This is a genomic window from Billgrantia sulfidoxydans (genome assembly GCF_017868775.1).
Taxonomy (GTDB): Bacteria; Pseudomonadota; Gammaproteobacteria; order Pseudomonadales; family Halomonadaceae; genus Halomonas; species Halomonas sulfidoxydans.
In genome coordinates, this window is the sequence record NZ_CP053381.1 from 225,220 (window position 1) to 336,562 (window position 111,343).

General features: G+C 65.6%; 108 protein-coding genes and 1 pseudogene (1 of these 109 cut by a window edge). 69 read left to right on the plus strand and 40 right to left on the minus strand.

Going from position 1 to position 111,343, the window contains the following annotated elements; translation table 11 throughout:
• The 3 genes in view from HNO51_RS01030 to HNO51_RS01040 are tightly spaced (at most 42 nt apart) and all read left to right on the plus strand, a layout consistent with a single transcriptional unit that may run on beyond the window.
• Nucleotides 1–224: the 3' portion of a transmembrane sensor/regulator PpyR gene (locus tag HNO51_RS01030; RefSeq protein ID WP_159548140.1), read on the plus strand. The gene continues 10 nt to the left of window position 1, outside the view; 224 of the gene's 234 nt are visible here — the last part of the coding sequence; the start codon falls outside the window, past its left edge; its stop codon occupies nt 222–224.
• 32 nt (nt 225–256) lie between these two features.
• Complete coding sequence (locus HNO51_RS01035; protein ID WP_159548142.1) at nt 257–964, plus strand: succinate dehydrogenase iron-sulfur subunit; 708 nt, start codon at nt 257–259, stop codon at nt 962–964.
• A 42-nt stretch (nt 965–1,006) separates the two neighbouring features.
• On the plus strand, nt 1,007–1,465 hold the full coding sequence (locus HNO51_RS01040; protein WP_159548144.1) for a 2-hydroxyacyl-CoA dehydratase: 459 nt from the start codon (nt 1,007–1,009) through the stop codon (nt 1,463–1,465).
• Nucleotides 1,466–1,576: 111 nt separating this feature from the next.
• Here the strand turns inward: HNO51_RS01040 and HNO51_RS01045 are convergent, their stop codons facing one another.
• The gene (locus HNO51_RS01045) at nt 1,577–2,140 is read right to left on the minus strand and encodes a YIP1 family protein (protein WP_209538272.1); all 564 of its coding nucleotides are present in this window, start codon (nt 2,138–2,140) and stop codon (nt 1,577–1,579) included.
• A 69-nt stretch (nt 2,141–2,209) separates the two neighbouring features.
• Nucleotides 2,210–2,773, minus strand: coding sequence for a Yip1 family protein (locus HNO51_RS01050; RefSeq protein ID WP_159548148.1), 564 nt, complete (start codon nt 2,771–2,773; stop codon nt 2,210–2,212).
• 97 nt (nt 2,774–2,870) lie between these two features.
• Here HNO51_RS01050 and HNO51_RS01055 point away from each other — a divergent pair, with 97 nt between their 5' ends.
• A complete protein-coding gene (locus HNO51_RS01055) occupies nt 2,871–3,308 on the plus strand; it encodes a MarR family winged helix-turn-helix transcriptional regulator (protein WP_159548150.1) in 438 nt (145 codons plus the stop codon).
• A gap of 93 nt (nt 3,309–3,401) precedes the next feature.
• Nucleotides 3,402–4,559 (plus strand): cytochrome P450, encoded by a 1,158-nt coding sequence (locus tag HNO51_RS01060; protein ID WP_209538273.1) that lies wholly within the window; start codon nt 3,402–3,404, stop codon nt 4,557–4,559.
• 40 nt (nt 4,560–4,599) lie between these two features.
• Here the strand turns inward: HNO51_RS01060 and HNO51_RS01065 are convergent, their stop codons facing one another.
• The gene (locus HNO51_RS01065) at nt 4,600–5,814 is read right to left on the minus strand and encodes a cytochrome D1 domain-containing protein (protein WP_197449240.1); all 1,215 of its coding nucleotides are present in this window, start codon (nt 5,812–5,814) and stop codon (nt 4,600–4,602) included.
• Nucleotides 5,815–5,828: 14 nt separating this feature from the next.
• Nucleotides 5,829–6,173 carry a c-type cytochrome gene (locus HNO51_RS01070; RefSeq protein ID WP_197449241.1) on the minus strand — a complete coding sequence of 115 codons (345 nt, stop codon included), beginning with the start codon at nt 6,171–6,173 and terminating at the stop codon, nt 5,829–5,831.
• 192 nt (nt 6,174–6,365) lie between these two features.
• Between HNO51_RS01070 and HNO51_RS01075 the strand changes: the two genes are divergently transcribed.
• The 8 genes from HNO51_RS01075 to HNO51_RS01110 all read left to right on the plus strand — a co-directional run bounded on the left by HNO51_RS01075 (nt 6,366) and on the right by HNO51_RS01110 (nt 12,877).
• On the plus strand, nt 6,366–6,869 hold the full coding sequence (locus HNO51_RS01075) for an Lrp/AsnC family transcriptional regulator (RefSeq protein ID WP_234283658.1): 504 nt from the start codon (nt 6,366–6,368) through the stop codon (nt 6,867–6,869).
• Nucleotides 6,866–7,387 (plus strand): siroheme decarboxylase subunit beta, encoded by a 522-nt coding sequence (ahbB, locus tag HNO51_RS01080; RefSeq protein ID WP_197449242.1) that lies wholly within the window; start codon nt 6,866–6,868, stop codon nt 7,385–7,387. Before HNO51_RS01075 ends, ahbB (HNO51_RS01080) begins: the two co-directional genes overlap by 4 nt.
• On the plus strand, nt 7,384–7,866 hold the full coding sequence (locus tag HNO51_RS01085) for an Lrp/AsnC family transcriptional regulator (RefSeq protein ID WP_197449243.1): 483 nt from the start codon (nt 7,384–7,386) through the stop codon (nt 7,864–7,866). Before ahbB (HNO51_RS01080) ends, HNO51_RS01085 begins: the two co-directional genes overlap by 4 nt.
• Nucleotides 7,841–8,389 carry a siroheme decarboxylase subunit beta gene (gene ahbB, locus HNO51_RS01090; protein WP_197449244.1) on the plus strand — a complete coding sequence of 183 codons (549 nt, stop codon included), beginning with the start codon at nt 7,841–7,843 and terminating at the stop codon, nt 8,387–8,389. The genes HNO51_RS01085 and ahbB (HNO51_RS01090) overlap by 26 nt, the downstream gene beginning before the upstream one ends.
• A 28-nt stretch (nt 8,390–8,417) precedes the next feature.
• Nucleotides 8,418–9,632 carry a heme d1 biosynthesis radical SAM protein NirJ gene (gene nirJ / locus HNO51_RS01095; RefSeq protein ID WP_209538274.1) on the plus strand — a complete coding sequence of 405 codons (1,215 nt, stop codon included), beginning with the start codon at nt 8,418–8,420 and terminating at the stop codon, nt 9,630–9,632.
• Between the two features lie 88 nt (nt 9,633–9,720).
• Nucleotides 9,721–10,572: a uroporphyrinogen-III C-methyltransferase gene (cobA, locus tag HNO51_RS01100; RefSeq protein ID WP_209538275.1), complete on the plus strand. Its 852-nt coding sequence runs from the start codon at nt 9,721–9,723 to the stop codon at nt 10,570–10,572.
• Nucleotides 10,569–12,098 carry a nitrite reductase gene (locus tag HNO51_RS01105; RefSeq protein WP_276571215.1) on the plus strand — a complete coding sequence of 510 codons (1,530 nt, stop codon included), beginning with the start codon at nt 10,569–10,571 and terminating at the stop codon, nt 12,096–12,098. Before cobA ends, HNO51_RS01105 begins: the two co-directional genes overlap by 4 nt.
• 113 nt (nt 12,099–12,211) lie before the next feature.
• Nucleotides 12,212–12,877 (plus strand): LuxR C-terminal-related transcriptional regulator, encoded by a 666-nt coding sequence (locus HNO51_RS01110; protein WP_242597175.1) that lies wholly within the window; start codon nt 12,212–12,214, stop codon nt 12,875–12,877.
• Between the two features lie 19 nt (nt 12,878–12,896).
• On the opposite strand, the gene HNO51_RS01115 is transcribed toward HNO51_RS01110, so the two are convergent.
• Nucleotides 12,897–13,379, minus strand: coding sequence for a hypothetical protein (locus HNO51_RS01115; protein ID WP_197449247.1), 483 nt, complete (start codon nt 13,377–13,379; stop codon nt 12,897–12,899).
• A 298-nt stretch (nt 13,380–13,677) separates the two neighbouring features.
• On the opposite strand from HNO51_RS01115, the gene HNO51_RS01120 reads away from it, so the two are divergent.
• The 8 genes from HNO51_RS01120 (at nt 13,678) to HNO51_RS01155 (ending at nt 21,127) form a co-directional block, all read left to right on the plus strand.
• The gene (locus HNO51_RS01120; RefSeq protein WP_209538276.1) at nt 13,678–14,886 is read left to right on the plus strand and encodes an NnrS family protein; all 1,209 of its coding nucleotides are present in this window, start codon (nt 13,678–13,680) and stop codon (nt 14,884–14,886) included.
• A gap of 13 nt (nt 14,887–14,899) precedes the next feature.
• Nucleotides 14,900–15,292, plus strand: a complete 393-nt coding sequence (locus tag HNO51_RS01125) for a SirB2 family protein (protein ID WP_197449249.1) — start codon at nt 14,900–14,902, stop codon at nt 15,290–15,292.
• A gap of 96 nt (nt 15,293–15,388) precedes the next feature.
• Nucleotides 15,389–15,709 carry a carboxymuconolactone decarboxylase family protein gene (locus tag HNO51_RS01130; protein ID WP_197449250.1) on the plus strand — a complete coding sequence of 107 codons (321 nt, stop codon included), beginning with the start codon at nt 15,389–15,391 and terminating at the stop codon, nt 15,707–15,709.
• Between the two features lie 260 nt (nt 15,710–15,969).
• Nucleotides 15,970–16,422: a c-type cytochrome gene (locus HNO51_RS01135; protein ID WP_197449251.1), complete on the plus strand. Its 453-nt coding sequence runs from the start codon at nt 15,970–15,972 to the stop codon at nt 16,420–16,422.
• Between the two features lie 38 nt (nt 16,423–16,460).
• Entirely contained in the window at nt 16,461–17,807 is a 1,347-nt protein-coding gene (locus HNO51_RS01140; protein WP_197449252.1) for a cbb3-type cytochrome c oxidase subunit I, read from the plus strand.
• Nucleotides 17,808–17,864: 57 nt separating this feature from the next.
• A complete protein-coding gene (locus tag HNO51_RS01145) occupies nt 17,865–18,680 on the plus strand; it encodes a CbbQ/NirQ/NorQ/GpvN family protein (RefSeq protein WP_197449253.1) in 816 nt (271 codons plus the stop codon).
• A 260-nt stretch (nt 18,681–18,940) separates the two neighbouring features.
• The gene (locus HNO51_RS01150; protein ID WP_209538277.1) at nt 18,941–20,884 is read left to right on the plus strand and encodes a nitric oxide reductase activation protein NorD; all 1,944 of its coding nucleotides are present in this window, start codon (nt 18,941–18,943) and stop codon (nt 20,882–20,884) included.
• Between the two features lie 12 nt (nt 20,885–20,896).
• Complete coding sequence (locus HNO51_RS01155; protein WP_242597176.1) at nt 20,897–21,127, plus strand: hypothetical protein; 231 nt, start codon at nt 20,897–20,899, stop codon at nt 21,125–21,127.
• Between the two features lie 70 nt (nt 21,128–21,197).
• Here HNO51_RS01155 and HNO51_RS01160 read toward each other — a convergent pair whose 3' ends face one another.
• Genes HNO51_RS01160 through HNO51_RS01170 form a run of 3 tightly spaced genes read right to left on the minus strand, consistent with a single transcriptional unit; the run spans nt 21,198 to nt 22,521 of the window.
• Nucleotides 21,198–21,488 (minus strand): hypothetical protein, encoded by a 291-nt coding sequence (locus HNO51_RS01160; protein WP_197449256.1) that lies wholly within the window; start codon nt 21,486–21,488, stop codon nt 21,198–21,200.
• A gap of 21 nt (nt 21,489–21,509) precedes the next feature.
• On the minus strand, nt 21,510–22,091 hold the full coding sequence (locus HNO51_RS01165) for a cytochrome c oxidase subunit 3 family protein (RefSeq protein ID WP_209538279.1): 582 nt from the start codon (nt 22,089–22,091) through the stop codon (nt 21,510–21,512).
• The gene (locus HNO51_RS01170) at nt 22,084–22,521 is read right to left on the minus strand and encodes a DUF4870 family protein (protein ID WP_197449258.1); all 438 of its coding nucleotides are present in this window, start codon (nt 22,519–22,521) and stop codon (nt 22,084–22,086) included. Before HNO51_RS01170 ends, HNO51_RS01165 begins: the two co-directional genes overlap by 8 nt.
• A 361-nt stretch (nt 22,522–22,882) precedes the next feature.
• Between HNO51_RS01170 and HNO51_RS01175 the strand changes: the two genes are divergently transcribed.
• The gene (locus tag HNO51_RS01175; protein ID WP_209538280.1) at nt 22,883–23,392 is read left to right on the plus strand and encodes an Hsp20/alpha crystallin family protein; all 510 of its coding nucleotides are present in this window, start codon (nt 22,883–22,885) and stop codon (nt 23,390–23,392) included.
• A gap of 53 nt (nt 23,393–23,445) precedes the next feature.
• On the opposite strand, the gene fnr is transcribed toward HNO51_RS01175, so the two are convergent.
• From fnr to HNO51_RS01205, 6 genes are all read right to left on the minus strand, one after another.
• Nucleotides 23,446–24,216: a fumarate/nitrate reduction transcriptional regulator Fnr gene (fnr, locus tag HNO51_RS01180; protein ID WP_197449260.1), complete on the minus strand. Its 771-nt coding sequence runs from the start codon at nt 24,214–24,216 to the stop codon at nt 23,446–23,448.
• Between the two features lie 172 nt (nt 24,217–24,388).
• A complete protein-coding gene (locus tag HNO51_RS01185) occupies nt 24,389–25,897 on the minus strand; it encodes an MFS transporter (protein WP_197449261.1) in 1,509 nt (502 codons plus the stop codon).
• Between the two features lie 55 nt (nt 25,898–25,952).
• Nucleotides 25,953–26,411 carry a universal stress protein gene (locus tag HNO51_RS01190; protein WP_197449262.1) on the minus strand — a complete coding sequence of 153 codons (459 nt, stop codon included), beginning with the start codon at nt 26,409–26,411 and terminating at the stop codon, nt 25,953–25,955.
• 71 nt (nt 26,412–26,482) lie between these two features.
• Nucleotides 26,483–28,114: an MFS transporter gene (locus HNO51_RS01195; protein ID WP_209538281.1), complete on the minus strand. Its 1,632-nt coding sequence runs from the start codon at nt 28,112–28,114 to the stop codon at nt 26,483–26,485.
• Between the two features lie 288 nt (nt 28,115–28,402).
• A complete protein-coding gene (gene narL / locus HNO51_RS01200) occupies nt 28,403–29,068 on the minus strand; it encodes a two-component system response regulator NarL (protein ID WP_197449264.1) in 666 nt (221 codons plus the stop codon).
• 6 nt (nt 29,069–29,074) lie between these two features.
• Nucleotides 29,075–30,967: a histidine kinase gene (locus HNO51_RS01205; protein ID WP_197449265.1), complete on the minus strand. Its 1,893-nt coding sequence runs from the start codon at nt 30,965–30,967 to the stop codon at nt 29,075–29,077.
• A gap of 178 nt (nt 30,968–31,145) precedes the next feature.
• On the opposite strand from HNO51_RS01205, the gene HNO51_RS01210 reads away from it, so the two are divergent.
• From HNO51_RS01210 to HNO51_RS01280, 15 genes are all read left to right on the plus strand, one after another.
• The gene (locus HNO51_RS01210) at nt 31,146–32,423 is read left to right on the plus strand and encodes an MFS transporter (protein ID WP_197449266.1); all 1,278 of its coding nucleotides are present in this window, start codon (nt 31,146–31,148) and stop codon (nt 32,421–32,423) included.
• Nucleotides 32,424–32,623: 200 nt separating this feature from the next.
• On the plus strand, nt 32,624–36,367 hold the full coding sequence (locus HNO51_RS01215) for a nitrate reductase subunit alpha (RefSeq protein WP_197449267.1): 3,744 nt from the start codon (nt 32,624–32,626) through the stop codon (nt 36,365–36,367).
• A complete protein-coding gene (gene narH, locus HNO51_RS01220; RefSeq protein WP_197449268.1) occupies nt 36,364–37,926 on the plus strand; it encodes a nitrate reductase subunit beta in 1,563 nt (520 codons plus the stop codon). The genes HNO51_RS01215 and narH overlap by 4 nt, the downstream gene beginning before the upstream one ends.
• Complete coding sequence (gene narJ / locus HNO51_RS01225; protein WP_197449269.1) at nt 37,919–38,707, plus strand: nitrate reductase molybdenum cofactor assembly chaperone; 789 nt, start codon at nt 37,919–37,921, stop codon at nt 38,705–38,707. Before narH ends, narJ begins: the two co-directional genes overlap by 8 nt.
• Nucleotides 38,708–38,731: 24 nt before the next feature.
• Nucleotides 38,732–39,409, plus strand: a complete 678-nt coding sequence (narI, locus tag HNO51_RS01230) for a respiratory nitrate reductase subunit gamma (RefSeq protein ID WP_197450883.1) — start codon at nt 38,732–38,734, stop codon at nt 39,407–39,409.
• Nucleotides 39,410–39,421: 12 nt separating this feature from the next.
• Nucleotides 39,422–40,240, plus strand: a complete 819-nt coding sequence (locus tag HNO51_RS01235; protein WP_197449270.1) for a peptidylprolyl isomerase — start codon at nt 39,422–39,424, stop codon at nt 40,238–40,240.
• Between the two features lie 9 nt (nt 40,241–40,249).
• Entirely contained in the window at nt 40,250–40,834 is a 585-nt protein-coding gene (moaB, locus tag HNO51_RS01240) for a molybdenum cofactor biosynthesis protein B (protein WP_159548241.1), read from the plus strand.
• Nucleotides 40,831–42,072 carry a molybdopterin molybdotransferase MoeA gene (locus tag HNO51_RS01245; protein ID WP_197449271.1) on the plus strand — a complete coding sequence of 414 codons (1,242 nt, stop codon included), beginning with the start codon at nt 40,831–40,833 and terminating at the stop codon, nt 42,070–42,072. The genes moaB and HNO51_RS01245 overlap by 4 nt, the downstream gene beginning before the upstream one ends.
• Nucleotides 42,032–42,775, plus strand: a complete 744-nt coding sequence (locus HNO51_RS01250; RefSeq protein WP_197449272.1) for a Crp/Fnr family transcriptional regulator — start codon at nt 42,032–42,034, stop codon at nt 42,773–42,775. Before HNO51_RS01245 ends, HNO51_RS01250 begins: the two co-directional genes overlap by 41 nt.
• Before the next feature lie 45 nt (nt 42,776–42,820).
• Nucleotides 42,821–43,240 carry a putative zinc-binding protein gene (locus HNO51_RS01255; protein ID WP_197449273.1) on the plus strand — a complete coding sequence of 140 codons (420 nt, stop codon included), beginning with the start codon at nt 42,821–42,823 and terminating at the stop codon, nt 43,238–43,240.
• Nucleotides 43,237–44,223: a GTP 3',8-cyclase MoaA gene (gene moaA, locus HNO51_RS01260; protein ID WP_197449274.1), complete on the plus strand. Its 987-nt coding sequence runs from the start codon at nt 43,237–43,239 to the stop codon at nt 44,221–44,223. The genes HNO51_RS01255 and moaA overlap by 4 nt, the downstream gene beginning before the upstream one ends.
• A gap of 229 nt (nt 44,224–44,452) precedes the next feature.
• Complete coding sequence (locus HNO51_RS01265; protein WP_159548247.1) at nt 44,453–44,764, plus strand: hypothetical protein; 312 nt, start codon at nt 44,453–44,455, stop codon at nt 44,762–44,764.
• Nucleotides 44,765–44,785: 21 nt separating this feature from the next.
• Nucleotides 44,786–45,994 carry a M24 family metallopeptidase gene (locus HNO51_RS01270; protein WP_197449275.1) on the plus strand — a complete coding sequence of 403 codons (1,209 nt, stop codon included), beginning with the start codon at nt 44,786–44,788 and terminating at the stop codon, nt 45,992–45,994.
• Nucleotides 45,995–46,056: 62 nt separating this feature from the next.
• A complete protein-coding gene (locus tag HNO51_RS01275; protein WP_197449276.1) occupies nt 46,057–47,652 on the plus strand; it encodes a BCCT family transporter in 1,596 nt (531 codons plus the stop codon).
• Complete coding sequence (locus HNO51_RS01280; RefSeq protein ID WP_234283654.1) at nt 47,652–48,410, plus strand: creatininase; 759 nt, start codon at nt 47,652–47,654, stop codon at nt 48,408–48,410. The genes HNO51_RS01275 and HNO51_RS01280 overlap by 1 nt, the downstream gene beginning before the upstream one ends.
• Before the next feature lie 39 nt (nt 48,411–48,449).
• Here the strand turns inward: HNO51_RS01280 and HNO51_RS01285 are convergent, their stop codons facing one another.
• Complete coding sequence (locus tag HNO51_RS01285; protein WP_159548253.1) at nt 48,450–49,313, minus strand: LysR family transcriptional regulator; 864 nt, start codon at nt 49,311–49,313, stop codon at nt 48,450–48,452.
• Nucleotides 49,314–49,582: 269 nt separating this feature from the next.
• On the opposite strand from HNO51_RS01285, the gene HNO51_RS01290 reads away from it, so the two are divergent.
• The 9 genes from HNO51_RS01290 to HNO51_RS01330 all read left to right on the plus strand — a co-directional run bounded on the left by HNO51_RS01290 (nt 49,583) and on the right by HNO51_RS01330 (nt 62,327).
• Nucleotides 49,583–51,034 carry a sodium:solute symporter family protein gene (locus tag HNO51_RS01290; protein ID WP_234283653.1) on the plus strand — a complete coding sequence of 484 codons (1,452 nt, stop codon included), beginning with the start codon at nt 49,583–49,585 and terminating at the stop codon, nt 51,032–51,034.
• Between the two features lie 151 nt (nt 51,035–51,185).
• Complete coding sequence (locus tag HNO51_RS01295) at nt 51,186–52,223, plus strand: GlxA family transcriptional regulator (RefSeq protein ID WP_197449277.1); 1,038 nt, start codon at nt 51,186–51,188, stop codon at nt 52,221–52,223.
• 309 nt (nt 52,224–52,532) lie between these two features.
• A complete protein-coding gene (glyA, locus tag HNO51_RS01300; protein WP_197449278.1) occupies nt 52,533–53,834 on the plus strand; it encodes a serine hydroxymethyltransferase in 1,302 nt (433 codons plus the stop codon).
• 50 nt (nt 53,835–53,884) lie between these two features.
• A complete protein-coding gene (locus HNO51_RS01305) occupies nt 53,885–55,135 on the plus strand; it encodes a sarcosine oxidase subunit beta family protein (RefSeq protein WP_197449279.1) in 1,251 nt (416 codons plus the stop codon).
• A gap of 12 nt (nt 55,136–55,147) precedes the next feature.
• The gene (locus HNO51_RS01310; RefSeq protein WP_197449280.1) at nt 55,148–55,540 is read left to right on the plus strand and encodes a sarcosine oxidase subunit delta; all 393 of its coding nucleotides are present in this window, start codon (nt 55,148–55,150) and stop codon (nt 55,538–55,540) included.
• The gene (locus HNO51_RS01315; protein WP_209538282.1) at nt 55,537–58,587 is read left to right on the plus strand and encodes a sarcosine oxidase subunit alpha family protein; all 3,051 of its coding nucleotides are present in this window, start codon (nt 55,537–55,539) and stop codon (nt 58,585–58,587) included. The genes HNO51_RS01310 and HNO51_RS01315 overlap by 4 nt, the downstream gene beginning before the upstream one ends.
• Entirely contained in the window at nt 58,580–59,230 is a 651-nt protein-coding gene (locus tag HNO51_RS01320) for a sarcosine oxidase subunit gamma (RefSeq protein ID WP_197449282.1), read from the plus strand. The genes HNO51_RS01315 and HNO51_RS01320 overlap by 8 nt, the downstream gene beginning before the upstream one ends.
• A 95-nt stretch (nt 59,231–59,325) precedes the next feature.
• Nucleotides 59,326–60,192 carry a formyltetrahydrofolate deformylase gene (gene purU, locus HNO51_RS01325; protein WP_197449283.1) on the plus strand — a complete coding sequence of 289 codons (867 nt, stop codon included), beginning with the start codon at nt 59,326–59,328 and terminating at the stop codon, nt 60,190–60,192.
• A 65-nt stretch (nt 60,193–60,257) separates the two neighbouring features.
• Nucleotides 60,258–62,327, plus strand: a complete 2,070-nt coding sequence (locus HNO51_RS01330) for a prolyl oligopeptidase family serine peptidase (RefSeq protein WP_209538283.1) — start codon at nt 60,258–60,260, stop codon at nt 62,325–62,327.
• Here the strand turns inward: HNO51_RS01330 and HNO51_RS01335 are convergent.
• Both HNO51_RS01335 and HNO51_RS01340 read right to left on the minus strand, forming a co-directional pair.
• Nucleotides 62,324–62,965: a TetR/AcrR family transcriptional regulator gene (locus tag HNO51_RS01335; RefSeq protein ID WP_209538284.1), complete on the minus strand. Its 642-nt coding sequence runs from the start codon at nt 62,963–62,965 to the stop codon at nt 62,324–62,326. The two genes, HNO51_RS01330 and HNO51_RS01335, sit on opposite strands and share 4 nt — an antisense overlap.
• Before the next feature lie 203 nt (nt 62,966–63,168).
• Complete coding sequence (locus HNO51_RS01340; protein WP_209538285.1) at nt 63,169–64,137, minus strand: LysR substrate-binding domain-containing protein; 969 nt, start codon at nt 64,135–64,137, stop codon at nt 63,169–63,171.
• A 169-nt stretch (nt 64,138–64,306) separates the two neighbouring features.
• On the opposite strand from HNO51_RS01340, the gene dapA reads away from it, so the two are divergent.
• From dapA to HNO51_RS01375, 7 genes are all read left to right on the plus strand, one after another.
• The gene (gene dapA, locus HNO51_RS01345) at nt 64,307–65,197 is read left to right on the plus strand and encodes a 4-hydroxy-tetrahydrodipicolinate synthase (RefSeq protein WP_209538286.1); all 891 of its coding nucleotides are present in this window, start codon (nt 64,307–64,309) and stop codon (nt 65,195–65,197) included.
• 24 nt (nt 65,198–65,221) lie between these two features.
• Nucleotides 65,222–66,550, plus strand: a complete 1,329-nt coding sequence (locus HNO51_RS01350) for an NAD(P)/FAD-dependent oxidoreductase (RefSeq protein ID WP_209538287.1) — start codon at nt 65,222–65,224, stop codon at nt 66,548–66,550.
• A 24-nt stretch (nt 66,551–66,574) separates the two neighbouring features.
• Entirely contained in the window at nt 66,575–68,080 is a 1,506-nt protein-coding gene (locus tag HNO51_RS01355) for an aldehyde dehydrogenase (protein ID WP_209538288.1), read from the plus strand.
• A 241-nt stretch (nt 68,081–68,321) separates the two neighbouring features.
• The gene (dctP, locus tag HNO51_RS01360) at nt 68,322–69,350 is read left to right on the plus strand and encodes a TRAP transporter substrate-binding protein DctP (protein WP_242597177.1); all 1,029 of its coding nucleotides are present in this window, start codon (nt 68,322–68,324) and stop codon (nt 69,348–69,350) included.
• Nucleotides 69,351–69,462: 112 nt separating this feature from the next.
• Entirely contained in the window at nt 69,463–69,948 is a 486-nt protein-coding gene (locus HNO51_RS01365; protein ID WP_209538289.1) for a TRAP transporter small permease, read from the plus strand.
• 46 nt (nt 69,949–69,994) lie between these two features.
• Nucleotides 69,995–71,293 (plus strand): TRAP transporter large permease, encoded by a 1,299-nt coding sequence (locus tag HNO51_RS01370; RefSeq protein WP_209538290.1) that lies wholly within the window; start codon nt 69,995–69,997, stop codon nt 71,291–71,293.
• Between the two features lie 182 nt (nt 71,294–71,475).
• Complete coding sequence (locus HNO51_RS01375) at nt 71,476–72,471, plus strand: Ldh family oxidoreductase (RefSeq protein ID WP_209538291.1); 996 nt, start codon at nt 71,476–71,478, stop codon at nt 72,469–72,471.
• 32 nt (nt 72,472–72,503) lie between these two features.
• On the opposite strand, the gene HNO51_RS01380 is transcribed toward HNO51_RS01375, so the two are convergent.
• Together HNO51_RS01380 and HNO51_RS01385 are read right to left on the minus strand one after the other, a co-directional pair.
• Nucleotides 72,504–73,556, minus strand: coding sequence for a proline racemase family protein (locus HNO51_RS01380; RefSeq protein ID WP_209538292.1), 1,053 nt, complete (start codon nt 73,554–73,556; stop codon nt 72,504–72,506).
• Nucleotides 73,557–73,652: 96 nt separating this feature from the next.
• On the minus strand, nt 73,653–75,704 hold the full coding sequence (locus HNO51_RS01385; protein WP_209538293.1) for an NADH:flavin oxidoreductase: 2,052 nt from the start codon (nt 75,702–75,704) through the stop codon (nt 73,653–73,655).
• 177 nt (nt 75,705–75,881) lie between these two features.
• Here HNO51_RS01385 and HNO51_RS01390 point away from each other — a divergent pair, with 177 nt between their 5' ends.
• From HNO51_RS01390 to HNO51_RS01400, 3 genes are read left to right on the plus strand one after another with little or no spacing between them, the layout of a single operon-like run.
• Complete coding sequence (locus tag HNO51_RS01390; protein ID WP_209538294.1) at nt 75,882–76,676, plus strand: pyrroline-5-carboxylate reductase family protein; 795 nt, start codon at nt 75,882–75,884, stop codon at nt 76,674–76,676.
• 52 nt (nt 76,677–76,728) lie between these two features.
• On the plus strand, nt 76,729–77,478 hold the full coding sequence (locus tag HNO51_RS01395; protein WP_209538076.1) for an electron transfer flavoprotein subunit beta/FixA family protein: 750 nt from the start codon (nt 76,729–76,731) through the stop codon (nt 77,476–77,478).
• A gap of 14 nt (nt 77,479–77,492) precedes the next feature.
• Complete coding sequence (locus HNO51_RS01400; RefSeq protein ID WP_209538075.1) at nt 77,493–78,419, plus strand: electron transfer flavoprotein subunit alpha/FixB family protein; 927 nt, start codon at nt 77,493–77,495, stop codon at nt 78,417–78,419.
• 7 nt (nt 78,420–78,426) lie between these two features.
• On the opposite strand, the gene HNO51_RS01405 is transcribed toward HNO51_RS01400, so the two are convergent.
• On the minus strand, nt 78,427–78,885 hold the full coding sequence (locus HNO51_RS01405; RefSeq protein ID WP_209538295.1) for a thioesterase family protein: 459 nt from the start codon (nt 78,883–78,885) through the stop codon (nt 78,427–78,429).
• Nucleotides 78,886–79,106: 221 nt separating this feature from the next.
• Here HNO51_RS01405 and HNO51_RS01410 point away from each other — a divergent pair, with 221 nt between their 5' ends.
• The 7 genes from HNO51_RS01410 to HNO51_RS01440 all read left to right on the plus strand — a co-directional run bounded on the left by HNO51_RS01410 (nt 79,107) and on the right by HNO51_RS01440 (nt 86,039).
• Nucleotides 79,107–80,690, plus strand: coding sequence for an ABC transporter substrate-binding protein (locus HNO51_RS01410; RefSeq protein ID WP_197449288.1), 1,584 nt, complete (start codon nt 79,107–79,109; stop codon nt 80,688–80,690).
• A 66-nt stretch (nt 80,691–80,756) separates the two neighbouring features.
• Entirely contained in the window at nt 80,757–81,737 is a 981-nt protein-coding gene (locus HNO51_RS01415; protein WP_197449289.1) for an ABC transporter permease, read from the plus strand.
• The gene (locus tag HNO51_RS01420; protein ID WP_209538296.1) at nt 81,734–82,702 is read left to right on the plus strand and encodes an ABC transporter permease; all 969 of its coding nucleotides are present in this window, start codon (nt 81,734–81,736) and stop codon (nt 82,700–82,702) included. The genes HNO51_RS01415 and HNO51_RS01420 overlap by 4 nt, the downstream gene beginning before the upstream one ends.
• A complete protein-coding gene (locus HNO51_RS01425) occupies nt 82,677–83,762 on the plus strand; it encodes an ABC transporter ATP-binding protein (protein ID WP_242597179.1) in 1,086 nt (361 codons plus the stop codon). Before HNO51_RS01420 ends, HNO51_RS01425 begins: the two co-directional genes overlap by 26 nt.
• Nucleotides 83,752–84,798 (plus strand): ABC transporter ATP-binding protein, encoded by a 1,047-nt coding sequence (locus HNO51_RS01430; RefSeq protein WP_209538297.1) that lies wholly within the window; start codon nt 83,752–83,754, stop codon nt 84,796–84,798. The genes HNO51_RS01425 and HNO51_RS01430 overlap by 11 nt, the downstream gene beginning before the upstream one ends.
• A 13-nt stretch (nt 84,799–84,811) precedes the next feature.
• Nucleotides 84,812–85,573, plus strand: a complete 762-nt coding sequence (locus tag HNO51_RS01435) for a sulfite exporter TauE/SafE family protein (RefSeq protein WP_197449292.1) — start codon at nt 84,812–84,814, stop codon at nt 85,571–85,573.
• 37 nt (nt 85,574–85,610) lie between these two features.
• Nucleotides 85,611–86,039 (plus strand): PPC domain-containing protein, encoded by a 429-nt coding sequence (locus tag HNO51_RS01440; protein ID WP_209538298.1) that lies wholly within the window; start codon nt 85,611–85,613, stop codon nt 86,037–86,039.
• 84 nt (nt 86,040–86,123) lie between these two features.
• On the opposite strand, the gene HNO51_RS01445 is transcribed toward HNO51_RS01440, so the two are convergent.
• Nucleotides 86,124–86,642 (minus strand): Hcp family type VI secretion system effector, encoded by a 519-nt coding sequence (locus tag HNO51_RS01445; RefSeq protein ID WP_149329746.1) that lies wholly within the window; start codon nt 86,640–86,642, stop codon nt 86,124–86,126.
• A gap of 266 nt (nt 86,643–86,908) precedes the next feature.
• On the opposite strand from HNO51_RS01445, the gene dksA reads away from it, so the two are divergent.
• The 3 genes and pseudogenes from dksA to HNO51_RS01460 all read left to right on the plus strand — a co-directional run bounded on the left by dksA (nt 86,909) and on the right by HNO51_RS01460 (nt 89,221).
• A complete protein-coding gene (dksA, locus tag HNO51_RS01450) occupies nt 86,909–87,340 on the plus strand; it encodes an RNA polymerase-binding protein DksA (RefSeq protein ID WP_209538299.1) in 432 nt (143 codons plus the stop codon).
• Nucleotides 87,325–87,744 (plus strand): annotated as a pseudogene (locus HNO51_RS01455) (GTP-binding protein); the annotation flags it as partial. The gene dksA and the pseudogene HNO51_RS01455, both read left to right, overlap by 16 nt.
• Before the next feature lie 283 nt (nt 87,745–88,027).
• The gene (locus HNO51_RS01460) at nt 88,028–89,221 is read left to right on the plus strand and encodes a D-alanyl-D-alanine carboxypeptidase (RefSeq protein ID WP_330932864.1); all 1,194 of its coding nucleotides are present in this window, start codon (nt 88,028–88,030) and stop codon (nt 89,219–89,221) included.
• 71 nt (nt 89,222–89,292) lie between these two features.
• Here HNO51_RS01460 and HNO51_RS01465 read toward each other — a convergent pair whose 3' ends face one another.
• From HNO51_RS01465 to HNO51_RS01480, 4 genes are read right to left on the minus strand one after another with little or no spacing between them, the layout of a single operon-like run.
• Nucleotides 89,293–90,732: an ABC transporter ATP-binding protein gene (locus HNO51_RS01465; protein ID WP_209538300.1), complete on the minus strand. Its 1,440-nt coding sequence runs from the start codon at nt 90,730–90,732 to the stop codon at nt 89,293–89,295.
• Nucleotides 90,729–91,556, minus strand: coding sequence for an ABC transporter permease (locus tag HNO51_RS01470; RefSeq protein ID WP_197449296.1), 828 nt, complete (start codon nt 91,554–91,556; stop codon nt 90,729–90,731). Before HNO51_RS01470 ends, HNO51_RS01465 begins: the two co-directional genes overlap by 4 nt.
• On the minus strand, nt 91,553–92,548 hold the full coding sequence (locus HNO51_RS01475; protein WP_209538301.1) for an ABC transporter permease: 996 nt from the start codon (nt 92,546–92,548) through the stop codon (nt 91,553–91,555). The genes HNO51_RS01470 and HNO51_RS01475 overlap by 4 nt, the downstream gene beginning before the upstream one ends.
• On the minus strand, nt 92,545–94,071 hold the full coding sequence (locus tag HNO51_RS01480; RefSeq protein WP_209538302.1) for an ABC transporter substrate-binding protein: 1,527 nt from the start codon (nt 94,069–94,071) through the stop codon (nt 92,545–92,547). The genes HNO51_RS01475 and HNO51_RS01480 overlap by 4 nt, the downstream gene beginning before the upstream one ends.
• A gap of 230 nt (nt 94,072–94,301) precedes the next feature.
• Here HNO51_RS01480 and HNO51_RS01485 point away from each other — a divergent pair, with 230 nt between their 5' ends.
• Nucleotides 94,302–95,177: a DMT family transporter gene (locus tag HNO51_RS01485; RefSeq protein WP_197449299.1), complete on the plus strand. Its 876-nt coding sequence runs from the start codon at nt 94,302–94,304 to the stop codon at nt 95,175–95,177.
• A gap of 47 nt (nt 95,178–95,224) precedes the next feature.
• Here HNO51_RS01485 and HNO51_RS01490 read toward each other — a convergent pair whose 3' ends face one another.
• From HNO51_RS01490 to HNO51_RS01500, 3 genes are read right to left on the minus strand one after another with little or no spacing between them, the layout of a single operon-like run.
• Nucleotides 95,225–96,103 (minus strand): metal ABC transporter permease, encoded by an 879-nt coding sequence (locus tag HNO51_RS01490; RefSeq protein ID WP_197450887.1) that lies wholly within the window; start codon nt 96,101–96,103, stop codon nt 95,225–95,227.
• 43 nt (nt 96,104–96,146) lie between these two features.
• Nucleotides 96,147–96,935, minus strand: coding sequence for a metal ABC transporter ATP-binding protein (locus HNO51_RS01495; protein ID WP_209538303.1), 789 nt, complete (start codon nt 96,933–96,935; stop codon nt 96,147–96,149).
• Nucleotides 96,932–97,840 (minus strand): metal ABC transporter solute-binding protein, Zn/Mn family, encoded by a 909-nt coding sequence (locus tag HNO51_RS01500; protein WP_209538304.1) that lies wholly within the window; start codon nt 97,838–97,840, stop codon nt 96,932–96,934. Before HNO51_RS01500 ends, HNO51_RS01495 begins: the two co-directional genes overlap by 4 nt.
• Nucleotides 97,841–98,007: 167 nt before the next feature.
• Here HNO51_RS01500 and mntR point away from each other — a divergent pair, with 167 nt between their 5' ends.
• On the plus strand, nt 98,008–98,490 hold the full coding sequence (mntR, locus tag HNO51_RS01505) for a manganese-binding transcriptional regulator MntR (RefSeq protein WP_197449302.1): 483 nt from the start codon (nt 98,008–98,010) through the stop codon (nt 98,488–98,490).
• 45 nt (nt 98,491–98,535) lie between these two features.
• Here mntR and thiE read toward each other — a convergent pair whose 3' ends face one another.
• Both thiE and HNO51_RS01515 read right to left on the minus strand, forming a co-directional pair.
• Nucleotides 98,536–99,150, minus strand: coding sequence for a thiamine phosphate synthase (thiE, locus tag HNO51_RS01510; protein ID WP_197449303.1), 615 nt, complete (start codon nt 99,148–99,150; stop codon nt 98,536–98,538).
• A 55-nt stretch (nt 99,151–99,205) separates the two neighbouring features.
• Nucleotides 99,206–99,730, minus strand: coding sequence for a C40 family peptidase (locus HNO51_RS01515; RefSeq protein WP_209538305.1), 525 nt, complete (start codon nt 99,728–99,730; stop codon nt 99,206–99,208).
• Nucleotides 99,731–99,865: 135 nt separating this feature from the next.
• Here HNO51_RS01515 and gloA point away from each other — a divergent pair, with 135 nt between their 5' ends.
• Nucleotides 99,866–100,399 (plus strand): lactoylglutathione lyase, encoded by a 534-nt coding sequence (gene gloA / locus HNO51_RS01520; RefSeq protein ID WP_209538306.1) that lies wholly within the window; start codon nt 99,866–99,868, stop codon nt 100,397–100,399.
• Nucleotides 100,400–100,491: 92 nt separating this feature from the next.
• Here the strand turns inward: gloA and HNO51_RS01525 are convergent, their stop codons facing one another.
• The 10 genes from HNO51_RS01525 to HNO51_RS01570 form a co-directional block, all read right to left on the minus strand.
• Entirely contained in the window at nt 100,492–100,935 is a 444-nt protein-coding gene (locus HNO51_RS01525) for a DoxX family protein (RefSeq protein WP_209538307.1), read from the minus strand.
• Between the two features lie 79 nt (nt 100,936–101,014).
• Nucleotides 101,015–101,932, minus strand: a complete 918-nt coding sequence (locus tag HNO51_RS01530) for a LysR family transcriptional regulator (RefSeq protein WP_197449307.1) — start codon at nt 101,930–101,932, stop codon at nt 101,015–101,017.
• A gap of 19 nt (nt 101,933–101,951) precedes the next feature.
• Nucleotides 101,952–103,103, minus strand: a complete 1,152-nt coding sequence (locus HNO51_RS01535) for a lipocalin-like domain-containing protein (RefSeq protein ID WP_209538308.1) — start codon at nt 103,101–103,103, stop codon at nt 101,952–101,954.
• The gene (locus HNO51_RS01540) at nt 103,100–105,598 is read right to left on the minus strand and encodes an ABC transporter permease (protein WP_209538309.1); all 2,499 of its coding nucleotides are present in this window, start codon (nt 105,596–105,598) and stop codon (nt 103,100–103,102) included. The genes HNO51_RS01535 and HNO51_RS01540 overlap by 4 nt, the downstream gene beginning before the upstream one ends.
• Nucleotides 105,598–106,281 carry an ABC transporter ATP-binding protein gene (locus HNO51_RS01545; protein ID WP_209538310.1) on the minus strand — a complete coding sequence of 228 codons (684 nt, stop codon included), beginning with the start codon at nt 106,279–106,281 and terminating at the stop codon, nt 105,598–105,600. The genes HNO51_RS01540 and HNO51_RS01545 overlap by 1 nt, the downstream gene beginning before the upstream one ends.
• Nucleotides 106,282–107,025: 744 nt before the next feature.
• Nucleotides 107,026–108,141 (minus strand): SMP-30/gluconolactonase/LRE family protein, encoded by a 1,116-nt coding sequence (locus HNO51_RS01550; RefSeq protein WP_197450888.1) that lies wholly within the window; start codon nt 108,139–108,141, stop codon nt 107,026–107,028.
• Between the two features lie 206 nt (nt 108,142–108,347).
• Nucleotides 108,348–109,427, minus strand: coding sequence for a metal ABC transporter substrate-binding protein (locus HNO51_RS01555; protein WP_197449311.1), 1,080 nt, complete (start codon nt 109,425–109,427; stop codon nt 108,348–108,350).
• Nucleotides 109,428–109,462: 35 nt separating this feature from the next.
• The gene (locus HNO51_RS01560; protein WP_197449312.1) at nt 109,463–110,353 is read right to left on the minus strand and encodes a metal ABC transporter permease; all 891 of its coding nucleotides are present in this window, start codon (nt 110,351–110,353) and stop codon (nt 109,463–109,465) included.
• Nucleotides 110,347–111,084 (minus strand): metal ABC transporter ATP-binding protein, encoded by a 738-nt coding sequence (locus tag HNO51_RS01565; protein WP_197449313.1) that lies wholly within the window; start codon nt 111,082–111,084, stop codon nt 110,347–110,349. The genes HNO51_RS01560 and HNO51_RS01565 overlap by 7 nt, the downstream gene beginning before the upstream one ends.
• Nucleotides 111,084–111,233 (minus strand): hypothetical protein, encoded by a 150-nt coding sequence (locus HNO51_RS01570; RefSeq protein WP_162832591.1) that lies wholly within the window; start codon nt 111,231–111,233, stop codon nt 111,084–111,086. The genes HNO51_RS01565 and HNO51_RS01570 overlap by 1 nt, the downstream gene beginning before the upstream one ends.
• Between the last annotated feature and the right edge of the window lie 110 nt (nt 111,234–111,343).

Here is a 111,343-nt window from a genome sequence, read left to right on the forward strand (position 1 = left end):
ACTTTGATGACCCCCAATGTGCCCATGCCCTGGGGAATGCTTTACTGCTTCTAGGGCTGGTATTGCTGGGTGTCGGTGTGACGGGAGGCTACCTCATCGACGGCCGCCTGTCGCTGATCGCTCAAGTTCTGGCTCACGTACTGATCATTCTCGGACCTACACTGGTGAAGCTCGGGTACATACTGCGCATCAATGCCCGACATCGCCTACATCTCACCTATTGAGATGCGTCCACCTGTCGGCAGGGAAAACCGCCATGTTTAGCGTCCGGCTCTATCGCTACCATCCCGAACACGACGCGGCGCCGCGTATGGAAACCTATGAGGTCGAGGAGCGATTCCGCTTAGCGATGGTGCTTGATGTGCTCGAATACCTGAAGCATCAGGACACGACTCTGACCTATCGACGCTCCTGTCGTGAGGGGGTGTGCGGCTCGGATGGCATGAACATCAACGGCAAGAATGGCCTGGCCTGTATTACGCCGGTCGCCGAGGCACTGAACGGCACCGATATCCTGATCTTGCGTCCCTTGCCCGGTATGCCGGTCATCCGCGACCTGGTAGTCGATCAAGCACAGTTCATGCGCCAGTTCGAGAAGATTCGCCCCTGGTTGATCAACGACGAGCCACCCATCGCCCGGGAACGCCTGCAGAGCCCCGAGGAGCGCGAGAAACTCGACGGGCTCTATGAATGCATTCTCTGCGCCTGTTGCAGCTCGGCCTGTCCGTCCTGGTGGTGGAACCCGGATAAGTACATCGGTCCTGCGGGGTTGTTGCAAGCCTACCGCTTTCTGATCGATAGCCGAGATACCGCAACCAGCGATCGCCTGGCCGACCTCGATGACCCCTTCAGCGTGTTCCGCTGTCGACAGATCGCCAACTGCACCTGGGTGTGCCCCAAGGGGCTAAACCCGTTGAAGGCGATCGGTCACATCAAGGCCATGCTGCTGAAACATGGAACCTGACACTCCTTAATGCGCCGCAAACTGTGGCAGGAGGCAATTCTCATGGCTTTTCGCCAAGTCAAGGATCTGCTCGTCTGGATACGCGATTTTCATGCTCGGCTGGGGGAGCAGTACGCCCAACTGGCTGAAGTACAACAGGATGAGCGGATGAGGATGGCACTTGCGTTCCTTGCAGATCGTGAGAAGCGCATGTCGAGTGGCATGTTGGCCTATCTTGAGGATGGCCGCGAAGGATTGCTCACGACCTGGCTAATCGACAGCCAGGAATTCGGTCATCCTGACGTGCTGGAGCGGATACCTCGCTGCCTGGGCTGTCGCGATACCCACGACCTCCTCGCTAACGTGATGACCGCCCACCAGACGCTCAAGGACATGTACCGGTTGCGTGCCGAATTGGCTTCCATACCTGAGGAAGCTGAGCTGTTCGAACAGCTGGCCGAGCAGCAGGATGCAGAAGCCCGCCTGCAAACACGTGACTTCGCACGCCTCGAGATGTACTGAAGCCAGAGCACTCGCAGTGGGCCTGATGTGGCCCAGATAGGCCGCAGAACGAGAGCCGCATGACGTCCGAGCCCAGAGCTGGCCACCCACGGCGTGTCCAGCATGGGCAAGCTACAGCGCCCAGACCAGCGCCAACAGTATTCCCCACGCCATCAGCCCGAAGGCCATCACCGTGTAGGTGGCCGACATCACCATGACATCGTCCTCCTCGCGCTCGGCGAGCGCCTGCAGGCCGTGGTAGACCAGCCCGCACGACAGCATCATCGCCAGCAGCACGCCACAGATGATGAACACCATGTCGGGGACGAACAGCGTCAGCGAGGAGAACCACAGCGGCAGCGGCGCCATGGCGGCGAGGAAGTAGGCGTCGCGGTGGCTCAGCCGCAGGCGGTGGGCGCGCGCCACGCCGTGGATCAGCCAGCCCATCACCAGGAAGGTGAGCAGCTCGGCGGTGAAGAGGGCCGGCGCGATAATTGCCCAGGGGCGATCGGCCAGGCCGGGCAGCAGGGCATCGCCATGCCGGTAGATGGCGTAGTGCAGCATGACCGGCGGCAGCAGCGACAGCGGCAGTACCACGCGCAGGATCAAGGCATTGAGAGAAGGGCGCTCGCGTCGCAGTTGCTGCCAGCCTCCCTCTTGCGTGAAGGGAAGCTGCAGAATCAGGGAAATGTTCATGGTTTTGCCTTTGCCAGTGTTATGCCGTGTCGTTGTTACATGCAGTGCTGCTCATTCGCTGAAGAGGAATCAGTACGCCCAGACTATGGCCATCAGCAGTCCCCAGGCCAGAACACCGCCAGCCATGACGGTATAGGTCGCAGACATTGCCACGACATCGCTATCCTCGCGATGGCACAGGGCCTGCAGGCCGTGGTAAATCAGGCTGCAGGAAATCCCCAGGGCCACGATTGCCACCAGCGTGTTGAGCAGCACGCTAGGAATCAGCAGGGCCAGCGAGGCGGACCACAGCGGCAACGGCGCCAGGGCCGCAAGCAAGTAAGCGTCGTGGTAATCGATTGACATGTCATCGCTATTGACCACCGCATGAATCAGCCATCCCATTACGAAGAAAGTGAGCAGCTCGGCGAGAAACAGGATCGTGGTGATGTAACGCCATGGACGCTCACCGAACCCAGCAATGAAGGTGTCACCATAGTGCGTGCCGGCGTAATAGAGCAGCACGGGGGGAAGCAGTGACATGGGCAATACCACCAGCCAGACCAACTTCGGAATGGAGGGGCGTCCTTGACGCAGTTGCTGCCAGCCGCCTGCGCGGGTGAAGGGGAGCTGCAGAATTATCGCGAGATTCATGGCGGACACCCCAGTCGAGATTTTTATATCATGCTATGATATTGTTTATGCGCCAAATCGCAATATGTCAAGACTCACCTGTCAGGAGAGCGGCTCGATGTCCGAGCATGATTCATCTGAAGCGGTATCCAGCCCTTTGACCAAGCAGGATTTCGAGCGGCTTTCCCACTTTCGCCACCAGCTGCGCTGTTTCTTGCGGGTCAGCGAAGATATTTGCCAGCAGCATGGCCTCACCTCGCTGCAGTATCAGCTGCTGCTGCACCTGAAGGGGTTTACGGGGCGGGAGTGGGCCACGGTGGGGGAGCTCGCCGAACGGCTCCAGGCCAAGCATCACGGCACCGTGATGCTGGTCGATCGCTGCGAGCAGCTCGGCCTGGTGCAGCGAAGCCCCGGACGCAACGACCGGCGGCGCAGCGAAGTGCACCTGCTGCCGAAGGGGGCGCTGATCGTCGAACAGGTTGCCAGCGAGCATCAGCCGGAGTTGCGTCACTTGCAGGAGGAGTTCCAACTGCCCGGCTGGTCGGAGTCAGTTTAGGGCATCGTGCTGAAATCACGTTTCGTTTTCATGTGCCGCAGAGCGTGCTGACGATACCGGTACATGGTCCGTTGCTTGTATTGAGGAGAGAGTATGAATGACAGCCAACGTCAGGATTGGGACCCCCGCGCCGAGTCAGTGCTTGAAGATCAAATAACCGCCTATGATAGCATGCGCCGCCGCTGCCCGGTGGCCTACAGCGATTACCTGCAGTGGTCGCTGTTTCGCCACGAAGATGTAATGCGAGTGCTCTTGGATCACGAAACCTTCAGCAACGCTGCCAGTCACCATCTCTCCGTGCCCAATGCCATGGACCCGCCCGAGCACACGCATTTTCGGCAGCTCATCGAGCCTTATTTTCTCCCTGAGGCGATGGCGGCGTTCGAGCCGTACTGTCGAGAAATCGCCAAGCGCGTGGTGGCACGGCTGCCGCAAACGGGTGAGATCGAGGCAATGGCCGAGCTGGGGCAGAACTTCGCCTTGGAGATCCAGTGTGCCTACATGGGTTGGCCCGAGAGCCTGCATGAACCATTGCGTGACTGGGTGGAGTGCCAGCAAGCGGCAACCCTGGCAGGTGATCGCCAGGCTCTGGGTGAGTTGGCGTTGGAGTTCGATAGCGTGATTCGCGACCTGCTGGCTGAGCGTCGGACGGCCGGTGAGGCTGCGCCGGATGATGTCACCTCATGCATCATGAACGAGACGGTACAGGGCCGACCGCTCGCTGATGAAGAGATCGTCAGTATCATTCGCAACTGGACGGTGGGTGAGTTGGGTACAATCGCTGCAAGTGTGGGAATACTGGTGCGCTACCTGGCTGAGCATTCAACGTTGCAGGCCAGGCTGCGCGGAGAGCCGGAGCTGTTACCGACGGCCATCGACGAGATCTTAAGGTTGGATGCACCGCTGATATCCAATCGGCGCGTGACCAGGCAGCCGGTAGAGATTGGCGGGCGGCAGATACCCGCCGGGGAGCGACTGACGATTCTGTGGGGCTCGGCGAACAGAGACGAGGCGGTCTTTGGCGATCCGGATGAGCTTCGGTTGGATCGGGACCCCCAGACCAACCTGCTCTACGGTGCCGGCATCCATGTCTGCCCCGGCGCGCCGCTGGCACGTATGGAACTGCGCCTGATCATGGAGGCGCTTCTCGCCGGTACCCTCCACCTGGCCTTGATAGCCGACAAACCGGCGGTTCGGGCCAGATTTCCCGCTGGTGGTTACTCATCGGTGCCCATCAGGGTGACGCGCTGAATCATCGGCCGGTCCTCTGTGGCCGGCCGATCGGCATCGTTCATAGCCCGATCTGGTGGGCCCGATGGGTAAAGAAGATCCCGCTGGGTGATTCGGCCGGCAGTCTGGCCAGCTCCTCGAAGGTGCGGGTGTCGTAGACCACCACCTGGTTGCTGTCCCGCGCCGAGATCCAGATGTGCTCGCCGCGCGGGGTGAACTCCTTGTGCAGGATCGATTCCCCCGGCTCGAGGGTCTCGATCACCTCCAGGGTCTGGGTGTCGATCACCTGCACCCGGCCGTTGTCGGGGTGGGCGAAGGTGACCCACACCTGGCGCTCGTCGGGGCGGCTCATGACGAAGATCGGCTGGCCCTGCACCGGGATGCGTCCGACCAGCGACCAGTTGTCGCTGTCGGCCACCAGCACCTCGTGGCGCCCCACCGCGGGGAAGAAGGCCAGGTCGCCGGCCATCGCCCAGCCCTCCAGGTGCGGCATCTTGTAGACCGGCAGGCGCTCCTCGCCGCGGCCGTAGCCGGGCAGGATGCGCTCCACGCCCTTTTCGGGATGCCACAGGTCGAGCAGGGCCATGCCGTCCTCGCCGAACAGCCCGGCGATATAGTAGCGCCCGTTGCCGCTAATCAGGGCGTCGTACGGCTCCTGGCCCACGTCTCGGTGCTTGTCGAGCACCGGCTCGTCGCCGCTCATGTCCAGGGTCCAGATCTCACCGGCCTCGAACAGGCTGAAGACGAAGCGGTTGCCGGGCGCGTCGACCACGCCCACCACCTTGGCCTGGGCGATGCTGCCGTCGGCCTTCTCGTAGTCGGCCGGCACGTCGGCCACCAGCGCCAGCGTCTCGCTGTCGAACACCTTCACGCCGCCAGGCTCGTAGTTGCCCACCGCCACGAAGCGGCCGTCCTGCGAGATGGCGCCGCCGATGCTGTTGCCCGACTGGATGACGCGCCCGGCGATCTCCCCGGTCAGCAGGTCGAGCTTGGTCAGTCCGCCGTCGCGGCCGAAGACGAAGGCGTACCTGGCATCGCGGCTGAATTTCACCGAGGCGTGGGAGAGGTCGCCGAAGCCGCCGACGTGGCGCAGCACCTCGCGGCGGGTGGTGTCGACCAGCGCCACGCTGCCGCTGGCGCGCTCGATCACCACGCCGAGGTCGCCGGTGCCACGCAGCTCGCTGCCCGTGGCGGTCTCGGCGGCAGCCGGGCCGGTGGTGAACAGGGCCAGGCCAGCGGCGGCGAGCAGGCGCGTCATGGGGAGCGAAAGGGGCATGGCGATCTCCAGGGTCAGTCGCGTTGCAGCGTTTCCAGGCGGTTGTCGGTGCGCAGGTGATCGGCGATCCAGCGTGCCTCCGCCTCGCTGAGCAGGGCCTTCCAGCTCGGCATGGCGCTGCCGGGAATGCCGTGGCGGATGATGTGCGTGAGCGCCTCGGGGCTGAAGCCCTGCATGCGATCGCGGGGCAGCGCCGGGCCCAGCCCGCCGCGCAGGGTCATGCCGTGGCAGGAGCCGCAGTCCTGGTAGAGCAGGGTCTCGAGCTCGGCCCGGCGCTCGGGGCCGAGCGCGTCGGCGCCGGCCAGGGCCGGCAGGGCCAGGGTGGTGAAGAGCAGCGACCTCAGGACCGGCGATGTCATGCAGCACCTCGCAGCGTGGCGGTGGGTCAGGCAGGGAGCGGGCCGTCGCCGCAGTGTCCCGCCCCGGAAAAGGGCCCGCCTTGACCGTCATCAAGCTCTCGGCAAGTCGCTCGGGTCTTTTGACTTGCGTCAACGGCATGGCCGATGGCGGCGTTCTGGCCTGATGTGGCATGTAAGATACCGCTTAAGATCATGTCTCCATCGTCCGCCCGGTACCTGCCCATGGCCGAACTCGATGCACTCGACCGACGCCTCATCGATGCCTTCCAGCGCGACCTGCCGCTATGCCCGCGGCCCTTCGCCGTCATGGCCGAGCGTCTGGGCGTGAGCGAAGCGGAGGTGCTGGCGCGCCTTCATGCGCTCCAGCAGGACGAAGTGCTGAGCCGCGTGGGGCCGGTGTTCGACCACGCCCGCGCCGGGGCCAGCCTGCTGGCGGCCGTTTCCGTGCCCGAGGCCGAGCGTGACGCGGTGGCGACGGCGATCAATCGCTCCCCCGGGGTCAATCACAACTATGCGAGAGAACACGACTTCAACCTCTGGTTCGTGATGACGGCCGCCGACGAGAACCAGCTCGAGGCACGCCTGGAGGCGCTGGAGGAGGAGCTCGGCCGGCCGCTGCTGCGCCTGCCGATGGTCGAGGGTTACCACATCGACCTTGGCTTCCCGATCCCCTGGGACGAGCTGGAGGCGCCATGACGCGGCTCTCGTCGCATCTCCTTCCCCCCCAGGCCAGGACGGCGTCGCTGCGCCTACGTGCGCTGCTGGAGCGCGGCCTGCCGCTGACCGAGCGCCCCTGGCGCGCGCTCGCCGAGCAGTGCGGCATGAGCGAAGGCGAGGTGCTGGCCTGGGTCGAGCGCTGGCAGCAGCAGGGGATGATCAAGCGCTTGGGGCTGGTGGTGCGCCATCATGCCCTGGGCATTCGCGCCAACGCCATGGTGGTGTGGGACCTGCCCGACGAGCACGTGAGCGAAGTGGGCCGGCGGCTGGCCGCGGAGCCCGCGGTGACGCTCTGCTACCGCCGTCGTCGCCAGCCGCCCGAGTGGCCCTACAACCTGTTCTGCATGATCCACGGCAGCCACCGCGAGCGGGTGCTGGCGGCGCTCGACGAGATCGTAGGGCGCCACGGCCTGCAGGGCATCCCCCGCCGCGTGCTGTTCAGCCACAAGGCCTACAAGCAGTGCGGCGGCCGCTACACCCACGAGGAAGAGCCATGAGCGGCGAGCGCGTCTCCCGGCCGGAGCCGGCCGAACTCGACGACGCCGACCGGCGCATCGTCAACCGCCTGCAGGAGGGCCTGCCGCTGTGCGAGCGGCCCTACGCCTTCGTCGCCGCCGAGCTGGCGCTCTCCGAGGGGGAGCTGCTCTATCGCCTCGAGCGGCTGCTCGAAGCCGGAGTACTCAGCCGCTTCGGGCCCATGTACCACGCCGAGCGCCTGGGCGGCGGCCTGACCCTGGCGGCGCTGGCGGTGCCGGAAGCCGATTACGAGCGAGTCATCGCGGCGGTCAACGCCTTCCCCGAGGTCGCCCACAACTACCGCCGCGAGCACCGCCTCAACATGTGGTTCGTGCTGGCCACCGAGACGCCGCAGCGCATCGGCGAGGTGATCGCGGCGATCGAAGCCGCCACCGGCCTTGCGGTGTTCAACATGCCCAAGCAGGAGGAATTCCATGTCCGACTCCACCTGCCCGTCTGAGCCGCCTGCCGTCGCCGCGGACTCGGATGGCCTGGATGAGCTCGATCGCGCCATCGTGCTGGCCACTCAGGCCGGCCTGCCGCTGGTACCGGACCCCTGGGGCGCGGTGGGCAGCCCGTTGGGCCTGGCCGGCAACGAGGTGCGCGCGCGCATGCAGCGCATGATCGACAGCGGCGTGATTCGCCGTATTGCCGCGGTGCCCAACCACTACCGCCTGGGCTACATGGCCAACGGCATGAGCGTGTGGGACGTCGACGACGCTCGCATCGACCGGCTCGGGCGCGAGGTGGCCGCCGTTCCGGGGGTCAGCCACTGCTACCGCCGGCCGCGCCACCTGCCCGACTGGCCCTACAACCTGTTCGTCATGCTGCATGGGCACACGCGCGACGAGGTCGAGCGCCAGGCCGAGGCGCTGCACGAGCGGCTCGGCGAGGCCTGCCGCGACTACCGCATCCTGTACAGCACGCGCATTCTCAAGAAGACCGGCCTGCGGCTCGTCCGCCGACCCGGCCCGCCGCGCTGAGGTTCGCTCAGCGCCAGAGGAGGTTTGCATGTTTCGCGTCACCCGCTACGTCAAGTCGCTGCTCGAGCCCGCGATCCCCGATCACGCCACCGCGGGGCCGGCCGCCAAGCCCCCCGGGCCGGTGGTGATCTGGAACCTGATCCGACGCTGCAACCTGACCTGCAAGCACTGCTACACGGTGTCGGCGGACGTCGACTTCCAGGGCGAACTTTCCACCGACGAGGTCTTCACCGTCCTCGACGACCTCAAGCGCTTCCGCGTGCCGGCGCTGATCCTCTCCGGCGGCGAGCCGCTGATGCGGCCCGACATCTTCGAGATCTCCCGGCGCGCCCGCGAACTCGGCATCTACACCGGGCTCTCCACCAACGGCACCCTGATCGACGAGCGCAACATCGCGCGCATCGCCGAGTGCGGTTACGACTACGTGGGCATCAGCATCGACGGCCTCGAGGCCACCCATGACGAGTTCCGCCGCCGAAAGGGCGCGTTTCGCGAGTCGATGCATGCGGTGAAGCTGTGCAAGCAGCACGGCATCAAGGTGGGGCTGCGCTTCACCCTGACCCAGCAGAACTACGAGCAGCTCGATGCCATCCTGGCGCTGATCGAGGAGCACGACGTCGACAAGTTCTACCTCTCGCACCTCAACTACGGCGGGCGCGGACACCGCCACCGCAAGCAGGACGCCTGGTACCGGATGACCCGCGACGCCATGACGCGGCTGTTCGACCACTGCCGTGACGAACTCGAGCGCGGCGTCGAGCGCGAGTACGTTACCGGCAACAACGACGCCGACGGTCCCTTCCTGCTGATGTGGGCCCGCGAGCATTTCCCCGACCGGGCCGAGGCGCTGGAGCGGCGCCTGCTCGACTGGGGTGGCAACGCCTCGGGGGAGCACATCGCCAACATCGACAACCTGGGCACGGTGCACCCGGACACCTTCTGGTGGGACCACGACCTCGGCAACGTGCGCCAGCGCCCCTTCTCCGAGATCTGGCGCGACAGCCAGGATGCGCTGATGCAGGGCTTCCGCCAGCGTCCGCGTCCGCTCAAGGGGCGCTGCGCGGAGTGTTGCTTTCTTTCCATCTGCAACGGCAATACCCGGGTGCGGGCTTGGAAGGTGACCGGCGACCCCTGGGAGGAGGATCCCGGCTGCTACCTCAGCAACGCGGAGATCGGCGTCGAGCCGAGTCGGCAGCGCCGCGTGGCCGCCCCGTTCGATGCCATCCAGGCCATTGAGCTCTGACACGAACAGAGCCGACGAACGAACCCTGCAACCCTGCACAAGAAAACGAATGCCAAGACCGCGTTGACGCTTCGGGGAGAGGCCGACCATGACCACACACCGCCATTCGCGATACCTCAGTTTCGCCCACGACGAGGCGCCGCTGGCCCCCGGCGAAGTCGCCATCGTCGGTGCCGGCCCGGGCGATCCGGGCCTGCTGACCCTGCGCGCGCTGTCGCTGCTGCAGCAGGCCGATTGCCTGGTGTTCGACCGCCTGGTGTCCGAGGAGGTATTGGCTCTGGCCCGCCCCGAGGCGGTGCGCTACTACGTGGGCAAGGCCTCGAGCCATCACTCGCTGCCCCAGGAGCAAACCAACGCCCTGCTGGTCGAGCTGGCCCTCGAGGGCAAGCGGGTGCTGCGCCTCAAGGGTGGCGACCCTTACATCTTCGGCCGCGGCGGCGAGGAGGCCGAGCACCTGGTCGCCTGCGGCGTCGGCTTTCGCGTGGTACCGGGCATCACTTCGGCCTCGGGCTGCTCGAGCTACGCCGGGTTTCCGCTCACCCACCGCGATCATGCCCAGAGCGTCACCTTCGTCACCGGCCACGCCAAGGCCGACGGTGAACTGGCGCTGGACTGGGCCGCGCTGGCGGTGCCGCACCACACGGCGGTGTTCTACATGGGCCTGGCCAATGCCGCGTTGATCAGCACCGAGCTGCAGCGCCACGGCCTGCCGGCGGACCATCCGGTGGCCCTGGTGGAGCGCGGCACGACGCCTGGGCAGCGCCACGTGCTGTCCACCCTGGGTGAGCTGGAGGAGGCGATCGAGCGCGAGGCGCTCAAGCCGCCGACGCTGATCGTGGTGGGCGAGGTGGTGCGCCTGGCCGACACCCTGGGGCCCGGAATGACGACGATGGCACGCCACGGCGTGACACCGATGGATGGCCGGAGGCTGGCCGTATGAGGCGCATACTGCCGCTATTCGCCGTTCTGCTGGGCCTGGCACTGCCCGTTTCGTCGCTGGCGCAGGCCGATGCGCCGGACCCCACCATGCTCTACCATCAGCACTGCGCCGCCTGCCACGGTGTCGATCGGCTGGGCGGCATCGGCCCCGCACTGCTGCCCGACAACCTCTCACGGCTGAAGCCGGCCGAGGCCGTCGAGGTGATCCGCGGTGGCCGCCTCGCCACGCAGATGCCGGCCTTCGGCGAGATGCTCGGCGAGGCCGAGGTCGGCGCCCTGGCCGAGTGGATCTACGCGCGGCCCGAGGTCGAACCGAGCTGGAGCGATGCGGACATCCTGGCCAGCCACGTGGTCAACCACTACCACGGGACGCTGCCCGACGAGCCGGTGTTCGAGGTGGAGGATCTCAAGAATTTGTTCGTCGTAGTCGAGATCGGCGACCACCACGTCAGCCTACTCGACGGCGACCGCTTCGAGCGCATCGCCCGCTTCCCCAGCCGCTACGCCCTGCACGGCGGGCCCAAGTACTCGCCGGATGGCCGCTACGTCTACTTCGGTTCCCGCGATGGCTGGGTGACCAAGTACGACATCTACAACCTCGAGGTCACCGCCGAGGTGCGCGCCGGCATCAACATGCGCAACATCGCCGTTTCCGCCGATGGCAATTACGTGCTGGCCGGCAATTACTTGCCTCATTCGCTGGTGCTGCTCGATGCGCGCAACCTCGAACTGATCGCCAGCATTCCGGTGGAGGGGCTCGACGGCGACACCTCGCGGGTCAGCGCCGTCTACACCGCGCCGCCGCGCAACAGTTTCGTCGTCGCGCTCAAGGACATCCCCGAGGTGTGGGAGATCCGTTGGCCCGAGGAGCGGGCCGCAGGCGACGAGGCGCTGGTCGGTGACTTCGCCCTGCACCGCATGGCGGCGCCGGACTACCTCGATGACTTCTTCTTCGACCCCGGTTACCGCTACCTGGTGGGGGCGGCGCGTGGCGGACAGGGTGGGCAGGTGTTCGACCTGGACAGCGAAGCCAAGGTCGCCGACCTGCCGTTGGAGGGCATGCCGCATCTCGGCGCCGGTATCACCTGGGAGCTGGATGGCCGCCGGGTGATGGCGATACCGCACATCGACCGCGGCCAGGTCTCGGTGTTCGACATGAGCGACTGGTCGCTGGTCAGCGAGATCGCGACCGACGGCCCCGGCTTCTTCATGCGCAGCCACGCCAACTCACCCTATGCCTGGGTCGACGTCTTCTTCGGCCCCAACCACGACCGCATCCACGTGATCGACAAGCGGACCCTGGAGATCGTCGAGACGCTGATTCCCGAGCCGGGCAAGACCGCCGCCCACGTCGAGTTCGACCGCCGCGGCGAGACCCTACTGCTAAGCATCTGGGACAACGACGGCTACCTGCTGTGGCTCGACGCCAACACCCTGGAGGAGCTGGGGCGCATGCCGATGAACAAGCCCTCGGGCAAGTACAACGTGTGGAACAAGACCCAGTACGAAGAGGGCACCAGCCATTAATTGTGCTGAGGCGGGCTGTTGTCCATTTGGACAAGTTTATTTTTGTTCCATTCTTGGATATTTTGAAAAAAAGTATAAGAAACAGAAGCAGGCTTGGATGCAGGGGGACGAGAATGATGGATGACAAGCTCAGTGGCATCTTTATTGTCACGGATGCAAGTCCACAGAGCCAGCTGTTTAACCACTATGTGGCGGACCACCTTAACTGTTCTGTGCGCATTGTAGATAAGGAAGAGCTAGTACAAGAAAACATTGCTGATGTGCTTGTTTTGCTCGATGCCGACCACATTGATGGCAGTACGCTCAAGCAGTGTCAGGACCAGGCGACTTCCAGTGAAGGCGTGGCCATGGCAATGCTGAATCTCCGTGACGATGAGCATGCTATTAATTTTTTCTTCAATTACAACTTGACGGGCTGCTTTTACCGCAGGGACTCGCTGGAGCAGATTTGCCGTGGATTGGAGATACTCCTGGATGGGGGGCTCTGGATGTCGCGTTCGCTGATGTCGCGCTTGATCACCAGTTATCGCGATCACCGGCTGGGCTCTTACCAACCCCCAATGGGCCTGTCTCACCGAGAGCTGGATGTGATCGCTCAGCTGGCCTCGGGCGCTTCGAACAGAGAGATTGCCGACATACTCTTCGTCAGCGAGCATACGGTCAAGACGCACTTGTATAACGTCTACCGTAAGATTGGGGTGCACAGTCGTCTCCAGGCAATGGCCTGGGCCCGGCACAACTTGGTGGGATTGGAGCGTTATGCCGGGCGCGCTTGCTGAAGATGAGCGAAGCCCAGGCTTAGGCAAGCAATTCTTCCTTAATACGCTGTGCCACTCGGTTCTGCTCAATGAACCGATGGAGTGACTTTCGTATCTCGTTGGTGCAGCAGAAGCGGAGCTGGTCTTCATAGAAGCGAAAGGACGCTTGCGTATCGAGGAGCGCCTGCGTCAGGAGGCGCCTGACCCCCTCGTCCTCATTGACAAAGAACTGGCTGGGGAAGGTATCCATCGGTCCTACGGCTCTTTGGCGCGTGAAAATTTTCCTTTCGGCGTGTGGCATCATTTGGCTGAGCAGGTGACGAAGCGTGTCTAACCGCTCCTCGCATTCGATACCGAACAAGGCCATCACCAGGCTGATGTCTTGCCGGCCAGGAAGAAATCCTAGCGCAAGCTTGCGATAACGGCCGAGTTCGTGGAGCTCGTGTTGGTAAAGTCTTAGAAGCTGGCTCTGGGGAAGAGTGTCACTGTCGCAGCGAGGTAAGGCGAATAGGGGCGCTGTCATGAGGCGGGTTCTCCAAAGTCTTGAGCTGCCGGTTCCATAACGTCTTTGAGCGTTGTTAATCTACCGAGCTTGGAGTTGGCTATGTTGACGAGCATCAATTTTTTCCTCTAGTGAGGCATTTTTCAGCTTTGTTTCGTAGCGGACTACGACACGGCACTACCCAATCTCATTCGCCCATGGCCCATGAGCTCTCAACCTTGCGCTATGCACATGCAGCTTCTTGATGCCGGTCATGACAGTGAGGCGTCGATGGGCGCACAATTGGCAATGTCCTAGCGTTCATGTCGGATATTGCCTCATGCCTCTCCTTTCTGCGCTCCGTTATCAATGCCCGTCCAGCCTGCCCATCGCGCGGCTGGCCTTCCGTCCCTTCTTCCTGCTGGCGTCGCTGTTCAGCGTGCTGGCGATGGTGGTGTGGTTCGCGTTCTGGCACGGCGACATCCTGCTGCGGCCCCACGGCGGGCTGATGTGGTGGCACCAGCACGAGATGCTGTTCGGCTTCGGCGCCGCCGTGGTGGCCGGCTTCCTGCTCACTGCGGTGCAGAACTGGACCGGTCGCAGGAGCATCAGCGGCGCCCCTCTGCTCGGCCTGGTGGCGCTGTGGCTGGCGGCGCGGCTGCTGCTGGCGTACCCCTCTGGCCTGCCGGCATGGCTGCTGGCGAGCGTCGACCTGGCGTTCCTGCCGCTGGCCGCGCTGATCATGGCGCGCCTGGTACTGGCAGCGAAGCTGTGGCGCAACCTGATGTTCGTGCCAGTGCTGCTGCTGCTGGCCACGGCCAACCTGGCGATGCATGTGGGCGTTGCCCAGGGCAAGCTCGAGCTGATCCGCGAGGGCGCCTACCTGGCCGTGCTGCTGATCGCCGTGCTGATGGTGCTGCTGGGCGGCCGGGTGATTCCCTTCTTCACCTCGCGCAAGCTGGGGCGGCCGCAGCCGGCGCCGATTCCGTCGCTGGAGAAGCTGACCCTGGGGTCGTTGCTGGCGGTGGTGCTGCTGCAGCTGCTGACGCTGGGCGGCGTGGCGGTGCCCGAGGCGCTACATGCGGCGGCGATGCTGGTGGCCGCGGTGGCAGGTGTAATGCGCCTGGCGCGCTGGGAAGGGCACCGCACGCTGCACGAGCCGCTGCTATGGGGGCTCCACCTGAGCTATGCCTTCGTGCCGGTCGGCCTGGCGATGTGGGCCATGGCGCTGCTGGGGGCGTTTCGCGTCGAACTGGCGGTGCACGCCCTGGCCATCGGCGGCATCGGCTCCATGATGCTGGCGATGATGGCGCGGGTGTCGCTCGGCCATACCGGGCGTACCATTCGCACCCTGCCGGGCATCGGCGTGGGGCTGGGCCTGATGTTCGCCGCCGCCCTGTTGCGCTCGCCGGTGCTCGCCGCCTTCCCACAGATCACCCACTGGGTCTACAACCTGAGCATCCTGTTCTGGTGCATCGCCTATCTCATCTTCCTGTTTCACTATACGCTGCCGCTATTGCGTGCCCGTGTGGACGGGCAGGAGGGATAGACGGAGCCAGTCGATGATCGAACACTACGCCCTGATCAAGCACCTGCACATGACCACCGCGGTGCTGAGCATTACCTTCTTCCTCGTACGCGCCTGGTGGTCGGTGCGCGAGGTCACGCTGCTCCAGCGGCGTTGGGTCAGGATCCTGCCCCACGTCAATGACACCCTGCTGCTGGTGCTCGGTCTCACGCTGATGGTCATGCTCTCGCTGTGGCCGCAGCAGCACCCGTGGCTCGCCGCCAAGCTGCTGGCGCTGCTCGGCTACATCCTGCTCGGCACGGTGGCGATCAAGCGCGGTCGTACGCCCATGACCCGTGGCCTGGCGGCCTTGGCCGCGGTGGTGGTCTTCTGCTACATGCTGGGGGCTGCCGTGACCAAGGAGGCGCTGTTCTTTTTGCCGAACTAGGCAGTGTCTATAACTCGACGCACCTTTTCCTACCGGAACGACCTTCTATACTGAGTCGCACAAGGGAAACTCAGTCATAAGAATGAGGACGGTAGCATGTCACATCATGATCTTCCCTCCGGTGCCGGCAAGGTGGCCGACGACTACCCCGAGGTGTGGCGCGCCTACGCCTCGCTGGGCAAGGCGTGCGCCGAGGCCGGTCCGCTGGATGCCCGCACGCGGCGCCTGGTCAAGCTGGCGCTGTCCATCGGAGGCGGCTCCGAGGGGGCCGTGCACTCGCACATGCGTCGCGCCCTGGAGGAGGGCATCGAGCCCGAGGCGCTCAAGCAGGTGGCCATGCTGGCGATCCCCACCCTGGGGCTGCCGGCCGGGGTGGCGGCCTTGACCTGGATCGAGGACATCACCGACAGACGCTAGGGAGCGGAGCCTGTCCATGAGCCTTTCTCCGCACGGCGGGCGCGTTGGCCCGACGTGCGACATTCGGACGCAGGCTGTTCAAACCCACTCATTTCGCCGCTTTCGTGCCTCTTCATCAGCACATTGACCGGCGTCAATGTCTGGCTCCGCTCGGAGCTGCTAATCTAAACATGCATTACGGATGCATCTTTAAAGGTGGGACACGCCGGCCCCGGCTGCAGGTCCCGTAGGCAAGCCACAACTAGCAAGGGGGGATGGCCATGACCGAAGGCCTCACCAAGGCGGCGGCCCGCAATATCTTCTATGGCGGTTCGCTGTTCTTCTTCCTGTTGTTCACCGCACTGACGGCGCACAGCCACTGGTACATGGTGACCAAGTCCACCGACAAAGGGGGGCTCACCGAGTCCGTCGAACTCGGCAAGCACGTGTGGGAAGAGAACATGTGCATCAACTGCCACAGCATCATGGGTGAGGGCGCCTACTTCGCTCCCGAACTGGCCAACGTATGGGAGCGCTACGGCGGCCACACCAACCCGGAGGGCGCACGCATGGCCATAACTGCCTGGATGCGCGCCCAGCCGACCGGAGCACCGGGGCGTCGCCAGATGCCGTACTTCGACCTGACCGACGAGGAGATGACCGCCCTGATCGATTTCCTCGAGTGGACCGATTCCATCGACGACCAGAACTGGCCCCCGCACCCCGCCGGCTGATGCGGTGAATCCGGGTTGAGGCAAGGAGAACGAATACGATGAAATACGAAACCCAGAAGGTGGCCCTGCCATTCTTCGCCGTGGCCATGGCCCTGTTCGCTCTGCAGATCGTCTTCGGTCTGCTGGCGGCGACCGTCTATGTGTCCCCCCACTTCCTGGCCGAGTTGATGCCGTTCAACATCATGCGCGTCAGCCATACCAACTTGCTGATCGTGTGGCTGTTGATCGGCTTCATGGGCTGCACCTACTACCTGATGCCGGAAGAGGCCGAGCAGGAGATCCACAGCCCCGGCCTGGCCTACCTGCAGCTGGCGATTTTCGCCTTCGCCGGCGCGGCGGCCCTGGTCGGCTACCAGTTCGGCATCCACGAGGGACGCGAATTCCTCGAGCAGCCGTTCTGGATCAAGGTGCTGATCACCATCTCGTACCTGATCTTCCTGTTCAACACCAGCATGACCCTGCTCAAGGGGCGTAAGACGGCGATCAACCTGGTGCTGATGCTGGGCCTGTGGCTGGCGGCGGTATTCTGGCTGTTCGCCTTTTACAACCCCTCCAACCTGGCGGTGGACAAGCTCTACTGGTGGTGGGTCGTGCACCTGTGGGTCGAGGGCGTGTGGGAGCTGATCATGGCCTCGCTGCTCGGCTACCTGCTGATCAAGATGTCCGGCGTCGACCGCGAGGTCATCGAGAAGTGGCTCTACGTCATCGTCGGGCTGTCGCTGTTCTCCGGCCTGCTGGGCACCGGTCACCACTACTACTGGATCGGCGCGCCGAGCTACTGGCAGCCCATCGGCAGCATCTTTTCGACGCTCGAGGTGATCCCGTTCTTCGCCATGGTGGTGTTCGCCTTCTACATGTTCTGGAAGGGCAGCCGTAACCATCCCAACAAGGCGGCCATGCTGTGGGCACTGGGCTGCCCGACCATCGCCTTCTTCGGTGCCGGCGTGTGGGGCTTCATGCACACCCTGTCGTTCATCAACTACTACACCCACGGCACCCAGCTTACCGCCGCGCACGGCCACCTGGCCTTCTACGGCGCCTACGTGATGCTGATCCTCGGTGTGATCACCTACGCCATGCCGCAGATCCGTCGCAGCCAGCCGTACAACCAGGTGCTGAACATGTGGGGCTTCTGGATCATGACCTCGGCCATGTGCTTCATGACCTTCACCCTGACCTTCGCCGGTGTGGTGCAGACGCACCTGCAGCGGGTGCTGGGCATGAACTACATGCAGGTGCAGAGCCAGCTCGACCTGTTCTTCATCATGCGCCTGGGTACCGGCGTGGCCGTGACCATCGCCGCGGTGATGCTGATCTACTCGTTCTTCGGTCCCGCACGCGAGCAAGTGCCCGCTTCCAGCCGGCCGCTGGCCGCTACCGAGTGACCGACGCTCGATGGGGCGCACAGGCGCCCCATCGAGCCTTCCCCAGGAGTGACGCCCATGTCCCATATCGCTACCGCTTCCGCTCAAAAGTTCGAGCAGGAGCTGCCCTACTACGAGCCGGTCGGCAACGAGTGCGCCCTGTTCGAGCAGGCCTACCAGCAGCGCCTGCCGCTGCTGCTCAAGGGACCGACTGGCTGCGGCAAGACGCGCTTCGTCAGCCACATGGCGGCGAAGCTCGGCCGGCCGCTGTTCACCGTGTCATGTCATGACGACCTGACCGCCGCCGACCTCACCGGCCGCTACCTGCTGCAGGGCGGCGAGACACGCTGGGTCGACGGTCCGCTGACCCGCGCCGTGCGCGAGGGCGGCATCTGCTACCTCGACGAGGTGGTCGAGGCGCGCAAGGACGTTACCGTGGTGCTGCACCCGCTGACCGACGACCGCCGGCTGCTGCCGCTGGAACGCACCGGCGAGCTGCTCGAGGCACCCGACGATTTCATGCTGGTGGTCTCCTACAACCCCGGCTACCAGCACATCCTCAAGTCGCTCAAGCCAAGCACCCGCCAACGCTTCGTGGCGATGTCGTTCGATTTCCCGCCGCCCAAGGTGGAGTGCGAGATCGTCGCCCGCGAGAGCGGCCTGGCGTTCGATCGCTGTGCCGCGCTGGTCAACCTGGCCGCTAGCCTGCGCGCCATGAAGGGGCAAGACTTGGAGGAGGGCGTCTCCACGCGCCTGCTGGTCTACTGCGCCACGCTGATCAACGCCGGCATGCCGATCCTCGATGCCGCCTGCGCCACCCTCGTCGAGCCACTGTCGGACGACCAGGACGTGCAGCAGGGCTTGATGGAAGCGATCAAGGCCACCTTTGGTTAACCACACTGTTGCCGCGTCACTGGATGATCGGTACCTGCCCACGCGAGGGGCGCCGGGGGCAGGCCAAAGAGGAGGTCCTACGCAGGGGTGAGGAGCACTGCTCCGAACGGGCTGGCCATGGACGGCCAGCACCGGCCCTGCAAGCGAAGCAGGACGCGAGAGCGACGCAGGGCGTAGGTAGCGTACAAGGATGTATTCACAGCGCCTCCTCGACGGCCTGCCGCCGGATCAGCCCCGACTATTTGCCCAGGAGACGATGCATGCTGGACTTTCTTGAGGTCGAAGAATTCGTCGGTCGCCGCTGGCATCGCTGGGCCTCCAGTGCGGCCAGCTACCCCGACCACCCCGAGGCCGCCGTACGCCTCGACGACCTACGTACACGGCTCGGCGTGTTCTTCCGCTGCGGCGGCGGCGAGGCCGGCGTCGAAGTGGCGGCGATAGCCCGGCGCAACTCCAGCCACCGCCTGTCGCTGCGCCAGCGCCTCGGCCTGGACGAGGAGCCGCTGGATCAGGCCCGCCGCGACGAGGAGCACCTACTGCTGCCGCCGCGCATCGCCGTTTTTCCCGAAGCCGAACTCAACCGCGACCTCTATATCTGGCTGACCGCCTACCTCGCCCTGGGCGAGCTTCCGACCCGGCTCGACGACCCGCTGCAGCGCGACCTGCAGGCACTGCGCCTGGCGCGCCAAACCACCCAGGCGGTGCTCGAGCGCTTCCCGGGCCTGACCGAACGCTATGCCCGCCTGTGCCAGGCGCTGCTCGCGGTGCGGCCCCAGCGCAAGCGCCTGCCGCCCATGGAGGCCGCGCTCGAATCGACCCTGCTCGCCCAGCTGGGGGGCCCGGTGCCTCAGGCGGGCTGGCCGCTCGCCATGCACGATGCCATTCTCGATCCGAGTCTTCCGCTGGACGACTTCCGCGCCCCGCGCGGCTATCGCCCGCCGCTGCCGGTGCCGTTGTGGGGCGACGTGGTGGCGCTGGGCACCCGCGATGGCGAACGCGAGGCCCTTGATGACGATGCCGATGTTGCCGTGCGGCGCGACCAGCAGGCCGACGACGGCGGCAAACGCAAGGCCGAGCGCCGCGAACAGGACCAGGCCGACCGCGACGACCCGCTGATGCTCAACGCCTCGGAGAAGATGCTCTCCTGGGCCGAGATGGTGAACCTCAACCGTCACGTCGAGGACGAGGAGGAGGAGACGGCCAAGGAGGCCGCCGACCAGATCGACGAGATCGTGCTCAGCCCCAACCGCAAGCAGGCCGCCTCGCGGCTCAAGCTCGACCTCGACCTGGCCCCCGACGAAGCCAGCGGCGGGCGCCTGAGCGGGCGCCACACCTACCCCGAGTGGCACCACCGCAAGCAGATCTACCTGCCCGACCACTGCGTGGTCTTGAGCGACGTGCAGAGCGAGGAGGGCGAGCAGTGGGAGCCCGACGAGGCCACGCGACGCCGCATCCGCAAGGTACGCCGCGAATTCGAGGCGTTGCGCCCGCGGCGCGAGATCCTGCGCGGCCAGCTCGACGGCACCGAACTCGACATGGACGCGGTGATCCGCTCGCGCTGCGACCTGGCGGCCACCGGCGAGTCGAGCGACCGGCTCTACCTGGCGGCGCGGCAGCAGGCCCGCGATCTTGCCGTCTCGATCCTGATCGACGTCTCGCTTTCCACCGAGGCCTGGCTCGAGGACCGGCGCATCCTCGACGTCGAGAAAGAGGCGCTGCTGGTGCTGGGCCACGGCCTGGCCGGCTGCGGCGACGACTACGCCATACACTGCTTCACCTCGCATCGCCGCCACAAGGTGTGGGTCAATACGCTCAAGGGTTTCGACGAGCCCATGGGCGACCGGGTGGGCCGGCGCATCGCGGCGCTCAAGCCCGGCCACTACACGCGCATGGGGCCGGCGATCCGCCACGTGACCCAGGAGCTCGCCAAGCGCCCCAACCGCCACCGGCTGCTGCTGGTGCTCACCGACGGCAAGCCCAACGACACCGACTACTACGAGGGGCGCTACGGCATCGAGGACACCCGCCGGGCGGTGCTCGAGGCGCGCCAGCAGGAGGTGCGGGTGTTCGGCGTCACCGTCGACAGCGAGGGGCACCGCTACGTGCCGCACCTGTTCGGCCGCGGCAGCTACGCCATCGTCAACCGGCCCGAGCACCTGTCGCTGGCGCTACCGGGCATCTATCGTCAGATCATCGGTTCCTGAGGAGGGATGACCATGACCAACCCCCGTCTCGCCGTCGCCGTTGTCGTCGGGCTCGCCATCGGCCTGGCGGTGGTGCTGCCCATCGCCTGGCTGATCAACAACCGCGACTGGGGCGTGGGCCTGATGCTCGCCGTGCCCTTCATCGTCTACGGGATGATGCGCCTGGCCCGCGTGCTCGAAGCCTGGGCACGCAACCCGCCGACGCTGCCGCACTCGTCGACTCGCGACCGGCCTCCCCGCTAGCGGCAAGCGAAAGCCAGTAACGCATCGCCCGGCCATTCGGCCGGGCGATGTCGTTCAGTTCCACTGCGGCTCAGATCAGCCGCGGCGCCGCGTAGCCGGCACCGATCAGCGTCAGCGTCAGCAGCACCAGCCCGACGAAGGTGCCCTTCCAGGCCGGCGTCGCCGCGCGCAGGTTGAGATAGACCATCAGCAGCCGCTGGGCCTTGAACCCGGTGGCGACCAGCACCAGCAGCGCCGAGGCCAGCGGCAGCGGCGCCCAGTTGGCCTGGTCCAGGCGCGCGGAGAACATCGCCACCAGCGTCAGCGTCATCAGCGTCAGCCAGGTGATGATCAAACGTCGGGTGCCGGGGAGTGCGGTCATGGTCACCTCAGGAGAGAGCCTTCAGCGTAAGAGATAGACAAGCGGATAGAGCAGAATCCAGATCAGATCGACCATGTGCCAGAAGGCGGCCGCCGTCTCGACGTTCTCGGTCGAGGTGCGCCAGCTCACCAGCGCCAGCAGCCCCAGGCCGAACAGCACGTGGGCGAAGTGAAAGGCGGTCAGGCCGTAGTAGTAGCCGAAGAACAGGTGCGTCTCGGGGGTAATGCCGGCGGAGAACTTGCCCGCGTATTCGACGAGCTTGATGACGCAGAACAGCACCCCGAGCCCCATGCTCGCCGCCAGCCACTGCCGTGCCCGCCGGCGCCCGCCGGCGCTGATCGCCTCCACGGCGAGCGCCACGCACAGCCCGCTGGTGAGCAGCACCAGGGTATTGAGCCCGCCCATCAGCGGGTCGAGATTCTGCTGGGCGGCGTTGAAGCCGGCGACGTCGCCGGCGCGCTGCCAGGCATAGAGGGCGAAGAAGGCGGTGAAGACCACCACCTCGCTGAGGATCAGCACCCACATCAGCGGGTTGCCGGGCAGCGCCGAGAGCGGCCCCCAGCCCGGGTTGGGCAGGGGGCGGGCGGGGCTGGCGTCAGTCATGCAGGCTCACGCGGGCGCCGCCGAGCCACAGGCTGCGCGGGGCGTCGATGGGGCGACCCGCCATCAGCCGATGGATGCCCACCCCACAGCGCCCCACCATCCAGATCAGGCAGGCGGTGAAGAAGGCGTAGCCCAGCGCCCAGGGCGCCCAGGCGGAGGCGCCGACCAGGCCCAGCACATGCCAGGCCGCCAGAAAGATCGCGGCGCCGACGATGCCCAGCCAAAAGGTGCGGATCTGGAACTGCAGGTGGGTAGCGACCCAGTCGGCTACGTGGCGCCGGCGCAGATGGGCCAGCAGCACGCCAACCGGGGCCGTGACCACGGCCAGGACGCTGCCGAGGAAGAGAATGTAGATCACCGCGGCGAGCTTGGTGCCGCGCTCGTCGGCCTGGGCTGCGCTCGGGGGGAAGGTCGCGGAATTCGAGGTCATGGCCACCTCCTGGTCGGGTCGGCTGGCAGGCGACCGGTTCGCCCGCTCGTTCTGGGTCCTACTGTGCCGCAGCCCGGCGGAAACATCCTTGTCGCAGATCAATGCCCGACCGTTTTGCTCGGGAATAGGGGGTGGTGGGATGTCGCAGGTGATCGGCGCGCTGAGCAGGTCAGCTTCGATTCGAGGTGAGCAAACTAGAAACCGATTTGTTGATACGCATCAACTCTGGCGGGCCGTTTCCGTCCTAGCTTTCTATCGTGGCCTGCGCCTCCGCTAGGTAACCGCAGGAAGTCAGGCCGCAAGTGCTGTCACATTTATCCCGCGTTCGAGGCATCTGCGTGCCTCGAGAGGAGCGACTGCCATGGCCAAGCAAAAAGTCAGGGACATTACCCCAACCGCCGGTGATGCTGCTGCACCGTCGTCCGCGCGTTCTCAGGAAATGAGCCCGTTTCGTGACCTGGACCGCATGTTCGATCGTTTTCTCGAGCGAGGATGGGGGCACCCGCTGCGCTGGGATCTGCCGGTTTTCGAGCGGCTGGCCACCGGGTCCCGCATCCCCAAGGTCGACGTCATCAATCGGGATGCGGAGGTCGTGATACGTGCCGAACTTCCCGGTATGGCGCGTGAGGACCTGGATGTCTCGGTCACCGACAGCACCGTGACGATCAAGGGGGAGAGTCACAAGGAGTCCAAGGAGGAGAGCGGCGAGTACTATCGCTGTGAAATCTCCCATGGCAGCGTAGAGCGTACGGTTGCCCTGCCTTGCGAAGTCGACGCTGAAAAAGCCGAGGCCAAATTCAACAACGGCCTGCTGGAGCTGACGCTGCCGAAGGTCAAGGAGGTTCCTCGGCGCAAGCTCGATATCAAGTAGACGAGCACCGGGCACGGGACCGGCCGTGCCGACCGGTCCCGTGCCGTAAACGATCAGCAACGCCTGGCATGGCGGGAGGGAAGGCCGGCTTCCTCCGTCAGGCCATGCAGCGCGTGGAGGTCGAGCAGCTCGACCTCCTTGCCGGTGACTTTGAGCAGACCCTGGTCGACGAAGCGCCGGAACGTGCGGCTCGTGGTCTCCGGAGCGAGCCCGAGGTAGTTGCCCAGGTCGAGACGGGACATGGGCAGGCGAAACCGAGTCCGCGACAGACCGCGTCGACCGAAGCGCTGACTCAGGTTGATCAGCATGATGGCCAGGCGCTGCTCGGCCGTTCGTCGCGACACCACCTGCAACAGCTTGTGCTCGTCGAAGATCTCCTTGCTCATGACCCGTAGCAGTTGATGCTGCAATCCGGGAAGCTTGCGCGACAGGATCTCCAATTGGGAGAAGGGGATCCGACAAACGCTGGTGGTTTCCAGAGCCTCGATGGCGGTGGGATGACTCCCGCTGCCGATGGCATCCAGCGCGACCAGCTCGCCAGGCAGGTGGAAAGCGATGACCTGACTCTCTCCATCGTGACCCAGCAGGCTGCTCTTGAGGCAGCCGCTTAGCACGGCATAGATGGCGCTGAAGGGCTGGCCCGGACGGCACAGCTTCTCTCCCTTCCTCAGGGGGCGGCTGCGCTCGACGATGCGATCCAACTCGTCGGTGTCCTTGCGATCCAGGGCGACCGGCAAGCAGAGTTCGCGCAGGCTACAGGCGCTGCACGCCTTGCGAATCTCGTGAAGTCGAATCAGTTGGCTACCGCTGCCGCTTTCCCCCATGGCAACACCTCAACCTGTACGCCACTTTTCACTAAGGGTAATCAAGTTATAGGACGAGGAAAGGTTGAGAGAGGCATATCCTCTCTTTTTCTTATCTTTTCCATACCCGCCACTCCGCAAGTACAAAAAAGCGGCGACCGAAGTCGCCGCCCTCTGAAGAAACCCAACCGGCTCAGCCCTGTTGCGGCTTGGCCCGAGCCGCGGCCAGCTCCTGCTCTTCGATCATGCGGTCGACGGAGGAGACGTAGTACTCCTCGTCGAACGCCCCTTCCGGCTCCTTCAGCCACACCAGGCAGATCAGCCAGCTGAGGAAGGCGCCGGTGGCGATGATGAAGAAGAACTGGGTCGGGGTAACGAAGGTGAAGATGGTCAGGTAGACCACCGCCCCCACGTTGCCGTAGGCGCCGGCCATGCCCGAGATCTGGCCGGTGATGCGGCGCTTGATCGAGGGAATGATGCCGAAGGTGGCGCCCTCCGCCCCCTGCACGAAGAAGGAGGTGAAGATGGTGATGGCGATGGCGATGACCAGCGGCCACTTGGCGTTGAGCAGGCCCATCAGCACGAAGCCGATGCCGATGCCGAACATGTAGCTGAGCATCACGAAGCGGCGGTTGCCCAGGCGGTCGGAGACCAGGCCGCCCATGGGGCGCGCCACCAGGTTGACGAAGGCGAAGGAGGAGGCGATCAGGCCGGCGGCGGCGGCGGTCAGGCCCCAGGTCTGCTCGAAGAACATCGGCAGCATCGAGACCACGGCCAGCTCGGCACCGAAGTTGGCGAAGTAGGTGCTGTTGAGCGCGGCCACGCTGTTGAACGAGTACTTGTCGTCCTCCGGCACGCCCTTCTTGAGGATCGGCACGTTGACGCGCAGGATCTGCACCACCTGATAGAGCACCACGGCGGCGATGACCAGGTAGGCGATGGTGGCGCCGGTGGTGGAGAGGTAGCCCAGGTTCTGGATGCGCCACACCAGGATGCCCAGCACGCCGACCAGCGGGATGGTCCACAGGATCAGCTTGATCATGTCGGCCCAGCTGCTGACCTCCATGGCCATCGCCTTGCGCGCCTTGCGGTGTGCCTTGGCGTCGGGGCCGTCGGTGATGGCGAACCAGTAGAAGACGCCGTAGGCGGCCATGACGATGGCGCTCTGGGCGATGGCCCAGCGCCAGCCCTCGGGGCCGCCGTACCAGGTGAGGGCGATGGTCGGCAGGGTCATGGCGGCGGCGGCGGAGCCGAAGTTGCCCCAGCCGGCGTAGAAGCCCTCGGCGAAGCCGATGTGCTTGGGCTTGAACCAAAGTGCGGTCATGTGGATACCCACCACGAAGCTCGCCCCCACGGAGCTCAGCACCAGGCGGGCGACGAGCAGCTGGGTCATGGAGTTGCCGAAGGCGAACACCAGGGCGGGAATCGACATCAGCACCATGAGCACCGAGAACACCCGGCGCGGTCCGAAGCGGTCGAGCGCCATGCCGACGATGATGCGCGCGGGTATGGTCAGCGCCACGTTGCAGATGGCGAACAGCTTGATGTCATCGGGGGTCAGCCAGTCGACGCTCTTGAGCATGCTCGAGGCGAGCGGCGCCATGTTGAACCAGACGTAGAAGGTGATGAAGAACGCGATCCAGGTCAGGTGCAGCGCCCGTATCTCGGGGGTGCGAAACTTGAATAGGTCGGCGACTTTCATGGTCGTATCATCCTGAGGTGAGAACTCGGTTAGCCACGCGTAACGGGATCGCCGCTCACGGGCTGGGCAGGATCAGCAGCGGGCATTCGACGCGTCGGGCGAGGAAGGAGCTGACCTTGCCGAAGGTCATGTAGTCGAGTTCGTCGACGAAGTAGCTCAGCGACTGGGCGATGATGCCGCCGTCGGGCTTGCTGCTGTGGCGGGCGATGACCAGGACGTCCGGCTGGTGCTTCTGGGTGGCCTGCAGCAGCATCTTGCGGGCGTCGCCCTCGGCCAGCACCCAATCGACCTCGAAGCCCTCCTGATGAGCGAACTCCGCGCCCTCCTTGAGGGCCGCCTTCATCTCCTCGTACTCCTGCTGGAACAGCGTCTCGTTGGCGTCGGTGGCGTCGCCGGGGTTCTCGGCCACGCCGACCAGGATCAACGTGGGAGCGTTGCAGCGAAACAGGCTGACGGTCTGGGCCAGGGCCAGCTTGGCGTTGCGCGAGCCGTCGTAAGCGATCATGACTTTCATGGTTTTCCCTCCCTAGAGGGGCAGGCTGGGGCCGTGCCGCCGGCAGGCTGCCGGAGGCACGGCTGACGGCATCACGGGTTCTTGATCTCGGCGCCGGGGCGCAGGTAGAACCACCAGTTGATCACCAGGCACACCGCGTAGAAGATCGCGAAGCCGTACATGGCGAGCTCGGGGGTGCCGGCGCGGATCTGACCGCCCATCACCACCGGGGCGATGAAGGCGCCGTAGGCGGCCACGGCGGAGGTCCAGCCCAGTACCGGGCCCTTCTGCTGGGCATCGAAGATCACGCCGATGGTGCGGAAGGTGGAGCCGTTGCCGATGCCGCTGGCGGCGAACAGAATCACGAACAGCAGCATGAACACGGCGAAGTAGCTGTTGGGGTCGGTGGAGTTGTAGGCCAGCATCATCACGTAGCCGGTCACCGCCGAGGCCACCACCATGATCACAGAGATCACCTGGGTGACGATGGAGCCGCCCACCTTGTCGGAGATCCAGCCGCCGATAGGGCGGATCAGGGCGCCGACGAAGGGGCCGATCCAGGCCCAGGTCAAGGCGCTGGGGCCGGCGGGGTTGGCCACGCGGGTGACGCTGCCGTCGGCGGCCACTTCCATCATGTTGCCGAAGATGACGTTGATCGAGAGCGGCAGGGCCGCGGAGAAGCCGATGAACGAGCCGAAGGTGAGGATGTAGAGCACCGTCATCGACCAGGTGTGCTTGTTCGAGAAGATCGCGAACTGCTTTTGGATGTTGGGCTTGATCTCGCCGGGGATCAGGCGCATCAGGCCCAGGGTCAGCAGGATGGTGACCGGCAGCGCGACCCACATGCCCAGCCAGGTGAGCGTGACGATACCCACGATGGTGGCGACGACACCTACGCCATAGAGCCCCAGGATCTTGCCGAAGGCCTGCATCGGTGTGCCCGGATGGGGCGTGATGGTGCGCAGGTTGTTCATGCCGAACCAGCCGAGGAAGGCCAGCGGCACCAGGAACACCAGCCAGATGAAGCCGGCATTCTGGATCCAGGTCGGTGTGCCGGCCTCGATGCGGCCGATCAGCGTGCCGCTGGAGCTCGTGAGCTCCATGGCGCCGCCGGCGATGGCGCCGAACAGGCCCACGGTCATCACCAGCGGGATCAGGATCTGCATGGTGGTGACGCCGAAGTTGCCGAGCCCGGCGTTCATGCCCAGCGCATAGCCCTGCTGCTTCTTGGGGAAGAAGGTCGAGATGTTGCTCATCGAGGCGGCGAAGTTGCCGCCGCCGATGCCCGAGAGCAGCGCCAGCGCCTGGAAGACCCAGAACGGCGTGTCGGGATTCATCAGCGCGATCCCGGTGCCGAAGGCCGGGATCATCAGCAGCGCGGTGGTCAGGAACACCGTGTTGCGCCCGCCGGCGATGCGGATCATGAACGAGGCGGGAATGCGCAGCGTGGCACCGGCGAGGCCGGCGATGGCGGTCAGCATGAAGAGCTGGTCGACGGCGAAGGGAAAGCCCAGGTTCTGCATCTGGGTGGTGATCATGCCCCACATCATCCACACCGCGAAACCCATCAGCAGGCTGGGGATGGAGATCCACAGGTTGCGCGAGGCGATGCGCTTGCCCGTCTGTTGCCAGAACTGCTCGTCCTCGACGTCCCAATGCTCGATGTCGGCATTCTTTGGTCTGCCGGCGCCGAGTTTGCCGATATCGGCACTCGTTTTAGCCATGACGTTTTCCCCTTGGTGGTTTCGCTGACCCCGCCTTGCGACTTCCGCCCTGACCGGGATCAATTCAGGTTCGGTTGAGGCAAAGATACGTCGCGCAACGAAGGGGCGAAACGGGCCGAAATTGCCCGAAAATCAGCGAAATACCACTTGAGGGGTAGCAGAGGTATTGAGGTAACCTGTTGTTTTTCAGTGCAGAGGTACAAGCGAGGAGCAAGAAAAAGGCGCCTTGCCGACGCCTGGAAGTCTTTGGAGGTATCCACACAGAACCTCCTTTCAAAGGGCGCTGGTCTACCGGTCGATGCCCTCCTGCACGGCCCACACCGCCGCCTCGACCCGCGAGCGCAGGTTGAGCTTCTTGAGCAGGTGCTTGACGTGCACCTTGACCGTGCCTTCGGTGATGTCGAGCTTGCGCGCGATCAGCTTGTTGGACAGCCCTGCGGCCAGTTCGCGCAGGATCTCGCGCTCGCGCTGGGTCAGGCTGTGGATGTCGGGTGTGGCCGGTGCCGAGCGCTGGTTGCGCAGCGCCTCGGCGAGCAGCGCGGTGAGGCTCTCGCTCACCACCATGCGCCCCAGTGCCGCCTGGCGCAGCTGGCGCACCATCTCCTCGGGCTCCATGTCCTTGAGCAGGTAGCCGTCGGCACCGCCACGCAGCGCCGCCACCAGGTCCTCCTCGTGGTCGGAGACGGTGAACATCACGATGCGCCCGGCGTAGCCCGACTCGCGTAGCGCCCTGAGGGTCTGGATGCCGTCCATGCCCGGCATGTTGAGGTCGAGCAGGATCATGTCCGGGTCGAGCTCTTCGGCCAGGCGCACGCCCTGTGCCGGCTCGCCGGTGTCGCCGACGAGCCGGAGGTCGTCCTCCAGCTCGAGCAGTTGGGCCACGCCGCGGCGCAGCAGCGGGTGGTCATCGATGATCAGGATACTGGCGGGGGTCTCGCTGACTGACTGGCCCATGATGTCTCAGTTTCCTTGGTCGTGAAGAAGGGAATCGGTCGCCGGCTGGCGAGTGATCAGGCGAGCCGTCTGCGGGGTGAAGGTCACCTCGATGCAGGTGCCGCCCGTGGCGCGGTTGGAGAGCTTCAGCTCACCGCCCAGGGTGTGGGCACGGTCGCGCATGATCACCAGCCCGTAGTGCATCGGTGGCGAGTCGCTGTCGGCCAGGCCGATGCCGTCGTCCTCGATGCGCAGGGTAATCCGGGCGTGATGGAAATTCACCGTCACCGCGGCCCAGTGGGCCTGGGCATGCTTGTGCGTGTTGCTCAGCGCCTCGCGGGCGATCTGCAGTACGTGGATCTCCTCGTTGGGGTTGAGCAGGTGGGGCGGCACGTCGTAGTGCATCTCCACCGGCGCGCCCATGCGCTCGGCGAACTCCTCGGTGGTCTGCAGCAGCGCCGTCTGCAGGCCCGGCCCCTCCAGCTTGAGGCGGAAGGTGGTGAGCAGCTCGCGCAGCTGGCGATAGGCGCTGTTGAGCCCGGTGCGCAGCTCGTCGAACACCGCCGCCTGGGCCTCGCGCGGCGCGTCCTTGGCCTGCATGCGCTCCAGCCGCGCCACCTGCATCTTGAGGTAGGAGAGCGACTGGGCCAGCGAATCGTGCAGCTCGCGGGCGATGATGGTGCGCTCGTTCATCAGCGAGACCTGCTGCTCCTCCTCGATGCGCCGTTGCAGGTAGACCGCGGTGGCCAGCTGGTCGGCCAGGGCGTTGAGCAGGCGCCGCACGCTGTCGGAGAGCGGCTGCTCCTTGGGGTACCAGATCTCCAGGGTGCCGAGCATCTCGTCGCCCACGCTCACCGGCAGCAGCACGCAGTCGCCCTCCTCGGTATCGGAGAGGCGCATCGGGCGGGGGGCGATCAGGCAGGCGTGGCAGTCGTGGTCGCGGCAGTAGCCGGGGCGTCGCGCGGCGTGGGTGGCAAGAATCGGCACCGGGCGGTCGTCGTGGGGGTCGTTGAGCAGCAGCCGGATGGGCCCGATCTCGAGCAGTGTCTCGACCTGGCGCAGCATCGGCGCGGCGCTGGCGCATAGATCGTTGCCGCCGCCGTAGAGCCAGCGGCTGCCGTCGTGCAGCACCTGCATCACCTGGCTGCTGCGCTCCAGCTCGCGGGTCTTGCGCTTGACCCGCTCCTCGAGGTCGGCGTAGCTGGTGCCGAGCTCCTCGGCCATGGTGTCGAAGGTGCGGCCGAGCAGGGCCAGTTCGTCGGCGCCCTTGAGCCGGGTGCGCACGGAGAAGTTGTGGCGTGCCGCCTCACCGGCCAGCACCATCAGCTGGCGCAGCGGCGCCACCAGGTTGTGGCGGATGTCGTAGAGCGCAATGGCCACGACCACCGCGGTGAGCCCCAGGAACAGGATCTGCAGGGCGCTGAGCAGGCGGATCTTGGCCTCGGTGTTCTGCTCGAGCTGGGAGACCATCTGGTCGATCTCGCTCACCAGGCCGTCGAGGGTACGATTGAGCGACTCGATGTTCACCGAGCGGCTGTCGACGGCCTCGTTGACCTCCGGCGCCAGCTCGTTGTGCCAGCGCGACAGCACCAGGCGGTACTGGCGCCTGAGCTCGTGAGCCTCGGAGACGGGAATGGCGCCGGTCAGCTCGTCGCTCTCCAGGCGCTCCTCGAAGCGGCGCTTGAGCACGTGCACCGCCGCCTGGTGCTCCATCGAGGGAAGGCGCTCGTAGCGCTGCAGGGCGGCGACGATCTGGTAGGTGTTCATGCGCAGCGAGCCGGCGACGTTGATCGCCGCGGCGTCGCCGCGGCTGCCGCCGGCCACCGCCATGGTCACCACGATGCTGATCAGGGCCATGGTGCTGATCGCCAGCAGCGAGGCGACGATGCGGGCCACGAGGGAGCGTTGCAGCAGTTTCAAGGCGGGGCGAACTCCGAAAAGATGACGGGGCCTGAGGACACTATACCCCAAGGGACGGTGGCGCATCCTACCGGGTGTGCCGGGTGGCTGCTACCAAAGAGGTACCTCGTATGCCCTTTTGACCCCGACCCATGGGGGAACGAGAATCTCTTCGACCACGCCACGAGACCCACCGTTCATGACGTCCGCCGAGAAAGCCCCCGTCGTGGGCCAGCAGGTCGACTATCGCTCGCTGGTGGTCGTGCTGCTGTCGCCGCTGGCCTTCGCCCTGGTGTTCGCCAGCTGGACCATCTTTGCCGTGCTCGGCATCGAGCTCAAGCTGGCGCTGGGCTTCGGCGAGGTGCAGTTCGCCGTGCTGCTGGCCATGCCGATGTTCACCGGCGCACTGTCGGCGCTGCCGCTGGCGGCGCTGGCACGGCTGGTGGGCGGCCGGCGGGTGATGATCGGCTGCCTGCTGCTGATCTGCCCCTTCCTGTGGGCCATCGCCCACTCCAACGACTACTGGGAATTCCTGCTCGCCGGGGCCGGGCTGGGGGTGGGCGCCGGCTCGCTGGCGGCGGGGCTGGTCTACGTGGCGGCGCTGTGCCCGCGGCGCCACGCCGGGCTGGCGCTGGGGCTCTACGGCGCCGGCATGCTCGGCGCCGGGCTCACCTACTTCTTGCTGCCGCTGATCAGCCAGGCCTACGGCTGGCCCATGGCGCCCAAGCTCTACCTGCTGCCGATCGCCCTGGTGGCGCTGCTGCTGTGGGTGTTCGCCGAGGAGTCGCCGCGGCAGCCGGCTGCGCCCGGCGGCAACGTCGCCGCGGCGCTGCCCGGCGGGCTGCCGCCGCCCGCGGCGTGCCGCCTGGCGCTCTACTACAGCTTCTTCTACGGCGCCTTCGTGGCGCTGGCGCTGTGGCTGCCCGCCTATCTCATGGCGCAGTACCGCCTCACGCTGATGGAAGCGGCGCTGTGGGCGCTGGTCTTCACCCTGCCCGGCGGGCTGGGGCAGATCCTCGGCGGGGCCTTGGCCGACCGGCGCGACTTCCGCGACCTGCGCTGGTGGGTCAGCGCCTGCGTGATGGCCTGCCTGTTCCTGCTCTCCTACCCCGACTTCAGCATGCAGATCCACGGCGTGCACGGCGATCTTGCGCTGGAGTTCTCCATGCCGCTGGCCGGCTTCGCCGTGCTGCTCGCCGTCATGGGCCTGGCCATGGGCATCGGCAAGGGCAGCCTGATGTGCCTGATCCATCGCGACCACGGCGACGACATGGTGCGCTCGGGCGGCCTCGCGCTGGCGCTGGGCGGGCTGTTCGCCGCCGCACTGCCGCTGATGTTCGTCCTCGGCAACGAGTGGATCGGCGTGCGCACTGCCGGCTTCATGTTCCTCTACGCCGCGCTCGCGGTGTGCATGCTGGTGATGCTCTGGGAAGTGGGTAGCCGTCCCCGTGCTCGCCGCCTGCGCGAAGGGGATTAACCCCTTTCTCCGGGCCGCCTATCACCTTGTGGGTAGAGGGGGTGTATATGGAGGTAACCGGGCAGTAATCCCCGCTTCGATCCCCCAGAATCCTCTTCAAGCACCTGCCTGACGGTCGCGTCGAACATGTCGTCGCGCGGCACGGCAGGCGGGGTGGCCCGGGCGGCCACGCATCACATCAAGGAGCCTGGAGATCGACCATGAGTCACTTCTTAGATCGGCTGAATTTCTTCCGCAAGGCGCGCGAGCCCTTCGCCAACGGCCATGGCGAGACCCGCGAGGAGTCCCGTGGCTGGGAAGACGGCTACCGTCAACGCTGGCAGCACGACAAGATCGTGCGCTCCACCCACGGCGTGAACTGCACCGGCTCCTGCAGCTGGAAGATCTACGTCAAGAACGGCCTGGTCACCTGGGAGACCCAGCAGACCGACTATCCGCGCACCCGCCCGGACCTGCCCAACCACGAGCCGCGGGGCTGCCCGCGCGGTGCCAGCTACTCCTGGTACATGTATAGCGCCAACCGCCTCAAGTACCCGCTGATCAGAAAGCCGCTGCTCAAGCTGTGGCGCGAGGCCAAGCAACAGCACGGCGACCCGGTCGACGCCTGGGCCTCCATCGTCGAGGACCCGGCCAAGGCCAAGCAGTACAAGCGTGCCCGCGGCATGGGCGGCTTCGTGCGCGCCGACTGGGATGAGCTCAACGAGCTGATCGCCTCGTCCAACGTCTACACCGCCAAGCAGTACGGCCCCGACCGCGTCATCGGCTTCTCGCCGATCCCCGCCATGTCGATGGTCAGCTACGCCTCGGGTGCGCGCTACCTGTCGCTGATCGGCGGCGTGTGCCTGTCGTTCTACGACTGGTACTGCGACCTGCCGCCGGCCAGCCCCCAGACCTGGGGCGAGCAGACCGACGTGCCCGAGTCGGCCGACTGGTACAACTCCGGCTACATCATCGCCTGGGGCTCCAACGTGCCCCAGACGCGGACCCCGGACGCCCACTTCTTCACCGAGGTGCGCTACAAGGGCACCAAGACCGTCTCCATCACCCCGGACTACGCCGAGGTGTCCAAGCTCACCGACGAGTGGCTGTCGGTCAAGCAGGGTACCGACGCCGCCCTGGCCATGGCCATGGGCCACGTCATCCTCAAGGAGTTCCACCTCGACAAGCCCAGCGCCTACTTCACCGAGTACGTGCGCAAGTACTCCGACATGCCCTTCCTGGTCGAACTGGAAGCGCGTGAGGATGGCAGCTTCGTGCCCGGCAAGCAGCTGCGCGCCAGCGACTTCGACGCCAACCTGGGCCAGGACAACAACCCCGAGTGGAAGACCGTGGCGTGGGACGAAACCCGCGATCAGTTGGTCGTGCCGCGCGGCTCCATCGGCTTCCGCTGGGGCGAGGAGGGCAAGTGGAACCTCGAGCCGCGCGACGCCGACGGCGAGGAGATCCACCCGCTGCTGACCCTGGCCGAGCACCACGACGACGTGGCCAGGGTGGCGTTCCCCTACTTCGGCGGCATCGCCCACGAGCACTTCGACCACGTGGCCGGCAACGAGCTGCTGTTCCACAGCCTGCCCGCCAAGCGCCTGAAGAAGGCCGACGGCAGCGACGTACTGGCCGTCACCGTGTTCGACCTGATGTGCGCCAACTACGGCATCGATCGTGGCTTCGGCGAGGACGACGGCGCCACCTCGCTGGACGAGGTCAAGCCCTACACCCCGGCCTGGCAGGAGAAGATCACCGGCGTGCCCGCCGAGCAGGTCACCCGCATCGCCCGCGAGTTCGCCGACAACGCCGACAAGACCCAGGGTCGCAGCATGGTCATCGTGGGTGCCGCGATGAACCACTGGTACCACATGGACATGAACTACCGCGGCCTGATCAACATGCTGATCATGTGCGGCTGTATCGGCCAGAGCGGCGGCGGCTGGGCCCACTACGTGGGGCAGGAGAAGCTGCGCCCGCAGACCGGCTGGACCCCGCTGGCCTTCGGCCTCGACTGGCAGCGCCCGCCGCGCCACATGAACGGCACCTCGTTCTTCTACAACCACTCCTCGCAGTGGCGCTACGAGAAGCTCGAGGTCAAGGAGATCCTCTCGCCGCTGGCCAACCCGGCCGACTACAGCGGCAGCCTGATCGACTTCAACGTGCGCTCCGAGCGCATGGGCTGGCTGCCCTCCGCGCCGCAGCTCGGCACCAACCCGCTGCGCCTGGCCGAGAAGGCCAAGGCCGCCGGCCTCTCCACCGCCGACTACGCCGTCGCCCAGCTCAAGAGCGGCGAGCTGGCGTTCGCCGCCGAGGACCCCGACAGCCCGCAGAACTTCCCGCGCAACATGTTCATCTGGCGCTCCAACCTGCTGGGCAGCTCGGGCAAGGGTCACGAGTACATGCTCAAGTACCTGCTGGGCACCCGCCACGGTATCCAGGGCAAGGACCTGGGCGAGATGGGCGGCGTCAAGCCGGAAGAGGTGAAGTGGCACGACGAGGCGCCGGAAGGCAAGGTCGACCTGGTGGTCACCCTGGACTTCCGCATGTCCTCCACCTGCCTCTATTCGGACATCGTGCTGCCCACGGCGACCTGGTACGAGAAGAACGACCTCAACACCTCGGACATGCACCCGTTCATCCATCCGCTGACCGCGGCCACCGACCCGGCGTGGGAGTCGCGCAGCGACTGGGACATCTACAAGGGCATCGCCAAGGCGTTCTCGAAAGCCTGCGTGGGGCACCTGGGCGAGGAGACCGACCTGGTCACCCTGCCGCACCAGCACGACTCCCCGGCCGAGCTGGCCCAGCCCGAAGTGAAGGACTGGAAGAAGGGCGAGTGCGAACCGATCCCCGGCAAGACCATGCCGGCGCTGATCGAGGTCAAGCGCAACTACCCCGAGACCTATGAGCGCTTCACCTCCGTCGGTCCGCTGCTCGAGACCATCGGCAACGGCGGCAAGGGCATCGCCTGGAACACCGAGACCGAGGTCGAGCTGCTCGGCAAGCTCAACTACCGCAAGACCGAGGGCCCCGCCAAGGGCCGGCCGAAGATCGATAGCGCCATCGACGCCGCCGAGATGATCCTGACCCTGGCGCCGGAGACCAACGGCCACGTGGCGGTCAAGGCGTGGGGCGCGCTGTCCAAGATCACCGGCCGCGACCACACCCACCTGGCGGTCAACAAGGAGGAGGAGAAGATCCGCTTCCGCGACGTGGTGGCCCAGCCGCGCAAGATCATCTCGAGCCCGACCTGGTCCGGCCTGGAGGACGAGCACGTCTCCTACAACGCCGGCTACACCAACGTCCACGAGCTGATCCCGTGGCGCACCGTCAGCGGCCGCCAGCAGTTCTACCAGGATCACCCCTGGATGCGCGCCTTCGGCGAGAGCCTGCTGACCTACCGTCCGCCGATCAACACCAAGACGGTGACCGGGTTCCAGATGCCCGAGGACAACGGCAACCCGACCAAGGCGCTGAACTGGATCACCCCGCACCAGAAGTGGGGCATCCACTCCACCTACAGCGACAACCTGCTGATGCTGACGCTCAACCGCGGCGGCCCGGTGGTGTGGATGTCGGAGACCGACGCCCAGGAGATCGGCATCGAGGACAACGACTGGATCGAGCTGTTCAACGCCAACGGCGCCATCACCGCGCGGGCCATCGTCAGCCAGCGGGTCAAGGCCGGCATGGTGATGATGTACCACGCCCAGGAGCGCCAGGTGAACGTGCCGGGCTCCGAGGTCACCAAGACCCGCGGCGGCATGCACAACTCCGTGACCCGGGTGTGCCCGAAGCCGACCCACATGATCGGCGGCTACGCGCAGCTCTCATACAGCTTCAACTACTACGGCACCGTTGGCTCCAACCGCGATGAATTCGTCCTCATCCGCAAGATGAAGAACGTCGACTGGCTGGACGGCGAAGGCAACGACAGCGTTCAGGAGACCGTGAAATGAAGATTCGTTCACAGGTAGGCATGGTCCTCAACCTCGACAAGTGCATCGGGTGCCACACCTGCTCGGTCACCTGCAAGAACGTCTGGACCAGCCGCGAAGGCCTGGAGTACGCCTGGTTCAACAACGTCGAGACCAAGCCCGGCATCGGCTATCCCAAGGAATGGGAGAACCAGGACAAGTGGAAGGGCGGCTGGATGCGTCGCCGCGACGGCAAGATCGAACCGCGCATCGGCGGCAAGTGGCGGGTGCTGGCGAACATCTTCGCCAACCCCGACCTGCCCGAGATCGACGACTACTACGAGCCGTTCGACTTCGACTACCAGCACCTGCACACCGCCAAGCAGGGCGACCACCAGCCGGTGGCGCGCCCCCGCTCGCTGGTCTCCGGCCAGCGCATGAACAAGATCGAGTGGGGCCCGAACTGGGAGGAGATCCTCGGCACCGAGTTCGCCAAGCGTCGCCGCGACAAGAACTTCGAGCAGGTGCAGGCCGACATCTACGGCCAGTTCGAGAACACCTTCATGATGTACCTGCCGCGCCTGTGCGAGCACTGCCTCAACCCGGCGTGCGTGGCCTCGTGCCCCAGCGGCGCGATCTACAAGCGCGAGGAGGACGGCATCGTCCTGATCGACCAGGACAAGTGCCGCGGCTGGCGGATGTGCATCTCCGGCTGCCCGTACAAGAAGATCTACTACAACTGGAAGACCGGCAAGTCCGAGAAGTGCATCTTCTGCTACCCGCGCATCGAGGCGGGCATGCCGACCGTGTGCTCCGAGACCTGCGTGGGCCGCATCCGCTACCTCGGCGTGCTGCTCTACGACGCCGACCGCATCGAGGAGGTGGCGAGCTCGCCGGACGTGCGCGACCTCTACCACCGGCAGTGCGAGATCTTCCTCGACCCGCACGATCCCGAGGTGATCGCCCAGGCCAAGCGCGACGGCATTCCCGACAACGTGATCGCCGCGGCCCAGGCCTCGCCGGTCTACAAGATGGCCATGGACTGGGGGCTGGCGCTGCCGCTGCACCCCGAGTACCGCACCCTGCCGATGGTCTGGTACGTGCCGCCGCTGTCGCCGATCCAGACCGCCGCCGAGGCCGGCAAGGTCGAGTACGACGGCGTGCTGCCCAAGATCGAGTCGCTGCGCATCCCGGTGCGCTACCTCGCCAACATGCTCACCGCCGGTGAGGAGGAGCCCGTGGTGCTGGCGCTCAAGCGGCTGATGGCGATGCGCGTCTACATGCGCAACAAGCACGTCGAGGGCAAGGTCGACACCGCCGTGCTCGACGCCGTCGATCTCAGCGAGGCGCAGGTGGAGGAGATGTACCGCTACCTCGCCATCGCCAACTACGAGGACCGCTTCGTGGTGCCCACCAGCCACCGCGAGATGGCCACCGAGGCCTTCCCCGAGCGCGGCGGCTGCGGCTTCAGCTTCGGCGACGGTTGCCACGGCGAGAGCAAGCCGAGCCTGTTCAACGGCCGCAAGCAGACCAGCGCACTGGTCAAGCCGGTCGACGTCTTCGATCCGAAGACGGGCGCCAAGGAGACTCACCATGGCTAATGCAGCACTCCAGATGCCTGAAGAGGCCATGATCCAGCCCGAGTCCGGCATGCGCAGCCTGCGCGTGCTGGCCCGGCTGCTCGACTATCCCACCGAGGCGCTACAGGGTGCGGTGGATGAGCTGATCGAGGCGCTCGACGCCGAGCGCCGCCTGCCGGCAGCGCTGCGCGCCGACCTGATGAGCTGGTGCCAGCGCATTCACGAGGCCGACCTGCTCGAGCTGCAGTCCGACTACGTGGCGCTGTTCGACAAGGGGCGCGCCCACTCGCTGCTGCTGTTCGAGCACGTGCACGGCGAGTCGCGCGACCGCGGCCAGGCCATGGTCGACCTGATCGACGAGTACAAGGCCGCCGGCTTCGAACTCGACGCCCGCGAACTGCCCGACTACCTGCCGCTGTTCCTGGAGTATCTCTCCACCCGCAGCGACGAGGAGATCGGCCGCTGGCTGGGCGAGATCCGCCACATCCTGGCGCTGCTCACCGCGCGCCTGGAAGAGCGCGGCGCCGACCATGCCCTGGTCACCCGCGCGCTGCTGGCGCTGATCGGCGCCGAGGAGGACGTCGAAGCGCAGCGCGAGGCGGTGGTCGGCGAGACGCGCGACGACACCCCGGAGGCGCTGGATGCGGTGTGGGAGGAGGAAGCGGTGCGCTTCACCGCCCAGTCCGACGAGGACTGCGCGCTGCAGTCCGCCGAAGGCCGGCGCCTGGCCGAGCGCAAGCGGGCGATCCAGGGCGAGGCGGTGCGCATCCTCGACCCCGTCGATGCCGCCAAGAAACGTTAACGGAGACCTGTCATGAGCACTGTCATGAGCTACATCGATTCCCTGCTGTTCGGGCTCTACCCCTACCTCGCCGGCAGCGTCTTCCTGATCGGCAGCCTGATGCGCTACGACCACGGCCAGTACACCTGGAAGACCGGCTCGAGCCAGATGCTGTCGTCGAAGAACATGCGCCTGGCCAGCAACCTGTTCCATGTCGGCATCATCGTGATCTTCTTCGGCCACCTGGTCGGCCTGCTGACCCCGCACTGGCTCTACGAGCCCTTCATCACGCCGGGGGCCAAGCAGGTGATGGCGGTGGTGGTCGGCGGCATCGCCGGGGTGATGTGCCTGGTGGGCGGCGCCATGCTGTTCCACCGTCGCCTCACCAACCCGCGGGTGCGCGCCTCCTCCAGCACCATGGACACCGTGATCATTGGCCTGCTGGTGCTGCAGGTGGCGCTGGGGCTGCTCACCATCCTGCCCACCCTGGGCCACCTGGACGGCAGCGCGATGCTGAAGTTCTCCGGCTGGGCGCAGTCCATCGTCTACTTCCAGGGCGGCGCCGCCGCGTACCTGGAGGGCGTCAACTGGATCTACAAGCTGCACATCCTGGTCGGCCTGACCATCGTGCTGGTGTTCCCCTTCACCCGCCTGGTGCACGTGTGGAGCGCGCCGATGGGGTATGTGACAAGGCGCTACCAGATCGTCCGCCGCCGCGCCTGAGGAGTCAGCACCATGCAAATGATCGAGATCGAACAGCTGCCGGGCCGCTACGCGCCGCCGCCCGTCAAGGTCGGCGGCAAGGCGATCGACGAGGACAGCATCGCCCGCGAGATGCAGTACCACCCGGCGGCGAGCGCCGACGAGGCGAAACTCGCGGCCGCCCGCGCGCTGGTGGTGCGTGAGCTGCTGCGCCAGCGCGCCGTCGAGCTCGGTCTGGTGGCCGAGACCGACGACGAAGGCGACAACGATGCCGCCATCGCCGCCCTGCTGGAGCAGGAGCTGGACGTGCCGGAGCCCGAGGAGGCGGCCTGCCGCCGCTATTTCGACGCCGAGCCCGAGCGCTTCAGCGCGCCGACCCGCATTGCCGTTCGGCATATCCTGCTGGCCGCCGCGCCCGACGACGCCGAGGCGCGCGACGCCCAGTACCGCCTGGGCGAGACGCTGCTCGAAGAGCTGCAGCGCATTCCCGAGCGCTTCACCGAGTTCGCCATGCGCCACTCCGCCTGCCCGTCGAAGAGCGAGGGCGGCGAGCTGGGCTGGTTGGCCCAGGGGCAGACCGTGGCCGAGCTCGACCGCGCCCTGCAGCACCTGCCCCAAGGGCTGCATGACCGCCCGCTGGCCTCGCGCTACGGCTGGCACCTGGTCAGCATCGACGAGCGCCAAGGCGGCCAGCGCCTGCCCTTCGAGCAGGTCGCCGAGCGCGTTCGCCACACCCTGCGCGAGCAGGCCACGCGCCGCGCCCTGCGCCACTACCTGCTGGCGCTGGAAGAAGAGATCGGCGTGGAAGGGGTGGAGCTCGACGACAACGCCGCCGGCAGCCTGATGCAATAGGAGGAGTCCATGTCCCACGTTCACGCCAACGCCCGCTTCGTGCCGCTCGGCATCAGTGTGCTGACCGTCTCCGATACCCGCGGCTTCGACCGCGACGGCAGCGGCGACCTGCTCAGCGAGCGCCTCTCCGAGGCCGGCCACGCGCTGGTCGAGCGACGCATCGTGCCCGACGACATCTACCGCATCCGTGCGGTGGTCTCGAAGTGGGTGGTGCGCGACGACATCCAGGTGATCCTGGTCAACGGCGGTACCGGCTTCACTCTGCGCGATACCACGCCCGAGGCGCTCGCCCCGCTGTTCGATCGCGCCATCGACGGCTACGGCGAGCTGTTCCGCCAGCTCTCCTTCGACAGCATCGGCACCTCCACCGTGCAGTCGCGGGCGGTGGGCGGGGTGGCCAACCGTACCCTGATCTTCGCCATGCCGGGCTCGCCCAAGGCCTGTGCCACCGCCTGGGACGGTATCCTCGAGAGCCAGCTCGACGCACGCACCCGGCCGTGCAACTTCGTCGCCATGGTCATGCCCGAGCAGCAGGCCTGCGTTTCGCGCGAAGCGCAGGCAATGTGTGACCAGGGTCAAGGAGTGAGTGCATGAGCTGTGGCACCCTGGCCAAGGGCCTGCTCGACCTGGAGGTGGCCCGGGCGCGCCTGATCGCCGCTGCCGAGCCGGTCCAGGGCGAGGAGCTCGTGGCACTCGAGCAGGCGGCCGGCCGGGTGCTGGCCCGCGACCTGCGCGCGCGGCTCGACATGCCCGGCATCGATAACAGCGCGATGGACGGCTATGCCCTGCGCGCCGCGGAACTGAGCGATGCCGGCCTGCCGGTGGTGCTGCGGGTACCGGCCGGGGCCGGCGTGGAAACACTGCCCGAGGGCGGCTGCGCACGCATCTTCACCGGCGCACCGGTGCCCGAAGGCACCGACTGCGTGGTGCCCCAGGAGCGGGTTCGCCTGGACGAAGCGGGGCGGGTGCACGTCGTCGGCGAAGCCAAGCTCGGTGCCAACATCCGCCGGCGCGGCGAGGAGTACCGTGAGGGCGACCCCCTGCTGGCGGCGGGCTGCACGCTCAACGCGGCGGCGTTGGCGCTGCTGGCGAGCCAGGGCATCGCCGAGGTGCCGGTACTGCCGCGGTTCAGGGTGGCGCTGATCTCCACCGGCGACGAGCTGATCGAGCCGGGCGAGCCGTTCGCCCCCGGGCGGGTGTACGACAGCAATCGGGTCATGCTCAAGGCGCTACTGGAGCAGGCCGACTGTGTCGTGCTCGACCTGGGCGTGATCGCCGATGACCCCGCGGCGCTTCGGAAGGCGTTCGTCGCCGCCCGCGACGGCGCCGACCTGGTGGTCTGCACCGGCGGTGTCTCGGTCGGCGAGGAGGACCACGTCAGGCCAGTGCTGGAGGAGCTCGGCGGGCTCTGGTTCCATGGCGTGGCGATCAAGCCGGGCAAGCCGTTCGCCTTCGGCTACCTCGACAACGGCTCGCCCGAAGGCGTGCCGCTGATCGGGCTGCCGGGCAATCCCGTGGCCTCGCTGGTGGGCTGGCATCTGCTGGCTCGGCCCTTCGTTCAGGGGTGCCAGGGGCGCACCGTCGAGGCGCTGCAGCAGTACCGCGTCCGTGCCGGCTTCTCGCGGCGGGGCAGTCCGGGACGGCGCGAGCTGCTGCGGGTCACGCTCGACTGGCAGGGCGAGGGCCCGCTGGCATTGCTGGCGGGCGGGCAGGGCTCCCACATGCTGCATGCCGCCAGCCAGGCGCACGGTTATCTGATGATGGCCGCCGATACCGACGTGGAGGAAGGTCATGAATACCCCTATCTACCCGCCGGACAGTTCGTCGACTGACCTGCTGTTCAAGCCCAAGCAGCTGCGCGAGCTGGTCCAGGGCGTGCCCTGGCTGGGCGAACTGGACGATGACGATGTCACCGAGCTGCTCGAGGATACCGAACTCAAGACGCTCAAGACCCGCGAGTGGCTGTTCCGCCAGGACGCGCCGGCGCACTGGCTCTACATCGTCATCAACGGCGCGGTGCGCCTGGCGCGCAGCGCCGGGGACGGGCGCCTGGCCACCATTCGCTGCGTCGAGCGCGGCGGCACCCTGGGCGAGCTGAGCATGGTCTCCAGCGCCGGGGTCTATCTCTACTCCGCCGAAGCGCTGCGGCGCACCCACGTGCTGGCGATTCCGGCCCGGCGTTGCCGCGAGATCATGGACCGCCAGCCCGCCTGCCGCGCCGAGTTCATGAGCCGCCTGGCGCTGGAGCTCACCGAACGCCTCGAGGACCTGGCGCTGCTGACCCAGGCCGATGCCATGTCGCGGCTGGTCAGCTACGTGCTGCGCCAATTGCCGCCGGGACGCAGCAAGAGCCCGCGGGTGGTGCGCCTGTCGATCCCCAAGCGCTGGCTCGCCGCCCAGCTGGCGATGACGCCGGAGACACTGTCGCGGCTGCTGGCCAAGCTGCGCGACGGCGGCGTGATCGGCATCGACCGCCAGCGCCTGACAGTGCTCGACGAGCAGAAACTGCGCGACGCCATGCTGGCCGACGACTGACGCCGCCGGCCGCCAGGGCGGCGTGCTGACACAATGGGAGGCTAGATGTCCCGAACCAAGCAGAAGCCGAGAACCCTGGTCTACTCCTGCTCCGGCTGCTCCGACGTGGCGCAACTGGCCAACGACGTCGCCGTGCGACTCGACCACAGCGGCGTGGCCGAGATGTCATGCATCTCCGGCGTGGGCGGCGGCGTGCCCGGGCTGGTGCGCATCGCCCGCTCGGGGCGGCCCATCGTTGCCATCGACGGTTGCCAGATGCACTGCGTCACCCACTGCCTGGCCAACGCCGGGGTGAGCCCCACCGAACACGTCAAGCTCTACCAGCAGGGTTTTCGCAAGCGCCGCGGGCAGCGCTACGACGACGAGACCGTCAACGAGGTGGCCGAGCAGGTCGGCGAACTGATCGCCCGGCTGCCGATGGGCGCCGCGGCCCCTGTCGAAGCAAGAGCCGAGGAGAACGCATGAGCCTGATCGACGGCTTCGGCCGCACCGTGCGCTACGTTCGCCTGTCGGTCACCGACCGCTGCGACTTCCGCTGCGTCTACTGCATGGCCGAGGAGATGACCTTTCTGCCCCGTGCCAGGCTGCTCACCCTGGAGGAAATCGCCACCCTGTCGCGCGCCTTCGTCGAGCTGGGCGTCGAGAAGATTCGCCTGACTGGCGGCGAGCCGCTGGTACGCCGCGGCATTGATGAGCTGGTGGCCGAACTCGGCGCGCTGCCGGGGCTGCGCGACTTCGGCATGACCACCAACGGCGCCGGGCTCGTCAAGCACGCCCGCGCCCTCTACCGGGGCGGCCTCAAGCGGCTCAACGTCAGCCTCGACTCGCTCGACCCCGAGCGCTTCCGCGCCCTGACCCGCACCGGCGACCTGGCGCGAGTCATCGACGGCATCCGCGCCGCTCGCGAAGCCGGTTTCGGGCGCATCAAGCTCAACGCGGTGATCCTCAAGGGGCGCAACGACGACGAAGTGCTCGACCTGGTGGAATTCGCGCGAGCGGAGCAGGTGGACATCAGCTTCATCGAGGAGATGCCGCTAGGCCAGAACATGAGCCACGACCGCGGCGAGACCTTCTGCGGAAGCGATACGGTGCGTGCCGCCATCGAGGCGCGCCACGCGCTGCTGCCCACCACCGAAACCTCCCTGGGGCCGTCGCGCTATTTTCGGATGATTGACTCGGACATCCGGGTCGGCTTTATCTCGCCCCACAGCCACAACTTCTGTGCCGCCTGCAACCGCGTGCGCGTCACCGCCGAGGGCCGCCTGCTGCTGTGCCTGGGCAACGAGCACTCCGTCGACCTGCGAGCGGTGATGCGCCGCCACCCCGGCGACCTCGAGCGGCTCAAGGCCGCCATCGTCGCTGCCATGCAGAAGAAACCCGAACGCCACCACTTCACCACCGATGGCGACGTGCAGGTGGTGCGCTTCATGAACATGACCGGGGGCTGACCCCAGCTCCGCTCTCCCTCGTCTCTCGCTGACGCGGCGGCCGCCAGGCTGCTGCGCCTGCCTGTCTGCCCGTCTGCCCGCCTGCCCTGCTTGCGCTCACGCCTGAATCCGGCATGGCGCGGCCCCCTCTGCGTGGCATTGCCGATGCCAATGCCCCTATTTGCACTAGTCATTGGTGTTGCCGATCGGCGCTGGCCATAGTCTTTCCAGACGGCTGGAGAACGCGGAAATGAAACATTGGCGACTGGTGCTGAGAGTGGCTTCCGACTCGAAGGTGTTACATGACGCCGGTGAATTGAGGCGCAATGTCACCGCCTTCCTGCGCGTGGAAAAAACCTACGAAGTGGCCTGCCTCGGCATCGACATGTTCGGCATCGACTTCCTGGCGGAAGACGAAGAGTTCAATCACATCATGAGTCTGGTGAAGATACTGGAATCCAGATACCGACTTTCCATCATGCAGTTCAGCGAGCTCGATGCAGCCAATGAGCCTGGTGTGACAGTAAAGGTCGGTTCTAAACCTGCGACATGTGTCGCGTGAAGAGACGAAGGAGACAACAACATGAAGCTTCCATCGCTGATCGAAATTCCCAATGGCGACAAGGTCGTGCCGACGTTTTCCGATGCCGAGATGCACGGGCGTCTGAAGCGGCTTCGGGAGTACATGGCGGCCAATGACGTCGACGCCGTCGTGCTGACCTCGTACCACAATATCAACTACTTCAGTGACTTCGTTTACTGCAAGTTCGGGCGCGATTACGGCCTGGTCGTGACCCAGGATCGTTTTACCACCGTCACCGCCAATATCGACGGCGGCCAGCCCTATCGGCGCAATCGCCTGGGCGACAACATCGTCTACACCGACTGGCAGAAGGACAACTTCTTCAAGGCGGTCAAGCAGCTGTGCGAGGGCAAGCAGCGCGTGGGCGTCGAGTTCGACCACCTCACGCTGCAGAACCGGGAGAAGCTGCTCTCCGCACTCGGCGAGGTGGAGCTCACCGACATCGGCGTGCCGACCATGAAGATGCGCATGATCAAGTCGGCCGAGGAGATCGCCCTGATCCGCCAGGGCGCGCGCGTCGCCGACGTGGGTGGCGTGGCCGTGCGCGATGCGATCAAGGCAGGCGTGCCGGAGTACGAGGTGGCCTTGGCCGGCCAAGCCGCCATGGTGCGCGAGATCGCCAAGACCTACCCGCACGGCGAGCTGATGGACACCTGGGTCTGGTTCCAGTCGGGCATCAACACCGACGGTGCCCATAACCCGGTAACCAGCCGCCGCGTGCAGCCCGGCGATATCCTGAGCCTCAACACCTTCCCGATGATCTCGGGCTACTACACCGCGCTGGAGCGCACCCTGTTCTGCGAGCACGCCTCCGACGAGCATCTGCGCCTGTGGGAGGTGAACTGCGAGGTGCATCGCCGCGGCCAGGAGCTGATCAAGCCCGGGGTACGCTGCTGCGACATCGCCCACGAGCTCAACGAGATCTTCGCCAAGCATGACCTGCTGCAGTACCGCACCTTCGGCTACGGCCACTCCTTCGGCACCCTCAGCCACTACTACGGCCGCGAGGCGGGCCTCGAGCTGCGCGAGGACATCGAGACCGTGCTCGAGCCCAACATGGTGGTCTCCATGGAGCCGATGATCATGGTGCCGGAAGGGCGCCCGGGGGCGGGCGGCTACCGTGAGCACGACATACTCGTCGTGAACGAACACGGCGCCGAGAACATCACCGGCTTCCCGTACGGGCCGGAGCACAACATCGTCAAGTAAGTATCGAGGGGGCGCTACGCCCCCTTTCCGCCTATAAGAACAAACAGCAGAGGAGGACGACCATGGTCCTGCACTCGGGCCCCTTCAAAGGGGTGAACCCACTGGTGACCCTGGTATCGGTCATCGTCATGGCAGCGTTCATCGCGCTGGCCATTCTCTTCCCGCAAGCCACCACGGCGTTGATCGACCAGGGAAGGACCTTCGTGACCTTCTACTTCAACTGGTGGTATGTCGGCCTGGCGGCGAGCTTCCTGATCTTTCTGCTGGTCCTGGCGTTCAGCAAGTACGGACGCCTGAAGCTGGGGGAGGAGCACGAAAAGCCGGAGTTCGGCTACTTCACCTGGTTTGCCATGCTCTATGCCGCCGGCCAGGGCATCGGCATCATCTTCTGGTCGATCGCCGAGCCGATCATGCACCTCTCCCAGGGGACCCCCTTCTCCTCGGCGGTAGGCAACGCCGAAGCCGCCGACATCGCCATGCGGCTGGCCTATTTCCACTGGGGCCTGAACGCCTGGGCCATCTACTGCATCGTCGCCCTCGGCCTCGCCCTGATGGCCTACCGCTACGGCAAGCCGTTGAGCATCCGCTATACGCTCTATCCCTTGCTGGGGGAGAAGGTCAATGGCTGGATTGGTAATCTCATCGATATCATTGCTGTCTTTGCCACCCTCTTTGGTATCGCCACTTCCCTGGGCCTGGGCGTTCAGCAAATCAATTCCGGCCTTAATTATCTTTGGGACGTGCCTGTCAATAGCCTGGTACAGGTGGCGCTGATCGGCGTGATCACCGTACTGGCCCTGATCTCGGTGCTGACCGGTCTCAAGCGCGGCATCAAGTATCTTTCACAAGCCAACATGTGGCTGACCTTCCTGCTGCTTGCCTTCTTCTTCGCCTTCGGGCCGACGCGCTACATCATCGGCGGGCTGCTTGAGTCAACGGGCGATTACCTACGCTCGGTGATTCCGCTGAGTTTCTACACGGGCAGCAACGCGACGGCGGCCAACGGTGCCGCGTCATGGCAGGACTCCTGGCAGGGCTGGTGGACCGTCTTCTACTGGGGCTGGTGGATGTCGTGGGCACCGTTCGTGGGGGTCTTCGTGGCCCGGGTCTCCCGGGGGCGTACCATCCGCGAGTTCATCTTCGGCGTGGTGGGCGTCTCCTCGCTGCTCTCCTTCGTCTGGCTCTCCGCGTATGGCGGCACCGCGCTGTACGAGGAGCTGTTCGGCAGTGGCGGCATCTCCGAAGCGGTGTCCAAGGACGTTTCCCTGGCGCTCTATGCCACCTTCTCCGCCATGGACGTCGGCGTCATCGGCGTACTGGCCGGGTTCTTCGGTACCGTGCTGGTGGCGACCTATTTCATCACTTCCTCGGATTCGGGAACCCTGGTCATCACCACCATTCTCAGCGAGGGCGATCCGCATCCGCTCTCCCGGCATCGCGTCTTCTGGGGCGTCATGGAGGGGGCCGTCGCGGCGGTGCTGCTGCTGGTGGGCGGGGCCTGGGCGCTGTCGACGCTGCAGACGGCCGCCATTCTCTCGGCGCTGCCCTTCTCCCTGATCATGGTGCTGATGGCCTTCTCCATCGTGCGTGCCGTACAGCAGGATAGTGCCTTTCGACGCGAATACTCGCTGAAGACCATGATGGAGGGAAAAACCTGATGAATAGCGTCAAGCTGGCGGAGCTGGACTGGATGACCTACCGCGACCGGGTGCAGGATGGCGGCAGCCGAATCCTGCTGCCGGTGGGGGCCATCGAGCAGCATGGGCCGCACATGTCGTTGAACCCGGACGTGCTGATACCGGAATACATCGCCTGCCGCGTGGCAGAGCGCAGCGGCAACATGCTGGTCGCGCCGCCCATTGCCTACGGCTACAAGTCGCAGGTGAAGTCGGGGGGCGGCAACTTCTTCCCTGGTACCACCTGCGTCGGCGGTCGCGCTCTGGAGGAGTACGCCTATGACGTGATCCTCGCCTACGCGGCGCATGGCAACCGGGAGTTCGTGCTGATCAACGGCCACTTCGAGAACTCGATGTTCCTGGTCGAGGCGGCCGATCGAGCCGTGAAGCACGCCAGATTGTCCGGCAAGGAGATACGGGTTGTGCTGCTCTCCTACTGGGACTTCATCAGCGAGGCCACCATCGAGAAGGTCTTCCCGGACGGTTTCTCGGGCTGGGCGGTCGAACACGGCGGCGTGCTGGAGACCTCGATCATGCTGAAGATTCATCCCGAGCTGGTGGACATGGCGAAGGCGGTCGATATCCCGCCGGCGGAATTCCCGCCCTACGACGTCTTCCCGCCGGATCCGAGCTGGGTGCCGAGTTCGGGGACGCTCTCTTCCCCGGCGCAGGCCACCGCCGAGAAAGGCGAGTGGATTCTCGACGAATGCATCGCGGGGATCGCTCGCACCTTCGGCTGAATGGGCCATTGGCCGCCGGCGCAGCGGGCGATGCCTCGGCTACATGTTGGCCAGTCCTGAGCGAAGGAAGTCGAGTACGTGGCGAGAGGCGACATTGAGCTCCCGCTGCTTGTAGTACAGGCCGATACAGACTTTGCCGAGCTCGGGAAGGCTCCCGGATCGGACGGTATGCTTCAAGTGCTCGGGTATCACCGATCTCGCCATCGCGGTGATACCCAGCCCCTCTTCCACCGCCGAGAAGATGCCGAGCAGGCTGGTGCTCGTGTACATGAAGCGGAAAGGGTGCTGCTGCGATTGCAGAGCCTCCTCCATCAGGGAGCGATAGACGCAGCCCTGAGGGTAGGCGATCAGCGGAATGGGGTCGTCATCGCCATCGATGAGCCGGCTGTCCTTGTAGACCCACTCCAGGCCTTCCAGCCGGTAGTCGCGCGCGTCCCGGTCCTCGTCCTCCTTGGCGTACTCCATGGCCAGGGCAAGATCATAATGCCCCTTCTGATAGCGCTGCAGGATGACCTTGCTGATCTCGCAGTCGACCTCGACCACGATGTTGGGGTAGACGCGCGAGAGATTCCGCAGCGCCTTGGGCAGAAACGCCAGCTCGAAATCGTTGGGAATACCGAGCCTGACCTTGCCGGAAACGTTGTCGCCCCTGACCTTGGCGATGATCTGATCGTTGATTTCCAGCATCTGGCGTGCGGCCTCGTAGAGGTATTCGCCATCTTCTGTCAGCTCCAGGCTGGAGCCGCGCAGGAAGATCTTGGTGTTCAACAACTCCTCGAGTTTCTTGACCTGAAGGCTGATCGCCGGCTGCGAGCGGCCCAGCAGCTCGCCGGCACTGGTGAAGCCACCGAGGTCTTTGATGGTGACGAAGGTGCGCAGAAGATCAGTCGGTATGTTGGTCATAATTCAAGCCATTTCGATATTTTATGAAGGCATTTTGCTTACAAATTGGCGGGGAGGAGGGGCGTAAAATACCTTGATGACGCTGGATCCAACAAACAATATCACCCACAAAATTAGTGAAGCCAAGAACAAGAGGATGTGTAGATGAATTCCTGGGTATTGGTAACGTTTCTTGTACTGACTTGCTACATGCTGATCCACTCTGGAGCTGTTTACCTTCGCAGAGAGCTGAAGCGAAATTCCGCTGATGGTTCGATGAGGAGGTGATCATGGATGCCTACAAGTTGTTCAACTGGGGGCTATTGATTCTGACCTTCGGTTTGTTGATTTATCTCGGCTATCTCTCCTCGAAATATATGAACAAGAACGATGAGGGAGGTTTTCTGGTCGCGGGGCGATCCTTGGGCGCCTTCGTGGCGGCTGGTACCATCGTGGCCACCGGCTTCAGCGGCTGGGGTTTCATGGGCTCTCCCGGTGTGACTTACCAGTTTGGTGCCATCGAGGTGCTCGGCAATTTCTTCTTTGCCCCCGCCATGATGATCGCCGTCCTCTACTTCGCACGCTTTCTGCAGCGACGGGCGCTCGAGATGGGCAGCAACACTATCCCTGAGTATATCGCACAGAGCCATGGCAGCGGCGCCATGGGGCGAGTGCTCCAGGGGGTGGCAGCCTTCATCACCATCCTGCTGCTCTTGGTCTTCCTGACCAGCCAGATCAAGGCAGTGGGGCTGCTGGGGGCCAGTTGGCTGGGGATCGAGTTAAACCAGAGCGCCTTCCTGATGGTCGCGGTGATCATTATCTATACCATGCTGGGCGGTCTCGCCGCGGTCGCCTGGACCGACACCGTGATGGTCTGTGGGATGGCTCTGGCGGCGGTCATCATCATGGTGCAGATCTTCACCTCGGTGGATCTCGGCAACTGGGAGGCGTCCCTCAACGCCATTGACCCCGAGCTGCTCAACCCCACCACCGGGGCGCACTACGGCGACTCCATCGGCACCGTCTTCCTGGTGCTGCCTTACGCCTTCCTGTTTGCCGCCGTGCTGCCCTACATGGCCATCCGGTTCCTGGCCATGAAGCCGGACGTCAAGCTGCACAAGGTGGGGCTCTACGTGGCGATACTCGGCGCGCTGCTGAGCTTGATCCCTATTGTCGGCCTCTATGTGCGTATGCACATGCCCGACCTCGCCGATCCCGACATGGCAATGCCGATCTACCTCGAGCAGTTCATGCATCCGGCCATCCAAGGCGTCATCACGCTCTTCATAATCTTCGCCATGAAATCCACGGCAAACTCGCTGCTGCATACCGTGGCTTCGGCGACCTCGCATGATCTTCGGCTATCTCTGTTCGGTCCTGTCTCCAGTGAGCGCATGGCGCTGAGGATCAATCGCGCGGCCGTGGTGTTGCTCGGCATCGTAGCACTGCTGATGATGCTCTATGCACCTCCGTTCATGCTTTCCTGGCTGGGGATCCTGGGTTCCGGCACGCTGCTCGCCAGCATGATCGGGCCAGTCTTCATCTCGACGTTCTGGCAAGGCACCGCCTGGGGGGCACTCACTGCCATGCTGGTGGGGTTCTTCACCAGTGGCTACATGATGCTATTTGCCGACGTGGGGTGGCTGATCGGACCGCTGACCGGTTGTGCCGTCTCTTCGGCCTGTTATGTGGGGGTGTCGCTGATAATGAGGCCGATGGAATTCAGCCAGAGGCACTCCTGAAATACAGGATGCCGTCTCCGGTATAGCCCCGGAGACGGCAGGGGAGGGGGGAATACCTCGCTTCAGCAGTTTACAGGCTCGCAGAATCCGATAGAGTCGAGGCGATGGGCCTCGTTCGCCCGGTAGCACCCTTCGCGACGCAGGAGCCGCCATGAATCCTCCTCTCAGGGGCGAGCCCCTCTCGGTCGGCTTCGTCCTGCTGCACCGCTTCACCCTGCTGCCGTTCGCGGCCTTCGTCGATTGCCTGCGCCTGGCCGCCGACGAGGGCGACCGCAGCCGCCAGCTGCGCTGCCACTGGACGTTCATGACCAGTACGGGGGCGCCAGCGACCTCCAGCTGCGGGGCGGCCATCACGCCTTGCGAGCCCTTCCGCGACCCGGAGTCCTTCGATTACATCGTGGTGATCGGCGGCGTGCTGGACGACGCCGACCGCGCCGATACCACGGCGCTGGCCTACCTGCGCCGGGCGGCGCATGCCCAGGTGCCGCTGGTGGGGCTGTGTACCGGCGCCTTCGCCCTGATCCAGGCCGGCCTGATGAACGGGCGGCGCTGCTGCGTGAGCTGGTATCACCATCGCGACATGATCCAGCGCTTCCCCACCATCGAGCCGGTGGCCGACCGGCTTTTTGTGGATGATGGCGACCGGCTTACCTGCGCCGGTGGCTCGGCGGGGGCAGACCTCGCCGCCTATCTGGTCGAGCGGCATCTGGGCAAGGCCTGGGCCATGAAGAGCCTGCGCATCATGTTGCTCGACGAAGCCCGCATCGGCGCGCATCCCCAGCCGCAGCCGGTGGTGTTCGGCAAGATCGAGGATCGCCTGGTGCGCCGTTCCATCGCCGTGCTCGAGCAACATCTCGGCGAGCCGATCTCGATGGAGACGCTGGCGGAGCGAGTGGGGACCTCACGCCGCAACCTGGAGCGCCGCTTCCGCGAGACGCTGGGCGTCGGGCCGCAGAAATTCGCGCGCGATCTGCGCCTGCGCTACGGGCTGTGGCTGCTGCACTACACCGGCAAGAGCGTCACCGAGATCGGCGAGCGCTGCGGCTTCGCCGATACGGCCCATTTCTCGCGGCATTTTCGCAGCGCCTTCGGCATGCCGCCGTCGGAGATGCGCAAGCGCGCTGAGGAGCCGGGAAGCGACCGAGTCGACCCTTTCTTCCTGCATATCGAATCCCGACCGGCGGTCTGACCACCATATCGCTATCTCCCGCCTCATGCGTGCTCCAGGCGTACGCTCGTACTTGGCGGGCGACCTTCGCCAAAAGTGGTAGGCCGACCCCGGCGGTGCCTGTCATTCAGCAAAGCTGTCGCATTTGTTCAATCTTTCTCTCTCTTGTGAGCCTTTAATCGACGCATGAGCCGAAACCCTCCCCGCGAGGGTGATCCAGGCATAAGGATTTCAAATTTCTAACCCCTGCGGGTTGCCGATAGATTCAGAAGACAACACCCCGCCCAGACACGTCACCGTTACAACGGGTCACAACAACAGGAGTCAGTCATGAACCAAGCCGGACTCGCGTCATTCGATTCCCAGATCGCCGCCGCCATCGCCGAGGAAGTGGCCCGCCAGGAGGCGCACGTCGAGCTGATCGCCTCGGAAAACTATGCCAGCCGCGCGGTCATGGAGGCCCAGGGCACCCAGTTGACCAACAAGTACGCCGAGGGCTACCCGGGCAAGCGCTACTACGGTGGCTGCGAGCACGTCGACGTGGTCGAGAAGCTTGCCATCGAGCGGGCCTGCAGCCTGTTCGGCGCCGATTACGCCAACGTCCAGCCCCACTCCGGTGCGCAGGCCAATGCCGCCGCCTTCATGGCGCTGGTCAAGCCGGGCGATACCGTGCTCGGCATGAGCCTGGCCCACGGCGGCCACCTGACCCACGGTGCGGCGCCCAACTTCTCCGGCAAGCACTACCACGCCGTGCAGTACGGGCTGAATGCCGAGACCGGCGAGATCGACTACGAGGAAGTCGAGCGCCTGGCGCGCAGCCACAAGCCCAAGCTGATCATCGCCGGCTTCTCCGCCTACTCCCGCGTGGTCGACTGGCGGCGCTTCCGCGACATCGCCGACGAGGTCGGCGCCTGGCTGATGGTCGACATGGCCCACGTGGCGGGGCTGGTGGCCGCTGGGCTCTACCCCAGCCCGATTCCCCATGCTCACGTGGTGACCACCACCACGCACAAGACCCTGCGTGGCCCGCGCGGCGGCCTGATCCTCTCGGCCCACGGCGACCAGGAGCTGTACAAGAAGCTCAACGGCGCGGTGTTCCCCGGCCAGCAGGGCGGCCCGCTGATGCACGTGATCGCGGCCAAGGCGGTGGCCTTCAAGGAGGCCATGAGCCAGGCCTTCGTGCAGTACCAGCAGCGTGTGATCGACAACGCCCAGGCCATGGCCGAGGTGTTCCTCGATCGCGGCTACGACGTGGTCTCCGGCGGCACCGAGGACCACCTCTTCCTGGTCTCGCTGATCCGCCAGGGCGTGACCGGCAAGGATGCCGACGCGGCGCTGGGGCGTGCCCACATCACCGTCAACAAGAACGCCGTGCCCAACGACCCGCAGAGCCCCTTCGTCACTTCCGGCCTGCGCATCGGCACTCCCGCGGTGACCTCGCGCGGCTTCGACGTGGCCGACTGCCAGGCGCTCGCCGGCTGGATCTGCGACATCCTCGACGTGCTGGCCGAACAGGGCAACAGCGATGCCGTGGAAGCCGAGGTGCGCGCGAAGGTCGCCGAGCTGTGCGAGCGGCATCCGGTCTACGGCGCCGCCGCTCCGGCCGCGGCCCAGGAAACCGCCACCGCCTGAACCCGTATGTCACCGGCCCCGCTCGGCGGGGCCGGTCGAGGAGAGACGAGATGCAACGCTATTCAGGATTCGGGCTGGCCAAGCACGCCCTGAGCCACCATGAGAACTGGGAGCGCCAGTGGCGCAACCCCACGCCCAAGAAGCAGTACGACGTGATCATCGTCGGCGGCGGCGGCCACGGCCTGGCCACCGCCTACTACCTGGCCAAGGAGCACGGCGTCAGGAACGTGGCGGTGCTGGAGAAGGGCTGGCTGGGCGGCGGCAATACCGCGCGCAACACCACCATCGTGCGCTCCAACTACCTGTGGGACGAGGCGGCGGCGCTCTACGAGCACTCGATGAAGCTGTGGGAAGGGCTGTCGCAGGACCTCAACTACAACGTGATGTTCTCCCAGCGCGGGGTGATGAACCTCGCCCACACCCTGCAGGACATGCGTGACGTTCAGCGCCGGGTCAACGCCAACCGCCTGAACGGCATCGACAGCGAGGTGCTCACCCCCGAGCAGATCCAGGAGCTCGTGCCGATCATGGACTGCTCGAAGAACGCCCGTTACCCGATCATGGGGGCGTCCTGGCAGCCGCGCGCCGGTGTGGCGCGCCACGACGCCGTGGCCTGGGGCTTTGCCCGCGCCGCCGACGCGCTGGGCGTCGACCTGCTGCAGAACACCGAGGTCACCGGCTTCAAGATTCGCGACGGCCGCGTCTACGGGGTGCACACCAACCGCGGCGACATCGAGGCCAAGACCGTCGGCTGCGTGGCGGCGGGCAACTCGGGGGTGCTGGCGAAGATGGCCGGTTTCCGCCTGCCGCTGGAGTCGCATCCGTTGCAGGCGCTGGTCTCCGAGCCGCTCAAGCCGATTCTCGACACCGTGGTGATGTCCAACCACGTGCACGGCTACATCAGCCAGAGCGACAAGGGCGACCTGGTCATCGGCGCCGGTATCGACGGCTACAACGGCTATGGCCAGCGCGGCAGCTATCCCACCGTGGAGCACACCCTGCAGGCCATCGTCGAGATGTTCCCGATCTTCTCGCGGGTGCGCATGAACCGGCAGTGGGGCGGCATCGTCGACACCTGCCCGGACGCCTGCCCGATTCTCTCGGCCACGCCGGTGAAGGGGCTGTTCTTCAACTGCGGCTGGGGCACCGGCGGCTTCAAGGCCACCCCGGGTTCCGGTCACGTGTTCGCCTGGACCCTGGCCAAGAACCAGGCCCACCCGCTCGCGGCCCCGTTCTCCATCGACCGTTTCCATACCGGTGCTCTGGTAGACGAGCACGGTGCGGCCGGCGTTGCTCACTGAGGAGGCATCTCCATGTTCCATATCTACTGCCCCTACTGCGAGGAGCTCCGCGAGGAAGAGGAGTTTCATCCCAAGGGCGAGGCGCACATCGTGCGGCCCAAGGATCCCGAGGCCTGCTCGGACGAGGAGTGGGGCGACTACCTGTTCTTCCGTGACAACCCGCGCGGCATCCATCACGAGCTGTGGGTGCACGCCGTCGGCTGTCGCAAGTTCTTCAACGTCACGCGTAACACCGTGACCTACGAGATCCTCGAGACCTACAAGATCGGCGAACGGCCGACGGTCACCGCCGAGCGTGCGGCGGGTGGGGACAACCAGGGCAACGTGCAGGTCGCCAGCGGCGGACAGCAGACCGTGGGTGCCAGCGGCGCCGCCGTGGCATCGGTCAAGGGAGAGCGGGCATGAGCAAGTCCTTGAAACAGCCGAATCGTCTCAAAGAGGGCGGGCGCATCGACCGCTCGCGCAAGCTGAGCTTCACCTTCAACGGCCAGCGCTACCAGGGCCATGCCGGCGACACCCTCGCCTCGGCGCTGCTGGCCAACGGGGTGGACATCGTCAACCGCAGCTTCAAGTACTCGCGCCCGCGCGGCATCGTCGCTGCCGGCGCCGAGGAGCCCAATGCGCTGGTCCAGCTGGGCAGCACCGAAGCGGCCCAGGTGCCCAACGTGCGTGCTACCCAGCAGGCGCTGTTCGACGGGCTCGTTGCGCGTAGCACCAACGGCTGGCCCAACGTGCAGCACGACCTCATGAGCTGGGTCGGCAAGGTGGGCGGGCGCTTCATGCCGCCGGGCTTCTACTACAAGACCTTCATGGCCCCGGCCTCCATGTGGATGACCTACGAGAAGTACATCCGCAAGAGTGCCGGCCTGGGGCGCAGCCCCATGGAGCGCGATCCCGATACCTACGACCACCTCAACCAGCACTGCGACCTGCTGGTGATCGGGGCCGGTCCGGCCGGGCTGGCGGCGGCATTGACCGCGGCGCGCAGCGGTGCCCGGGTGATCCTGGCCGACGAGCAGGAGGAGATGGGCGGCTCGCTGCTCGACAGCCGCGAGCTGGTCGACAACCAGCCTGCCGCCCAGTGGGCGGAGCGCGTGCTGAAGGAGCTCGCGGGGCTGGACAATGTCACTCTGCTGGCCCGCACCACCGCCAATGGCTACCACGACCACCATTTCGTGACGCTGCACGAGCGGCGCACCGAGCACCTGGGCGAGACGGCACCGCTGGTCAACGGCCACCGTCCCTCGCGCTCGCGCATGCACCGCGTGCGTGCCGGCCAGGTGCTGCTGGCCACCGGCGCTCACGAGCGGCCGCTGGTCTACGGCAACAACGACCTGCCGGGCAACCTGCTGGCCGGTGCGGTCTCTACCTACATTCGTCGCTACGGCGTGGTGCCCGGCCACAAGCTGGTGCTCTCCACCAGCAACGATTACGCCTACCGCGCCGCGCTCGACTGGATCGACGCCGGCCGTGAGGTGGTGGCCATCGTCGACGCCCGCCCGGCGCCGAACGGCGAATGGGTCGAGCAGGCCCGCGCCCGCGGTATCCGCATCATCGAAGGGGCCGCCGTGCTCGAGGCCAAGGGAGCGAACCGCGTCAACGGGGCGCGTGTCGCCACCATCGATGCCGGCGCCTTCAAGGTCACCGGCCAGGCCGAGACGCTGGACTGCGACACCATCGCCAGCTCCGGCGGCTACAGCCCGGTGATCCACCTGGCCTCGCACACCGGGGCGCGGCCGACCTGGAACGAGGAGATCCTCGGTTTCGTCCCCAGCCTGGTCAAGGGCGTGCACGCCGCCGGCAGCGCGCGCGGCATCCACGACCTGGCCGCCGGCATGGCCGACGGGGTCGCCATGGCCACCCAGGCGCTGGAGGCCCTGAACCGCCCCGCGCAGGCGATCGAGCTGCCGCAGGTCGAGGCCCGGCGCGAGGGAGCGGCCTGTGCGCTCTACCAGGTTCCCCATGAGAAGCCGACCCTGCGCGCGCCCAAGCAGTTCGTCGATCTGCAGAACGACGTGACCGCGGCGGGCATCGAGCTGGCGACGCGCGAGGGCTTCGAATCGATCGAGCACGTCAAGCGCTACACCGCCATGGGCTTCGGCACCGACCAGGGCAAGCTCGGCAACATCAACGGCATGGCCATCGCCGCGCGCTGCCTGAACAGGTCGATTCCCGAGGTGGGCACCACGGTGTTCCGGCCCAACTACACGCCGGTCACCTTCGGCGCCATCGTCGGCCGCCACTGCCGTGAGCTGTTCGACCCCGAGCGCTACACCGCGCTGCATCAGTGGCACGTGGAGAACGGCGCCGAGTTCGAGGACGTCGGCCAGTGGAAGCGCCCCTGGTACTTCCCGCAGACGGTCAACGGCAAGAAGGAGACCATGCACGAGGCGGTGGCCCGCGAGTGCCTCGCGGTGCGCGAGAAGGTCGGCATTCTCGATGCCTCCACCCTGGGCAAGATCGACATCCAGGGCCCGGATGCCCGCGAGTTCCTCAACCGCGTCTACACCAACAAGTGGTTGAAGCTCGAGGTGGGCCGCGTGCGCTACGGCCTGATGTGCAAGGACGACGGCATGCTGATGGACGACGGCACCACCAGTTGCCTGGGCGAGAACCACTTCCTGATGACCACCACCACCGGCGGTGCCGCCGGCGTGCTGGAGTGGCTGGAGCTGTGGCACCAGACCGAGTGGCCCGAGCTGGACGTGACCTTCACCTCGGTGACCGACCACTGGGCCACCATGACGGTGACGGGGCCCGAGGCGCGCAAGCTGCTGGCCGAGATCACCGACATCGACCTCGACCGCAGTGCCTTCAAGTTCATGGACTGGCGCGAGGGCAACGTCGCCGGCGTGCCGGCGCGGGTGTTCCGTATCTCCTTCACCGGGGAACTGGCCTACGAGATCAACGTCCAGGCCAACTATGCCATGCACGTGTGGAAGACCCTGTTCGAGCACGGCGAGAAGTACGGCCTGACGCCCTACGGTACCGAGACCATGCACGTGCTGCGGGCCGAGAAGGGCTTCATCATCGCCGGCCAGGACAGCGACGGCTCGGTGACGCCGGAGGATCTCGGCATGCAGTGGGCGGTCGGCTACGACAAGCCGTTCTCGTGGATCGGCAAGCGCGCGCTGACGCGCTCCGATACCCGCCGCACGGATCGCAAGCAGCTGGTGGGCCTCAAGCCCAAGGACCCCACGGTGGTATTGGAGGAGGGCGCCCAGATCGTCTTCGATCCGGATCACGCCATTCCCATGCCCATGGCCGGGCACGTGACCTCGAGCTACTACAGCCCGACGCTGAATAGCGGCTTTGCCCTGGCGGTGGTGAAGGGCGGCCATCAGCGCATGGGCGAGACCGTCTACCTGCCCATGGCCGACGGCAAGACCCACGCCGCGGAAATCGTCGGCACGATCTTCTACGATCCCAAGGGAGAGCGCCAGAATGTCTGATTCCACAGCGACCCGGGCCAACGTCTACGACGCGCGCCCCAAGACCGAGGTGCCGGCGGAGTCCCCGCTGGCCTGGTCCTACCACACCAGCGGCCGCCCGAGCGTCAGCGAGAAGAGCCGTGTCATCCTGCGCGAGCGCGCCATGGCCGGGCATCTGATCCTGCGCGGCGGCGCCATCGTGCTCGACGAGGCGGTGCGCGGTGTGCTCGGCTTCGGCCTGCCGGCGCGGCCCAATACCCTCAGCCTGAGCGACGACGGCGAGCGTTCGATCCAGTGGCTCTCGCCCGACGAGTGGCTCGTCATCGTGCCCGGCGGCGAGGAGTTCACCCTGGAGCGTCAGCTGCGTGAGGCCCTCGGCAATGCCCACTACGCCATCGTCAACGTCAGCGGCGGCCAGACCCTGCTCGAACTCGAGGGCGACAAGGCGCGCGAGCTGCTGATGAAATCGACGCCCTACGACGTGCACCCCGACGCCTTCCCGGTCGGCAAGGGCGTCACCACGGTGTTCGCCAAGGCCAACCTGATCCTGCGCCGCCCCACGGAGACCCGCTGGGAGCTGGTGCTGCGCCGCAGCTTCGCCGACTACTGCTACCGCTGGCTGCTCGATGCCGGCGCTGAGTACGCCATCGGCGTGGAGAAGTGACTCGGCGTCTCGTTTGCCAGGCGCGTTTGGCCGGGGTTTCCCCGGCCCTTTTTTCCATACGGTGCCCTTAGGCACCAGCCGCCGGAGGGAGCAGCATGAACCGACACGACGACATCTGGATCATGGCCGCGCAGTGTCCCAGCCGCCTGGGCACCGTCGACGTGGTGACCCGCTTCCTCAAGGAACGGCGCTGTTACATCACCGAACAGCAATCCTTCGATGATCGCCTGAGCGGTCGCTTCTTCATTCGCACCGAATTCCGCCCCGAGGAGGACGGCTTCGACGCCGGCGCCTTCCATGCCGCTTTCGCCGAGCGCGCCGCGGAGTTCGACATGACCTTCGAGCTGACCCCACCCGACAGGCGCCTGCCGGTGGTGATCATGGTCTCCAAGGCCGACCACTGCCTCAACGACCTGCTCTACCGCTACCGCACCGGGCAGCTGGCGATCGACATCCGCGCCATCGTCTCCAACCACCCCGACCTGGCCTCGCTGGCGGAGTGGCACGGCATTCCCTATCACCACTTCCCGATCACCGCCGAGACCAAGCCCGAGCAGGAGGCCCAGGTGTGGCGGGTGATCGAGGAGAGCGGGGCCGAGCTGGTCATCCTGGCGCGCTACATGCAGGTGCTGTCTAGCGAGATGAGTGCCAGGCTCGCCGGCCGGGCGATCAACATCCACCACTCGCTGCTGCCCGGCTTCAAGGGGGCGCGCCCCTACCATCAGGCCTACGAGAAGGGGGTCAAGCTGGTCGGCGCCACCGCCCACTACATCAACGACGATCTCGACGAGGGGCCGATCATCACCCAAGGCGTCGAGCCGGTCAGCCACGCCGACTACCCGGAGGACCTGGTCGCCAAGGGCCGCGATATCGAATGCCTGACCCTGGCCCGGGCGGTGGCGCTGCATGTGGAGCGACGCGTATTCCTGAACAAGAACCGCACGGTGGTATTCCAACGCTGACACATTGAGTCCGCGACCGGGGCAGGCTAGCTTGGTGGGCAACCGTTACCCACCAGGAGACCCGCATGGCTGCCCCCTTCGACGAGCACGACCCTTACCTGTGGCTGGAGGAGGTCGAGGGTGAGCGCGCCCTGGCCTGGGTCGAGGAGCGCAATGCCGAGAGCCAGGCCAGGCTCGCCGATGCGCCGGGCTTCACTGAGCTGCGCGACGACCTGCAGGCGATCCTCGAGGCCGACGACCGCATCCCCTTCGTGGTCAAGCGCGGCGAGTACTTCTACAACTTCTGGCAGGACCGCGACCACCCTCGCGGGCTCTGGCGGCGCACCAGCCTGGCTGAATACCGCAAGGCGCGGCCCGAGTGGGAAGTGCTGATCGACCTCGACGCGCTCAACGCCGAGGAGGGCGAGAACTGGGTGTGGCACGGCGCTCACTGCCTGCGTCCCGTCTCGCCCGACGCGCCCTGGCGCCACTGCCTGGTGTCGCTCTCGCGCGGCGGTGCCGACGCCGACGTCACCCGTGAGTTCGACCTAGTCGAGAAGCGCTGGGTCGAGGCGGGTTTCTACCGCCCCGAGGCCAAGGGCGGTTTGGGCTGGATCGACCGCGACACGGTCTACGTCCAGACCGACTTCGGCGAAGGCTCAATGACAAGCTCCGGCTACCCGCGCATCGTCAAGCAGTGGCGGCGCGGCACGCCGATGGCCGAGGCCGAGACGGTCTTCGAGGGCGAGCCCGACGACATGGCGGTGGGCGCGGGGCACGACCCGACGCCGGGCTTCGAGCGCGACTTCGTCAGCCGCGCCCGGGCCTTCTACGACAACGAGCTCTATCTGCGCGAGGCCGACGGCCGCCTCACCCGCATCGAGGTGCCCAACTCCGCCCACAAGCAGGTGCACCGCGAGTGGCTGTTGGTGGAGCTGCGCGAACCCTGGGAGGTGGCGGGCACCACTCACCCCGCCGGCGCGCTGCTGATTGCCGACTTCGACGCCTTCATGAACGGCGAACGCGAGCTGCGCGTGCTGTTCACCCCCACCGAACGCACCTCGCTCTCCGACGTCACCTGGACCCGCCGCCACCTGGTCCTCAACGTGCTCGACGACGTCAAGCACCGGCTCTACGTCATCACCCCGAGCGAAGGCCAGTGGCAGCCCGAGCCGCTGCCCGGCGTGCCGACGCTGGGCAGCATCAGCGTGAGCGCGGTGGACGACGAGGAGAGCGACGAGGTGTTCGTCATCGTCAGCGACTACCTGACGCCGACCACGCTGCTGCACGGTCGGGTCGGCGAGGAGTTGGAACCCCTCAAGCAGGCCCCGGCGCTGTTCGATGCCGAGGGGCTCGAGGTGACCCAGCACTTCGCCACCAGCCAGGACGGCACGCCGATTCCCTATTTCCAGGTGGCGCGCCGCGACCTCGAGCCGAACGGCGAGCACCCGACCCTGCTCTATGGCTACGGCGGTTTCGAGGTGCCGCTGCTGCCCGGCTACAGCCCCGGCGTGGGGCGCGCCTGGCTCAGCCGCGGCGGGGTCTACGTGGTGGCCAACATCCGCGGCGGCGGCGAGTACGGCCCGCGCTGGCACCAGGCGGCGCTGCGCGACCAGCGCCACAAGGCGTTCGAGGACTTCGCCGCGGTGGCAGAAGATTTGATCGAGCGCGGCGTCACCTCGCCGCGGCGGCTGGGCATCCAGGGCGGTTCCAACGGCGGCTTGCTGGTGGGCAACATGCTCACCCGCTACCCACAGCGGCTCGGCGCCGTGGTGTGCCAGGTGCCGCTGCTCGACATGCGCCGCTACCACCTGCTGCTCGCCGGCGCCTCGTGGATGGCCGAGTATGGCGACCCCGAGAGCGACGACTGGCAATTCCTGCGTGATGTCTCGCCCTACCACAACCTCGATCCCGCGGCCGAGTATCCGCCCATGCTGTTGATGACCAGCACCCGCGACGACCGCGTCCACCCCGGCCACGCGCGCAAGATGATGGCGCGCATGAGCGGGCAGGGGCATCAGGTGCTCTACTACGAAAACATCGAGGGCGGCCACGGCGGCGCGGCCGACAACCACCAGCGCGCCCATATGCAGGCACTGGCGTTCAGCTTTCTCGTCCAGCAGTTATTCGGCGATGAAGCGCTGGCACCGCGCTAGTCGGTGGTTTCCAAGGCATAGCCATGTCGGGCCTGGAAGCGCTGCAGCTCCTGGGGGCGCGGCGGTTGCCCGGTGAAGATCTCGACATAGGCGGGGATGCGCTGCATGCGAACCTCGAGGGCTTCCTGGGTCTTCATCGAGATGTAGCCGATCTGGGTGAGGTAAATGGTGCGGCCGCGCACGTTGGCCGCCAGAGGCTCGAAGCCGTAGCGCTCGAACATTTGCGTCAGTGCCTCGATGCGCGCCTCGTCGGCCATGTCGATTTCCTTGGCCACCTCATCCGACTGCAGCGCCCAGCTGCGCATGGCGAACTCTAGCTGAGAGTCGAATAGCTCGGGATCCAGCCAACAGTCGAAGACGTTGAGGATCGCCTCGACGATGGTTTCGGCATAGGCTTCGGTCTGGCGTACCAGGCCCTGGGTATTCTTCTCCCGCCAGCGCTCGATCAGGGCATCCAGCAGCGCCTCGCGATTCTTGAAGAACCAGTAGAAGCTGGTTCGTGAGACGTCGAGCCGCTTGGCCAGCGGCAGGATCCGCACGCTGTCGACACCGGACTCGAGCAGCAGTTCGAAGGCGGCATCGAGCCAGGCCTCGCGGGAGCCTTTCCATTTGGTGCTGCTATCGTTGCCAGGCGGCATCGAGATGGTCTCCTTCATCCGGGACGCAGCGCAACAGGTAGGCGCCAGCGAAAGGACGAAGTGTACACTGGTGTCTAGTTAATGTACACGTAGCGACACTGACTCAGGCCTTGAGCAGGTGAGGCGCGTCAGCAAGTTGGCGGTCTTGATCGAGCCGACCTGGCTCGAGTGACCTTAGCGGGTCGTTCCGGAGCAGAGGCGGGTTACTGTGTCACCCCGCTCTGCTGCAGGAACCATTTCCGGAAGCGAGTCATGGCCTCTTCGTCACCCTTGTCCTCACGGTAGGCCATATAGTGGTGCGTCTCTTCCAGCACGACCTCTTGCTCGACGGGCCTGATCAAGAGGCCTTGGTCAATCAGCGGGCCGACGAGATGATGCCAGCCCAAGGCGACGCCTTGTCCATTGAGCACCATCTGGATCAGCAGGTTGTAATCGTTGGCGTTGAAATAATGGGGTCCTTGGGACAGGCGGTCCTCGATGTCCAGATGATGAATGGCGAGCCATACCCCCCAGTCCACATGTTCGGCCACCTGAGAGCGGCCATACGGGCTCAGGTTGAGCAGCACGCCATCCCGCAGACCCTCAAGAGAATGGATCTCTGGATGGGCCTTGAGGTAACTCGGGGTACATACCGGATAGATCCGATCGTGAAAGAGCGGAATGCTGATATAGCCATCTCGGACTCGCGACATCTTGGTGATGAAGATGTCTGGATTGACCCCCGGTTCCATGGTCAGAAAGTTCTGAGTCGTGACCAGGTTGAGGTCTATGTCCGGATTGTCGCTGAAGAAGCTGGGCAGCCGGTGTGACATCCACAGCGCAGAAAAGGCGGGGGAACAGCATAAGGTAAGGGTGCGTCTGGCATTGCTGCCATGGTCTTTCTGAATGCGTTCGGCGGCCTGAGCAATATTGATAAACGACAATTGTGCCGCATCGAAGAAAATGGAACCAGCTTTGGTCAATTCTACCGAACGCCCGGATCGCTTGAACAGGGGCGTTCCAAGGTGGCTTTCGAGTTCACGGATCTGTCGGCTGATGGCTGCCTGTGTAACGCATAGTGCCTCGGCAGCACGGGTGAAGTTCTGATATTTGGCTGCCGCCACGAAAGACCTCACCGCGCGCAGCGATGGCATCTTGAGCAGCTTCTGATCGGGATCGGTGTGTGTCGTCATATGCTGGTTGACCTGTCGGAGCCGTGTGCCGCCCTGCGACGAAGGTATGAGCATAACATCTAGTCATGCTTTGCCGGGATTAAATGTTGCTTCTTCGAGGCAGAGTTGCCCGCGTACCATCATTTCTAACGCTTGTTCCTTCCCCATGAATAATCACAAAGGTGCTTTCATGAACTTCGATGGTATCTGGACCCCCGTCGTAACACCCTTCGCCGAAGATGGCGCCATTCAACTTGAAACGCTAGGTAAGGTAATCGATACCTTGGTCGATCAGGGGGTGCATGGCCTGATAATCGGCGGTACGACCGGCGAGTATTACGCGTTGAGCAAGGATGAGCGCAAGCAAGTACTCGATTTCGTCGCAGGTCATGCCAAGGGGCGCATCCCGATCATGGCGGGCATCAATGCCACGACCACCGAAGAGAGTCTCGAACTCGGTCACCATGCCAAGGCGGCCGATTTCGATGCCATCCTGGTGGCGGCTCCCTACTACTGCCAGCCGACCCAGGATGAGCTGCTCACGCATGTCCAGCGTATCGATGACGCCCTCGATATGCCGATCATGCTTTACAACTTCCCTGACCGCACCGGCACCCCCATGAGCTTCGAGTTCATCGAGGCCCTGCGCGACCGCCCGAATATTCAAGCCATCAAGGAGAGCACCGGGTCGATCGAGCGCATGCACGCCCTGGCCAACGAGTTCTCCGACCAGCTCCAACTGAGCTGCGGCATGGACGATCAGGTATTGGAGTTCTTCGTCTGGGGGGCACGCAGCTGGGTCGGGGGCGCCTCCAACTTCCTGGCCCCGGAACACGTGGCGTTGTACCAGGCCTGTGTCGTCGACCAAGACTTCGTCGCCGGTCGTGAGCTCGCGGCTCGCCTGCTGCCGATGCTGAATCTGCTCGAGCAGGGTGGAAAATTTTGCCAGTACATCAAGCATGGCTGCGAGCTGGCCGGCCTGCCGGTAGGGCCGGCACGGGCTCCGCTCATGCCGCTTAGCGAAGCTGAGAAAACCAGCTTCCAGCGCACCTATGACGCCTTGGTGCAACACCGCGGCTGAGATCCGGCGCCGGAGATTCGATCCATGCAGCTGAAATGTCGTTTCCTGCCCCAGAACGACGGCCGTTGCGGCTGGTACGAACTGCTGCCGCCGCCGTCTGCATCGACACCGCTCAGGGGCGAGGTCAAGGCCGATTGGGTGGTGCTGGGGGCGGGTTTGGCCGGCCTGGCCGCAGCACGACGGCTGGCCGAGCTGCAGCCGAACGCTGCCATCGCTGTCGTCGATGCAAAGCGTGTCGGTTTTGGCGCCGCCGGCCGGAACTCCGGCTTCATGGTGGACTTGCCGCATGACCTGAACTCGCACAGCTACACCGGTGATCAGTCTGCCGACCGCAAGCTCATCCGTCTCAATCGGGGGGCGATCGATTTCATGCGCGCGATCGTGCAGCAGCATTCCATCGAGTGCGACTGGCGTGAGCAGGGCAAGCTTCACGGCGCGGTTGAGGGGCGCGGGGTACAGGCCCTGGAGACGTTCGCCAAAGGCTTGTCAGCTCTCGGCGAGCCCTATCGCGAGCTCGATGCCCGCGAGATGAAGGCAATAACCGGCACCGACTTCTACCGGGCTGGATTGCATGCGCCCGGTGCCGTGCTAATACAGCCGGCTGCGCTGGTCCGCGGGCTCGGGGCCAGCCTGCCGGAAAACGTACACCTTTACGAAGACAGCCCCGTCCGCGAGATCGAGATCGGCCAGCCACATACATTGATCACCGACCTGGGGCGACTCAAGGCCCCTCGAATGGTGCTGGCCAATAACGCCTATGCCGCCCAGTTCGGTCAGCTCGGGCTCAAGGGCCGGCTTCTGCCCGTCTACACCTACGGCAGCCTGACCCGCCCCCTCGACGCGCAAGAGCAGGCGGCCCTGGGTGGCGAGAGGAGCTGGGGACTGATACCGGCAGACCCCATGGGTACAACGGTACGGCGCATGGGCGACGGACGCATCTGCATCCGTAATTGCTTTACCTACAACCCCAGTGTCAGCACCAGTGAAAACCGGCTGGCACGAGTGCGTGCTATCCATCGCCGTTCCTTCGAAAGACGCTTCCCCATGCTGCCGAACGTCGAACTGGAATACACCTGGGGAGGCGCACTGTGCCTGACCCGCAATGGAGGCACGCCGTTCGGCGAGATCGCACCTGGCGTCTACAGTGCCGTTTGCCAGAACGGACTGGGCCTGACGCGCGGCACGATCTCCGGAAAGTTGATCGCCGAGTACGCACTCGGGATCGAGAGCGAACTGCTCGACATCATGCTGGAACAGCCCAAGCCACAGTCAACCCCACCCGAGCCACTGCTCGGTATAGGGGTGCGTTCAACCCTTGCCTGGAAGGAGTGGCAAGCCGGAACCGAACTCTGATCCACCCACACGAGGAGAACAACAATGTCCGAGAACCTGACGCGAGAGGCCATCAAGAGCCAGGTCGAGCGACTCGAGTACCGCAACCTGGCCTTCATCGATGGCCGCTTCGTTGCCGCGAGTTCCGGCGAAACGCTCGAGACCCTCAATCCCGCCACCGGGGAATGCTTGACGCGAGTCGCCGCCTGCAATTCCGCTGATGTGGACCTCGCGGTCCAGGCCGCCCGCCGTGCCTTCGAGGCCGGCGTCTGGTCGGGTCTCGCACCCGCCGAGCGCAAGGCAATCATGCAGCGTTTCGCCGACTTGATCGAGGAGCACTGCCTGGAACTGGCCGTTCTCGAATCCCTCGAGGCGGGCAAGCCGATCAGTGAGTGCTTCAATGTCGACATCCCCGATACCGCCAATACCATCCGCTGGCATGCCGAAGCCGTCGACAAGCTCTATGACGCCGTCGCGCCTACCGCCAAAGGCGTGGTGGCCACGGTCACCCGCGAGCCGATCGGGGTAGTGGGCGCGGTGCTGCCGTGGAACTTCCCCGCCATGATGGCTGGCTGGAAACTGGGGCCGGCCCTGGCCACGGGTAACAGCGTAGTGCTCAAGCCTGCCGAGCTGACCTCCCTCAGTACCCTGCGGCTTGCCGAGCTGGCGCATGTGGCCGGCATCCCGGCCGGCGTGTTGAACGTCGTGCCGGGGCTTGGTCACGTGGCTGGCAAGGCCATTGGCTTGCACCCTGACATCGACCTGGTCGCCTTCACCGGTTCCACCGAAATCGGCCGTCGCTTCCTCGAATACTCGGCGGCCAGCAACCTCAAGCGGATCGTGCTGGAGTGCGGGGGTAAGAACCCGCAGGTGGTCATGCCTGACGTGAGCGACCTCAAGACAGTGGCGGGCAACGTCCTGGCCGCTGCGTTCTGGAACATGGGCGAGAACTGTTCGGCGGGTTCGCGCCTGATCGTGCACCGCTCCATCAAGGATGACTTGATCGACGAGCTCCAGCGCCAGCTCGATGAGGAGTGGGTCACCGGCGATCCGTTGGACCCCGACATCAATCTCGGCGCACTGATCGAGAAAGACCACATGAACAAGGTATTGGGCCATATCGAGCGGGCCAAGGCCGATGGGCTGTCCCTGGTGACCGGTGGCGTGCGGATGCGGGAGGAGAGCGGCGGCTATTTCGTTGCCCCGACGATCTTCGACGAGGTAGGTCCTGATGCCGCAGTGGCCAAGGAGGAGATCTTCGGCCCTGTGCTCGCGGTGATTCCGTTCGATACCGAGGAGGAGGCCATCGCCATCGCCAACGATACCTGTTATGGCCTGGCAGCCTCGCTGTGGAGTGACGATCTCAACACAGTGCATCGCATGGCTGCGGCGATTCGGGCCGGCACCGTCTCCGTCAACTGCTTCTCGGAGGGAGACATCACCACACCCTTCGGCGGCTACAAGCAGTCTGGCTTCGGTGGCCGGGACAAGTCGGTCTACGCCCACGACCAGTACTGCGAACTCAAGACGACCTGGATCCAGCTGTCCTGACCCGTGGATAGCTAACTATATGATCCTGAACGGCAATCGTCTTTGGCCGGCCGGCGTGGGACGATGGCTCGGGCAGCGTACGATTGCGTGTATCAACCATAACTTCAGGTTTTGTTTTGTACGGAGGAAAAGTCGTTTCCATTACCTTTGCTACATCTATAGCTTGAAAGAATGCTTGGTCGTGATCGATTGATCAAGCAAGAGGTGAATCCCAAATATAAAATATCGCTGGAGATATGTGATGAAATTAAAATGCTCAATGAAAATTAGCACGAGCATGGCTGCAGCCTCTGTTATCGCCGCTCTTGGTTTTTCCGCCACCACTTGGGCAAGCGACCAGGAGTTGAAGCTTAATATGGTCACGGAGTCGGGTGACCGGGAATCCCCTCAAGGTATGGCGGTTAAAAGAATCTCTGATCTCGTCGCAGAGAAATCTGATGGTAGGATTACCATTAACGTCTTCTATCAGGGGGAGATTGGTGGACCGCAGGAGCTCTTCGATCAGTTGGTCATGGGAAATATCGATCTCTTCCTTGGTTGGCCGCAAACCTCCTACGATGAGCGGTTGGGCGTACTGCAGTTACCCTACCTGACCTTGGGATGGGAGGAAGCGCTGGAAGCCTATGGCAAGGATGGTTGGGTATCGGACGTCATCGGGCCAATCCTTTCAGATGTTGGCCTGGAGTACCTGGGGCCATTCCCGGAAGGTTTTGGTGGTATTGCAACCAAAGATACTTATGCAACCAACTATGAGGATGCGCGGGGGATAAAGCTCCGCTCGCAGCCTATCTTCCCGCTGCCCCAAACCATCCAGGCCATGGGATTCCAAGCCGTCCCCATCGATTGGTCCGAAGTCTACACCTCCATCCAGACAGGGGTCGTCGATGGAGATTCCAGTAATGTGATTTACTGGGACTATACTTATTTCAACGACCTGCTCGACTATTTCGTTCACTCCAAGCATAACTTCTCTTTCTATACCTTCTTGATGAACCAGGATTCTTGGAACGAGCTCGACGAAGAAGATCGCGGTATTATCGCAGATGCCGTGGAAGTCGTGGCAAATGAGCAGTTCGAGAATGCCAGAGCCGAGGATGAAAAGTGGATCCAGAAGGCCCAGGAGGATGGGATGGAATATATCGTGCCTTCCGAAGAAGAGATGGCTGCCTGGGTCGAGCGCGTCCGCGAGAGCGTCTGGGTCGAGGCTGAGGAATCCTTGGGGGAAGAGGTCATGAGCGCCGTCCGTGAGCATGCGTCAGAACCCCAGTAAATAATACCTGCCGGGTGACTTGAAGTGGCTCCTTCTGATGAGGGCCACTTCATGTTCAATACCTTTGGGGTAATAAATATGAAGATTTTAGAGTTGTTGTCCCGCATCGACAATGCATTCGCTTTTGTTATTTAAAGTTGCCGTAACGGTACTGGGCCTTTTTATTGCTTTTGCCATGGTGGTTGGCATCCTGTTTCGGGCGCTGCTTGGCATTCAAGTATTTGGCCTTGAAGAATTGGTCTTGATGGCTGCCATGTGGCTATACATGCTTGGAGCGGCCTTGGCCTCGCGTGAGAGAACACATCTCAGTGCTGATTTTTTTCAGGCCTTTTCCGACAATGAAGCCTTGCACAACACGATGAATCTTATCGCCACGACCCTGTCGTTGTTGTTGGCGGTTTTCTTCGTTCGCTGGAGCTACAGTATTTTTTCATGGGGCTTCGAAAAGGGGCAAGTAACACCTGTGTTCAGTATCCCACAATATTTTTCGCAGGCGAGCCTTCTTGTTGCGAGTGTTCTTCTGCTGCTCTACGTACTCCGGGATTTCGTTCATGATGTCAGCAAGCTAGTCGGTAAAGCTAAAGCTGCGGCCCATTAAGGAATCTCGCGTAAAGAAAACCCCTTGACAATAATCGGAGAAGCTCATGGGTGCTTTGTTAGCGATAGGTGCTGTCATAGTATTAATGGTCATAGGCGTGCCGGTCGTGTTTTCGTTCGCGGCCATGACTCTCGTTCTCGCTCTAGCCTACGATGTCAATATATCATCCTTGATGACAACGGGATTCTGGTCCATCAACTCCATCATCTTACTGGCCCTCCCTTTGTTCATCATGACAGGATATTTGATGCAGTCCGGGGGGATTGCCGCCCGTCTAATACGTTTTGTTGAGGCAATTGTCGGCTCGTCCCGTAGTGGAATGGGGACCTCCATGGTGATGGCCTGCGGAGTGTTTGAGGCAATTTCAGGGACTGCCTCGGCTGCGGTGGCCTCGATTGGAACCATCATGATCGACCCGATGGAAAAGCATGGATACAGCCGCCCCTATTCTACCGCCTTGGTCGGAATATCCTCACTGCTCGGCCTGTTGATTCCGCCCAGCATCACCATGATTCTGTATGCCGTGGTGACGCGGCAATCCGTTGCGGCCGTATTCCTGGCTACCATCGGTCCGGGCATTTTGCTGATCATATTCCTTTGTGTAATCAATGCTATCAGAATGCGTAACAACCCTGCTTACAGCCCAGAGCCAATCACGCTGAGTAAGCGGTTCCGCAATATCGGCAGCACCGGCTGGAAAGCCCTCCCCGCGCTGATGCTACCGGTCATCATTCTGGGCGGCATCTACGGCGGCATCTTCACCCCCACCGAGGCGGCTGCCATTGCCGTTGTCTACGCCATTCCCGTTGGCTTGTTCGTCTATCGCGACCTGGACCTGAAGGCCTTGGCGCAGAGTTTTATCCATGCCGCCACGACGACTGGCGTCATCATGATCATTCTGCTCTTTTCCTTCGTGGCCAGTCGCATCTTCACCTTTGAGCGCGTGCCTCAGCAACTGACCGAGCTGTTACTTGAGCTATTCCAGAACAAACTGCTGATTCTTCTCATGGTGAATATCTTCTTGATTCTGATGGGAATGATCATGGATGACGTAAGTGTCGTCGCCATCCTTAGCCCTCTGCTGCTTCCGGTCATGGAGAGTATCGGTATCCACCCGGTGCATTTTGCAGCTATCGTGGGTACTAGCGTCGTGATTGGCTGCAATAGCCCGCCCATGGCTCCCATCCTATTCATGAGCTGCCGGATTGGCCGGGTTGGAATGTCGCAGGTCATACGGCCCGCCTTCAGCTTCATGCTGCTGGCTGCCTTGCCCGTGATGCTGATCACCACCTATTGGCCGGCACTCTCACTCTTCCTGCCGAAGCTGTTTGGATACGTGAGTTAATCGGTTCCTGTGGGTATGTCAGTATTTATTTCGTGCCTTTGAGTTGCACCCCGCATGTTGGGATCTTGTACCCAACGTTCGGGGCGCTTCATACTGTGAGCCGTCCAGGAGTTGGAATTAAACTCACCGTCCGGAGGCGGTTCCGAAAAGCCGACATTTAAGAACACGTGAGGTATCTTTCCTTGAGCCAGCAAACACTTTCCACCCATGATGCCGAGGCGTTGGCCGAGCAGGCCTGTCTCGCTGTCGGCGCCAACCCGGCTACCGCAATCTCCTTGGCGAAGGCGACAGTTTCAGCGGCGCTTTTCGGACATCCAGGTGTCGGCTTTCCACATCTGCTGGATTACCTTTCCGGTTTTCGTGAAGGACGCATTAACAAGGAAGCGGAGCCGAAGATTAATTCACCCCTGGCTGCCATCATTCATTCGGATGCGAATGGAGGTATTGCACAACTCGGCTTCGATTTGGCCATGCCGTCGCTTGTCGAGAACACCAGGAAGCTGGGCGTTACGATTTTCACTCAAGGCAACAGCTATACCACCGGTGAATTGGGCTACTATGTTCGCCGCCTTGCCCTGGAGGGGGTGATCGCTCTTGCCGTGTCCAACAGTCCGGCCGTGGTGGTGGGCTCCCCCAGTGGCAAAGTCGTTTTCGGTACCAACCCGATGGCGTTTGCTGCCCCCTTGGCCGATGTTAACGCACCGCTGGTCATTGACCAGGCATCCAGTGCAACGGCCTTCGTCAACCTGGTAAAAGCGGCTGAAGAGGGGCGAAAGATTCCCGAAGGCTGGGCGATCGACGAGACAGGCAATGTAACCACCGATGCAGCAGCCGGACTGCGCGGCGCACTCTTGGCATTTGGCGGTACGAAAGGTGCCAACGTGGCGCTGATGGTCGAGTGTCTTGCTGCTGGATTATCCGGTGCCTCATGGTCACTCGACATGCCGGATTTCCAGAATGGGGATCAGGTGATTGACGCGGGATTAACGATTATTACCATTCAACCCACCGCTATTGATGGCCGCTTTTCCACCCGCCTGACCCAACATCTTGATCGAATCGCCGAACGTGGCGGTACCTACGCGCCCAACCGCCGCCCAGTACGAAGTAGTAGTTCGGAAGAGGGGCGCATTAATATCGACGCGGTAGTGCTTGAGAAAATCCGCCGCTTCTTGTAAGCGGCGGTTGGGTAGGCGACGGCTTCTTTCACTTAGGCCCAGATGTCCTGCACACAGAACCCTTCTGTGAAAGGGTCGTCGTTGTCCAGCACGTACGTATTCATACCGTAAATCCAGCTCGTTCCTGAAATGGTAGGAATGACCGCTTTTCGCGCGCCAATTTCCGTTTCCTCGACCAGCCTACCTGTAAATACATTGCCCAGGATTCCCTGGTGGCGAAAATCTTGATTCAACGGTAGCTCGCCCTTGGCATGAAGGACTGCCATTTTTGCGCATGTTCCCGTCCCGCACGGGCAGCGGTCGATGGCACCTGTCCAGGTGCTGGGCTTATCCCAATCGAAATCACCAGACGCCACTGTCACGACATTCTTCCAGTCTGCGTCTGGACTACTTGCCGGCCCGGAAAGCTGCGAGATCGTGATGCCTATCCCTGGATAATCGGGATGTTCGACGGGCAATTGTTCAATGGCTGCCTGCCTGATCATGGCCGAAACCCGTGTGATTTCCGCGCCATGCTCGGGGGTAAGTTCGATCCAGGGGAACTGGCGGACATCGGCAATGACATAGAACATACCTCCCCACCCTACGTCTACTGTTACCTTGCCCAGATGGGGAACGTCTATTTCCGTGTCCAGATAGGCGGCAAAAGCAGGAACATTCCTGAAAGTAACGCTCTTTACCTTTCCATCCTTGCACTCTGCCCGGATGCGAATGAGCCCCGCCGGTGCCTCGAGAACGAGTTCCGTAACGGGCTCCTGCATCGGTAACATCCCCATCTCGAGCAGTACCGTTGCCACGGAAATAGTGTTGCCACCAGACATGACCGGATATTCGATCTGCTCCATGATGACGTAGCCAGCATCGGCTTCGGGATGGCATGGGGGCACAAGGACATTGCAGCAGAGAGGTGGGTAACCACGGGGCTCGCGAAGCATTAACTTGCGCAGTTGGTCGTCATTTTCCCGCAACCATACCATTTTTTCATGCACCGTCTTGCCGGGTATGTTGGGAATGCCGCCAGTGACGACGCGCATAGGTTCGCCTGCATGCGTATCTATGGCGTGTATGGTTCTCTTGAATGACATTTTCTGCCCCCTTTGGAACTTGTCGGTAGTGGTCTGCGCTTGTAATTAAGCAGACCAGCTGTTGAGCCTATATAGCTATTTTCCAGCCTTTTCGCATCACAGATCCTTCACCAGCCGCAAGGCGTCGTAGATCGCCGCATGGGTGTTGCGGGACGACACCGCATCGCCGATCCGGAACAGCTGGAAACCTTCGCCCGAATTTCGGATGACGGCCTGGGGCCGGCCGACGATCAGGTCCTCGTAGTTCACCTCGCCACCGTTACTCGAGTGCGGCTTGAGCTCGAAATAGACGTCGGCCATCGGCGTGATGCCATAGTTGACTACCACCTGGTCGATACGCCGCTCGTAGTTCAGGTCCTGCTTGCCGGGGGGTACGTAGTCGCTGGTGATCCTGGCAAGCAGTTCACTGCCGTCGCGCTCCACGGATTTCAGCCGGTAAGTGGGCGTGAAGGTGACGTTAGGCCGCTGCAGGGCGCGCATGTACGGCACCAGGTTCATGGCCATGATTTCTGCCGAGAAGGTGCGATCCGGTGTCATGATCTCGAGTTCGGCGCCGGTGGCGGCAATGATCTCCGCGGCCTGCATGGCGGCATGATCGCCGGCATCGTCGAAAAGGAGTACCCGGCTGCCCGGCGCCACGTGGCCCGACAGGATATCCCAGGTGTTGACCACCAGGTCGTGTCCGACAGTGGGCTGGTCTTCCATGGGGTAGCCGCCGGTGGCCACGATCACCACGTCCGGCTTTTCGGCGAGCACGTCCTCGACCTCGGCCCAGACGTTGTAGCGGATCTCGACGCCGAGCGCCTCACAGCGCTCCAGGCGCCAGTCGATGATGCCCATCATCTCGCGGCGACGCTCACTCTGTGCCGTGAGGCGCACCTGTCCGCCGGCATCGCTGGCGGCCTCCAGCACCACCACCTCATGGCCCCGCTCGCCGGCAACGCGGGCAGCTTCCAGCCCTGCGGGGCCAGCACCGATGATCACCACCCGGCGCTTGTTCGCTGCCTTGGGGATGGTGTGGGGCATGGTGGTCTCGCGCCCGGTGGCGGCGTTGTGAATGCAGTAGGCGGCGCCGCCCTGGTAGATACGGTCGAGACAGTAGTTAGCGCCGACGCAGGGGCGGATCTCCTCCTCGCGGCCCTCGACGATCTTGCGCACGATGTGCGGATCGGCCATGTGGGCGCGGGTCATGCCGACCATGTCGACCTTGCCCGAGGCGATGGCATGGCGGGCGGTGGCGACGTCCTGGATCTTGGCGCCATGAAAGGTGGGGAAATCGATCTCGCGACGGATCTCCCCGGCGAAGTCGAGGTGCGGGGCGCTGGGCATGCCCTGGATGGGGATGACGTCGGTGAGTCCCGGGTCGGTGTCGATATGCCCACGCACCACGTTGAGGAAATCGACCAGGCCGCTGTCCTTCAGACGCTGCGAGATCGCCATGCCGTCGCTGGCCGTCAGCCCCCCCGGCAGCATCTCGTCGCCGGTATAGCGCATGCCGACGATGAATTCCTCACCGACCCGCTGGCGAATGGCTCGCAGCACGTCGAAGGTGAAGCGCAGGCGGTTGTCGAGATCGCCCCCGTAGGGCTCATCGAGGGTATTGGTCAGCGGTGACCAGAACTGGTCCATCAGGTGGCCATAGGCCATCAGCTCGATGCCGTCGAGGCCGGCGGCGTGCATGCGCTCGGCGGCGTCGGCGTAATCGCGGATCAGGCGCTCGATATCCCACTCCTCGACCTGCTTGGGGTAGGCGCGGTGGGACGCTTCGCGACGATGAGAGGGGGATACCGCCGGCAGCCAATCGCCCTTGTCCCAACGGGTGCGCCGGCCCAGGTGAGTCAGCTGGATCATCACCGCCGTGCCATGCTCATGGCAGGCGTCGGTGAGTTCCTTCATCCACGGCACCACCTCATCCTTGTAGGCCAGGATGTTATTGAACACCGGCGGGCTGTCCTTGGCCACCGCCGCGGACCCGGCGGTCATGGTCAGGCCCAGCCCGGCCTTGGCCCGCTCGACGTGATAGGCGCGGTAGAGTGCCTTGGGCATCCCGTCTTCAGGATAGGCCGGCTCGTGCGAGGTCATCATGATCCGGTTCTTCAGGGTGAGATGCTTGAGCTGGAAGGGCTGAAGCAGCGGGTCGTTGGCCATGATCGGGTCTCCGTCTTGTTGTGTGCTTGACATTGTCAGCCGTGGATGTACACACTCGTCATCCGAATGTACAGCAGTGTACATGAATAGAAAAGACCCTGAGCGTGTTAGCTCATCATGAAGCGACAAGAAACGCCTGGGGGCGGGATGTAGGCCTATACAAATGGAGGTGAAACCATGTCGCTTGATGCGGTGATCGGGATCATCGGCGGGCAGGGTTGGATGGGGCGTGCTCTCGGCATCGCTCTGCTGGAGCGGAATGTCGTATCTCCGGATCGACTGGTGGTTTCCTCGCGCACCGGCCAGGGAGAGGTTTACCGCGACTGGCCCGAGGTGCGTTGCGTCAAGACCAACCGTGAGCTGGTCGCCCTGGCGGACGTCATCGTGCTTTCCGTACGCCCGCAGGATCTTGCCGGCCTGGACATTGAGGTAAGCGGCAAGCTGGTCGTCTCGCTGCTGGCGATGGCCTCCTTGCAGGCAATTTCCCGCCAGATGGGCAGCAGTCGGGTAGTGCGTGCCATGCCGAATGCTGCGGCGGAGATCCGTCGGGCCTACTTTCCCTGGTTTGCTTCACCGCAGGTCTCCGATGACGACAAGCGGCTCGTCCAGGCGCTGTTGGCGAGCTGTGGCACGGCGCGCGAGCTTTCCAGCGAGGGCGATCTCGATTACCTGACGGCCTTGAGCGGTGCCGGGCCGGCGTATCCCGCCTTGTTGGCCCAATCGATGCTAGAGCATGCCAGGAGCGCGGGGCTCTCCGACGAGATCGCCCGCGAGGCCGTCATGCAGACCCTGGTGGGTGGCAGCCTGCTGCTGGAGAAGTTGGATACCGACCCCGGCGACATGGTGGAGCGGCTGATTGCCTATGACGGCACCACGGCCAAGGGGCTGAGAACGATGCTGGATGAGGGCATCGGCCAGGCAATTCATCGTGGCCTCGATGCGGCGCATCGCGCCGCGGCAGGTTCACGATAGGCTTCGGCACCCGAAAAGAAAATAACCGATCAAGAGTCTGGGAGAGTATGCAATGAAGATCCTCGTCGCGGTCAAACGCGTCATCGACTACAACGTCAAGATCCGCGTCAAGCCGGATCACTCCGACGTCGACCTCACCAACGTCAAGATGGCCATGAACCCCTTCTGCGAGATCGCCGTGGAAGAGGCGGTGCGGCTGAAGGAGCGAGGGGTCGCCACCGAGGTGGTCGCCGTGACCGTCGGCCCCAAGGCCGCCCAGGAGCAGCTGCGCACCGCGCTGGCGCTGGGTGCCGACCGCGCCGTGCATGTCGAGACCGAAGAGCGCGTCGAGTCGCTGGCCGCGGCCAAGCTGCTGGCCAAGGTGGTGGAAGAGGAGCAGCCCGGTCTCGTCATTCTCGGCAAGCAGGCCATCGACACCGACAACAACCAGACCGGGCAGATGCTTGCCGCCCTGGCCGGCCTGCCCCAGGGCACCTTCGCCTCGGAAGTGAAGGTCGAGAACGACAAGGTCCAGGTCACGCGTGAGGTCGACGGCGGCCTGCAGACCGTCGAGCTGACCCTGCCGGCGGTGATCACCACCGACCTGCGCCTCAACGAGCCGCGCTACGCCAAGCTGCCCGACATCATGAAGGCCAAGAAGAAGCCGCTCGACGTCAAGTCGCCGGCGGACCTCGGCGTCGAGGTGACAAGCCGGCTGACGCTGGAGAAGGTCGAGTCACCGGCCGAGCGCAAGGGCGGCATCAAGGTGGGCTCCGTCGACGAGCTCGTGGACAAACTCAAGAACGAAGCCAAAGTGCTTTGAGGGGAGCCGATTTCATGAGCATCCTGGTACTTGCAGAACATCACGACGGCCAGCTCGCCGGCGCCACCGCCCATGTGGTCGCGGCGGCCCAGGCGATTGGCGGCGACATCGACGTGCTGGTGGCCGGCGAGAACGTCGGTGCCGTGGCCGAGGCCGCCGCCAGGCTCGACGGCGTGAGCAAGGTGCGGGTGGCCGACCACGCCGCCTATGCCCACCAGCTCGCCGAGCCCCTGGGCGCGCTGCTGGTCGAGCTCGCCGGCGACTACCGCCACGTGCTGGCCGCCGCCTCCACCACCGGCAAGAACGTGCTGCCGCGCGTCGCCGCCCTGAAGGACGTCAGCCAGATCTCCGAGATCGTCGAAGTGGTTGATGGCGACACCTTCAAGCGCCCCATCTATGCCGGCAATGCCATTGCCACGGTCAAGAGCGCCGACGCGCTCAAGGTGATCACCGTGCGCACCACGGCGTTCGATGCGGTGGCAGAGGGCGGCAGTGCCAGCGTCGAGAGCGTCGAGTTCGTGGCCGAGAATAGCCAGTCCACCTTCCTCAAGCAGGAGCTGGCCCAGAGCGACCGTCCCGAACTGGGCGGGGCGCGGGTGGTCATCTCCGGCGGTCGCGGCATGGGCAGCGGCGAGAACTTCAAGCTGCTCGAGGGTATCGCCGACAAGCTGGGCGCGGCCATCGGTGCCTCGCGTGCCGCGGTGGACGCCGGCTTCGTGCCCAACGACATGCAGGTCGGCCAGACCGGCAAGATCGTCGCGCCGGAGCTCTACATCGCCGTGGGCATTTCCGGGGCGATCCAGCACCTGGCCGGCATGAAGGACTCCAAGGTGATCGTGGCGATCAACAAGGACGAGGAGGCGCCGATCTTCCAGGTGGCCGATTACGGCCTGGTCGGTGACCTGTTCGAGATCCTGCCGGAGCTGGAGAGCAAGCTGTAATCCCTCCTCAACGCCGCGGGATACCGATCCGCCGCCCGGCCGCCTCCGGCCAGGCGGCGGCCTCGGTTCGCGGCAGGGCATCGATGGCCTCGGCCACCTCAGGCGGAAAGGGCGCGGGGCGGTGGCTTCCCGTGTCGATGCCCATCAGCATCTGCTCGCTGGTGGCCAGCGTCTCGCCGGCGTCGTCGTGCATCGTGAAGAACAGGTGCAGGCGCTTGGCGTCGCGGTCGAGCAGCAGCGCCTTGACGGTCAGCGCCTGCCCCTGGTGGGCCTCGCGCCGGTAGCAGAGGTGGGTCTCCAGGGTGAAGAGGGTATAGGCGAGGCGCTCGCGCCCCTCGGCATCCAGCCCGATCCGCTCCATCAGCGTGTCCACCGCCAGCGAGAACACCCTGGCGTATTCGGCATCGTTCATATGGCCGTTGTAGTCGACCCACTCCGGGGCGACCCGGGTCGTCAGCAGTGCCATCGGTGGCTCTCCCTTGATTTAGTAATTGCGTCTATTGTCGGCGCAGCGACACCGACCGAGGGGTTTACCAAGAATCGGTCTCGATACCGCAAATGCAACTGCCAATAGTCGAAATAGCGCTGAAAAGTATTCCTAAGGCAATTCTGGCTTTCTTGGCTAAGGTATGGGAGAACCTCTCCAGGGCGAATGCCCATCAAACGCTTGATTGAGGAAATAACAAGATGCTACCCAAGAAGACCCTTCTGGCCACCGCCGTGATCGGCGCCATGCTGGCCACCGCCGCGAATGCCGAGACCCTGCGCTGGACCCGTTCCGCGGACAGCCTGACCATGGACCCCCATTCGCAGAACGAGGGGCCGACCCATTCGGTCAATCACCAGATCTTCGATACGCTGCTGTTCCAGGACATGGACGTCGAGTATCAGCCGGGCCTGGCCACCGAGTGGCACGTGAAGGAGGACGAACCCACCGTCTGGGTGTTCAAGATCCGCGAAGGTGTGACCTTCCACGAAGGCCAGTCGTTGACCGCCGATGACGTGGTCTTCTCCATCAATCGCGCGCGTCACGAGAATTCCGACATGCGCGGCCTGCTCACCTCCATTTCCGAGGTGCGCGCCGTCGACGACCATACCGTCGAGATCGAGACCAGCGAGCCCAACCCGCTGCTGCCCAACAACTTCACCAACCTGTTCATCATGAGCCGCGAGTGGGCGGAGGAGCACGGCGTAGAGGAGCCGCAGAACTACGCCGCCGGCGAAGAGACCTATGCCGTGCGCAACGCCAACGGCACCGGTCCGTTCCGCGTCGAGAGCCGCGAGCCCGACGTGCGCACCGTGTTCGTGCGCAACGACGACTACTGGGGTATCGATGAGTACCCGATGGAGATCTCCCGCCTGGTGTTCACGCCCATCGAGTCGGCTTCCACCCGCGTGGCGGCGCTGCTCTCCGGCGAGGTCGACTTCCTGCAGGAAACCCCGGTGCAGGACATCGAGCGCCTGGCCGAAGCCGACGGCATCAAGAACGAGCAGGGCCCAGAGAACCGCACCATCTTCCTCGGCATGGACATGGGCTCGGCCCAGCTGCGCACCGCCGACACCGACGACAACCCCTTCGCCGACCGCCGCGTACGCGAGGCGATCAACCTGGCGGTGGACGCCAACACCATTCAGCGCGCGGTGATGCGCGGCAACTCCCAGCCGGCCGGCATGATCGCGCCGCCCTTCGTCAACGGCTACACGGAAGAGATGGACGAAGTGCCGGAGGCGGATGTCGAACGGGCCCAGGAGTTGATGGAGGAGGCCGGCTACGGTGACGGTTTCCGCGTCACGCTCAACTGCCCCAACGACCGCTACGTCAACGACGAGCAGATCTGCCAGGCAGTGGTCAGCATGCTGGCGCGTATCGGCATCACCGTGGACCTGGTGGCCCAGACCCGTTCGCTGCACTTCGCCGAGCTGGCGCGTGAGGAGTACGACTTCTACCTGCTGGGCTGGGGCGTGCCCACCATGGATTCCGAGTACATCTTCAACTACCTCTACCACACCAAGGACGGCGATCGCGGTTCGTGGAACTTCACCGGCTACTCCGACGAGCGGGTGGACGAGCTGACCGTGGCGATGGGGCAGGAGATCGACGAGGAGGCACGCAACGAGATGATCGCGGAAGCGTGGGAGATCGTGCACGACGAGATCCTCTACATCCCGATCCACCACCAGATGCTGACCTGGTCGATGCGCGACGACATCGACTTCAAGGTGCAGAGCGAAAATACGCCGCACTTCAAGTATCTACAATTCAATCAATAAGTCTTATTGAACACGACCTCCGGCTGCCACAAGCGGCCGGGGGCATCGTCGTGATTTGGTGATCCCATGCTAGCGTTTCTGATCCAGCGCGTGCTGCAGGCCATCTTCGTGATGTTCGTGGTCGCGCTCATCTCGTTCTCGCTGTTCCACTACGTCGGCGACCCGGTGCTCAACATGCTCGGGCAGGAGGCCACCGAGGCCGACCGCGCCGCCTTGCGCGCCCAGCTCGGCCTCGACCAGCCGGTGGTGGTGCAGTTCTGGAATTTCATCGTCAATGCCGCCCAGTTCGAGTTCGGCATCTCCTACCGCTCGGCGCGCCCGGTGACCGACCTGATCCTCGAGCGGCTGCCCGCCACCCTGGAGCTGGCCATCCTCTCGGCGATCTTCGCCGTGGTCATGGGCATCGTGCTGGGCATCTATACCGCACTGCGTCGCCGCAGCTGGCTAGCCAACTTCATCATGACCGCCTCGCTGATCGGCGTGTCGCTGCCCACCTTCCTGATCGGCGTGCTGCTGATCTATGTCTTCGCCGTGGAGCTCGGCGTGCTGCCGGCCTTCGGCCGCGGTGAGACGGTACGCCTCGGCGACTGGTGGACCACCGGGCTGCTCACCGCCAGCGGCCTGCGCTCACTGATCCTGCCGGCGATCACCCTGGGGCTGTTCCAGCTCACGCTGATCATGCGCCTGGTGCGGGCCGAGATGCTCGAGGTACTGAGCACCGACTACATCAAGTTCGCCCGCGCGCGGGGGCTCTCCAAGCGTGTGGTGAACCTGCGCCACGCGTTGAAGAACACCATGATCCCCGTGATCACCATCATCGGCCTGCAGCTCGGCACCATCATCGCCTTCGCCATCATCACCGAGACGGTGTTCCAGTGGCCCGGCGTGGGGGCGCTGTTCATCACCGCCGTGCGCTTCGTCGACGTGCCGGTGATGGCCGCCTACCTGATGATGATCGCGCTGGTGTTCGTGGTCATCAATCTGGTGGTGGATCTGCTCTACTACGCCGTCGACCCACGGCTGCGGGCCCAGGGAGGTGGCAAATGAGTCAGGACGTACAGACCCGAGACCAGGAGGCGCCCGTCGTGCCGCCCAGGCCGAGCAAGTGGCGCACCTTCCTCGACAGCGATGTCGTCTACTCGTGGAAGCGCCAGCCGGTGGTGATACTCGCCACCCTGGTCACGCTGACCATGTTCGCGGCGGCCCTGTTCGCGCCGTGGATCGCGCCGCAGAACCCGTTCGACCCGCGCCAGCTGGAGCTGATCGACGCCTTTGCGCCGCCGATGACGACCTCGGACTTCACCGGCAACTTCTACCTGCTGGGCAGCGACAGCCAGGGCCGCGACGTCTTCTCGGCGATTCTCTACGGCTCGCGCATCTCGCTGCTGGTGGGCTTCGCCGCGGTGATCTTCGCCCTGGTGATGGGCACCGCCCTGGGCCTTTTGGCGGGCTTCCGCGGCGGCTGGCGCGACGCGCTGATCATGCGTATCGCCGATGTGCAGCTCACTTTCCCCTCGATCCTGATGGCGCTGCTGATCTTCGGCGTGATCCGCGGTTTCCTGCCGCGCTCGATGCACGCCGAGGTGGCCATCATCGTGCTGATCATTGCCATCGGCCTCTCCGACTGGGTGCAGTACGCCCGTGCCGTGCGCGGCGCCACCATGGTGGAGAAGAGCAAGGAGTACGTGCAGGCGGCGCGAGTGATCGGCCTGCCGGCGCGCAAGATCCTGTTCCAGCACATCCTGCCCAACGTGCTGCGTCCGGTGCTGGTGATCGGCACCATCGGGCTGGCGCTGGCGATCATCGCCGAGGCCACGCTGTCGTTCCTGGGGGTCGGCATGCCGGCCACCCAGCCGAGCCTGGGCACCCTTATCCGGGTGGGCCAGGATTACACGTTCTCGGGGGAGTGGTGGATCCTGCTCTTCCCCGGGGTGGCGCTGCTGATACTGGCGCTCTCCGTCAATCTGCTGGGAGACTGGTTGCGTGATGTCCTCAACCCCAAGCTCCGTTAACCAAAGCGCCGCCATCGGCCACGAGCCTGCTGCCGCGGCGCAGGAACCGGTGCTCTCCGTTCACCATCTGCGGGTGGAGTTCCCCACCCGCCACGGCACCCTGGTGGCGCTCGACGACGTCTCCTTCGACATCGCCCCCGGCGAGGTGCTGGGCGTGGTGGGCGAGTCCGGGGCCGGCAAGTCGATGACCGGCAACGCCGTGATCCGGCTGCTCGAGCCGCCCGGGCGCATCGCCGCGGGCGAAGTGCATCTCTCGGGCAAGCGTATCGACGACCTCCCCGAAGAGCAGTTCGTGCCGCTGCGCGGCCGCCATATCGGCATGATCTTCCAGGACCCGCTGACCAGCCTCAACCCGCTGTTCTCGATTGGCGATCAGCTAGTGGAAACCATTCGCGCCCACCTGCCGATGAGCGAGCGCGAGGCGCGCGAAGAGGCGCTCAAGCTGCTGCGCGAGGTGGGCATTCCCGCTCCCGAGAACCGCCTCGACAGCTACCCGCACCAGTTCTCCGGCGGCATGCGCCAGCGCGTGGTGATCGCCCTGGCGCTGGCGGCGCGCCCCGAGTTCATCATCGCCGACGAGCCCACCACGGCACTGGACGTCTCGGTGCAGGCGCAGATCCTCGCCCTGCTCAAGCGGCTGTGCGCCGACCATGGCACCGCGGTAATGCTGGTGACCCACGACATGGGGGTGATCGCCGAGACCGCCGACCGCGTGGCGGTGATGTACGCCGGCCGGCTGATCGAGATCGGCCCGGTCGACGAGGTGGTGCGCCACCCGCAGCACCCCTACACCAAGGGGCTGATGGCCTCGATTCCGAGCGTGGAGAAGCGCCTCGAGCGGCTCTACCAGATCGAGGGCTCGATGCCGCGGCTGGCGGCGATCCCCGCGGGCTGCGCCTTCAATCCGCGCTGCCCCCACGCCCAGCAGCGCTGTCGTGACGAAAGGCCGGAGCTGATGCCGGCGGAGGGCAGCCGCGCGGCCTGCTGGCTGCACGACCCGGTCGACCCACTGCCGCCGCGACAAGACGTAGAGGGACGGGAGGTGAGCCATGTGCGCTGATACGGCAGTGAAGCAGACCACGGCGGCGCAGGGTGAGAACCTGCTCGAAGCCCAGGACCTGGCGCGCTACTTCGACGTCTCCAAGCCTTGGCTCAACCGGGTGATCGAGCGCAGCGAGCGGCTCACGCTCAAGGCGGTGGACGGTGTGGGCTTCTCCATTCGCCGCGGCGAGACCCTCTCGCTGGTGGGCGAATCGGGCTGCGGCAAGTCCACCGTGGCGCGGCTGGTGGTAGGGCTCTACGGGCTCACCCGCGGCAGGCTGACGTTCGACGGCGAGGACATCAGCGACCTGGCCAGCCGCACCGGGCGCCAGGCCGCCAGCGTGCGCAAGCGTTTCCAGATGATCTTCCAGGACCCCTACGCCAGCCTCAACCCGCTGTGGCGGGTGGGCACCATCATCGGCGAGCCGCTGCGCTTCTTCCGCCCCGAGATGAGCGCCACCGACCGCCGCTGCCGGGTGGGCGAGCTGCTCGAGCAGGTGGGGATGTCGGCCATGGATGCCAACCGCTACCCGCACGAGTTCTCGGGCGGCCAGCGTCAGCGTATCTCCATCGCCCGGGCGCTGGCCAACGAGCCGGAGTTCATGATCTGCGACGAGCCGACCTCGGCGCTCGACGTCTCGGTGCAGGCGCAGATCCTCAACCTGATGCGCGACCTGCAGGACGAATACGGCCTGACGTACCTGTTCATCAGCCACGACATGGCGGTGGTCAAGCACATGTCGGACCGCATCGCGGTGATGTACCTGGGGCGTATCGCCGAGATCTCCCCGGCCGACCAGCTCTTCGAGCGCCCTCACCATCCCTACTCGAAGATGCTGCTGGCCGCGGTGCCGTCGCTGGAGGGGGTGGGCAGGGAGCGCAGCGTGATCCAGGGCGAGGTGCCCAACCCGGTGCATCCGCCCTCGGGCTGCGCCTTCCATCCGCGCTGTCCGCACGCCAACGCGCGCTGCCAGGCCGAGGTGCCCAAGCTGATCGCGCGCAGCGATGGCAGCGAGGTGGCGTGTCACGGCGTCGAGGAGGGCAGGTTGCCATGAGGCGCCCGGCCTGATGCTGGAGCTGCTCTCGCCGCTGTCGGCCGGGGTCAACCTGGCCCTGGTGCTGCTCTCGGTGGTGACCTCGGCGCTCTCCGCGGCGGCGGGCATCGGCGGCGGCACGCTGCTGATCATCGCCATGGCCCAGGTGATGCCGGCCACGGCGCTGATTCCGGTGCACGGCATGGTCCAGCTCGGCTCCAACGGCGGCCGCGCGGCGATGACCTGGCGTCACGTGCGCCGCGACATCGTCGCGGCCTTCCTGCCGGGTGTGATCGTCGGCGCCCTGGTCGCGGCCTGGTTGCTGATCCGCCTGCCCTACGGCGTGCTGGAACTGTGTATCGCCGCCTTCGTGCTCTACTCCTGCTGGGGTCCAGGTCTGCCCCAGCGGGCGGTGGGGCGCACCGGCACCGTGGTTGCCGGTGCCGTCACTACGCTGCTCTCCAGCCTGGTGGGCGCCAGCGGGCCGATGGTGGCCTCGTTCATCAAGCTCGGCATGAGCGAGCGGCTGCCGCGGGTGGCCACCTTCGCCACCTGCATGACGCTGCAGCACATGACCAAGGCGTTCATCTTCGGCTTCGCCGGGTTTGTCTTCCGCGACTGGCTATGGCTGATGCTGGCGATGGTGGCGGCGGGCTTCGCCGGCACCTGGCTGGGCTTGCGCCTGCTGCACCGGGTGACCGACCACCGCTTCGACTTTTTCTTCAAGTGGGCCCTGACCCTGCTGGCGCTGCGCCTGATCTGGCTGGGCGCGGAGCGGCTGTTGGGGTTAGGCTGAACGTAAACGGCCTGGCCTGACCGGAAAGGAGTCTGTCATGAAGCGCTTGATAACCTCTCTGCCATTGATTCTGTTGCTGCTATTGGCCGGCTGCGCCGGCATGGGCGATCCACGGGATAGCGCCACCGAACTGGAGCCCGGTCGCTTCTACGAGGTCATGACGCCGGGGCATCGCTACTACACCTTTACCCTGGATGCCCCCGCCCGCGTGGTGCTGGAAAGCCACACCTTCCCCGGCGACACGGGGATCGTGGCACCCGCGGGACAGCTGCTCGATGCCGACGGGCAAGTGGTGGAGCGCGACTGGAACAGCGGGCGCAACAGCAACTTCAGAATCGAGCGCCGACTCGAGGCGGGCACCTGGTACCTGCGGGTGACCACGCCGCATGCGAGCCCTGGTTCCTTCGGCATGATGGAGCGCGACTATCGTTATTCGGTGACGCTGAAGGTCGACCGGACGCGCTGAAGGGATAAAGGTCTTGGCGTGCCGGTCGCTTGCGAGGTAGCGAAACCCCCGCCCGACGAACAGGCAGGGGCGAGGGCGAGCCGATCAGGACTCGATCGGGGCGCGCCAGTCGTCGGAACCGGAGGTGCCGGCGACGGTGTGTTCCCAGTCGATCTTGCGGTAGGCCAGGGAGACGTCCATCAGCTGAGTGAACTCGGCTTTGGTCATGTCCTGGGCATGCGGCATGCGCAGGTTGATGTCGACGATGGTGGCGTCGGTCAGGGTGGTGGTGAAGAAGTGCTCCTGCTTGCCCTCGACGGAGGTGCGGTACCACTTCAGCTCGACGTTCGGCAGCATCTCGCCGGAGGCCAGGGCGTTGTACATCAGCGGCACGGCCTTGTTCAGGGCCACGGTGAAGACGAACGGCTTGTGGGCGCGCTGGCCGGAGGGCTGGCCGGACTGCGGGTCGGTGGGCACGGTCACGACGTGCTTGAACTCCTGGACCAGCATCTCGTCCTCGTGGCCTTCCACGTAGATGTTGCCCACGGAATCCGGGGTGAAGGCACCGGCAGTGATGTTGCCCTGGGTCTGGCCTTCGATGCTGATATAGCAGGGAGTCGGCATGGTCTGCTCCTTGACGATGTGAATGAAATGTCCGATGGACGGTTCACTAAGGGCAGGAAGCGTGCCGTTGTTAATAAAGTGCTTTTAAAACAATTTGTTTCGCTGTTTTCTATGCTCAAGGCTCAGTTTAATTAGGCAATGGGTTGCCCAGCTCAGGCAAGATCTTGCCCGGCGGGCAACAACTTGCTCGACTGGAAAGGCCCTGACGAGAGGGTGTGTGCGATTTAGATGTTATGTTATAACATCAGTTTTTTCAGGAGAAACCCATGCAGCCGATCGACCCCGGGGTACAGCAACTGCTGGAAATGCCGGAGGAGGCGTACATGAATGCCGCCCAGCTCGACTACTTCCGGCACCGGCTCCTGGCCGAACAGGCCGAGGTGGAAGGACATCTGGCGGAGGTGCGCCAGGCCATTGGCGACAGCGAGCGTAGCGGTGACGACCTTGACCGCGCTGCGGTGGAGGAGGAGCTGCGCCTGCTGTTGCGCCAGGCGGATCGGGAGACGCGGCTGCTGCGCAAGATCCGCCAGGCGCTACGGCGTATCGAGGAGGGCGACTACGGCTACTGCGCCGAGACCGGTCAGCCCATCGGCCTGCCGCGCCTGCTGCTGCGACCCACGGCCGAGCTGTGCCTGGAGGCCAAGGAGCGCCAGGAGCAGCGCGAGCATCACTACAGCAAATCGCGAGGAGACCAATGATGACCAATGACCGCTTGCATGGCGACTGGTTCGTCGGCAAGCTGCTGCGGTCAAAGGGGTTCTTCTGGCTTGCCACGCGGCCGCAGTTCGCCGGGCAGTGGAGCCAGGCGGGCGGGATCGCCCACTACGGTTTCGCCGGCATGTTCTGGAAGGCGGTGCCCGAGTCGTCGCGCTGGCCACAGGATGCGGAGAGCCGGGCCTATATCATGGAGCAGTGGGCGGAGCCTTTCGGCGATATGCGCTAGGAGCTGGTCTTCATCGGGCAGAACCTCGACGAGGCCAGGATACGCCAGGCGCTGGATGCCGGCCTGCTCGGTTCTGCCGAGCTGGCGGATGGTTCCGCGGGCTGGGCCTCCTTGCCCGATCCCTTTCCTGCCTGGGAGCACCCTGGCAGGGCCGGCTGAAGGCAGACGTTATTCCAGTTGATTAATAAACGGATCTTTAATGGAAGCCGCCGGAATATATGCAAAAAAACTTGCTATTCCGGCTGTAAAGCGCTCCGTTAATCGCCATACTGAAGCGAGGTCCGCTTCAGAAACGGGCTACAGGGGAATCACAAGGGAACCAGAGGTCTTCGTCATGCGCTCCTACAACCGACACTACCTCGGTGTGGCCATTTTTTTTCTTCTTTGTTTGCAACTGTTGACGGTCAGTACGGCGCAGGCCAACCCCCGCTATGCGGCTATCGTGATCGATGTCGAAAGCGGCGACGTTCTGCATGCTGACAACGCGGATGCCACCCGCTATCCGGCCTCGTTGACCAAGATGATGACGCTCTACATGCTGTTCGAGGCGCTCGAGAACGGCAGCATGCATCTCAGCCAGCCGCTTCCGGTTTCGTCCCATGCCGCTTCGATGCCCGCTTCCAAGCTGTGGCTTTCGGCGGGCAGCACCATCGCGGTCGAGGATGCCATCAAGGCGCTGGTGGTGCGTTCCGCCAATGATGTCGCCGTGGTGGTGGCCGAGGCGCTGGGCGGCACGGAGTCCGGCTTCGCGCGCATGATGACCCAGCGGGCTAACGAGCTGGGCATGCCCAACACCGTGTTCCGCAACGCCTCGGGCCTGCCGGACAACGCCCAGGTGACGACGGCGCGGGACATGGCCACGCTGTCGATCCGCGTGATGCAGGACTTCCCGCAGTACTACCACTACTTCTCGACCCAGAGCTTCAGCTACCGCGGGACCACGCATACCAGCCACAACCGGCTAGTGCGCAACTATCCCGGCGCCGACGGTCTCAAGACCGGCTTCATCCGCGCTTCGGGCTTCAACGTGGCGACCTCGGCGATCCGCAACGACCGCCGCATCGTCTCGGTGGTGATGGGCGGTTTCACTGCCGCCTCGCGTGATACCCACATGGCCGACCTGCTCGACCGTGGCTTCGCCCGCCTTTCCATGCTGCAACGCGGCGACTGGATCGCCCGGGCCGACGTGCTGGGCGATCGCATGGAATTGTCGGAGAGCCCGCCCGCGTCGGCCCAGCAGCTGGCGGCAGCGCCCGAGGCGGGCGGCCAGGTGGCCAGCGCCGAGCTGGAGCGCCGTCTCTCCTTCCAGTCGGAGATGGAGATCGAGATGGGCTCCGCCGACGACCCGATTCGCGCCCTGATCGCCCAGGCCGATTCGCCGCGCGCAGCCAGCGGCAACTGGGCCGTGCAGGTTGGCGCCTTCAACGACGCCGACCAGGCACGCAACCTGGCGACCCGCGCGGCCGATCAGTTGGCCAGTCTGTTGAACGACGTACGCGTATCGGTGGCGGAATCCGGCGGCGATCGTCGCGTCTTCCGGGCCCGCCTGGTCGACCTGCAGGAGAGCGATGCCCACTCCGCCTGCGACAGCCTGCGGGCCCAGGGCATGGATTGCATGGTGGTGGCGCACAACTGACGTCGCGCTTCAGCGCCCTTGCGACATCGCCCCGCTCATGCGGGGCGATGTCGTTTCGTCTCGTGAGTCGCTCAGGCCAGGGCCGGGTCGAGCTCCGGCTCCGCTTCGCGCAGGCTCCCGTCACTGAGCGCGATCCGCCGGTCGCAGGTGCGCTCGATCAATGCCGGATCGTGGCTCACCAGCATTACCCCGCAGCGCCGTTCGCGGGCCAGCTCCACCAGCAGCGCCAGTGTCTGGCGTTGGGTGATGGGGTCGAGGCGTGAGGTCGGCTCGTCGGCGAACAGGAAGCACGGTTCGAGCAGCAGTACGCGCAGGATGGCGAAGCGCTGCAGCTCGCCGCCCGAGATCTCGCCGGGACGCCGGGACAGCAGCCGTTCGTCGAGTCCCAGGCGTGCCATCAGCGGGGCGATGGCGCTGCGATCCAGGCGGTGGCGCCGCACCAGGTCGTCGAGCAGACGCGAGAGCCGCCAGTGGGGTGAGAAGGCCGCCGGCGGATCCTGATAGAGCTTCTGGAAGCCCAGCGGATACCCCGGCGCCCGATAGATCTCGCCATCGTCGGCATGCGTCACGCCCAGCAGCATGTCGCCCAGCGTGCTTTTGCCGCAGCCGGAAGGGCCGACCACACCGACGATCTCGCCGGGGCTGACCGTGAGCGAGAGGTCGTGGAACAGTTCGCGTCCGCCGCGTGCCTTGACCAAACCGCGGGCGCTCACGACCGCCGCCTGTCGCTCGCTCAGCGGTGCCGGGCGCGGCCAGCGGCCGGGCTCGGCGTCCAGCAGGCGCTGCCCGTACTCGCTTTGTGGGTGAGTGAGCACTTGCTGGGCCGGGCCGCGCTCGACCACCTGGCCCTGGCGCAGGATGAGCACTTCGCCGCCGAGGCGGCGGGCCACGTCGATGTCGTGGGTAATGGTGACCAGGGCGCCGCCGCGCTCGGACGTACGCGCCAGCAGTTCGACCACCGCATCGCGCCTGGGCGCATCGAGCCCCTTGGTCGGCTCGTCGGCGATCACGATGGGGGCGCCGCCGGCACTGGCGGCGGCGAAGGCCACGCGCTGGGCCATGCCGCCGGAGAGCTCGCCGGGCAGCTTGGCGCCGGCGTCCACCAGGCCCAGCTCGGTGAGATCGGTCCAGGCGGCCTGGAGCGACGCACGTCGGTCACGCCCGGCCACGTGGCGGTGGCTCTCGGCGACCTGCGAGATGGCCCGCATGGTCGGGTCCAGCGCGTGCCACGGCTCCTGGGGCAGCAGCGCCAGGCGTCGGCCCCACAGGGCGCGGCGCGACGTTGGGTCGGCGGCCTCGAACGTCTCGCCGTCGATGACGAGACGCCCCTGGGCGGCAAGTCCACGGGGCAGCGTGCCCATGATCGCCTGGGCGATCAGGCTCTTGCCCGAGCCGGTCTCGCCGAGCAGGGTCAGGCGCCCGCCGGGGCCGAGCGAACAGGAGAACGGCGCGATGTTGACGCCCTCACCCCGGATCGTCAGGCCTGCGGCCTGAAGTAAGTACGCACTCATCGTGGATCCCTCCCCGCCAGCAGATTGAGGCTCAGCACCAGCACGAACAGCACAAGGATCGGCTGGGCCATGGCCCAGGGCGCCTCGTGGTAGTAGGGCAGCAGCTCGATCATCATCAGCCCCAGTTCGGCGGTGGGCGGTCGCAGGCCGACGCTGACGAAGCCCAGCGCGGCCATGGCGAGGATCGCGCTGGCGGCGCCGAAGGCGGCCAGGGTCAGCACCTGCGGGGCGAGCTCCGGCCACAGGTGGCGGCGGAACAGGTAGAACGGACCGAAGCCGAGCAGGCGGCTCGCCTCGAGCTGCGGCGAGGCGATCAGGATGCGGGTGCGGGCCCGTACCACGCGGAAGTACTCGATCCACAGTACCAGCGAGATGCCGACGTAGAGCGCCCAGAAGTTGCCCGGGGCGATGGCGACCAGCAGCAGTACCAGCAGCAGGCCGGGCAGCGCCAGGCAGGCATCGGCCAGGCTGCCCAGCACGCGGTCGAACCAGCCGCCGCGCCAGCCGGCGATGACGCCGAGGATCACGCCCGGCACGGCGGCACTGGCCACGCTGAGCAGCGCCATGCCGAACGAGAGCTGTACGGCGGATGCCAGCCGAGCCAGCAGGCTGCGCCCCAGGTGGTCGGTGCCGAGCGGTTCGGCCAGCGACGGCAATTGCAGGATGCGCGTCAGCTGCTGGCGCGCCGGGTCGGCATCGAACAGCCAGGGCACCAGCCAGGCGAAGGCGAGCAGCAGCGCCAGCAGCGCGGCGCCAAGCCGCTGGCGGCCGTTCAGGGCCGGCAAGGCCCAGCGGCGGGAGGGAGTCAGGGCAAGCGTTTTCATGCGCTGCGCCTCCTGGGATCGAGCCAGTGGCAGAGCAGATCTACCACGGTGTTGAGCGCGACGAACATCAGCCCCATTACCAGCGCGGTGCCCTGGATCATCGGCACGTCGCGGGCGACGATGGCATGCACCAGGGCGTGGCCGATGCCGGGCCAGGCGAACAGGGTCTCGACCACCACCACGCCCTCGATCAGGTAGACGAACTGCACGCCGAGGTAGGCGATCACCGGCACCGCGGCGTTGCGCAGGCCGTGGCGCAGGAAGCTCAGGCGTTCGCCCAGGCCCTTGGTGCGCGAGAAGGCGTAGTAGGCCGACTGCGACACGTCGGCCATGGCATTGCGCGCCACCCGGCTGGAGATGGCGGCCAGGGCCAGCGCCAGGGTCAGCGCCGGCAGTATCCCATGCGCGAAGCGGCCATGGCCGGCGGCCGGCAGCCAGCCCAGGGTGACCGAGAAGATCAGGATCAGCACCAGGCCGACGGCGAAGGGGGGCAGGGCGCGCAGCACGCTGGCGGCCACTTCGCTTACGCGGTCCAGCGTCCCGTTGGGCTTGAGCCCGGCGAGCAGGCCAAGCGGCGGGCCCAGCAGCAGCGAGAGCAGCACGGCCATCGCCGCCAGGCCCAGGGAGTGGCCGAGCTGATGCCACAGCTCGGCCACTACCGGCTCGCCGCTGACCAGCGAGCGGCCCAGGTCGAACTGCACCAGGTCCCACAGCCAGCCGAAGTAGGCGCCGAGCGCCGGCTGGTCCAGCGCCAGTTCGGCGCGTACCGCCTCGGCGGCACTGGTGTTGACCATGTCGTGACCGTAGCGGCCGGCGGCGATGCGGTAGGCCATGTCGCCGGGCAGCGAACGGGTCAGCACGAAGGTCAGGGTACCGACCATCCAGGCCACCAGCCCGGCCTGGAACAGACGCTGCAGCAGCAGGCCACCCAGGCCTGCCGTCCTATGAGAAGCCCGGCGCGGTGTCGTTCGTGATGCCAGGGTCACGCTCATTCACTCCACCTCAGTTCGTCGATGCGATAGCTGCGCTCCAGTGGGTCGATGGAAAAACCCTCCAGCTCGGCGTCGACCGCGGCGGTCTGCTGGTACCAGGCCACGGGCACGACCGGCATGGCCTCGTTCAGGCGGCGTGCCACCTGCCCCGCCAGCTCGCTGCGGGCCTCGCTGTCGGCTTCCTGGCGCAGGGTATCGAGCCAGCCGGGCAGGTCGTCGTCGCGCCAGCCCATGGCGCCCCAGTCGCCGCCCATCGCTTCGGGATCGGTGCCGAAGTCGTCGAGCAGGGTGCCGAGCGGGTCGGGTACCAGGCCGTAGTTACGCGCCATCAGGCCCAGCTCCAGGCTGCCGTCGCGATGGCCGAAGGGAATCTCGCTGGCGTTGCCCACGGCGACTTCCAGCGCCACGCCGATCTCACGCCACTGGTCCTGCAGGGCTGTCGCCACCAGCGGCAGTTCGGGGCGGTCGGAGAAGGTGCGCAGGGTCAGTTGGAACGGTTCGCCGTCGCGCTCGAGCATACCGCTGCCGTTGGCCTGCCAGCCCAGCTCGGCGAGCATCTCGCGGGCCCGCTCTAGGTCCTGGGCATCGCCGGCGTCGAGGCCGAGGTGCCAGGGGCCCAGGCTTGCCGGGAACAGCTCGGCGGCGGCGGCTTCGGGGTCGCGTAGCAGGCCGGCGGCGATGCCCTCGCGGTCGATGGCCAGGCTCAGCGCCTGGCGGGCGCGCTCGTCCTCGAGGAAGGGATGTTCGGCATTGACCTTGAAGACGATGGTGCGCGGCAGCGGCTCGGCGTGCAGCGCCAGGCGGTCGTTGCGCGCCAGCCGCGCGCGGCTGGCCGGGTCGAGGGTGAATACCACGTCGGCATCGCCGCTCTCGGCCATCACGGCACGCGTCTCGCCGCGGCCCACCGCCAGGTAGCTGGCGGTGCCGATGGCGGGTGCCTCGCCCCAGTAGCCGTCGAAACGCTCCACCTCGAGCCGCTGCGGAGGAGCCACGCTCTTTACCCGGTAGGGCCCGGTACCGATCACCTCGGTGACACGCTCCTCGTCGTCGAAGGCGCCCGGGGCGAGAATCAGGGTGGTGGAGTGGGCCAGCAGTGCCGGCAGCGGCGCGAAGGGGCTGTCGAGCCGGATCACCACCTCGTTGCCCTCGGCCTCGATGGCGGCGATGGGCGCCGAATCGAGGATGCCCGGTTTGGCCAGGGCGTGCTCGAGGCTGGCTGCCGCCGCTTCTGCCGTCAGCGGGCTGCCATCATGGAAGGTGACGTCTTCGCGCAGCGCGAAGCGCCAGGCCAGTCCATCGTCGCTGGGCTGCCAGGAAGCCGCCAGCCCGGGGGCGGGCCGGCCATCGGCATCGGTGTCGACCAGGGTCTCGGCGACGCGCATCCGGGCGTAGACATAGCCGGCCGTCGAGGGATCGGCGCCGGTGATCTCCCAGGGGGCGACCACCGCCAGCGGCCGGTCGGCGGCGGCTGACAGGGGCAGCAGGGCCAGGGCAAGGAGAAGGGAACGAGGGGGTCGCACCATTGCAGGATCTTCCTAGCGTAGTCGAAAAATAGGCATGTACGTTATAACATAACTTTTTTGAGTGGAAGCTGCACCTGCCTATATCCCGACCTCGACCTGCCCATGGTTGGATGCGTCATTTTGGGGCGACGTACTTGCCGCAGCCTGCACCAGCCATTAGGTTGTTAATCATCAAGCCCCGCCGCCCTCTCGGTCGGCGGGGTGGTTTTTTGGCAGCCGGGAGGGGTGTCATGTCACCGTCGTTGAAGGGGATTCTGTTCATGTGCGCCGGGGTGCTGTGCCTGGCCATCGGCGATGCCATCGCCAAGTGGCTGGGCGAGGTGCACTCGCCGCTGCAGATCATCTTCTTTCGCACCCTGGTGTCGCTGCCGTTGATCGCGTTGCTGGCCCACTACGGTGGCGGCCTGCGCAAGCTGCGGACCCGGCGCCCGTTCGTGCATCTGGTGCGCGGCCTGATCTATGCCGGCACCATGGTCTGTTTCGTCTTCGGCTTGACTCTGCTGCCGCTGGCGGAGGCCACGGCAATTGCCTTCGTCGCCCCGCTGTTCGTCACGCTGCTCTCTGTGCCGCTACTGGGCGAGCGGATCGACCCGCCGGTGCTGGCCGCGTCGCTGTTCGGCTTCGCGGGGGTGCTGATCGTGGTGCGCCCGGGGGGCGATGCCTTCCAACTGGGTTCGCTGGTGCTCATCGGCGCGGCGCTGTTCTATGCGCTGATGATGATCACGGCCAGGCGCTACGGCACCACCGAATCCCTCTGGGCCATGGTGTTCTACATGACGCTGGTGCCGATGGTGTTGGCCGCCGTGGCGCTGCCATGGGTCTGGCAGATGCCCCAGCCCTGGCACTGGCTGGGTTTCTTCGGGGCCGGCGTGGTCGGGGTGGGGGCCACGGCCTGCATCACCATGGCCTTTCGTTTCGCTCCGGCGGCCATCGCCGCACCGTTCGACTACACCGCCATGCTGTGGGCGGTACTGCTGGGGTGGTGGTTCTGGGGCGAGATGCCCGACGTCTGGGTGTTCGTCGGCAGCGCCCTGATCATCGGCAGCGGCCTGGCGATCGCCTATCACGACCGCCGGACGACCCTGAAACGCCGCCCGACGTCCTAGCCTTCGTGCGACCACTGTCTGCGCTCGGCCATGTGGCGCCAGCCTGGTCAGGCCTGAGCGCGATTGAGCCGCCAGCGCCGCCAGTGGCGCGCCACCAAGCCGTGCCTGGGTGCCGCCAGCAGGGCAAGGAGGAACAGGCCCGAGGCCACCAGCACGATGGCGCCCCCCGAGGCGACGTCCAGCGATACCGACACCACCAGCCCCACCACGGCGGAGGTCACGCCGACCGCGACCGAGATCGCCAGCATCGTGGTGAAGCGGTCGGTGAGCAGGTGGGCCGTGGCGCCGGGGGTGATCAGCATCGCCACCACCAGGATGATGCCCACGGTTTCCAGGCTGGCGACGATGGTCAGCGTCAGCAGCAGGATCAGGCCATAGTGGATCACGCTGGTGCGGAAGCCCAGCGCCTGGGCCTGCTGCGGGTCGAAGGTATAGAGCAGCAGCGGGCGATAGGCCAGCCAGATCGCCAGCAGCGTCACCGCGCTGGCCAGCAGCGTCAGTAGCAACGCCGAGGTCTTCACCCCCAGCACGTTGCCGAACAGGATATGCAGCAGGTGGGTGCTGGTGGCGATCTTGCTGATGATCACGATGCCCAGCGCGAAGGCGGCGGTGAACATCAGCCCCATCGCCGCATCCGACTTGATGCGGGTGTGGCGTTCGATGGCGCCGATGCCCAGCGAGGTCAGCGCGCCGGTGACGAAGGCGCCGATGAAGAACGGCCAGCCCAGCAGGTAGGCAATCGCCACGCCGGGCAGCACCGCATGGGAAATGGCATCCCCCAGCAGCGACCAGCGCTTGAGCACCACGTAGCAGGAGAGCAGCCCGCAGATCGCCCCCACCAGCACCGACGTGAGCAGGGCGCGCTGCATGAAGCGGTACTCGAAGGGCGCGGCCAGGCTCTCGGGCAGGAGATTGACGAACGCCATCAGCAGTGCCGTCAGCGCATCGACCACCTCCAGGGCGAAGGGCTCAAGCAGCGACACGCGCACCTCCCCGCATGGCGTCTGGGGTACCTACCGCCAGGCGCGCCAGCATGGTGTCGTTGAGCATCTCGTCCGGGGTGCCCAGGCCGACGAGCGTGCGATTGATCAGCAGCACGTTGTCGGCATGGACGCGTGCGCTCGGCATGTCGTGGGTCACCATGATGATGGTCCGCCCGGCGCTGCGCTCGCGCTCGAGGGTGGCGAGAATCAGCTTCTCGCTGGGGGGATCGACCCCTGCCAGGGGCTCGTCGAGCAGCAGGATCCTGGCCTGCTGTGCCAGGGCGCGCGCCAGCATGACGCGCTTCTTCTGCCCCCCGGATAGCTCACCGATGGGGCGGGCGGCATAGTCGGCCATGTCGACGGCGTCGAGGGCGGCTTCCACCGCCTGGCGATGGTCGGGGTTGGCCCAATGGCGGGGCAGCAGGCGCTGCCACAGCGGGTCATGGCGCATCAGGCCGTAGCGGCCGGTCAGCACCGTGTCGTGTACCGAGATGGGAAAGTCCCACTCCATGTTCTCCTGCTGGGCCATGTAGGCGATGTTGCCGGCCCGGCGCTGTGCCGCAGGGCTCCCGCCGAGGATCCGAAGCTCGCCGCGCAGCGGCACGAGGCTGCCGATCACCAGGTTGAGCAGGCTCGACTTGCCGGCGCCGTTGGGGCCGACGATGGCCGTCCACTGCCCCTGCGGCAGCGCCAGGGTGATGTCCTCGAGCACAGGCTGCTGGTGATAGGCCGCACAGAGCCGGTGTGCCTGAAGTGCCGGAACGGGGTGGGTCATCGTTCGCCTCCCAGGGTATCGAGCAGTAGCTGGACGTTGTGGCGCAGCATCCCGGGATAGTCCGGCGCCTCGCCCTCCGGCTCGCTGAGGGAATCGACGTAGAGCGGGCCGGCGATCTTCACTTCGGTCTCGCTGGCCACGCTGCGCACGTGGCGATCGGAAATCGTGCTCTCCCAGAAGATGGCGGCCGGCTGGCGCTCCTCGATCTTGTCGACGATGCGCATGACCTGATGCGGCGAGCCCTCCTGCTCGGCATTGTTGCCCCAGATGCCGTCGTGCTCGAAGCCGAAGGCGTCGGCAAAATAGAGGAAGGCCGCTTCGCTGGTGATGAGCAGGCGCCGCTCCTCGGGAATGGTGGCGAGGGATTCCGTGAGTTCGTCGTGCAGGGCGTGAAGCGATTCTCCCAGCGCCTCGGCACGCGAGCGGAAGGCATCGGCGGCGTCCGGCCGGGCCTCGGCGAGGACTTCGGCGGCCACCCGGGCGTACTCGGCGGCGGCACGCGGATCCATCCACATGTGCGGGTCGGCCTCGCCGGCGAAGTCGCCGGTGGCGATCGGCTGGGTCGCATAGCCGCTCTCCTCGGCCAGCGCGACCAGCGGCACGTCGTCACCTATCGTGGCCTCGACCTGGCCGATCCACTGCTCCAGGCCATAGCCGTTGTAGAGCACGACGTCGGCCTTCTCGAGGGCCACGAAGTTGCTCGGCACCAGTTCCCATTCGTGCACTTCCGCGCCCACCGGGGTCAGCACCTCGACCTCGGCGTCGTCGCCTGCCACCTCACGCACCAAGTCCCCCAGCACCGAGAAGGTGGTCGCCACCCGGAGCGGCGACTCCTCGGCATGGGCCGTGTTCGACAAGGCCAGCGCAAGGGCGCTGAGCAGCATCCATCCCCTGGGAAGCGGCATCGGGTCACTCTCCTATGACGTCAGGGCCGTTGAATGTGGGTTGTTTCGTTACAGTGAGTTTCTGAGTGCATGGCTAATATTTTAGCCAAGGTTAACTTGTAGGGTAGTAGGAAATCTCTATCGGTGCACTGTTGCTGCCCTATCAGGACATTGGCTATATTGGCGCGATGACCGACACCCCAGATGACGTGACGCCGGATCGCCTTTGCAAGGCGGATGCCCTGCCGCCCAGCGACCAGCATGCGCAGCAGTATGCTGCCGTGCGCAATGCCCATGAAACCGAGCTGCTCGAGGATTACGTCGAGTTGATCGCCCACTTGCTGAAGCATCAGGGCGAGGCGCGTTCGACCGATATCGCCGCGCGGATGGGGGTCAGCCAGGCCACGGTGTCGAAGACCGTGACCCGGCTCAAGGCGCTGGGGCTGGTCTCCAGCAAGCCCTATCGTTCGCTGTTCCTGACGGAAAAGGGAGAAGCCATGGCGGCCATGTCGCATCAGCGTCATGCCATCGTGCTGCAGTTCCTGCGTGCCCTCGGCGTCAGCGATCGCATTGCGCGCATCGATGCCGAGGGCATGGAGCATCACGTCAGCCAGGAGACCCTGGACATCATGCAGCGCTATACCCGCGAGCAGGAGCGTCGCGGTTCCTGAGGCGATGCCGCCACGGTCTCGCCACGTCTTGCCTTTCCTCTCTGATCAATCGGCGAAGAACGCCCGGGCAGCGGCTTCCGGATCCGGCTGGCCGCAGATCGCCGATACCACCGCCGGCCCCCTGGCGCCGGCCTCCCGCACGGCCCTGGCGTGCTTCGCCTTGAGCCCGCCGATGGCCACCGCCGGCAGCGGGCTTGCCGCCACCAGCGCGGCCAGGCCGTCGAAGCCCAGCGGCCTGGCGTGGTCGCGCTTGGTCGAAGTGGCGAATACCGGGCCGAGGCCGAGATAGTCCAACCGGGCCGGGTCGAGGCGGGCGAGCTGGTCGTGGTTCTGCACCGAGAGGCCGAGAATGGCGTTTTCGCCCAGCGCGGCACGGGCCGCGGCCACGTCGCCGTCGTCCTGGCCGATATGCAGGCCGTCGGCGCCGCTCTCCACTGCCACCGCCAGGCGATCGTTGATGATCAGCGGTACGCCGCTGCCGGCCAGGGCGGCCTTGAGACGGCGCGCCTGGTCGATCATCTCGCCGTCGGAAGCCTGCTTGTCGCGAAGTTGCACGACGCTGACCCCGCCGCGCACCGCGGCGACGACGGTCTCCACCAGGCCATGGCGGGCGCAGAGCTCGGGGTCGGTTACCAGATAGAGGGAAAGGTCGAGTGGCATGGCATCACCGCTGTGATTTGAAGGCCCTTCATCTTACCCATGCTGACGAAAGAGTTCAGGGCGCGGGGCCGGCGGCACCTAGAAACCGATCCTGCCAGTAGTCGATGTGCAGCGGCACGCTGCTGACCCTGCGGCCGCTGCCGGGGGCGTGGATCATCTGGCCGTCGCCGCGGTAGATGCCGACATGGGTGGCCTTGCGACCGTCGCCGAAGAACAGCAGGTCGCCGGGCTGGGCACGTTCGACGGCCGGCAGGTTGCGGTACTGCTCGTCGGCGGTGCGCGGCACCCGGATGCCTGCCGCCCGGTAGGCCATCTCCACCAGCCCCGAGCAGTCGAGTCCTTTCGGCGTATTGCCGCCCAGCCGATAGGGCGTGCCCAGGGCTTCCCTGGCGGTAGCCAGGATCAGGGCGCGTTCGATGGATAGCGCGTCGCTGCGCGGGTCGTGGGTGGCCAGATCGCGGCTGGCACAGCCGGCCAGCAGGGCCAGCGCCAGCAGGTAGGCCAAGTGGCGGAAAAGGCGCTCGGCGAGGTGACGGAGCGGCCTTGGCGCCACCGGGGTTGGCAGGGACGAGGTCGGCATCGGCGGTCGCTCTACGCAGCGGTACTTCGCCTACTTTAGCGTGAACCGGGGATTCATGGCAGCGGGCGACGGCTGGAAAAACGTCGAAGCGACCCGCATCATCGTGAGCCCATGCCACAGCCTGAGGAGAGACACATGAGCTTCAAGGGAGAGCAGCATCCCGGTGTGCAGGCGCCGACGGCCGATTCGCAGGGCTTTCGTCTCAACCACACCATGTTGCGGGTCAAGGATCCGCAGAAGGCGCTGGCCTTCTACACCCGCGTGTTCGGCATGCAGGTCCTGCGCCGCCTCGATTTCGAGGAGATGGGCTTCTCGCTCTACTTCCTGGCCAAGCTGGATGAAAACGAGCAGGTGCCCGAGGACCGGGGCGAGCGCACGGTGTGGACCTTCGGCCAGAAAGGCCTGCTCGAGCTGACCCACAACTGGGGCACCGAGAGCCAGGACGACTTCGCCTACCACGACGGCAACGCCGAGCCCCAGGGCTTCGGCCACATCTGCTTCTCGGTGCCGGACCTCGAGGCCGCCGAGGCGTGGTTCGACGCCAACGAGGTGGAATTCGTGAAGCGCTCGGACCAGGGCAAGATGAAGGACGTAATTTTCGTCAAGGACGTGGACGGCTACTGGATCGAGGTGGTCCAGGCCGACCGCCTGTCTGCTCTGGGGGATTGAGCCAGGAGCCTCGGGGTGTCCGCTGCCGCTTTTTCGTTCGGGTAGCGCCCCGCTGCCTGGCGTCGCCGGGCGGCGCCAGGCAGCGGGTTCATTCAGGCGAAGCGACGGCTGACGACCAGGCTACCGCTGCCGAGGCCGGCCTGTACCAGCAGTGCCACGGCCCAGAACACCGGGTACTCCCAGCCGCCGCCCGGGTTGGAGAAGACCCAGCCGTTGCCGGCATGCACCCAGGCGGCGCCGATCAGGACCGGGATCAGGGCCAGGCTGACCCAGCGTGAGTAAATACCGAGGATCAGGGCCAGACCGCCGCCGACCTCGGCGAGGATGGTCAGGTAGGCGATCAAGGCGGGCAGGCCGATCGATTCGAAGTAGCCCACCGTACCGGGCACGGTAAACACGAATACCTTGAGCAGGCCGTGGGCCAGGGCCATGACGCCGAGCGACACGCGCAGCAGGGCGGTGGCATGAGCCTGAAGGGATTGGTTTTGCGAAGCGCTGGCGAGCGCGGGGCTTGCTTGAGTAGCTTGCGTTTGCATGGGAAGGACTCCGTTGTTCGTCAGGGTTGCCCTCACTCTACGCTGCCCTTCATGCGGGATAATCGTCGATTCGCGAACATCATTGTTGCGCAAGAGGCGGCAATCCGAGCTCCCTTTCCCACGCCGGCGGATCCCCCCACGCCTCGGCGAGGAAATCGAGCAGTCGCTCGACCTTGGCCGGCAGGTGGCGTCGTGCCGGATAGACACCGTAGATCCCCAGGGTGACCGTCGCCTCCTCCAGCAGCAGTGGCACCAGTCGGCCCTGGCGGATGCTCTCGGTCACCAGAAAGCTCGGCTGATGGGCGATGCCAAGCCCGGCCTCGGCGGCCTGGGTCAAGACCTCGCCGTTGTTGCTCTCCAGCGGGCCGTGAACGGCAATGCGGCGATCGCCGAGCTGCCAGTCGGCACCGCTGGCGGTGCGATAGCGCAGGCAGCGATGCTCGGCCAGCTCCGCCAGCGTGCGCGGCTCGCCGAAGCGGGCCAGGTACCCGGGCGAGGCGCACGGCACCAGGCGGCAGCGGGCCAGGCGCCGCGCCACCAGGCTGGAGTCGGGCAGGCTGCCGATGCGGATCGCCAGGTCGTAGCCCTCCTCGAGCAGGTCGACGCGGCGGTCGCTGAGATCGAGGCGTACCTCTAGCGCGGGGTGTGCGAGCATGAAGCGCGTGATCAACGGCGAGAGGAAACGCGTGCCGAAGGACATCGGGCCGTTGACGCGTAGGCGGCCGCACACCTCGGTGCTGCCGGCGCCCAGCTCCGCTTCGGCCTCCTCCAGCGCCTGCAGGATCGCCTGGGCGCGGGCGAGGTAGCTCTCTCCGGCCTCGGTGAGATGCAGGCGGCGGGTCGTCCGCTGCAGCAGGCGCACGCCCAGGTGGCTTTCGAGCTCCATGATCAGGCGCGAGATGCGCGTGCGCGACAGATCCAGCGTCTCGGCGGCGCGGGTGTAGCTGCCGAGTTCGGCGACCCGCACGTAGGCGGTCATGGCATCCAGCAGGTTCATGGCGCTCTCCTCGCAGGCGTCAGTACCCGGTCATCTCCAGGTATCCTACCCCGTGGCGCTCGCCGTCGTCGGCGCCGCGGGCGACCACTTCGCCTTCCCAGTAGGGCACGCTGGTATCCATCCAGCGTTCGGCGTGGGGTGCCTCGACGATCAGGTCGATCCCGGCACGGGGTATCTCCAGGCGCCAGCGGGTCGGCAGCTCGCGGCCCGCCACGCGCCGGGTATCGAGCGGGGTCATGTCGATCTCATTCGGGGCCAGTGCGGTGGGTTCGCCATCGGGACCGATCCAGGTGCCCGAGCGGTAGTCGCCGCCGTCTTCGCCGCCGCCGCGCAGTTGGAAGGCCATCAGCCGATGGCCATCATCGAAGTGCAGCGAGAACCAGTCCCAGCCCTGCTGGCGCTCGTCGAGCAGCTGGCTGCTCCACTCGCGGTCGAGCCAGCCGCGTCCGCTTACCTCTCTGGTCTCTCCGTCCAGGGTGACCTCGCCCTCGATGCGCCAGAACGGCTGGCTATAGTAGAGCGAACCTTCACCGTTGGCGGCCTTCTGGCTGAAGCCGGCTTCGCCGTGCAATACCAGCGGCCCCTCGGCGGTCAGCGTCAGGTCATAGCCGAAGCCGCCGTGCTCGTCGTCCTGATGTGCCGTCAGTGCCAGTTCGGCGAAGGTGTCGCCCCCGCTCGTCGCATCCGCTTCGAGTCGGCTGGCCAGCTGCCACTGGTCGATCCAGGCGCGGAAGGGCTCGGCCCTCGTTCCCGCCTGGCCGTCGTCCTGCCGCGTATGGCCGCGGGCGAAGCGCTCCGCCACGCGGTGGGTGTCCCCTCGGGAGACCGCCATATGGGCCATCCACAGCTGGTCGGCGGCCCAGGGACCGGGCGCAGGGCGCTCGTGGGGTGGCGTCAGTGCCTGGCGGAACAGGGTCCACTGCAGGCCCAGCGGCTCGCCGCCCGCGTCCGTGAGGTTGGCGGTGAGATACCACCACTCGATGCGGTAGTCCGGGTGGGCGCCGTGGTCCTCGGGGAAGCGCAGGGGGATACCCCGCCGGGCCTGGGCGAAGTCACCGGCCTCTTGGCCCAGCCCGGCGAAACCTGCCGACTCGCTGGGCGGTGGCTCGCCTTCGCAGCCGGCAAGCCAGGCGGTCGCCAGCAGGGTCGCCAGCATGCCGACGCGCTTCATGGCGCCTCCTCCGCCAGCAGGGCGCGGGGCGGCGCATGCCACAGGCGAGCCGCCGGCAACGCCGCGGCGAGCAGTGCCACCGCGGCGGCCGTCGCCAGGGTCAGGGCGATATCCTCGGGGAAGATGTGCAACGGCAGGCGCCAGCCGAAGGCGGCCACGTTGATCACCGCCACCAGGCCCAGCGCCAGCACGCTGCCCAGCGGCACGGCGAGGGCGCCGACGGCCAGTGCCATGCCGCCGAGCTGGGCCAGCTGCACCGTGACCAGCCGGGCGCGCGGCACGCCCAGCGCCCACAGTGGGGCGAGCTGGCGGCGACGCTCCCGCGCCTGGGCCAGCAGGCTCGCCAGCAGGGCCAGCGCGGCCACGGCCAGGGTCAATACGCTCAGCGCTCGGGTGATGGTGAAGGTGCGCTCGAAGATCTCGACGGAGACCCGCTTCACCTCGCGCTGGTCCACCAGCGCATCGCCGCCGAGTTCGAAGCGCTGGCGCAGCGCGTCACGCAGCGCCGCCTCATCGGCGCTCGCGGTGAGCACGATGCCGATCGAACTGGGCGCAGCGGCGAAGCGCTCGGCCAGGTGAGGCGTGGCCAGCAGCACTTCGCCGCGGGTGTTGCCGTAGTCGGGATAGACCGCGGCCACCGGCAGTGTCTCGCGTACGCCCGGGCCCGTCAGCGTCAGACGGTCGCCCGGGGCCAGTTCCTGATCGATGGCGAGTTGCTCGTTGACGAAGGCGGCCTTGCCCGCGGCGAACGCCTGCCAGGCGGCGTCGCGCCCGGCCTGGGTGTCGAGCAGCGGCCAGCTCGGGATCAGCGTCTCGCCCGGGGTGATGCCGTAGAGGCCGACCGGCAGCTGCGGCGAGCGTGATCCGCCGCTGCCGTCGATCTCCACCAGCGTGGCCTCGGCGTGACGGGTCGGCAGCAGTTCGTCGACCTCGGGGCGCTCGGCCAGCCACGCCTGCACCGTGTCGAACTGCTCGGGCGGCGGGCGCAGGTAGTAGTCTGCCATCAGGCGCTGGTCGAGCCAGTCGAGGAACGTCAGGCGGAAGCCGCCGACCATGCTGCTCACGCCCAGGTTGGCGGAGAGCGCGATCAGCAGCGCCATCATGGCGAGCGCCAGCCTGGGCAACTGCAGCTGCAGGTCGGCCAGCGCCCAGTGGGCCAGCGGCCGGCGGGCAACGAGGCGGCCGAGGCCGGCCAGCACCAGGGCCAGCAGCGAGGGCAGCAGCAGGGCGCTGGCCAGCAGCAGTGCGGCGATCAGGGCGAAGCCGGCCAGCAGCCCCTCGCCGGCGGGCTGGCGCGCGAGCCATGCCCACAGCCCCAGACCGACCGCTGCGACTGCGGCCCCTGCCAGTGCCATGCCGCGCAGCTGGCGCAGGAAGCCGGCGCGCCAGGCCTGGGCCTGGCCCAGCCCCAGCACGCTGAGGCGCGCCGCCCGCCACAGCACGCCGCTGCCCGCCAGCAGCAGGCCGCCCAGGGTGACGCCGAGCCCGCCGAGCCAGTAGTGCCAAGGGAGGTTGAGCGTGACCGCCACCTCGGCGCCGTAGAGGCTGCCCAGGGTGGCGGCCACGTCGGGCAACAGCACGCGCGCCAGCCATACGCCGCTGACGATACCGGCCACGGCGCCGACGACACCCAGCAGCGCCAGCTCCAGGGCGAGCAGCCCGACCAGGCCGCGCCCCGTCACGCCCAAGGCACGCAGCGTACGCAGCATGCCCAGGCGTTGCTCCAGCGCCAGGCCCAGCGCCGCCTGGACGATGAACAGCCCCACCACCAGTGCCAGCAGCGCCATGGCGGTGAGGTTGAGATGGAAGCTCTCGGTGAGCTGACCGGGCGAGACCAGTGTGGCCGCTCGGGTCAGTACCAGCCCCTCGGGGGCGCGTTCGAGTGCGCCCGGGGCGGTGACCAGGCGTGACAGCCGTTCGCCGCTGTCGAGCAGGCGCGCCGCCGCGGCGATATCCATGACCAGGGTGCCGGGTGGCAGCGTGGGCGTGAGCACCAGCGGCGGCATTCGGCGATTGGCCAGGCGCGGCTCGGCGCCGGCGGCTTCGCGGTGGCTCAGGTCCAGTGCGGGCAGGGTGTCCGGGGCGATGCGGGTCTGCCACGGCGGGGTGAGGAAGTCGGCCAGCTCTCCCTGGCTGGAGGCAGCAGCGAAGGCACTGTCGCCGGGCAGGGTCAGGGGATCGATGCCGATCACGCGCAGCTCGGTACCGTCCGGGGCCTCGAGCCGGCCTTCCAGCAGGGGCGATACGAGCCAGCCGGCACGGCGCAGGCGCAGGTAGTCGTCGCGCGTCAGCGGCTCGCCGTCGCGGCGCTCCAGGCGGTCGAGCCCGGTGGTGAACAGCGCCTCGGCGCGGGCGTAGCTGTCGCGTGCCGAGGCGTTGATCGCCTGTACGCCGCTCCATAGCGCACCGGCCACCCACAGCCCCAGCAGCAGCATGGCGAGCTGGCCGGGGTGGCGCTTGTAGTGTGAAAGCAGTGTCGCCAGGGCGGTCAGCATCAGCGGTGGCTCGCCTCTTGGCCGGAAGGCGGCTCGAGCCGGCCGTGGGTCAGGCGCAGGCAGCGGTCCAGCGGGGCGGCGACCTGCGGGCTGTGGGTCACCATCAGCAGCGCACTGCCGGCCTCGCGCACCAGGTCGAGCAGCAGCTCGAGCACCTCAGCGGCGGTGGTCTCGTCAAGGTTGCCGGTGGGCTCGTCGGCGAGCAGCAGGGCGGGGCGGGACGCCAGGGCACGGCCGATGGCCAGGCGCTGCTGCTGGCCGCCCGAGAGCTGTTCCGGGTAGCGCCGCTCGAGGCCCGCCAGGCCCAGGCGCTCGATCAGGTGCGCCGACCACTTCGGCGTTTCGCGCTTGGCCAGCCGCGCCTGCAGGCGCAGGTTGTCGCTCACGTTCAGGCTCGGCACGAGGTGAAACTGCTGGAACACCAACCCCAGGGTCTCGCGGCGCAGCCGGGCGCGGTCCGGCTCGTCCAGCGCAGCGACCGAACGGCCGGCGACGATCACTTCGCCGCTATCCGGCAGGTCGAGCCCCGCCGCCAGGTGCAGCAGGGTCGACTTGCCGCTGCCCGACTCGCCCATCAGCGCCAGGCTCTCGCCGGGGCGCAGCTCGAGGTCGACGGCGGTGAGCACCGCGAGCGGGCCTTGGGGTGTGGCGTAGGCCTTGTGAACCTGGCGAAATTCGAGCATGTCGGCCTTTCCTGGGGAAAGGCGTATCGTCCCACAAGCGGACGGCTCAGGCGAAGATGCGCACGGCGGGAATCGGCCCCAGGCCCATCACGCCGGGTTCGACCCCGGTGGTGCTGGCGGCGATCAGTCGGGCGCGGGGCGCAAGCCCGCGGCGTTCGGCCTCGTCGGCGAGGGCCAGCAGCAGGCTGGCGGCGCCGCCGAAGCTGCCGATGGCGGTGCGGACTGCCGAGAATGACGACGGAATCGAGCCGCATCTTGTCTCTCCTGTCTGTCGTCGGCGTCAGGTCATCTTGCGTAACGATCGGCATCTCGTATGACTCATGTTCGTTCTTGTGGCGTTTGGCGTTTATCACCAGCTGTGGATAACACTGTGCACTGTTTGGTGAACTTTTGTGCAAAGGGTGTGAGCTGTCCACAAGTGCAGCGTTCTCACCCCCTACTTGCTCGTTCATGGTAGGGAGAAAGCGGTTCGGCCGGTTTACGCATCGCGCCACATTCGTTGCATTTCGTGTCATTTTTTCTTGGCCAGAAGCCGATGCCTCAGACCTGGAAAGAGACGGTGACAGATCGTGCCAAGCCGGTGATGCGATGGTTAGCGCAAGGCAACCGGCGGCTGCCAAGCCATCATTGATCGACGGGCCATGAAGGGGTTATGTGTGCGTGGTGCAAGGCAGCAAGAGAAAGCGCTCAAGCAGCGGAGGGGGCTCCCTCCGCTGGTGGCGCTGCTGCGATGGCAGGGCTGGGCTAGGTGTTGCCAGCCCAGACCGCCATGCCCTGGGTTTCGACGTAGACGGCATAGAGCGACTGGCTGGCGGTCATGAACAGGCGGTTGCGCCTGCGACCGCCGAAGCAGACGTTGGCGCAGGGCTCCGGCAGATGAATCTTGCCGATCAGGGTGCCGTCGTCGGCGTAGACATGCACGCCGTCGTGGTCCTCGGCATCGAACAGCCCGCCGAAGACGGCGCCACACCAGAGGTTGCCGTCCATGTCCGCGGCCATGCCGTCGATGAAACCCGGGCCGACCTCGGCGAACTGACGTTCGTTGGCCAGGCGGGTGCCGTCGTCGACGACGTCCCACACCAGGATCTGGTGGGGATGGTCCGGCGTGTGGGTGCCCCCGGTATCGGAGACGTAGAGGCGGGAGTAGTCGGGCGAGAAGGCGATGCCGTTGGGCTTGGCGACCTCGGCCATCTTGTCCAGCTGGCCGCTGTCGGGATCGATGCGATAGACGGCCTCGGGCAGTTCGAAGTCGGCGACATGGCCTTCATAGTGCATCAGGATGCCGTAGCCCGGGTCGGTGAACCAGATGCCGCCGTCGGGATGGACGATGATATCGTTGGGGGCATTGAGGGGCTTGCCATCGAACTCCTCGGCCAGCACGGTGATGCTGCCGTCATGCTCGGTGCGGGTCACCCGGCGCGTGTCGTGCTCGCAGGATAGCAGCCGTCCTTCTCTGTCCCGGGTATTGCCGTTGGTGAAGTTGGATGGCTCACGGAAGACGCTCACCTCGCCGGTGTCCTCGAGCCAACGCATGTGGCGATTGTTAGGAATATCGCTCCAGACGAGATAGCCGCCATCGCCGAAGTAGACCGGCCCCTCCGCCCAGCGAAATCCCGTGGCGAGGCGCTCGACCGCGGCGTTGGCCAGGCGATAGGCGGCGAAGCGATCGTCGAGGACCTCGATGGCAGGGTCGGGATAGGAGACGAGCGAGCCATCCCAGGGCCGTTCCCGAGCGAGCAGCTCCCCGGGCTTGAGCACCGCCGTTGCGCTGGCGGCCGCCGCCGCCCCGAGAAAACGGCGCCGGGACAGGCGGGCGAAAGGGGGCATGTCCACGGGCTCGGGCTGAGTGTCGTCATGCATGCTTCATACTCCCTCTGTGTTGTTCTGTCAGGGGGCGAGCCCGCCCGGGGCGAAGGCCGGGGCGGGGCGCGGGAGATGGATTGCGATGAGCGGCTATCCAGCATAGTCGCGCTGCGTGGTGTTTGCGCATCCAGGCCGTCGCCGAGCGGACAACGAAAAAGGCGCCCCCTTGCGGGTAGCGCCTTCTGGCTGCTTGCGGAACGCCGTTAGTGGTCGTGGCCGTGGTCGTCGTGGCCATGGTCGTCGTCGCCTTCCCGGTCGTCATGACCCGCCTTGGCCAGGGCATCGTGCAGCACCTGGGCGTTGTGGCGCATCATGCCAAGATAGGTGCTGGCCTCGCCTTCGCTGGCCAGGGCATCGGCGTAGAGCGTACCGGCGATGGGCAGGCCAGTCTCCTCGGCGAGCTGGTTGATCACCGCCGGGCTGGTCATGTTCTCGTGGAACAGGGCGCGCACGTTCTGCTCGCGAATCACGTCGATCAGCCGGGCCATGTCGGCGGCGCTGGGCTCGGCTTCGGTGGAGAGCCCCACCGGCGAGAGGAAGCGTATGCCGTAGGCGCTGGCGAAGTAGCCGAAGGAGTCGTGGCCGGTGATCACGCTGGTGGAGCCCGGTACTTCTCCGAGAAGCTCGCGGATCTCGGCGTCGGTGGCTTCCAGCTCGTTGATGTAGCGCTCGGCGTTCTCGCGATAGGCGGCTTCGTTGTCCGGATCGGCCTCGATCAGGCCATCGCGGATGTTGCCGACATAGACCTTGCCCATGGCCAGGTCTTGCCAGCCGTGCGGGTCGTCGTCGCCGTGGTCGTCGTGGCCAGCCGCCGTTTCCTGGCCGTGCGCGTCGTGGTCGTCATGCCCATGCTCGTCGTGGTCACCATGCCCGTGATCGTCGTGGTCATCCTCATGGTCGTCGTGCCCGTGGGCGTGGGCATGGTCGTGGCCCTGGTAGTCGAGTTTGACGATGCCGTCGCTGGCCGTGACCAGCGCTCCCGCGTAGTCGCTGGAGTCGATCAACCGCTCCATCCAGCCTTCGAACCGCAGGCCATTGAAGACCACCAGCCCGGCCTCGGCCAGCGAGCGCGCATCGCGGGGGCTGGGCGAGAACACGTGGGTGTCGCTGTCGGGGCCGACCAGCGAGGTGACCTCCACGTGTTCGCCGCCTACGTTCTGCACCATGTCGGCCAGAATGCTGAAGCTGGTGACGACCTGAACGCGCTCGGCGGCCATGGCGGCGGGCAGTGCCAGCATGGCCGAAGCGCCCAGCATCAGGGCGGCGGATGTCGGGTATCGCATGGAAAGTCTCCTCGGGGTAGGTGTTTCATGTCGCTTCAGTGCGGTTCTGGCGAGCCGAGCGGTACGGCATGACGCTGGAGCTTCGCCCTCAGGCTGTGATGGCGGCCGAGCAGGGCGGAGAGCACGTAGCCCACGCCCGCCAGCAGGATGATGGCCGGACCCGATGGAACGCTGAGGTGGTAGGAGAGCAGCAGGCCGCCGAGGCTGGCGAAAACGGCCAGCAGGATGGCGATGGTGATCAGCCCCTCCAGGCGCTTGCTCCAGAAGCGCGCCGTGGTGGCCGGCAGCATCATCAGGCCCACGGCCATCAGGGTGCCCAGGGTCTGGAAGCCGGCGGTGAGGTTGAGCACCACCAGGCCGAGGAAGACGCCGTGCACCAGGCTTCCCTGCATACCCTGGCCGCGCAGGAACAGTGGATCGAGGCACTCCACCACCAGGGCGCGAAAGATCAGCGCCAGGGTAATCACAATGACGCTGCTGATCGCCGCGATCAGCACCAGCGCGGTGGTATTCACCGCCAGGATCGAGCCGAACAGCACATGCGTCAGGTCAACGCTACTGCCGCCCAATGAGACGAGCATCACGCCCGCCGCCAGCGAGATCAGGAAGAAGCTGGCCATGGCCGAGTCCTCGCGATGGCCGGTCATCTGCGACACGCTGCCGGCCAGCACCGCGATCAGCAGCCCCGACAGCACGCCGCCCAGGCTCATGACCGGCAGCGAGAAGCCTGCCAGCAGGAAGCCCAGCGCCACGCCGGGCAGGATGGCATGGGCCATGGCATCGCCGATCAGGCTCATGCCACGTAGCATCAGGAACACGCCCATGGGCGGTGCGGCCAGCGACAGGGCCAGGCCGGCCACTGCGGCGCGGCGCATGAAGCCGTAGTCGAAGGGGGCGATCAACCACTCGTGAAGCAGCGCTAGCATGCCCCCACCCCTGGCGTTCCCAAGGCAAGCCGTGCCGAAGCGAGGTGGGCAGGCTGGCTGTGCAGCACCTCCTGGGCCGTGGTCCAGCGCGCATGGCCGTGGTGAAGCACCACCACCTCCTCGGCCAGGCGGGCCAACTGCTCCATGTCGTGCAGCACTACGATGATGGTGACGCCTTCAGCCGCCATGTCGCGCAGCACCGTCATGAGCACCTCGACGGTTTCCGCATCGACGTTGGCGAAGGGCTCGTCGAGCAGCAGCAGCTCGGCTTCCTGCATCAGGGTGCGACCGATCAGCGCGCGCTGGCGCTGGCCGCCGGAAAGCTCGCCCAGCGGGCGGTGGGCCAGGTGCGAGATGCCCAGGCGCGCCATCACTTCACGGCCGCGGCGATAGTGACGGGCACAGTAGCCGGTGAGCGCGCCGTGGCTCGGCCAGCTGCCGGTCATCACCAGCTCTTCCACGCTCATAGGGAAGGTGAGGTCGAGCGCCAACTGCTGGGGCAGCCAGGCGCGCCGCTCCCTGGGCACCGAGCAGACCACCTTGCCCGCCACGGGGCGCAGCATGCCCATGATGCCCTGGATCAGGGTGCTCTTGCCGGCGCCGTTGGCACCGACCAGGGCGGTGATCGCGCCGTCGCGGAAGCGGCCGCTCACGTGCTCGAGGACGGTGCGGTTGGCCTGGGCCAGCTGCAGGTCATGCAGCTCCAGGCGTGACGGGGACGTCTCGGCCATCAGCCCCACCATCCTGCCGCCCAGGAGACGGCGAGCCAGAGCACGCCCAGCGGCGCGGCGGCCAGCAGCAGGCGGCGCGTGGCGGAAAGCGACATCAACGAAAAATGGCACGGCCCCTCGGGGCGATGCCGATGCGTGCGGTGTGCCATGCGTGGCCCTCGCAAAAACCAAGTAAGATATAACATAACAAGACGGCCGGCAAAGTGGCAGTCTTCATTACGACAGGTGGCGCCGGAAATCGGCCATTCCAAGGGAGGCA

Bases quoted from the DNA above. Each gene is read 5' to 3' on its own strand.
- HNO51_RS01035 (WP_159548142.1), top strand. From the start codon at position 257: ATGTTTAGCGTCCGGCTCTATCGCTACCATCCCGAACACGACGCGGCG.
- HNO51_RS01040 (WP_159548144.1), top strand. From the start codon at position 1,007: ATGGCTTTTCGCCAAGTCAAGGATCTGCTCGTCTGGATACGCGATTTT.
- HNO51_RS01045 (WP_209538272.1), bottom strand. From the start codon at position 2,140: ATGAACATTTCCCTGATTCTGCAGCTTCCCTTCACGCAAGAGGGAGGC.
- HNO51_RS01050 (WP_159548148.1), bottom strand. From the start codon at position 2,773: ATGAATCTCGCGATAATTCTGCAGCTCCCCTTCACCCGCGCAGGCGGC.
- HNO51_RS01055 (WP_159548150.1), top strand. From the start codon at position 2,871: ATGTCCGAGCATGATTCATCTGAAGCGGTATCCAGCCCTTTGACCAAG.
- HNO51_RS01060 (WP_209538273.1), top strand. From the start codon at position 3,402: ATGAATGACAGCCAACGTCAGGATTGGGACCCCCGCGCCGAGTCAGTG.
- HNO51_RS01065 (WP_197449240.1), bottom strand. From the start codon at position 5,814: ATGCCCCTTTCGCTCCCCATGACGCGCCTGCTCGCCGCCGCTGGCCTG.
- HNO51_RS01070 (WP_197449241.1), bottom strand. From the start codon at position 6,173: ATGACATCGCCGGTCCTGAGGTCGCTGCTCTTCACCACCCTGGCCCTG.
- HNO51_RS01075 (WP_234283658.1), top strand. From the start codon at position 6,366: ATGTCTCCATCGTCCGCCCGGTACCTGCCCATGGCCGAACTCGATGCA.
- ahbB (WP_197449242.1), top strand. From the start codon at position 6,866: ATGACGCGGCTCTCGTCGCATCTCCTTCCCCCCCAGGCCAGGACGGCG.
- HNO51_RS01085 (WP_197449243.1), top strand. From the start codon at position 7,384: ATGAGCGGCGAGCGCGTCTCCCGGCCGGAGCCGGCCGAACTCGACGAC.
- ahbB (WP_197449244.1), top strand. From the start codon at position 7,841: ATGTCCGACTCCACCTGCCCGTCTGAGCCGCCTGCCGTCGCCGCGGAC.
- nirJ (WP_209538274.1), top strand. From the start codon at position 8,418: ATGTTTCGCGTCACCCGCTACGTCAAGTCGCTGCTCGAGCCCGCGATC.
- cobA (WP_209538275.1), top strand. From the start codon at position 9,721: ATGACCACACACCGCCATTCGCGATACCTCAGTTTCGCCCACGACGAG.
- HNO51_RS01105 (WP_276571215.1), top strand. From the start codon at position 10,569: ATGAGGCGCATACTGCCGCTATTCGCCGTTCTGCTGGGCCTGGCACTG.
- HNO51_RS01110 (WP_242597175.1), top strand. From the start codon at position 12,212: ATGATGGATGACAAGCTCAGTGGCATCTTTATTGTCACGGATGCAAGT.
- HNO51_RS01115 (WP_197449247.1), bottom strand. From the start codon at position 13,379: ATGACAGCGCCCCTATTCGCCTTACCTCGCTGCGACAGTGACACTCTT.
- HNO51_RS01120 (WP_209538276.1), top strand. From the start codon at position 13,678: ATGCCTCTCCTTTCTGCGCTCCGTTATCAATGCCCGTCCAGCCTGCCC.
- HNO51_RS01125 (WP_197449249.1), top strand. From the start codon at position 14,900: ATGATCGAACACTACGCCCTGATCAAGCACCTGCACATGACCACCGCG.
- HNO51_RS01130 (WP_197449250.1), top strand. From the start codon at position 15,389: ATGTCACATCATGATCTTCCCTCCGGTGCCGGCAAGGTGGCCGACGAC.
- HNO51_RS01135 (WP_197449251.1), top strand. From the start codon at position 15,970: ATGACCGAAGGCCTCACCAAGGCGGCGGCCCGCAATATCTTCTATGGC.
- HNO51_RS01140 (WP_197449252.1), top strand. From the start codon at position 16,461: ATGAAATACGAAACCCAGAAGGTGGCCCTGCCATTCTTCGCCGTGGCC.
- HNO51_RS01145 (WP_197449253.1), top strand. From the start codon at position 17,865: ATGTCCCATATCGCTACCGCTTCCGCTCAAAAGTTCGAGCAGGAGCTG.
- HNO51_RS01150 (WP_209538277.1), top strand. From the start codon at position 18,941: ATGCTGGACTTTCTTGAGGTCGAAGAATTCGTCGGTCGCCGCTGGCAT.
- HNO51_RS01155 (WP_242597176.1), top strand. From the start codon at position 20,897: ATGACCAACCCCCGTCTCGCCGTCGCCGTTGTCGTCGGGCTCGCCATC.
- HNO51_RS01160 (WP_197449256.1), bottom strand. From the start codon at position 21,488: ATGACCGCACTCCCCGGCACCCGACGTTTGATCATCACCTGGCTGACG.
- HNO51_RS01165 (WP_209538279.1), bottom strand. From the start codon at position 22,091: ATGACTGACGCCAGCCCCGCCCGCCCCCTGCCCAACCCGGGCTGGGGG.
- HNO51_RS01170 (WP_197449258.1), bottom strand. From the start codon at position 22,521: ATGACCTCGAATTCCGCGACCTTCCCCCCGAGCGCAGCCCAGGCCGAC.
- HNO51_RS01175 (WP_209538280.1), top strand. From the start codon at position 22,883: ATGGCCAAGCAAAAAGTCAGGGACATTACCCCAACCGCCGGTGATGCT.
- fnr (WP_197449260.1), bottom strand. From the start codon at position 24,216: ATGGGGGAAAGCGGCAGCGGTAGCCAACTGATTCGACTTCACGAGATT.
- HNO51_RS01185 (WP_197449261.1), bottom strand. From the start codon at position 25,897: ATGAAAGTCGCCGACCTATTCAAGTTTCGCACCCCCGAGATACGGGCG.
- HNO51_RS01190 (WP_197449262.1), bottom strand. From the start codon at position 26,411: ATGAAAGTCATGATCGCTTACGACGGCTCGCGCAACGCCAAGCTGGCC.
- HNO51_RS01195 (WP_209538281.1), bottom strand. From the start codon at position 28,114: ATGGCTAAAACGAGTGCCGATATCGGCAAACTCGGCGCCGGCAGACCA.
- narL (WP_197449264.1), bottom strand. From the start codon at position 29,068: ATGGGCCAGTCAGTCAGCGAGACCCCCGCCAGTATCCTGATCATCGAT.
- HNO51_RS01210 (WP_197449266.1), top strand. From the start codon at position 31,146: ATGACGTCCGCCGAGAAAGCCCCCGTCGTGGGCCAGCAGGTCGACTAT.
- HNO51_RS01215 (WP_197449267.1), top strand. From the start codon at position 32,624: ATGAGTCACTTCTTAGATCGGCTGAATTTCTTCCGCAAGGCGCGCGAG.
- narH (WP_197449268.1), top strand. From the start codon at position 36,364: ATGAAGATTCGTTCACAGGTAGGCATGGTCCTCAACCTCGACAAGTGC.
- narJ (WP_197449269.1), top strand. From the start codon at position 37,919: ATGGCTAATGCAGCACTCCAGATGCCTGAAGAGGCCATGATCCAGCCC.
- narI (WP_197450883.1), top strand. From the start codon at position 38,732: ATGAGCTACATCGATTCCCTGCTGTTCGGGCTCTACCCCTACCTCGCC.
- HNO51_RS01235 (WP_197449270.1), top strand. From the start codon at position 39,422: ATGCAAATGATCGAGATCGAACAGCTGCCGGGCCGCTACGCGCCGCCG.
- moaB (WP_159548241.1), top strand. From the start codon at position 40,250: ATGTCCCACGTTCACGCCAACGCCCGCTTCGTGCCGCTCGGCATCAGT.
- HNO51_RS01245 (WP_197449271.1), top strand. From the start codon at position 40,831: ATGAGCTGTGGCACCCTGGCCAAGGGCCTGCTCGACCTGGAGGTGGCC.
- HNO51_RS01250 (WP_197449272.1), top strand. From the start codon at position 42,032: ATGAATACCCCTATCTACCCGCCGGACAGTTCGTCGACTGACCTGCTG.
- HNO51_RS01255 (WP_197449273.1), top strand. From the start codon at position 42,821: ATGTCCCGAACCAAGCAGAAGCCGAGAACCCTGGTCTACTCCTGCTCC.
- moaA (WP_197449274.1), top strand. From the start codon at position 43,237: ATGAGCCTGATCGACGGCTTCGGCCGCACCGTGCGCTACGTTCGCCTG.
- HNO51_RS01265 (WP_159548247.1), top strand. From the start codon at position 44,453: ATGAAACATTGGCGACTGGTGCTGAGAGTGGCTTCCGACTCGAAGGTG.
- HNO51_RS01270 (WP_197449275.1), top strand. From the start codon at position 44,786: ATGAAGCTTCCATCGCTGATCGAAATTCCCAATGGCGACAAGGTCGTG.
- HNO51_RS01275 (WP_197449276.1), top strand. From the start codon at position 46,057: ATGGTCCTGCACTCGGGCCCCTTCAAAGGGGTGAACCCACTGGTGACC.
- HNO51_RS01280 (WP_234283654.1), top strand. From the start codon at position 47,652: ATGAATAGCGTCAAGCTGGCGGAGCTGGACTGGATGACCTACCGCGAC.
- HNO51_RS01285 (WP_159548253.1), bottom strand. From the start codon at position 49,313: ATGACCAACATACCGACTGATCTTCTGCGCACCTTCGTCACCATCAAA.
- HNO51_RS01290 (WP_234283653.1), top strand. From the start codon at position 49,583: ATGGATGCCTACAAGTTGTTCAACTGGGGGCTATTGATTCTGACCTTC.
- HNO51_RS01295 (WP_197449277.1), top strand. From the start codon at position 51,186: ATGAATCCTCCTCTCAGGGGCGAGCCCCTCTCGGTCGGCTTCGTCCTG.
- glyA (WP_197449278.1), top strand. From the start codon at position 52,533: ATGAACCAAGCCGGACTCGCGTCATTCGATTCCCAGATCGCCGCCGCC.
- HNO51_RS01305 (WP_197449279.1), top strand. From the start codon at position 53,885: ATGCAACGCTATTCAGGATTCGGGCTGGCCAAGCACGCCCTGAGCCAC.
- HNO51_RS01310 (WP_197449280.1), top strand. From the start codon at position 55,148: ATGTTCCATATCTACTGCCCCTACTGCGAGGAGCTCCGCGAGGAAGAG.
- HNO51_RS01315 (WP_209538282.1), top strand. From the start codon at position 55,537: ATGAGCAAGTCCTTGAAACAGCCGAATCGTCTCAAAGAGGGCGGGCGC.
- HNO51_RS01320 (WP_197449282.1), top strand. From the start codon at position 58,580: ATGTCTGATTCCACAGCGACCCGGGCCAACGTCTACGACGCGCGCCCC.
- purU (WP_197449283.1), top strand. From the start codon at position 59,326: ATGAACCGACACGACGACATCTGGATCATGGCCGCGCAGTGTCCCAGC.
- HNO51_RS01330 (WP_209538283.1), top strand. From the start codon at position 60,258: ATGGCTGCCCCCTTCGACGAGCACGACCCTTACCTGTGGCTGGAGGAG.
- HNO51_RS01335 (WP_209538284.1), bottom strand. From the start codon at position 62,965: ATGCCGCCTGGCAACGATAGCAGCACCAAATGGAAAGGCTCCCGCGAG.
- HNO51_RS01340 (WP_209538285.1), bottom strand. From the start codon at position 64,137: ATGACGACACACACCGATCCCGATCAGAAGCTGCTCAAGATGCCATCG.
- dapA (WP_209538286.1), top strand. From the start codon at position 64,307: ATGAACTTCGATGGTATCTGGACCCCCGTCGTAACACCCTTCGCCGAA.
- HNO51_RS01350 (WP_209538287.1), top strand. From the start codon at position 65,222: ATGCAGCTGAAATGTCGTTTCCTGCCCCAGAACGACGGCCGTTGCGGC.
- HNO51_RS01355 (WP_209538288.1), top strand. From the start codon at position 66,575: ATGTCCGAGAACCTGACGCGAGAGGCCATCAAGAGCCAGGTCGAGCGA.
- dctP (WP_242597177.1), top strand. From the start codon at position 68,322: ATGAAATTAAAATGCTCAATGAAAATTAGCACGAGCATGGCTGCAGCC.
- HNO51_RS01365 (WP_209538289.1), top strand. From the start codon at position 69,463: ATGCATTCGCTTTTGTTATTTAAAGTTGCCGTAACGGTACTGGGCCTT.
- HNO51_RS01370 (WP_209538290.1), top strand. From the start codon at position 69,995: ATGGGTGCTTTGTTAGCGATAGGTGCTGTCATAGTATTAATGGTCATA.
- HNO51_RS01380 (WP_209538292.1), bottom strand. From the start codon at position 73,556: ATGTCATTCAAGAGAACCATACACGCCATAGATACGCATGCAGGCGAA.
- HNO51_RS01385 (WP_209538293.1), bottom strand. From the start codon at position 75,704: ATGGCCAACGACCCGCTGCTTCAGCCCTTCCAGCTCAAGCATCTCACC.
- HNO51_RS01390 (WP_209538294.1), top strand. From the start codon at position 75,882: ATGTCGCTTGATGCGGTGATCGGGATCATCGGCGGGCAGGGTTGGATG.
- HNO51_RS01395 (WP_209538076.1), top strand. From the start codon at position 76,729: ATGAAGATCCTCGTCGCGGTCAAACGCGTCATCGACTACAACGTCAAG.
- HNO51_RS01400 (WP_209538075.1), top strand. From the start codon at position 77,493: ATGAGCATCCTGGTACTTGCAGAACATCACGACGGCCAGCTCGCCGGC.
- HNO51_RS01405 (WP_209538295.1), bottom strand. From the start codon at position 78,885: ATGGCACTGCTGACGACCCGGGTCGCCCCGGAGTGGGTCGACTACAAC.
- HNO51_RS01410 (WP_197449288.1), top strand. From the start codon at position 79,107: ATGCTACCCAAGAAGACCCTTCTGGCCACCGCCGTGATCGGCGCCATG.
- HNO51_RS01415 (WP_197449289.1), top strand. From the start codon at position 80,757: ATGCTAGCGTTTCTGATCCAGCGCGTGCTGCAGGCCATCTTCGTGATG.
- HNO51_RS01420 (WP_209538296.1), top strand. From the start codon at position 81,734: ATGAGTCAGGACGTACAGACCCGAGACCAGGAGGCGCCCGTCGTGCCG.
- HNO51_RS01425 (WP_242597179.1), top strand. From the start codon at position 82,677: ATGTCCTCAACCCCAAGCTCCGTTAACCAAAGCGCCGCCATCGGCCAC.
- HNO51_RS01430 (WP_209538297.1), top strand. From the start codon at position 83,752: ATGTGCGCTGATACGGCAGTGAAGCAGACCACGGCGGCGCAGGGTGAG.
- HNO51_RS01435 (WP_197449292.1), top strand. From the start codon at position 84,812: ATGCTGGAGCTGCTCTCGCCGCTGTCGGCCGGGGTCAACCTGGCCCTG.
- HNO51_RS01440 (WP_209538298.1), top strand. From the start codon at position 85,611: ATGAAGCGCTTGATAACCTCTCTGCCATTGATTCTGTTGCTGCTATTG.
- HNO51_RS01445 (WP_149329746.1), bottom strand. From the start codon at position 86,642: ATGCCGACTCCCTGCTATATCAGCATCGAAGGCCAGACCCAGGGCAAC.
- dksA (WP_209538299.1), top strand. From the start codon at position 86,909: ATGCAGCCGATCGACCCCGGGGTACAGCAACTGCTGGAAATGCCGGAG.
- HNO51_RS01465 (WP_209538300.1), bottom strand. From the start codon at position 90,732: ATGAGTGCGTACTTACTTCAGGCCGCAGGCCTGACGATCCGGGGTGAG.
- HNO51_RS01470 (WP_197449296.1), bottom strand. From the start codon at position 91,556: ATGAAAACGCTTGCCCTGACTCCCTCCCGCCGCTGGGCCTTGCCGGCC.
- HNO51_RS01475 (WP_209538301.1), bottom strand. From the start codon at position 92,548: ATGAGCGTGACCCTGGCATCACGAACGACACCGCGCCGGGCTTCTCAT.
- HNO51_RS01480 (WP_209538302.1), bottom strand. From the start codon at position 94,071: ATGGTGCGACCCCCTCGTTCCCTTCTCCTTGCCCTGGCCCTGCTGCCC.
- HNO51_RS01485 (WP_197449299.1), top strand. From the start codon at position 94,302: ATGTCACCGTCGTTGAAGGGGATTCTGTTCATGTGCGCCGGGGTGCTG.
- HNO51_RS01490 (WP_197450887.1), bottom strand. From the start codon at position 96,103: ATGGCGTTCGTCAATCTCCTGCCCGAGAGCCTGGCCGCGCCCTTCGAG.
- HNO51_RS01495 (WP_209538303.1), bottom strand. From the start codon at position 96,935: ATGACCCACCCCGTTCCGGCACTTCAGGCACACCGGCTCTGTGCGGCC.
- HNO51_RS01500 (WP_209538304.1), bottom strand. From the start codon at position 97,840: ATGCCGCTTCCCAGGGGATGGATGCTGCTCAGCGCCCTTGCGCTGGCC.
- mntR (WP_197449302.1), top strand. From the start codon at position 98,008: ATGACCGACACCCCAGATGACGTGACGCCGGATCGCCTTTGCAAGGCG.
- thiE (WP_197449303.1), bottom strand. From the start codon at position 99,150: ATGCCACTCGACCTTTCCCTCTATCTGGTAACCGACCCCGAGCTCTGC.
- HNO51_RS01515 (WP_209538305.1), bottom strand. From the start codon at position 99,730: ATGCCGACCTCGTCCCTGCCAACCCCGGTGGCGCCAAGGCCGCTCCGT.
- gloA (WP_209538306.1), top strand. From the start codon at position 99,866: ATGAGCTTCAAGGGAGAGCAGCATCCCGGTGTGCAGGCGCCGACGGCC.
- HNO51_RS01525 (WP_209538307.1), bottom strand. From the start codon at position 100,935: ATGCAAACGCAAGCTACTCAAGCAAGCCCCGCGCTCGCCAGCGCTTCG.
- HNO51_RS01530 (WP_197449307.1), bottom strand. From the start codon at position 101,932: ATGAACCTGCTGGATGCCATGACCGCCTACGTGCGGGTCGCCGAACTC.
- HNO51_RS01535 (WP_209538308.1), bottom strand. From the start codon at position 103,103: ATGAAGCGCGTCGGCATGCTGGCGACCCTGCTGGCGACCGCCTGGCTT.
- HNO51_RS01540 (WP_209538309.1), bottom strand. From the start codon at position 105,598: ATGCTGACCGCCCTGGCGACACTGCTTTCACACTACAAGCGCCACCCC.
- HNO51_RS01545 (WP_209538310.1), bottom strand. From the start codon at position 106,281: ATGCTCGAATTTCGCCAGGTTCACAAGGCCTACGCCACACCCCAAGGC.
- HNO51_RS01550 (WP_197450888.1), bottom strand. From the start codon at position 108,141: ATGCATGACGACACTCAGCCCGAGCCCGTGGACATGCCCCCTTTCGCC.
- HNO51_RS01555 (WP_197449311.1), bottom strand. From the start codon at position 109,427: ATGCGATACCCGACATCCGCCGCCCTGATGCTGGGCGCTTCGGCCATG.
- HNO51_RS01560 (WP_197449312.1), bottom strand. From the start codon at position 110,353: ATGCTAGCGCTGCTTCACGAGTGGTTGATCGCCCCCTTCGACTACGGC.
- HNO51_RS01565 (WP_197449313.1), bottom strand. From the start codon at position 111,084: ATGGCCGAGACGTCCCCGTCACGCCTGGAGCTGCATGACCTGCAGCTG.
- HNO51_RS01570 (WP_162832591.1), bottom strand. From the start codon at position 111,233: ATGGCACACCGCACGCATCGGCATCGCCCCGAGGGGCCGTGCCATTTT.